This is a genomic window from Devosia epidermidihirudinis, from assembly GCF_000971295.1.
Lineage (GTDB): Bacteria > Pseudomonadota > Alphaproteobacteria > Rhizobiales > Devosiaceae > Devosia > Devosia epidermidihirudinis.
Genome location: NZ_LANJ01000011.1, coordinates 228,019 through 343,361 on the forward strand (window position 1 = coordinate 228,019; position 115,343 = coordinate 343,361).

Genomic DNA, 115,343 nt, shown 5'->3' on the forward strand with positions numbered 1-115,343 from the left:
TGCGCCACGTCAACGAGACGACGGGTCAGGTAACCGGAGTTCGCAGTCTTCAGCGCCGTATCCGCGAGACCCTTACGGGCACCGTGGGTGGAGTTGAAGTACTCGAGAACGTTCAGGCCTTCCTTGAAGTTAGCCGTGATCGGGGTCTCGATGATCGAACCGTCTGGACGGGCCATCAGGCCGCGCATACCGGCAAGCTGCTTCATCTGGGCTGGCGAACCACGGGCACCCGAGTGAGACATCATGTAGACCGAGTTGATCGGCTTTTGACGGCCGGTTTCCTCGTCGATCTGCACCTTGCGGATCGCGTCCATCATCTCTTCGGCAACCTTGTCACCGCACTTGGCCCAAGCGTCGACAACCTTGTTGTACTTCTCGCCCTGAGTGATCAGGCCGTCGTTGTACTGCTGTTCGAACTCTTCAACCTGCTTACGTGCAGCTTCCACGATCGTGTACTTGGACGCTGGGATAACCATGTCGTCCTTACCGAACGAGATGCCAGCATCACATGCATTCTTGAAACCAAGCTGCATGACGCGGTCGCAGAAAATGACCGTCTCCTTCTGGCCGCAACCGCGATATACGGTGTCGATCATCTTGGAGATCATCTTCTTGGTCATCAGCTGGTTTGCCGTGGAGTACGGCACAGCTGGATGCTTCGGCAGGATCTGACCGATGAGCATACGACCTGGCGTGGTTTCCACGATTTCCGTGGTTTCCTTGCCATCCGCGTCAAAGGACACAACGCGGCCTTTGATCTTGGTGTGGAGCGTGACGATCTTGTTGTCGAGCGCGTGCTCAAGCTCGGCGATCGAGCTGAACGCCATGCCTTCACCTGGCTCATTGTCGTTCATGAGCGACAGGTAATACAGGCCAAGCACGATATCCTGCGACGGCACAATGATCGGCTGACCGTTGGCTGGGTGCAGAATGTTGTTGGTCGACATCATCAGAACGCGGGCTTCCAGCTGCGCTTCGAGCGACAGTGGAACGTGCACGGCCATCTGGTCACCGTCGAAGTCGGCGTTGAAGGCCGAGCAGACGAGTGGGTGCAGACGGATTGCCTTGCCTTCGATCAGCATTGGCTCGAATGCCTGGATGCCAAGACGGTGAAGCGTTGGCGCGCGGTTCAGCAGAACCGGGTGCTCGCGGATCACTTCGTCAAGGATATCCCAAACCTCGGGCTTTTCCTTCTCAACCAGCTTCTTGGCCTGCTTGACGGTCGAAGAGAAACCCTTCGCTTCAAGACGGCTGTAGATGAATGGCTTGAACAGCTCGAGCGCCATCTTCTTGGGAAGACCGCACTGGTGCAGCTTGAGGTTCGGACCCACGGTGATAACCGAACGACCCGAATAGTCGACGCGCTTACCAAGCAGGTTCTGACGGAAGCGGCCCTGCTTGCCCTTGAGCATGTCGGACAGCGACTTCAGTGGACGCTTGTTGGCACCGGTGATGGTGCGGCCACGACGACCGTTGTCGAACAGCGCGTCCACAGCTTCCTGCAGCATGCGCTTTTCGTTGCGGATGATGATGTCCGGTGCACGGAGCTCGATCAGGCGCTTCAGACGGTTGTTGCGGTTGATCACGCGACGATAAAGGTCGTTCAGATCGGACGTAGCAAAGCGGCCACCATCCAGCGGCACCAGTGGGCGCAGCTCGGGTGGGATAACCGGAATGACGGTCATGATCATCCACTCAGGCTTGTTGCCCGAGACGATGAACTGCTCGACGATCTTCAGACGCTTGGCCAGCTTCTTTGGCTTCAGCTCGGTGGTCGACTCGGCGATTTCCACGCGCAGGTCAGCCGCGATCTTTTCGAGATCGAGCGCCAGCAGGATGTCGCGAATGGCTTCAGCGCCGATCTTGGCGGTGAAGGTGTCGGCACCGTATTCGTCCTGTGCATCCAGGAACTGCTCTTCCGTCAGCAGCTCGTGCTGGGTGAAAGGCGTCAGGCCTGGATCGAGAACGACGTAGTTTTCGAAGTACAGGATGCGCTCGATGTCCTTCAGCGTCATATCGAGCAGCAGCGCGATACGGGACGGCAGGGACTTCAGGAACCAGATGTGTGCAACTGGCGCTGCGAGTTCAATGTGGCCCATGCGCTCGCGACGAACGCGGCTCAGGGTGACTTCCACACCGCACTTTTCGCAGATGACGCCCTTGAACTTCATGCGCTTGTACTTGCCGCACAAGCACTCATAGTCCTTGGTTGGCCCAAAGATACGCGCGCAGAACAGACCATCACGCTCAGGCTTGAACGTACGATAGTTGATGGTTTCCGGCTTTTTGATCTCGCCGTACGACCAGGACAGGATCTTTTCCGGGCTCGCGATGGAGATCTTCATCTGGTCGAAGGTCTGCACCGGAACCGCCGGGTTGAACGGATCCATGACGTGGGAATGATGATTCATCAATTCTCTCCTCTTTCCGTCAGGTCCGGGCCGAAGCCCGAACCTTTCCGGAAGTGAATGGGGGTAGGAAGTGCCGGATTATTCCGCCGCTTCCTGAGGAGGTGCGAGCTCCGCTTCGGCCTGGGAGCCGTCCTCGAGGACCTCACGCATGTCGAGTTCGACATTGAGACCCAGCGAACGGATTTCCTTGACCAGAACGTTGAAGCTCTCGGGGATGCCCGCTTCGAACGTGTCGTCACCGCGAACGATGGCTTCGTAGACCTTGGTACGACCTGCAACGTCGTCCGACTTGATGGTGAGCATTTCCTGGAGCGTATACGCCGCGCCATAGGCTTCCAGAGCCCACACTTCCATCTCGCCGAAGCGCTGACCGCCGAACTGAGCCTTACCGCCCAGTGGCTGCTGGGTGACCAGCGAGTACGGGCCGATCGAACGGGCGTGGATCTTGTTGTCCACAAGGTGGTCGAGCTTGAGCATATAAATATACCCAACCGTCACCTGACGATCGAACTGCTCGCCGGAGCGGCCGTCGAACACGGTGGACTGACCGGAGCCCTTGAGCCCTGCCCGCTCCAGCATCACGACGATGTCGGCTTCCTTGGCGCCGTCGAACACTGGGGTCGCGATCGAAACACCCTTGGAAAGGTGTTCGCCGAGACGCACCAGGCCGTCGTCGTCGAGGTCGGTGATCGACTCGTCGCCAGCGAAGAGCTCGCCAACTTCAAGACGCAGTGGCTTCAGGTCGCCGCTACGCTGATACGCACGGACCATCGCGTCGATCTTCTTGCCCATGCCGGCGCAAGCCCAGCCCAGGTGAGTCTCGAGGATCTGGCCGACGTTCATGCGCGAAGGCACGCCCAGCGGGTTCAGCACGATGTCAACCGACGTGCCGTCTTCAAGGTAAGGCATGTCTTCCACGGGAACGATGCGGGAAACCACACCCTTGTTACCGTGACGACCGGCCATCTTGTCGCCTGGCTGGATCTTACGCTTGGTAGCGATAAAGACCTTGACCATCTTCATCACGCCAGGAGGCAGTTCGTCGCCGCGCTGCAGCTTGTCCACCTTGTCGATGAAGCGCTGCTCGAGCAGGCGGCGGCTCTCTTCATACTGCGCATGAAGGGCTTCCATCTCGGTCATGACCTTGTCGTCATCGACCGCGAACTGCCACCACTTGGAGCGTGGCTGAGCCTCGAACATCTGGTCGTTCAGCTTGGTGCCAACAACATAGCCCTTTGGACCAGCTGTTGCTGCCTTACCGAACAGCATCTCCTTGAGACGCGCATAGACGTTACGGTCGAGGATCGACTGTTCGTCGTCACGGTCCTTGGCGAGACGTTCGATTTCTTCGCGCTCGATAGCCATGGCGCGCTCGTCCTTGTCGATGCCGTGGCGATTGAACACGCGCACTTCAACAACAGTACCAGCATCGCCCGGTGGAACGCGGAGCGAAGTATCACGAACGTCAGAGGCCTTCTCGCCGAAGATGGCGCGGAGGAGCTTTTCTTCCGGAGTCATTGGCGATTCACCCTTCGGGGTGATCTTGCCGACGAGGATGTCGCCAGGAGCGACTTCAGCACCGATGTGGACGATACCGGCTTCGTCGAGGTTCTTCAGGGCTTCTTCCGAAACGTTCGGAATGTCGCGCGTGATTTCCTCAGGACCAAGCTTGGTGTCGCGGGCCATGACTTCGTATTCCTCGATGTGGATCGAGGTGAAGACGTCGTTCATTGCAATCTTTTCGGAGAGCAGGATCGAGTCTTCGAAGTTGTAGCCATTCCAGGGCATGAACGCGACGAGCACGTTACGGCCGAGAGCCAGATCGCCCAGCTCGGTCGATGGACCGTCTGCAATGATGTCGCCCTGGTTGACGTGATCGCCAACCACAACCAGCGGACGCTGATTGATGCAGGTCGACTGGTTCGACCTCTGGAACTTCATCAGATTGTAGATGTCGACGCCCGAACGCGACGCATCGGTTTCTTCGGTCGCGCGGATAACGATACGAGTCGCATCCACCTGATCGACGATACCCTTGCGCTTGGCAACGATAGCCGCACCCGAGTCACGGGCCACGACAGCTTCCATGCCGGTGCCCACGAATGGAGCTTCAGCACGCAGCAGTGGCACAGCCTGACGCTGCATGTTCGAGCCCATGAGAGCACGGTTAGCGTCGTCGTTCTCGAGGAACGGGATCAGCGAAGCCGCAACCGACACCATCTGCTTTGGCGAAACGTCCATAAGGTCGACGTTTTCGCGAGGCGTCAGGCCGTTGTCACCGGCGTGGCGGGCCACAACCAGTTCGTGCTCCAGCTCGCCCTTGTCGTTGAAGGTCACGTTGGCCTGAGCGACGTAGTGCTTAGCCTCTTCCATCGCGGAGAGGTACACGACGTCGTCGGTCAGCTTGCCATCGACGATCTTGCGATACGGGGTCTCGATGAAACCGTACTTATTGACGCGAGCAAAGGTGGACAGCGAGTTGATCAGACCGATGTTTGGACCTTCTGGGGTCTCAATCGGGCAGATACGGCCGTAGTGGGTTGGGTGAACGTCGCGGACTTCGAAGCCAGCACGCTCACGGGTGAGACCACCAGGCCCAAGCGCCGACAGACGACGCTTGTGGGTGATTTCGGAGAGCGGGTTGGTCTGATCCATGAACTGGGACAGCTGGCTCGAACCAAAGAACTCACGCACAGCGGCAGCAGCCGGCTTAGCGTTGATCAGGTCCTGCGGCATCACCGTGTCGATTTCGACCGATGACATGCGCTCCTTGATCGCGCGTTCCATGCGCAGCAGGCCGAGGCGATAGGAGTTCTCCATCAGCTCGCCCACCGAACGCACACGGCGGTTGCCGAGGTTGTCGATGTCGTCGATTTCGCCACGGCCGTCACGCAGGTCCACAAGGGTCCGCACGACTTCCACGATGTCTTCCTTGCGCAGGGTGCGCATGGTGTCTGGCGCGTCGAGTTCGAGACGCATGTTCATCTTGACGCGACCCACGGCGGACAGGTCATAGCGCTCGCTGTCAAAGAACAGCGACTGGAACATGGCTTCAGCGGTATCGACGGTTGGTGGCTCACCTGGGCGCATCACGCGGTAGATGTCGAACAGCGCGTCTTCGCGGGTCTCGTTCTTGTCTACGGCAAGCGTGTTGCGGATGTATGCGCCGATCGAGATGTGATCGATGTCCAGGACGGGCAGCTCGTCAAAACCCAGCTCAAGCAGCTTGGTCAGGTTCTTCTCGTCGAGCTCGTCGCCTGCTTCCATGTAGACTTCACCAGTCTTCATGTTGATCAGGTCTTCGGCGATGTACATGCCATAGAGGTCTTCGTCGACCGCCAGCAGGTGCGTCAGGCCGTTCTCGGCAAGCTTCTTGGCCTGGCGAGCAGACAGCTTCTTGCCAGCCTCATGAACCACGTCGCCAGTCTTGGCGTCGATCAGGTCATGCGAAGGCTTGGCATTCTTCATCTTCTCGGCGTCGTAAGGAACGCGCCAGCCGTTGTCGATCTTCTCGTACTGCAGGGTGTTGTAGTACGTGCTGAGGATCTCTTCGGTGTCCATACCGAGAGCCTTGAGCAGCGAGGTGACCGGAATCTTGCGGCGACGGTCGATACGAGCAAACACCACGTCCTTGGCGTCGAACTCGATATCGAGCCAGCTACCGCGGTACGGAATGATGCGGCCAGCAAACAGCAGCTTGCCGGACGAGTGGGTCTTGCCCTTGTCGTGGTCAAAGAACACGCCTGGCGAACGGTGCATCTGCGAGACGATAACGCGCTCGGTGCCGTTCACGATGAACGTGCCGTTAGACGTCATGAAGGGCATGTCGCCCATGTAGACGTCCTGCTCCTTGATGTCCTTGACGGACTTCGCGCCGGTTTCCTCGTCCACCTCGAACACGATCAGGCGAAGCGTCACCTTGAGCGGGGCAGCGAACGTGATGTCGCGCGCACGGCACTCATCGATGTCGTACTTTGGCTGCTCGAACTCGTACTTCACGAATTCGAGAGATGCAGTGTTGGAAAAGTCGGTGATCGGGAAGACCGAACGGAACACGGACTGAAGCCCTTCGTCGGGACGGCCACCTTTGGGCTCGTCCACGAGGAGGAACTGATCATAGGAAGCCTTTTGGACTTCGATCAGATTGGGCATCTCCGTGACTTCGCGAATGGACCCGAAGGACTTGCGTACCTTGCGGCGGCCGTTGAACGTGGTAGCCATGAAAGCTCCTGTTTCTTTAGCGATTGTCTCGGAGGCAGATAACCAAAGATCCGACTATCAGCCGTCGGGTCTCGGGTTATATGCCCTTAAATTACTCTGGCTCAGTGACGCCGTTGCGCCCTCCCCGAGCTAAAGGAAAGGCATCGACACGATAAAAACGTCAAAAGCCCCATGGCCAAAACCATGAGGTCTACGGGACGTTCATCGTGCCTCAGACATCAAAATCGTCATATGTTCCGCAAATTGGTGCCGGCGACCCATCCAATCGGCCACGGCGAATCATCTCGTCGAGATGAAGTAGCGAAGTGGCACATAGCGCGCCACCTCGCAAAGTTCAAGAGCAGAGACGAACTTACTTGAGTTCGACCTTTGCACCAGCTGCTTCGAGCTTGGTCTTGATGTCAGCGGCTTCGGCCTTCGAAGCGCCTTCCTTGATTGCCTTAGGAGCAGCTTCGACGAGTGCCTTAGCTTCGCCCAGGCCCAGACCGGTGATCGCGCGGACTTCCTTGATGACGTTGATCTTGTTGTCGCCGAAGGAGGCGAGGATCACGTCAAATTCGGTCTTTTCTTCAGCGGCAGCAGCTGGAGCACCAGCAGCGGCAGCAACAGCAACTGGAGCGGCGGCGGAAACGCCCCACTTTTCTTCCAGGAGCTTGCTCAGCTCGGAAGCTTCCAGAACGGTCAGGGCAGACAGGTCGTCTACGATCTTGGCGAGATCAGCCATTTGATAAATCTCTCTTTTTAAGTGTTCAGTTCAAACCAGCCCTCGAGAGGGCCATGGGGTTACGCTGCTTCGTTGCTCTTTTCCGCATGAGCGGCCAGCACGCGGGCGATGCCGCCGGCTGGTGCCACGATGACCGAAGCGATACGGGTTGCTGGCTGCAGAAGCATGCCGGCGAGCGTAGCGCGGAGTTCATCGAGCGAAGGCATGGTCGCCAGCGCCTTGACGTTATTCGCGTCAAGAGCGGTCTTGCCCATCGCGCCACCAAGAACGACGTACTTCGCGTTCTTTTCAGCAAACTTTGCCGCAATCTTCGGCGCAGTCATGGGGTCGGCCGCATAAGCGATGACGATCGGCCCTGTAAGCAGGGCCGACATGTCCGCATTGTCGGTTTCTTTAAGAGCAAGCTTGGCAAGACGGTTTTTAGCGATCTTGACCTGGCCGCCAGCTGCCTTGATATCGCGACGAAGCGTTTCAAGGTTGGCGACGGTCAGACCGGTATTCTGCGCAAGGACGATCGATCCAGCGCCCGAGAGGGCTGACTGAAGCGATGCGACAAGCTCACGCTTTTCCGCTCTTTCCACTGCTAGTCTCCACATTGAGCCCGGCATAGTCGCGCCGGGCCATTGCCAATTGCTGCCCTCTGGTCTCCACACGGGAGGAGAGGAGCAACGGTTACATGCCTGTCAACCGTGCTGCCCGAAAGGGCAACTGGCCTGGTTCGAACCGCAATCACCCTGCCCTTGCGGACAGAAAATTTCGGTCTTCACCCTATCTATGCTGGCGCCTTGCGACATTAAGCCAACCCAAATCGGTTGGCACCGGCAGTCTCGGACAGGACTTTAACGCCCCTTGCGGGTCGTTTATCCGGACGAGCGAACCCGTCCGGAATTCTTTTTAAGCCAGAGCATCGGACTTGCAGACCAGTGCTCTAGCCTCCCATCGTCACCACCCGACTTGTTCGGGTGGTCCATGCTGTGTTGCCACATCTTTGGATTGCCCTGACAAGCCGGGCAATGACGGTGGTTGGAAGGTCGCGTTACGCGACCTCCGAAATTAGAGAGCCGAAGCTGGCTCGACGTGGACGCCAGGGCCCATGGTCGAGGAAACAGCGACGCGCTTGACATAGGTGCCCTTGGCGCCAGCTGGCTTGGACTTCACAACGGCGTCGGTGAACGCCTTGATGTTCTGAAGCAGTGCTTCTTCCGAGAAAGAAACCTTGCCAACGCCAGCGTGCAGGATACCAGCCTTTTCGACGCGGTATTCAACAGCGCCGCCCTTGGCAGCCTTAACGGCACCAGCGACGTCTGGAGTAACCGTGCCAACCTTGGGGTTTGGCATCAGGTTGCGTGGGCCCAGGATCTTACCGAGACGACCAACCAGTGGCATCATGTCCGGAGTAGCAATGCAACGATCGAAATCGATCTTGCCGCCCAGGATCTGTTCCATCAGGTCTTCTGCGCCAACGATGTCAGCGCCAGCCTTACGGGCTTCGTCTGCCTTGGCATCCTTGGCGAACACTGCAACGCGCACGGTCTTGCCGGTGCCGTTTGGCAGGGTGACCACACCGCGGACCATCTGGTCAGCGTGGCGTGGGTCAACGCCGAGGTTGATCGCGATCTCGAGGGTCTCGTCGAACTTGGCCGAGGCGCGAGCCTTAACCATCTTCACGGCTTCATCGAGCTTGTAGAGCTTGTTACGGTCAATGCCTTCGCGGGCCTTGACGATCTTCTTACCGACGTGTGCCATTCAATCAGCCCTCGACCTGAATGCCCATGGAACGGGCAGAGCCAGCGATCATCGACACAGCAGCGTCGAGATTGTCGGCGTTGAGATCCTTCATCTTCTTCTGGGCGATGTCACGCAGCTGAGCCACGGTGATCGTACCAGCCGATTCCTTGCCTGGCAGCTTGCTGCCCGACTTCAGGTTCACGGCCTTCTTGATGAAGAAGGTGACTGGTGGCTGCTTCATCTCGAAAGTGAAGCTCTTGTCGGCGTAGGCGGTGATCACGACTGGAATGGGCGAACCCTTTTCCATTTCCTGCGTGGCAGCGTTGAACGCCTTGCAGAATTCCATGATGTTCAGACCGCGCTGACCGAGAGCCGGCCCGATTGGTGGGGATGGCGTTGCGGAGCCAGCGGGCACCTGCAGCTTTACGTAGCCAACGATTTTCTTTGCCATAATCGTCCTTACAGAGTTCGACCGGTGTCACCCGGCCAGTTGACGCTGTGGTCCAAGGTTTGATCGGAGGCTGGCAGCCACCGCCCTCTCCCACAGATTTCACGCAGCCAAACGGCTACGTGGATGGTCAGACCTTTTCGACCTGACCGTATTCGAGCTCCACCGGAGTGGGACGCCCGAAAATCGAAACTTCCACCTTGAGGCGGGCGCGTTCTTCGTCGACTTCTTCCACAACGCCATTGAAGCTGGCGAAAGGACCGTCGGAGACACGCACATTCTCGCCCACTTCGAACGAGACGGAAGGCTTTGGATGCTCCACGCCTTCCTGCACCTGCTGCAGAATGCCCATGGCTTCCTTTTCGGAAATCGGCATCGGCTTATTGTCCGAACCGAGGAAACCAGTGACCTTTGGGGTGTTCTTGATCAGATGGAATGCCTCGTCGGTCATATCCATCTTCACCAGGACATAACCCGGGAAAAACTTGCGTTCGGCGTCGACCTTGCGGCCGCGACGGATCTCAACGACCTTTTCGGTCGGCACGATCACGTCTTCAAACAGATGCTCGAGCTTCTTCTGCGCAACCTTCTGACGGATATCTTCCGCCACCTTGCGCTCGAAATTCGAGTAAGCCTGAACGATGTACCAGCGCTTCGCCATGCCGCGTCGCCGCTCCTAATTCTTTGTGTTCGTGATCCGACTAGCGGATCGACAGCATCAGACCAACCAGCCAAGAAATGATCTGGTCTGCGGCCAGGAAGAACAAGCTCGCAAAAATCACCAGAACAATCACCATGATTGTCGAGATGAGGACTTCGTTGCGGCCAGGCCAAGTGACCTTGGACACTTCCGTGCGGACCTGCTGCAGAAAGGTAATCGGGTTCGTACGGGCCATCAGCGACTCAACTCTTTGGTGTTTTTGGTGCAAAACCAAAGGCCGCGCAGGATTCCCGCACGGCTCGAATTTGGGTATCTATTGAAAACTTCCAGCAATTGCAACAGGCGCGCCCCAGATTCAGATTCCGGCTCGGTCAGTTGCGACCACGATCTCGTTAACGAGACGCATACCCCATCACCGAATTGCCCTTGCCTGATATGTGGTGATGGAATTTGATCAAATTGAGACAAATCCCGGCATCTGGAGGCCGAAAATGTCCCGTGAGGGCAATGCGTTTGACGTCAAAAGTTGCGTCATCAGCCACTTCGGCCCACACAGGTCCATGCCAGGACGCGTAACCGGAGTGGTACGCGTTGAGATCGAAGAACAGTTCATGGGAAACCTCACCCGCTATACCCTGGACCTCAAGGTGCGGACAGATATCGGCGAAGCTTCCGACGCCGAGATTCGCACCGCGCTGCTCAGCCATGCTGCGCATCAGTTGAACAAGCTGAAGTCGCGCCTTGTCGAACACATGCCGGTTGCCGCTGAATAGGCCTTAGTCTGAGGGCTGCTCTGGCTCGACAGGCGCAATGGTGATCCCCTCACCCTCCAGCGCATCCCGCACTTCCCGAGCCAGATCAACGGCGCCAGGCGTATCGCCGTGCAGACAGATCGAGCGGGACGCCGATTTCAGCACCGTCCCATCGATTGCGACGATCTCTCCCTGCTGTGCCAGTCGCATGCACCGCGCGATGACCTCATCCACATCGTGGATGACCGCGCCGTCCTGACCACGCGGCACGAGCAGCCCCTCCGCAGTATAGGCACGGTCGGCATAGGCCTCGCGGATCAGCGGCAGGCCAACGGCCTTTGCCGCGCGGACCTGCTGACTGTTATCCAGTGCCAAAATCGCCACCTTGGGGTCCATGGCCTGAATGGTCGCGAAAATACCCACGGCGAAAGCCAGCTCCTCCGCCGTCTGGTTCGCCAGCGCCCCATGCAGCTTTACATAGGCCAGCGGCACCCCCACCTCATCGGCGATATAGCGCACGAGGAAAAGCTGCTCGCGAATCTGACCCAGCAGCTCATCGAGCGGCATGACGATACGGAAACGGCCGAAGCGTTTGGGATCGGCATAGCCGGGGTGAGCCCCTGCCCGCACACCGCGTGCCTTGCAGACCTTGAGAATGTGCCGAATGGTCGCCGCATCGCCTGCATGGCCACCACAGGCAATCGAGGCGCTGGAAACAATCTGGAGCAGGTCCTCGTCGGTGCCCATGCCCTCACCCAGATCGGCGTTGAGGTCGATCGATGTCATGTGGTGCCCCGCAATAATCTATGGGCATGTTCAACGGTGACCGAGGCGAATGCAACAGGGCTGCCGGGTCGCATTTGAGCGAAACGATCGAGATCGGCGGAAATGACCGTGGCGATGCGTGGATATCCGCCTGTTGGCTGATGATCCCGCATCAAGACTGTTGGCGTACCGTCCCCCAAGATCTGGATATCACCCGGCACAATGGCGTCGGATACCAGCGACAGGCTTGTTGCATCAGCGAATACACCGTCCGGGTCATCAAGACGAACACCCATGCGATCGAGACGGTTCGAAATCCCGAAGCTGGAGGTGATCAGGCGCTCTCGCACAGATGGCGAGAACAGCTCCGCATGAAGGCCCCAGACAATGCGGATAGGACCATCGTTCGGCGGAACCGCATTGAGATTGGCGGGACCTGTCCCAAGTGAAGACGGCACCAGGCCAATCCGGTCACCGGCGCGCAGCGCCCGCCCTTCAAATCCACCCAATCGCACACGGCTGCTGGTGGAGCGGCTGCCCATCAGCACCGGCACGTCGATATCGCAGTCAAAGCGCAAATAGCCGTAATTGCCGTCGGGACCCGGCGTGATCGCAACAAGGTCGCCCGCAGCGAGATTTAGCGCACCGGGCCAGGCAACCAAGTTGCCGTTATGTCGGATCGTGAAAGCGCCACCGGCAAAGCCAAGGCGGCACGAGCCGCCCTCAACGCGGAAATCGAGCCCAGCCATGGTGATCTCCACCCCACCAGCCCCATTGCCCGCCAGCTTTCCCGCCAGGCGATACGCGCCGCGATCCATCGCGCCAGAGGCGCTGATGCCATGCGCCAGCATGCCGAGACGGCCTTCGTCCTGAATGGTGGCCAGTGGGCCAGCGCGGGTAATGACCAGCGTCGCGCTCATATCGCCTCAAAGATCACGGCATCGCCCGCGCGCAGACGCGTCGGCGGCTCTACTGTCGGATCAAAATTGTCAAACTCAGTGCGTCCGATGACATGCCAGCCAGTCGGCATCTCGGTGGCCGTGATCGCCGTCTGCCCAGCCGCGAACAGAATGCTCCCCTTGGGCACCAGCGGCCGCACAGTCTTGCGGCGCGGCAGGGTCAACATGTCGGCGTGCAGACCGCAATAGAGAAACCCCGGCGCGAACCCTGTCGAGAGCACGCGGAGCGGCGCGGCATTGTGGGCGGAGATAAACGCCTCAGGGCTCATCCCCACCAAAGCCGCGACCTCGGCCAGATCCGGCCCATCCGCCCCACCAAAGTGGACGCCAATGATTTGCGACGCTGGTGCCTGCCTTTCCGCTGCCGACACGCGATTAAGCCGCAGCCGCAACTCGCCGCCAATCGCGGCCGGCGAAGCCACCATCGGATCATAGCGCAGCAGCACAGAAACGAGGTTGGACACAACCTCGAGCACATCGGGAATGGGATCGTCCGCCAGGACCATCGCTAGCGCGATGGCTGCGCGATTGGCATCATCGGTCAGCCTGGTGCCAAAGCGCACCAGAATATGGGCGTCACCAAGAGGGATGATTGTTGGCGTGGGTAGGATTTCGTGGGCGGCCGGGCCGACCATGGCGCAGCCTCCTCGGCCGGATCATGCACGGCGACCAGTCCTGTCGGACGCGCCCGGATCAGTCAATCCGGTCCATGGGTGAAAGGGCTCTGCCTCACCCGGAAGACCGTTTGGTTCACGCCGGCACCCCACTGAGGGGCCCAGCCAGATTTGACCTGCCGGGAATGCGTTTTCCGGCCTTAGTTCGGGTCTTTGCCGTCCTGCTCGACCACGGCGTCGAAAAGCTCCCGCACCTGCTCTGCACCAATCGCCTCAATGGCGACTGCAGCAATGGCAGCGAAAAGCTCTGCGATTTCTTGAGGATCCGTGATTTCGGCGTCGTCGTCTTCGGCGTCGGCATTAATCAGAGTGAACACAATAAAGTACCTCCAAAGCTAGCCAATGAGGTCATTGTGCGATGATTCCTATTACGGAATAAATAATGCTTATCTGCGACCGGCCATCACGTGGGCGATTGCCAGGTGGGACAGCGCCGCTTACTCTTCGTCCGCCTCGAGCTTGTCGATATAAGCCTCGACATCCTCAAGCGTCGCCGTGAACGGCAGCGGGGTATGTCCATAGATAACCTTGAACGTAGCGTCCTCGCGGATCGCGTGGCCACCTTTACCCTGCTTGGCAGTCAGCTTCTCAGCCGTCAGAATCGTCAGACCATGGCGTCCGGCAATTCGTCTCATGCGGCGCATCCGCGATGCATCGAATTCCTTGCGGCTCACTGGTCGTCCTCTTTCGATATTGGCGGGAGGCAATGGCTCATACCACCAGCCCCAAAGCCCTAACTTAGCGACGCCTCCCATACCAGCTTACGGGAAGAAAACAACTCGTGGCGTTGTCGACCCGGCAATGCACCTGCTGATCCGGAAAAGCCTACGGCGTCGAAAAGCCCTCGCAATTTGCGCGGGCTTTCCAGCTTCGCTGCCGTTCAAAGGGGGACGCAACAGCCGAAGCTTCAAAACGTTAGAAGCGAGGTCTATCCCCGCTTCCATTTTTTGTTACCCCTACCCTTTGTCACCTAGAACTTGCTGACAAATCCCACAGTGCCCTTGGCCGCATAGCTGCCCTCGAAGCTTGTCGTGCCGAGTACTTCGCCGTGGAGAGCATGGGTCCCGTCGGCCAGATCAAGCGTGCCGCCAAACCCAAGCTCAGCGCCCAGTTTCTGGCTGGCGAAGGTCAGATCCGTGCCGGATACGGCTACGCTGGTGCCGTCGAGGAATTCATAGGTCAGGTTGGTGACGCCATAGAGCTTGGTGGCGGCCGCGCGGCCCTCTGCATCCTGCCAGTCGGTCCGATAGTCGACCGCGAAACCGAGGCGCCCTTTGAGGCTGGCACCATTGCGCAGGGATACATCGGCACCGAAGTGATCGGTGAATGCGTCAAAGCCGACCGAGGCGTAGTTTAGCTGAGCCTGTGGAGTCAGCGACCAGCTCTCATCCAAGGCAAATTCATGCCCAACTTCGATACCGGCCGCAAAGCCCGTGCCAGCGTTGCCCTGCACCAGCGCATAGCCAGCGGCATTGAGGTCTGTGCTGAAGCGCGCAATCTGCCCCTGCAAATCCACATAACTGCCTGCCTGGTCGCGCCAGGTGAGCGAGGCGCCGAGGCCAAATCCTTCTGTGCTGTTGCTGCCATCGCCAAACGCCGAGAATACGTTGGCAGACTGGCGGCTGTATTGGGCAGTCAGGCCAGCGCTCAAGCTACCATCCGCAGACTCCACCAGGCGCCCCGAAAGGCCGACCTGGGCCAGGAACATGCTGCTGTCAAAGGCGGCGCCTGCGGTCGACGTTGAGGCCTGATAGTGGCCGGCGGCGCCTTCAATGCGGGTAACGAAGCCCTGCTGGTTGGCGTCGCTCTGGCCTACGCGCTGCCGCAGAGTCGGCAGATCGATCATGCCGAGCAAGGCCACAGGGTAGTTTTCCAGGGTTGGGACCGTCGGCGAGAGTGCGCCGCTGTTGCGCAGGTACCAATTGCCGTCGCTGCCGGTGGCAATATCGTGCTGCTTCAGCTCATAGCGATAGGCACCGCCAATCGCGAGGCCATCCAGCACGAAGGCATTGGCATCCGAGAGTGCGCCCTGCACTTCCACGACCTTGATCCCATCCGTCGTTGCGGCACCAACGCCGCCGAGATTGACCACAGAAACCAGCGTGGGCGCGAGACCTAGCAATGAGTTCCCGGTGATCAGCAGCAGGTCCGCCGCTGAGCCATTGCCCCCAAGCACGGTCTCGATCTCAAGACGACCGCCACTGCTTGTATAGTCGCCCGCAACCGTCAGCACGCCAATCGAGTTACCGGGCGCGATCGTCCCGCCGGCAAAGTTTGTGGTTGAGCCAACCTGGCCCGTGCCCTGCAGGCGCCCGCCGCGGACTTCCAGTGTCCCACCGAGGACGTCTTTGACCGTCAGGATACCGTTGTAGATGCCAGACACGCCCGTCAGGCCCGAATTGTCGCCAGTGAGCGTGGTATGGCCGGCGCCAACCTGCTGAACACCGCCCGTGCCGGCTATGGTGCCGCCGAAGGTGACAAGGTCCGACCGGTTGAACGCCACAATGCCGCTATTGGCGACATTCCCACTTATACTGCCGCTCGTGCCACCATTGCCGAGCTGCAACGTGCCAGCGCTGATAGTGGTCCCGCCGCCATAGCTGTTGCTGCCGGTCAGAGTCAGCGTACCCAGCCCGTCTTTGGTCAGCCCGCCCGCGCCGGTAATTTCGGGGGCGATGTCAATGTTGAAGCCATTTGTATCGAAGATGCCGCCGGAGGTGCCCAGGGTGATTTTTTGAGCACCGTAGTTGCGGAAGAAATTCGCATTGTCGCCAGTGGCCCGAATGATGCCGCCATCGAGGGTCACGTTTGCCGTGCCCCGTCCACCAGCGAATCCACTGGTTTCAACGACCCCTCGCGAGCTCGATGTGCCCAGCACGTTCAGCGTGCCAACTGCGGACACGTCAGACGCACCCAGATAAACGCCGCCCTTCGCAAAAACCCGTCCGCCGTCGTCAACGCTCACAACACCGACGCCATGATTGCCCACGGTGAGACTGGAGCCAATCATCTCCCAGCTTGATCCTGTGCCTTTGACGACAACAGTGCCGTCGCCCGTTGGACCGGCACCTACATAGCCCTGGTGACTGGTTACACTCGCACCGTTCTCGACGTTCAGAACACCGCGGGCATAGGAACCAATCGTAAATTGATCGGTGACCGTCCAAGACCCGCCCGATGTCAGCAGTGCCTCGCCATATCCTTCCACGCCAAGGGTGGCGGAATAGCTCGACACAGTGCCGCCGTCCGAGATGACAATATCGCCATGTCCGAAGACGCCATCTCCATTGGGGGCAGCGCTACCAACGTCGATCCGTCCGCTGGTGACGACCTTGCCACCCTGGGTAACATTTAGTGTGCCGCGGCCTTCATCGCCAATGTGGAGGTCATACTCGTGCGTCCAGGTGGAGGCGTTGCCTTGCCCGTCAACGCCAGACACCGTTACAACACCAACACCGCCCGCACTGCCGCCTATATACCCGGTCTCGCTGCTCACCAGCCCGCCGGCAAGAATATTAAGGGTCCCGTCGCCGTACTGCCCCACGACAACGTCGCCGAAATTATTCCACGATGCTTCATGCCCAGAGACGGTAACCGTCCCCACACTGCCGGCATCGGCTCCAATATAGCCTCTCGTGCCCGTCACCACCCCGCCGTCGAGAATACTGAGCGTCCCCTCGCCCTCCTGGCCGACATAGAGAAAATACGCATTGTTCCAGGTGGAGGCATTGCCCAGGCCATCCTTGCCGGTGACAGTAACGGTGCCTAGGCCGCCAGCTTTGGTGCCGATCGATCCCTGGTAATTGTTGAGGACGCCGCCGTCCTTAATGTGCAACTCACCAGCGCCGATTATCCCGATATCCAGATCGGTGGAATCGGTGACGTCGGCTGCATTCGCCGGATTTGTATCGCCTGTGAGTTCAACATCCAGACCAGACGCCGTCGCACTGGCTAGCATCAGGGCCAAAGGAGCAACTGTCATCAGCAGGCCGCAGCGCGGCAGGAATGGCAACGGCGAACCGGGATTTGTCATGACGGGAAAAACTGTTCTGATTCATACACTAAGCAGATTTGATCCCGTTATGCTTAATGGGCCATTAAGAAGCCTTCTCAACGATCGGCACGACCCGACGCCACACCATACCTAGACAGGCTTGTCGGCAGGACAAGCTGAAGCGGCGCCGATCTTTTTGACGCACACAGAGACCCTGCCCCGCTAGACGCTTGACGGCACCAAAACCAGGCCGGATAGCTGTGCCGTTGAGTTTTGTGAGGGTTACATGCGTATCCAGTCGATCGTCGCCGCAAGCCTTTTGAGCATGATGGGATGCAGTCTATCACTGGCCGCAAGTGATTCCGTCGACGCCACCTTCGAACGTGACGATCCCTCGAACGCGACCATGACGCTGACAGCCGAAGGCGAGGCATGGCGCGTCGTCTTTCGCGCAGGCGGAATCCCGAACGGCGCGGCAACAGCGGCCGATTGCGAACTTGAGGCCGTGGGGCCCCAGGATTTGGACGGCGTCATTGCAGCCCAGTTGGTTCCGTTTGAGGGCGAGCTGTACACAATGACCGCCGCCGACATTGGCGCCGATGCACCTGTTATTCAGGTCGCGGTGGGACCGGAAGGTGTGTTTGTGACCGATGCCGGCGCAGCTGATCGCTTTTGCGGTTTAGGTTCGGATATCGAAGGCTTCTACCTCCGAACCGGCGCGATTGACTGAATACTCGCGCTAGAACCGATCACGTTTACTGAGCCGTCGGCGTTGTAGTGTCGGTCGGCGGGGCATTCTCCAGCCCCTCGGTCGCCGGCGTATTGTTGGATTCCCCGATTGAGGTCTGATTTGAAGCGGCACTTGCCGCACCCGCCTTGTGGCTGCCGAGATACGCGACCGTGCCAAAGATGAGCGCACCGCCGATCCAAAGTGCGCCGGCGAGCAGAGCAAAGCCTTCGATAAACTCGACACCGGTGCGGTTGGGGTTATTGCCATAGACGTTCATGCGTGCCTCCTGGGTTGCAAGATTAACCCCGAAGGCCCCGGAACGGTTGCTTGCCCGGAACCGCCGCAAATGCAAAAGCCCTACCGGCTAGGGCGGGGCTTAGACAGGTCGGGCCGCAACGGCAATGGATCAACTTCCCCTTTGCCCGCACAGCAAGAACCTAAAAACGGATATTGAACCCGCTGGCGATCTTGTGGAACGACACATGCTCGCTGACTTTCACAGGGCCGACCAAATAGATGTCGCAGGACCCCAGATCGGTGTATGCAGCCACTACGCCGTTGAAAAACATAACTAAATCAGGGAATGGCGGGTAGGGAGGGATTCGAACCCCCGGAACGCTTTCACGTTCGCCGGTTTTCAAGACCGGAGCAATCAACCGCTCTGCCACCTACCCGTTGGAGGAGCGTTTAGCTTCTCCTGCCCTGACTGTCCAGAGTGCTAAGGCACGAGGATAACCGAGCCTGTGGTCTCACGATTTTCCAGTGCCCGATGCGCGGCTTCAGCCTCGGCCAGCGGAAAGGTCTGGTTGATCTGCACCTTGATGGTGCCGTCGGCCACCGCTGCGAACAGCAGCCGCGCGCCTTCCAGCAGGTCCTCGCGCTTGGCGAAGTAATGCGTACCAGTCGGGCGCGTCACATACAGCGAGCCCTTGCGCGACAGCACGGTAATATCGGGAATGCTGACCACGCCCGAGGCATTGCCGAAGCTGACCATCAAGCCACGCGGCCGCAAGCAATCGAGCGATTTGTCGAAGGTGGACTTGCCCACGCCGTCGTAGACGACATCAACGCCCCTGCCCCCGGTGATTTCCCGCACGCGCTCGGCGAAATCCTCCGTCGTATAATTGATGACGTGATCGCAACCATGCGCGCGTGCAAGCTCAAGCTTTTCGGCGCTGCCGGCCGTGCCGATCACTGTCGCGCCAAGGGCTTTGGCCCATTGCGTGGCAATCAGCCCCGTACCGCCCGCTGCGGCGTGCCACAAGATGGTTTCGCCCGGCCTCACACGCCAGGTCTCGAACAGCAAGTAGTAGGCCGTCAGCCCCTTGAGCAGGATGGCCGCCGCCGTCTGGTCATCCACGCCATCGGGAATCGGGATCAATCGTTCGGCCTTGGCGACACGATCAGTGGCATAGGCGCCCAGTTGCCCCTGATAGGCCACCCGGTCACCCACCTTGAGGTGAGTGACGTCTGGGCCCAGCGCCGTGACGACACCGGCTGCTTCATTGCCGGCGACGAAGGGTGTCTGCACCGGGTACAAGCCCGAGCGCTGGTAGGTGTCGATAAAGTTCAGGCCAATGGCCGTTTGTCGCAATACGACCTCGCCCGGGCCGGGACTGGCGAGCTGCCAGTCCTCATAGCTCAACTGCTCGGGGCCACCGGCCTGATTGACGACAATAGCCTTACTCATGGCTTGGATACCTTTGGTTTGCGTGGCGCCGATTTGGGGCGCGATTGCGCCTTTGCGGTCGGCGTCGATTTTAGTTTTGGCTTGGAGACTGCAGCGACAGCCTCTGCGCCGGTAATCGAACCTGTCGCGCCGGTAAAGGGCGCGACGGCTAAAGCGGGCTTGCCGCGCAGTTTACGCTGCTTGGCGATGATGTTGATGGCTTCAACCAGCACCGAGAAGCCCATGGCTGCGTAGATGTAGCCCTTGGGGATGTGGAAGCCCAAGCCATCGGCTACCAGCGACACGCCAATCAGCAGCAGGAAGGCGAGCGCCAGCATCTTGGTGGTTGGGTGCTCCGAGACGAACTTGGCTACTGGCCCCGACGCCACGAACATCACGCCGACGGCGACGATCACGGCAGCAATCATCACCTCGACGTCGTCGGCCATGCCAACAGCGGTGACAATCGAGTCGATAGAGAACACCATGTCGATGATAATGATCTGGCCGATAATGGCCGCGAACACCGCACTGACCTTCTGGGAGACGCTTGCTTCATGCGGCTCCTCGATGGCGGCGTGCATTTCGTGGGTGGCCTTGTAGATCAGGAAGCCACCACCGGCGATCAGGATCAGATCCTTCCACGACAGGTCGAGGCCGAAGGCCGATATCGCGGGCTGGGTCAGGCTAATGATCCAGCTGATGACCAGCAGGAGCAGGATGCGGAAGATCAGGGCGAGCGCCAGACCGATCTTGCGCGCGCGGTCCGCCTGCTCTTTTGGCAGCCGCGACACGAGCACAGAAATGAAGACAATATTGTCGATGCCAAGCACGATCTCCATGACCGTGAGGGTACCAAAGGCAATCCATGCATTTGGATCAGCCAATAGCTCAAGCATTTCGGGCTCCGTTCCCAAAAGGAAAATGCAATGCGGCTATGTATGCATAGGTTCCTCACCCAGAAACAGAGGCTGGTAGAGTTTTCCTGCAACCTGCGGTTGGCGCAGCAAAAAGACGCTGCCGCGGCGCTGGTATGGCCATGCGCGGGGGTGATAGCCTTGCCGCGATATCGAACCACGCGTGAGACTCATGGAATCCTTTTCGCCTCTGTCAGCCGCCTTGGGCGGTTCACTGATCGGGCTGGCTGCTGCTGTGCTCTGGCTCGGCAATGGCCGCATCGCGGGCATCTCGGGCATTTTCGGCCATTTGCTGCCGCCTGTCCAAAGCGCCGTCTGGCGTCTGGTGTTTCTGGTGGCGCTGGTGCTGGCGGCGTTCGTCGCGGCAAAACTGTTCCCACAGCTTGGCGTCGGCGGCGTTGAACCTCCGCGCCTCGTCGAAGCGCCAGCCGCCTGGGGCATCCCAACGCCGATCTGGCTGGGCATAGCGGGCCTGCTGATCGGCGTCGGCACCCGCATTGGCAATGGCTGCACGTCAGGCCATGGCGTTTGCGGGTTGGCGCGGCTCTCCGTGCGCTCGCTGGTGGCTGTCGTGGTCTTCTTCGGTGTCGCGATCATCACCGTTACCGTGACAGGGGTCGTGTAATGGCTGCTTTCAAGCTTCCCTACCTCGCTACGGCGGCCCTCAGCGGCGCGCTGTTTGGCGCCGGCCTTTACGTTTCGCAGATGGTCGATCCGTTCAAGGTGCTGCGCTTCCTCGATTTCACCGCCATTCCAACTGGTGGCTGGGACCCGAGCCTGGCCTTTGTCATCGTGCCTGCCATCGTGGTGATGTTCATTGCCGTGCAGATCGGCAACCGCCGCACCGCGCCGCTGTTTGACAAAGCATTCAACACGCCGACCAACACCAAGATCGACGCCCCGCTGGTTGGCGGCGCGGCGCTGTTCGGTATCGGTTGGGGCATGTCGGGCATTTGCCCCGGCCCCGCGATCTCGCTGATTGCCTTCGTGCCGGACAATCTCTGGATTTTCCTCGCCACAATGGCCATTGGCTCGTTTATCGGCAGCCTCGTGATGTCAAACACCCGCACCCAGAAACTGGCGGACGCGTAATGAGTTTTGATGCAGATGCTATCGTTGTTGGCGGTGGACTGGCGGGCGTGGCCGCGGCGATTGCCGTGGCGCAGGCTGGCCTGACAACCATCCACCTCGCCCCAGCGGGCCCGCCGGACAGGCGCACCTCCGCGCTGATGATGCCGAGCGTCGATTATCTGCAAAGCGCAGGCCTGATCGATGACCCGGCCGATGTCGGTCATGCGCTGACCCAGATCCGCATCATCGACGCCACCAGGCGACTGATCCGCGCGCCTGAAACCTTGTTCGACTCCAGGGAAGCTGGCCTCGACGCCTTTGGCTGGAACTTCGCCAATATCCGCCTTCTGGAGCACTTCCATGCCGTTGCGGCAGGGCTCGACAACCTTGAAACCCGTAACGCCGGCGTTACCGAATTTCGCCGCGTCGAACAGGGCTCCGAGGTCACGCTGACGGATGGCACCACTTTACGTGCCCCGCTCGTCATCGGTGCTGATGGCAAGAAATCCCTCATTCGCGCTGCGGCCGGGTTCAAGGCTCGTGAGACCCAGTTCACGCAGGCCGCCTTGGTGTGCGATCTGGAACTGGGCCGCCCCATTGGTGGGGCTTCGATCGAGTTCCACTATCCCCAGGGGCCATTCACGCTCGTGCCAGCCGGCGGCAATCGTGCCAACCTGGTTTGGATCGACGACGCGGATCTGCTGCGCGACGCGCAAAGCCGCGGGGCGGACTATCTGCTCGAAACCTTCCTCGACAAGTCGCAGCGCCTGTTCGGCGCCATCACCATTGCTACCCCCACCTTCGTGTTCCCGCTCAGCACGCTCAGCGTCGATCGGGCCGGTGCGGACGGTGTCGTGCTCGTAGGAGAATCGGCGCATGCCTTCCCGCCCATTGGCGCGCAGGGCCTGAACCTCGGCCTGCGCGATGTCGCCGACCTTGCAGCCGCGCTGACGGGCGTCGACCGCTCCGAGGCCAATTGGGCGGCCACAGTCAGTCAGGACTACTCAGCGCGCCGCGCTGCCGATCTGGCGCGTACTGGCGGCATGGTGGACACGCTGTTCCGCTCGCTGCTGGCCGAAATGCTCCCAGCACAGGCCATGCGCGCTGGCGGGTTGTGGGCTCTCAAGCTGCTGCCCGGAATGCGCAAGCATGCGTTTTCACTTGGGATGGGTGGTCGGTAGAGTACCCCCACCTAGCCTCCCCCTGAACAGGGGGAGGAACAGCCCGGCGAGTGGCGCGAGATCCTGTCTAAGCACCGGCCAACCTCCTCCCCCTGTTCAGGCGGAGGCCGGGAGGGGGTGCTCTTCCAAAACCACCATAAAAAACAAAAGGGCGCGGTCACCCGCGCCCTTTGTCATTTCAATCTGTAACCAGGCTTACTGCGCAGCAGGTGCGGCGCCTTCAGCTGGTGCAGCGCCATCGGCTGGGGCCGCGGTGCCGTCGAGCTGCTTGCGCAGCGTTTCGGCGCGATCCTGCAGAACCTGCTCGAGAGCGTTGTCGCCCGAAGTTTCCTGGCGGAACTGGTCGAAGGTCAGGGCGGCATCGCCATCATAGGCAGCGGTAAAGCCAGCCAGCGTGATTTCGATGGTCAGGTCTTCGTTCTGGCGGTTCTTGGCGGTGAGCTTGAGCTTGCCGCCCTTCTTGAGCGAGTTGACATACTGCTCGTTGATCACGAGCTGGGTGGCGCACGAAGTTGGGTCGCACAGCATGTAGGGGACGCGCACTGGCTTGGCGCCGTCGATCTGCCAGGTCAGGCCGAAAGGCAGCAGCACGCCGAGTGGAACGGCAGCAACAGCCAGCAGGCGGCTTTCCTGGCCCGGATCGTCACGCAGCAGGAACGAGCCGAGGAACTGACCATTGGCCAGAACGACCTGACGCATAATGCAAGCCTTCTGCCCATCTGGCAGTGGATCGCAAACCTTCAACCAATTCTGTGGTGCAGCAGCGCCTGCAGCGGCAGGAGCAGCGGCGGCCTCAGCTGGCGCTTCTGCAGCAGGGGCGGCTGCTGGTGCAGCGTCCTGCGCGAATGCCGCGAGCGGGGACAGCATGAGCGCGGCCACCGCAAAACCGGCGACGAGGGGTTTCCTGAATATCATAGAACTTCCTTGGCTTCTTTGGCGGTCCCGGTGACCTTCTGCCACCTTGAGAATTGAACTGCCCTTCAAGTGCTGAATTCGGGCAATAACATGACCGACACACCTTGCCAAAGCATTATGGCGTAACGGCGATGCATGCCTTCTCCTAGAGGTTAACCTCGGCAAGCCGGGCCATGCGTGAAAGGATCGCTGCCGCGCCCTTGAGCCGGGCCTCTGGCGTCGGCCAGCTGCGGGCAAACACCAGCTTCTGATCGGGCTTGATACGGACCTGATTGGCCGGATCGCTGACCAGCTTGACCAGGCCTGCCGGGTTCGGAAACTCGTTATTACGCAAGGTGATAACCGCGCCCTTTGGACCGGCATCGACCTTTTCGACATTGGCCTGACGGCACAGCGCCTTAACGAGAATGACCTTGAGCAGCGCCTCGACTTCTTCCGGCAGCGGGCCGAAACGATCGATCAATTCCGCACCAGCGCCGTCGATATCGCGAATATCGGTCAAATCGCCGAGACGACGATAGAGCTGCATGCGCAACTGCAGGTCGGGCACATAATGCTCGGGAATCATGACCGGCATGCCGAGCGAAATCTGCGGGCTCCACTCGTTCTTGTCTTCGTAATCCTCGTCCCCGTTCTTGAGGTTTGCCACGGCTTCTTCCAGCATGGACTGGTAAAGCTCGTAGCCAACTTCGCGAATATGGCCGGACTGTTCGTCGCCAAGCAGGTTCCCTGCCCCGCGAATATCCAGATCGTGGCTGGCGAGCTGGAAGCCAGCGCCCAGACTTTCGAGCGATTGCAGCACGCCCAAACGACGCTCTGCCGTGTCGGTCAATTTTTTGTCAGCCGGCACGGTGAACAGCGCATAGGCACGCGCCTTGGCGCGACCGATACGGCCACGGATCTGATAAAGCTGGGCGAGACCGAAATGGTCGGCGCGATGCACGATCAGCGTATTGGCGTTCGGAATATCGAGTCCCGATTCCACGATGGTCGTCGCCACCAGCACGTCAAACTTGTTGTCGTAGAAGGCGTTCATCACGTCATCGAGTTCGCCCGGCGCCATCTGGCCATTGGCCACGACGAAGCTGACCTCGGGCACCTGCGCCTTGAGGAATTCGGCAATCTCGACCTGATCGGAAATGCGCGGCACCACATAGAACGCCTGCCCGCCACGATACTTCTCGCGCAGCAGCGCTTCGCGGATCGACAGCGCATCGAAGGGCGAAATGAAGGTTCGGATCGCCAGACGATCAACTGGAGGTGTCGCCAAGAGGCTCAGATCCCGCACACCGGTCAGCGCCAACTGCAGCGTGCGCGGAATTGGCGTCGCTGTCAGCGTCAGCACGTGAACGTTGGCCTTGAGTTCCTTGAGCCGCTCCTTGTGGCCTACGCCGAAATGCTGTTCTTCGTCGATGATCAGCAGGCCCAGGTCCTTGAACTTGATGGTCTTGCTGAGCAGCGCGTGCGTGCCCACCACGATATCGACCTGCCCATCGGCAAGGCCTTCCTTGGTCGCTTTGAGCTCGGCAGAACCCACCATGCGCGACGCCTGGCGCACGCGAACGGGGAGCCCGGCAAAGCGCTCGGCAAAGGTCTTGAAGTGTTGGCGCGACAGCAGCGTCGTTGGCACCACCACGGCAACCTGCTTGCCGCTGAGCGCCACGGCAAAGGCCGCGCGCAGCGCCACTTCGGTCTTGCCGAAGCCCACGTCGCCACACACCAGACGATCCATGACACGGCCCGAGGTCACGTCATCGAACACCGCCTCGATAGCGGCCATCTGGTCTTCGGTTTCCTCATAGGGGAAGCGCGCGGCAAATTCGTCATAGGCGCCGGGATTGATCTCGACCACGTCCGCCCGGGTGAGCAGGCGCGCCGCCGCGATTTTGATGAGCTGCTCCGCCATTTCGCGGATGCGCTTCTTGAGGCGGCCTTTCTTGGCCTGCCAGGCAACGCCGCCCAGCTTGTCCAGCGTCGCATTGGCGTCTTCCGCGCCATAGCGCGTTAGCAGCTCGATGTTTTCCACCGGGAGATAGAGCTTGGTGTCGCCCGCATATTGCAGCTCGACGCATTCATGCGGCGCGCCACCGGCCTCGATGACCTTGAGGCCGAGGAACCGGCCGATACCGTGATCGACGTGCACCACCAGATCGCCCGCGGCGAGGCTGGCGGCCTCGGTCAGCGCGTCGCTGGCCTTCTTCTTGCGCTGGGGCCGCAGGATGCGCTCGCCCAGAATGTCCTGTTCGGACAGAACCAGAAGGTCCTTGGTCTCGAAACCGCTTTCCAGTGGCAAGACGACCAGCGAGGTCGTGGCGGCGCTGGTGGTTTCGGCATCGCGCCAGTTTTCCGCCATGCGCGGATTGGTCAGGCCATGGTCCTTCAGCACCTGCGCCATGCGGTCGCGCGTGCCTGTGCTCCAGCACGCCACGATGGTCCGGCGACCATTGCGGCGCTCGGTCAGCAGGCGCTCAACCACAGACTGAAACAGGTTGACGTCCGTCGCCTGCCGCTCGGCGGCAAAGCTTGGGGCGATCTGCCCCCCGGCATCGTCCGACGCCTTGGTGCTGGGCGACATGAACGGCGACAGCTGAATGACCGAAGCCCCAGCCAGCGCATAGGGGTGGGTTTCGACAGCGTAGAGCAGCTCGGGCTTCACCGGCTTATACGGCGCCCCCGCCCCCGCCACTGTCGGCAGCAGGCGGGCGGCTTCACGCGCATCGTAATAGTCGCGGATCTGCGCGACGCGGTCGCTATAGGCCTCGGTCGCCTGATCATCGAACACGAACGGGGCGTCGCCGGTATAGTCGGCCAGCGTATCGAGATAATCGTAGAAGAAGGGCAGCCAATGCTCGGTGCCCGAATAACGCGAGCCGCCGCTGACCGACGCGTAAAGCGTGTCATCGACGGTGTTGCCGCCAAAGGTCGCCGTGTAGGTCTGGCGGAAGCGGCGAATGGTCTCGTCGGTCAGCACCACTTCACTCATTGGCGTCAAGTCGACGCGCTTCAGCGTACCGGTGGTGCGCTGGCTATCCGGATCAAAGGTGCGGATCGATTCCAGCTGGCTGCCGAAGAAGTCGAAGCGCAGCGGCGCTTCCGTGCTGGCTGGGAACAGATCAACCAGACCGCCGCGCACGGCATATTCGCCGCTTTCGCGCACGGTCGGCACACGCAGATAGCCATTGTTCGCCGCCCAGGCGATCAGCTTATTGCTGTCGACAATCCGGCCGGTCTGCGCTGAAAACGACATGGTCTCCACCACATCGCGCGGCGGCAGGCGCTGGATCAGCCCGTTGACGGCGGTGAGGATCACCGCGCCCTTGGTGCCCGATGTCAGCGCCGCCAGCGTGTTCATCCGCGCCGCGATGGTGATGTTGTTGGGCGAAACCCGGTCATATGGCAGACAGTCCCAGGCCGGCAACGTCAGCACCGGATGGCCGGGCAGCATGGCAGTCAGGATGTCGGCCATCCGCTGCAGGCGGCGACCGTCGCGCGCAACAAAGACAAGGCTGGCCGCATCATCGGGCGCAGCCGCAAGGCGCTGCTCGATCAGACGCACCAGCACCATGGGCTGCATGCCGTCAGGCACATGGGCGATGGTGCGGATGGCACTCGTGCTGGGCTGCTGTTCAATCATTTGGCGAGCCGGGCGTGATGGTCGGCGATGACCAGTTCCAGAAATGCAAGATCAACATTATCCGGCGGTGTCTCCTGCCCCATGACCCATTTGAGCAATGGCGGATCTTCCTCGCTCATCAGCGCTTCGAGCCGATCAAGCGCGGCGTGGTCATATGACTCGACATGCGCGTCCGCAAACGGGCCCAAAACAAGGTCCATCTCGCGGGTGCCACGATGCCAGGCACGGTAGCGCAGCTTCTTGCGGCGCACGGAAATATCTTCACCGGCAGTCATTTGACGCGCCATGATCCCGAATTTGTTCTCGATTTGGACACTCTCTTACGCGCAAAGGAAGGGCTTGTCAGCCCTTTGATACCAGAGCATGCGCAGCAATACGCCGGTCTCCCCGCCCCCACACATCGTCACCCTCGGGCTTGACCCGAGGGCTCTACACTTGCCCACAAAACCCTCGGGTCGAGCCCGAGGGTGACGACCGGTGGTTGTACCACGTACTCGGTGTCATCCCGGCGTTGACCCGGTGGATGGGAAGACATTGGACCCAACCCTGTGCCATTTTCACGCAAAGGAGAATCATCGCCGTGCCGCGTCCCGATAGCCTTTCGCCGCTCTTCCGCTCGCTGCACTCCATCAAGGGTGTCGGCGACAAGCTGGCTGCGCTGCTGACGCGGTTCTTCGGGGCACCCGATGGGCAGGGAGCGATTGCCCTCGATATCCTGATGCACATGCCCTCCGGCGTGGTGGATCGGCGGCGGCAAGTCGGCATTGCCGAGGCCTATCTCAATCAGATCGTGACGCTGAAACTGCATGTTGATCGGCATCAGCCGCCGCCACGCGGCAAGCTGCACATTCCCCATCGCGTCTTCGCGCATGATGACACTGGCGATGTGCAACTGGTGTTTTTCCGCGCCCAGGGCGGCTGGGTGGAAAAGGCACTACCGGTCGGCGAGGAGCGCTTCGTCTCCGGCAAGATAGACTTCTTCAATGGCGAGAAGCAGATCACCCATCCCGACTACATTGTCGAAGCCGACAAGTTCGCCACCCTGCCGCTTGTCGAGCCGGTTTACCCACTGACGTCCGGCCTCAGCTCCAAGGCGCTCACCAAGCTGGTGCGCCAGGTGGTCGATGGTCTGCCCGATATCCCCGAATGGATCGCACCCGCTACAATGGCCGAACGCCAGTGGCCCACATTCGCCGATGCCATGCGCAGCGTTCACCTGCCGGTTTCACCCGCCGAAGCCGAGCTCTGGGGCCCTGCTCGCATGCGCCTGGCGTATGACGAGTATTTCGCCGGCCAGCTCACCCTGCAACTCATTCGATCCACTATGGTTTCGTCGCGGGGAATCTCTCGCATTTTCACCGGTAAGGTGACAGATCGCGTTACCGCTTCGTTACCCTTTTCTCTCACAGAAGGTCAGCAAAAAGCCGTCGAGGAAATCCGCGCCGACCTCGCCTCCCCCGATCGTATGTCGCGCCTCTTGCAGGGTGATGTGGGCGCTGGAAAAACCGTTGTCGCCCTGATGGCAATGGCAGCCGTCGCCGAAAGCGGGGCACAATCCACCTTGATGGCGCCGACAGAACTCCTTGCCAGCCAGCACTTTAAGACCCTCAAGCCGCTCTGTGAGGCGGCAGGCCTCGGCTGCGAATTGCTCACCGGCAAAATGCCCGCCGCACAACGCCGCGCCATCCTCGCCGGCGTCGCGAGCGGCGCCACCGACATTCTTGTCGGCACCCACGCTGTGTTCCAGTCCGGCGTCGAGTTCCACAACCTCGGCCTTACCGTCGTCGACGAACAACACCGCTTCGGCGTGCATCAGCGTCTCGCCCTGTCCGAAAAGGGTCGCCACACCGACCTGCTGGTGATGACCGCGACGCCAATTCCCCGCACACTGGTGCTCACCCACTTTGGTGACATGGCCGTCAGCGTATTGCGCGAAAAGCCACGCGGTCGCCAACCGATCGATACGGCAGTCCTTTCCATCGGCGACTACGGTCGTGTCATTGCCCGACTTCAGGCCCGCCTTGGCGAAGGTGCGCAAGCGTTCTGGGTCTGCCCATTGGTCGAAGAGAGCGAGCATCTCGACGTCGTCTCCGCCGAAGACCGCTTTGCGGAGCTGCAAAAGGTCTTCGGCGACAAGGTCGCGCTGGTGCATGGCCGCATGAGTGCCGCGGCCAAGCAGGAGGTCATGCAGCGCTTTGCCGCCAATGAACTCAAACTGCTGGTGGCCACCACCGTCATCGAAGTGGGCGTCGACGTGCCCAATGCCTCTATCATGATCATCGAACACGCCGAGCGCTTTGGCCTCGCCCAGTTGCATCAGTTGCGTGGGCGCGTTGGTCGGGGGTCGCAGCGGTCGGCTTGTTTGCTGCTCTACAAGGACCCGCTGAGCGAAACCGCCCGGGCTCGCCTCGACACAATCAAATCCACCGAAGACGGCTTTGAAATCGCCGAACGCGATCTGGAGTTGCGTGGCCAGGGCGACGTGCTCGGCACCCGCCAATCCGGCATGCCCGGCTACCGCCTCGCGGTCCCCGACGTGCACCGCCATCTCATTGATTTCGCCCATGATGACGCCAAGGCGGCGCTGGCTGCAAACCCGGGCCTGAGCGGCCCCGACGGCGAGGCGCTGCAAACGCTGATGTATTTGTTCCGCAAGGACTTGGCGATCCCACTGATCCGCGCGGGGTAACCCGCCGCACGTCCCTCCCCCACCATCGTCATCACCCGGCTCGTCCGGGTGATCCACCTTCTCTCACAGCGCCTGAAGTGGATTGCCCGGACAAGCCGGGCAATGACGGAGGGATAGCTTTGTGGAAAACAGAAGTGGCCGAGCGTCACCACTACGTCACCGACTACACTCCGCGCCCCCAACCATCGTCATCACCCGGCTCGTCCAGGTGATCCACCTTCTCTCACAGCGCGTGGAATGGATTTCCCGGACAAGCCGGGCAATGACGATTGGGGATGGCTTGATGCGCTTCAAGGGGCACGGCGATCACACCACGCGGGTTAAACGCCCGGCGCCCGTCGTCCCACCACACATCCCACCATCGTCATCACCCGGCTCGTCCGGGTGATCCATCTCCTCTCACAGCGCGTGGAATGGATTGCCCGGACGAGCCGGGCAATGACGATTGGGGAGGGTTACGGGAGGCGCGTAAGACAGCCCTACTCCACCGTCACCGACTTCGCCAGATTGCGCGGCTGGTCAACGTCCGTGCCCATGAACACCGCCGTATGATAGGCCAGCAACTGCACGGGGATACACGCCAAGATTGGCGCCACGAAGCTGTCCACGCGCGGCACGATGATCACATCAGAAATGCCGTGACCGGCCGTTTCGGCGCCTTCGGCGTCGGTGATCAGAATGATCTTGCCGCCACGCGCGGCGACTTCCTGCATATTGCTCAAAGTCTTGTCGACCAGCTCGTCGGATGGCGCCACCACGATGACCGGCATGTCCTCGTCCACCAGCGCGATGGGGCCGTGCTTGAGTTCACCGGCGGCATAGCCTTCAGCGTGGATGTAGCTGATTTCCTTGAGCTTGAGCGCGCCTTCCATGGCGATTGGGAACATCGGACCACGGCCGAGATAGAGCACGTCCTTGGCCTTGGAGAGTCGCTTGGCGATGTCGATGATCTGGGACTCGGCAGCCAGCGCCTTGGCGACCGCTGCGGGCAAGGCCGTCAGCGCACGCACCAGCTCATTCTCACGCTCAGCACTCAGCACGCCACGGGCACGGCCAGCAGCAATTGATAGGCCAGCAAGTGCCGTCAACTGCGCGGTCAACGCCTTGGTCGAGGCCACGCCGATTTCAGGCCCGCACAGGATCGGGAACACCACGTCCGACTCGCGGGCAATGGTGGATTCCTGCGTGTTGACCAGCGAGGCCACATGCTGGCCCTGCCCAGCGCAATAGCGCAAAGCGGCTAGCGTGTCGGCGGTTTCGCCGGACTGGGAGATGAACAGCGACAGCCCGCCTTTCTCCAAGGGTGGCTCGCGGTAGCGGAACTCGGACGCTACATCGATATCGACAGGCAGTCGGGCATGGCGCTCGAACCAGTACTTGGCGACAGCACCAGCAAAATAGGCCGTGCCACAAGCGCTGATGGTCAGGCGCGTCAGGTCGGCAAAATCAAACGGCAAAGTTTCGCGCAGCGCCACCTTCTCTGCGCCCATATCCACATAGTGGCTGAGGGTATGCGAGATAGTTTCGGGTTGCTCGTAGATTTCCTTGGCCATGAAATGGCGGTGGTTGCCCTTGTCCACCAGCAGCGCCGAGGTCTGCGAAATCTGCTGCTCGCGCTGCACGATAGCATCCTTGCCATCGCGGATGGTGACGCCTGCGGGCGTGATCACCGCCCAGTCACCATCCTCCAGATAGGTCAGGCGTGAGGTGAATGGGGCGAGCGCCATGGCGTCGGAGCCCAGATACATTTCGGTATCGCCGTAGCCGATGGCCAGCGGCGCACCATGACGCGCGGCGATCAGCATCGCCTCTTGCCCTTTGAACAGGAAGGCCAAGGCAAAAGCGCCCTTAAGCTGCTTTAGCGTGCGGGCAACGGCCAATTCGGGATCGGCCCCATTGGCCAGTTCGCGGCTGACCCAGAGTGCGACGGACTCAGTGTCCGTCTGGGTCTTGGGCAGGTAGCCGTCCTTGGCAAGATCGGCCAGCAGATCGCGGAAGTTCTCGATAATGCCGTTGTGCACCACAGCAACGCGGTCAGTCGCGTGAGGGTGGGCGTTGGTTTCGGTCGGCGCGCCGTGGGTTGCCCAGCGGGTATGGCCAATGCCCACCTGCCCGCCAAGAGGCTCAAAAGCCAGCTTCTGCGCCAGATTACCCAGCTTGCCTTCAGCGCGGCGGCGGGAAATGTCGCCGCCTTCCAGCGTGGCGACACCAGCGCTGTCATAGCCGCGATATTCCAGGCGCTTAAGCGCATCTACAAGGCGCGAGGCGACGGGCGCATCGCCCACAATTCCGACAATGCCGCACATCTGCGCTTATCCCTTTTTGGCTTGCTTCTTGGCCGCCGCCTTGGCGAATATTTCCTTGGCGCGTCCGGGTTTGTTTGTCTGGCGGCTTCGTCCGAGCGCGAGCGCGTCGGCTTCGACGTCTTCAGTGATGACGCTGCCGCTCGCCACAAGAGCCCCCGCGCCAACATTGACCGGGGCAACCAGCGACGAATTGGAGCCAATGAAGGCATCGTCGCCGATAATGGTCTTGTGCTTGTTGTAGCCGTCATAGTTCACGGTGATGACACCGGCGCCGATATTGACGTTATCGCCAACGCTCGCGTCGCCGATATAGCTCAGATGGCTGACCTTGGCGCCCTTGCCGATATCGGCCTTTTTGATCTCGACAAAATTGCCCACCTTGGCGCCCTCGCCCAGATTGGCCTCCGGCCGCAGCCGCGCGAATGGGCCGACCGATGCATTGCGGCCGACATGAGCGCCTTCAAGGTGGCTGAAAGCATGGATCACCGCGCCCTCTTCGATCACCACACCGGGCCCGAAGACCACGTTGGGCTCGATCGTCACGTCGCGGGCAATTTCGGTGTCATATGAAAACCAGACGCTGCTCGGGTCCTTGAGCGTCACGCCAGCCTTCATGAAGTCGTCGCGGCGGACCTCCTGAAACAGGGCCTCGGCACGCGCCAGCTGGCTGCGATCATTGACGCCCATGACGTCATTTTCAGGCGCAATTCCGAAGCCGACCTTCTTCCCGGCAGCGTTGGCCAGCCCAACCAGATCCGTCAGGTAAAACTCGCCCTGGGAATTATTGGTCTCAACCTTGTCGATCAGGTCCCGGAACACTTCGGCGCGGAAGGCCAGAATGCAGGCATTGCAGAGGCCGATCAGGCGCTCTTCATCGGAGGCGTCCTTATGTTCGCGGATCGCCAGCAGAGTTTCGCCGTCGGTGATGAAACGGCCATATCCGGTCGGATCTTTGGGTTCAAAGCCCAGAATCGCGACGTCGAGGCCGTCTTCGAGGCGGTCCAGCACCACGCGGAAGTTGTCGCCGCGCAGCAAAGGGTGATCGCCGTAGACAACGGCGACATAGCCAGTCGCGTCCTCAAACAGGGCCCGCGCCATCGAAGCGGCATGAGCCGTGCCCTTGGCCACAGTCTGCTCGAAATGCACCACGTCAGGCTGCAAACTGCTGACAGTCTTGCGAATTTTGTCATGCGAAGGGCCGGTCACCAGGGCAATGCGGGTAGAGCCCGCATCGCGTGCGGCCTGGGCGACGTGACCAATAATCGGCAACCCACCGACCTGATGCAACACCTTGGGAGTTGCTGACTTCATCCGCGTACCTTCGCCCGCGGCAAGGATGATCGACAGCAGTTCAGTCATGGGTCACTCCAGGATGCAGTCTAATAGTGCGCTTTTTTGCAGAATTATGGCACGCAACAATTGGCGAACAGATAATGACGGCGACAATGTTAATGTCTGCGCAGGCCTTGATTCGTCTGCGCTTTGGGGATTTGCCTTGGCTAGAGCATCCGAACAGTTCCGGCAATCTGATGTCACCTTCTGGGGTATGGCCGCGCTCTGTGTTGGCGCCATCGCCGTGATGGGTGCAAATGTGTCCGCCATGATACCCCAAAGCATCCTTGCGGGGCTTCACAAAACGCGGCTCGACGGCGCCACACTTGACCAGTTGCGGGTGCAGGTTTCTGCCCTGCGCGAGGAGACTAGCCGCCTGCAGCGCGAGAACAGCATTTTGGCTACGCGCTTCGAGCTGGACGAGCAGAATGGCAATGCCGTGACCCAGCGCGTCGGCGCGCTAGAGGTCAGCATGCCGCGACTCATTGAGGCGCTCCCGTTCAATGCCGAGGTGGATCGCTCCGCGTTCACCTCTTCCATCGGCGAAGGCCAATCGCTCATTTATGACACCGAGGGCGGTTCGGTCCGGATTCGCCAACAGCCCTTGGCTGCAGCAAAGCCTGCGGTCAGTGGCGCGCAGCCCCTGCCCTCCGAAATCTCCCAGACGGCGGCAACACCAACCGCCGAGTCACCCAGCTTCGGCATCGCCGTGGGACCCAGTGTAACGCCCTCCCTGGCCGGAAAGGCGTGGGAAGACCTCTCGATAAAGCTCGGGCCACTGCTGTTCGGACTTTCTCCCCTGTTGTTTGATGAGACCGCCACCGGCAACAAACGCATCGTCGTCGGCCCGATAACCCGCCTGTCTGAGGCCACTTCGCTGTGCCAGCGGCTCGAGCACGTGTCGATTGCATGCCTGCCAATGCCATATACTGGTTCACCGCTGGCGAATTAAGGCGAAACCCGGTTGACAGCGAAGGCTGCGTGGCTATGTTCCGCCGCGACGCCAACAGCGTCCGCCTTGGTGCGTGCCGGTAGCTCAGTGGTAGAGCATTCGACTTTTAATCGAATGGTCGAGGGTTCGACCCCCTCCCGGCATACCATCCCCTTCTCCCACGATCATTGACTTGAATGACCAGGAAGAGCGCGCCCCGCGTGGCTGTGCCTCTGGTGTAATGCGAATCCGCTCTGGCAGCCTACAACGCTCTATGTTGTTGTCGCCGCTGGAGAAAATGCATGATTAGAGCGACTTTTGCAGCAGCGTTGCTCATCGCTGCCGCCTTGTTGCTGAGCTGTGCGGCCGCCCAAAAGAACGGGTGCAATATCAAAGGGAACATCAACACAAGGGGCGAACGAATCTACCACGTGCCGGGACAGCGGTATTACAACGACACCAAGATCAGCGCATCACATGGCGAACGCTGGTTCTGCACCGAAGCAGAAGCGCGGGCCGCAGGCTGGCGGCGGTCAAAGGTCTAGTCCCCGGGCGACCGCCCGCCAAGCTAGCCGCAGCTGGCCTACAGGGGAGTCGCGAAGGCGACGACCGAGTGGCTCTCACAGAGATCGCTGGTGAGGCTGTCGACAGCGTCCGCGAGATCGGCCTCTTCGGCCTGCCTGACGCCCGTGGCGAGCAGGAACAGGGCCGAAAGGCGGCTATAGAGGTTTAGGCTGGCAATCGCCTTGCGCGCGGCGCCATAGCTGAACTCCACGTGATCCTCCTGACCACCCTTGGTCGGGATTGAGTCGACGCTGGCCGGTTGGGCATTCTCGTGAATCTGCTGCGCAGTATCGAGCGCGGACAGATAGAGCGCCTCCTGCCCGGTGGCACGCCGGCGGATCATCTCCATCAAAAGGCTGCCTTGTCGGACAACAGGATTGCCAGCAGGTCGAGGTCATAGCCCACCTGCGTGTTACTGCAGTTGCAGCCCATGGCAACATCATAGGTATTGCCGTTGCTGAACAGCAGAGGATTGTCGCAGGTAATGTTGGTCTCGAACCCGATGGTCCGCTTGATCTTGGCGAAAACAGCAGCCACCGACCCGTTGAAGCGTAGCAGTTCCTCCGCGTCGGGAAATGCGGCCAGCTGTGCAGTTTCGATAGGCTCCAGATAGGACAGAAGATTTCCGGCGCCGTTGATGCAGAGCGCGGCGGCGGCCTGCGTCATGGTCGAGCCGTTCATGATGGCCAGCACTTCCTTGCACTCCAGCGTAAACCGGGGCTCCAGCCCAGCCAGCGTCAGCGCCTCCCGCGCAGCGATGAGCTTCCCCTGATAGAAGACGCGCGCGCCCTCCATGCCACTCGCCACCATGGCGCAATGTGCCATGGGCCCCAGATCGCTGAGCCCAGTGGAGCCGAGTTCCCGGATGGCGGGAGAAATGCCGGCATTGAAGATGTCGAGAAGCCGACGGACCAAGGCGGGTCGGACCCCGGAATACCCACGACTCAAGACGTTGGCTCGGATCAGCAGCGCCGTTCGGGTAATCACCGGATTGATGAAATGCCCCATACCAACCGCATGCGGATAGGGAATGGTGCTGTTCCAGGCGATATGTTCGCTGGGCGAGAGAACCGTGTCCTTGAGATTGCCCAGCGCGGTGTTGACGCCGTAGACGACCGGCGCCTCGTCGCCAAGCCAGGCCTCCACCTGTCGACGGCTGGCGTGGCAGGCGGCAGCAGCGGTCTCGTCGAGACCAACTTGCGCGCTGTTTGTCGCTATTGCGTCGGCGATCTGCTGCACGGTGAGATCATGACCGGTGATGGAAAAATCGTTGTGCATGTCTGATCCTCAATCCAGCCGACCAATGGCGTCTTCTACGGCGCGAACGATCGTGCCCTGAACGATAAGCCACTCGGCCACATTCATATCATCGGACGCAAAGCGATTTTGCAGCACCATCGGTAGATGCGTGCGTGTCGCGGCAAGGGCTGGCGCAGAACCTGCACCAAATGCTCTGTTGGGGAGCGTTCGGCGGGTCAAATCCATGGCCTGAGACGCCATGAAGAGCTCAATCGCCAGCACTTTGCCCAGCAGGTCCATCAACTCGACAAGGCGAATGCTGGAGCTGATCCCACGGGGCACGTAACGGCCCGTTAGTGCGCTGAAACTACCCTGCCCTCGGCCCTTGGGTGCCTTGAGCTTCATTTCCGCCACCACTGCGGCGGCTGCGGCCTGAATCACCGGAAAGCCATGATTAAAGCCGGGGTTCTCGGCCACAAGGTTCATTGGCAAACCATAGGACATTCGGCTGTCCAGCATACGGAAGCTGCGCCTCTCGCTGATGACCGCCAGGTCGATCAAGCCGATCGCCAGCAGATCCAGCGCATAGTCCAGCGTCATGTCTCGACTGGCGACGGATTGCTGGAGACTGCCCTCCAGAGTGGCAGCAAACCACGCCAGCGCGTCGCGTCCGCCGCCATGCGTTTGCGGCACGGCGCGAATGCTGATGGCGTCCTGGCACCTCGGCCCAGAGTCGCCGCCAAATTCCATCCGCGCGTCTTCGGTGGTGAATTCGCTGTCAGCCACGATGCGGCGGACATTGCGGGCGGCAGCGATCTGGCCGGGATAGGGCCGACCGAGTTCATGCAGGCGCGCATCGAATGCACCGGTCTCGCCGCGAATACCTTCTAGTGTCATAGCCGCACAGATATCGGCGCCTTTAAACAGATGATGGGCCGCATCGTAAACGTGGACGGCCAATGCGCCACTTATGTCCAGCTGCGCCTCGAGCGCGTCGAAATCGACATCGGCGCGTGCCGAGTCGGTGATGCTAGCAACTTCGAGCCCCTCAGAAGCCTCAAGCTGACGCCCTTCCCACAGCAACACGCCTCCCGCTGCACCTTCCAATGCGGAGCGTAGGCCGCGCCGGGCGGCGGCCTCACTCGCACCAGCGCGCCAAGTCGGCGACAGGCGCGCATCTAGAAGAGCCTGAAGGTAGCGCTGCGTAGGCTCGCTCGCAGTGCGCTGCAATCGCAGGAGCAACACCGTGCCAACAAAGGCGGGCATATAGCCGCCATCGCGCGCGCCGGGTGTCGCCGACAGGTCCGCTGGCAAAGACGCCGCGCCGCAGATCGACTTCGCCGTACCGATGAGACCCGATAGCGAAAATGCGGGGTTGGAAATTGTGTCCATCAGATCTTCTCACACATCGACCAAATTTGCGGCGCGCGCCCCGCAAGTATTTGAGTTTCAAGCTATTTAGAAACAGCCATCGGCGGTATATCCCAAAACCCGAACGAAGGATGCTCTGTCAGGCCGTGGCACATCGCAGCGCCCGTTAACCGGACGCTTTATCTCCCGGCATAGCATCATCGCTCAATCTTCGATTCGGGTGTGCCGGTGTCACGGGATATTGCTGATCTGCTCAAGGTGCTTGCAGTTACGCTGCTGCTGTTTGGCGTTGCCACGCTGGTGATGCTCTATGTCATCTACCTGCTGACGCAATATGGCGGGAACCTGCCGCTGATCAGCGCGCTGCCGGTGAAAACGCCCCCGGCGCTGGTGCCAATGCTGGCTGATAATCGCCTGTTCGCAACGCTGGCGGCGGCCCATGTCACAGCAACCGGCCTCGCGCTGCTGATCTCCAGTAACACCATCGACATGGCGCTGCTGATCACCTCCAAGGCGGTGACTGTCGTGCTCACCGCCCTGCTCGGCTTTGTCGGCGGGCATATGATCTACTTGCAGTTGACCGAGAAGATTGCCTTCAACATCGCGCCGCTGACGCCCGCCTTCATCACCTTCGTGGTGTTTCTGGTGCTGTCGTCGTTCCTCAGCGCCTACAATGTGCGCCAGTGGGGCAAGCTGCGGTTCGTCGCCGCCGTGGTCGGAATTCTGGCTGGACCACTTCTGCTGGTCTGGCTGTAAGCCGCCGCAGCCCAAATGCAAAAGCCCCCGGACATATCCGAGGGCTTGAGATGTTGAATCAAAAGCGGCGAATTTGAGAGTCAAATCAGCCGCTTACGGCTGATCGCTGATAAGTCGAGTCACGCGGCCAGCGTAACGACCACAGCGCCGCGCGGCGTGGTGACCACAGTGTGTTCATATTGAACGCAAGGCGCGGCGGGACGGCTGATCAGCGTCCATTCATCGTCGTCAGACTTCTGATCGGCCATCTTGCCGCCGAGCGACAGGAAGGGTTCGATGGTGAACACCAGCCCATCATTCATGCGACGACGCTCGGTCTTGTCCGGCCATGTAGCAATTTCGCCCGGCTCGTCATGCAGGCTATCGCCGACGCCGTGACTGGCGAGGTTGCGGATCAGCGTGTACCCGGCCTTGGTGGCGAACTTGCCAATGGCATTGCCCACGTCTGCCAGCGGCGCGCCGGATTTGACGGCGCGGATACCGGCCCACATGGCCTTCTTGCCGTCGCGGCACAGGGCATCGAGCCGCTTGTCGCCCACGCCCAGAACGAATGACGCGCCGGTGTCGGCGAACACGCCGTCCTTCACCGCAGACACGTCGATATTGACGAGATCGCCCTCACGCAGCACGCGGTCGCCCGGAATGCCGTGGGCGATCTCTTCATTCACCGAAATGCAGGTGTGGCCGGGGAAGTCGTAGGTGACCATGGGCGCCGAAAGCGCGCCATGCTCCGCCAGCAGCTTGGCCCCGATCTCATCCAGCTCGCGCGTGGTCATCCCAACGCGCATGGCACTGGCCATGGCGTCGCGGGTGATGGCGCAGATGCGCCCGATCGCCTTGAGGCGTTCGAGCTGTTCTTCGGTGGTGATCGTCAAGCGCTTAGCCTTTGTTGGCGAGATAGTAAGCCAGCAGACCCTGGGTAGAGCTGTCGTGCCCTTCCCCGCTCTGCTCGCCGGCAACCTTTGGCAGCAATGCCTTGGCAAGCTGCTTGCCGAGCTCAACGCCCCACTGGTCATAGGAGTTCACATTCCAGATCACGCCCTGGGTGAACACCTTGTGTTCATAAAGCGCCACGAGCGACCCCAGCGTTTCAGGCGTCAGCTGCTCATAGAACAGCGTGTTGGACGGACGATTGCCGGGGAACACCTTGTGGGGGGTGAGTTCCTTGATGCGCGCCTTGGAGAGGCCCTGAGCCTTGAGCTCCTCGACGACCTCTTCCTCGGTCTTGCCGAGCATGAGGGCTTCGGACTGCGCCAGCACGTTGGCGACCAGCTTGTCGTGGTGCGGCGGCAGGTGCTCATGTGGCTTGGCTGCAATGAGGAAATCGGCCGGGATCACATCGGTGCCCTGATGGATCAGCTGGTAGAAGGCATGCTGACCATTGGTGCCGGGCTCGCCCCAGACGATTGGGCCAGTCGACCAGCCAACGGGCTTACCCGCCAGCGTCACCGACTTGCCGTTCGATTCCATGTCCTGCTGCTGCAGATAGGCTGCAAAGCGGCTGAGACGCTGGTCATAGGGCAACACGGCGTGGGTCGAGAAACCCCAGACGTTGCGATACCAGACGCCCAGCACGGCCATGATGACCGGCAGGTTGTTTTCGAGTGGCGTGGACAGGAAGTGGCGGTCCATCGCATCGGCGCCTTTGAGGAAGGCAGCGAAATTGTCGTAGCCAACGGCCAGGGCGATTGGCAGGCCGATAGCCGACCACACCGAATAGCGGCCGCCAACCCAGTCCCAGAAGCCGAAAATGCGGTCTTCGCGGATGCCGAACTTGGCGCAGGCTGGAATGTTGGTCGAGACGGCGGCAAAGTGGTTTGGCACCGCTTCTTCGCCTAGCGCATCGGCGATCCACGCCCGCGCCGAATTGGCATTGGTCATGGTTTCGTCGGTGGTGAAGGTCTTGGACGCGACAATGAACAGCGTCTTCTTGGGGTCGAGCCCCTTCAGGGTGTCATGGATGTGAGCGCCATCGACGTTGGACACATAGTGCGCGCGCAGGTCCGGACGGGTGTATGGTGCAAGGGCCAGCGTGACCATGGATGGTCCGAGGTCCGAGCCGCCAATGCCGATATTGACCACATCGGTGATCTGCTCGCCGCCGTGGCCGCGGATTTCACCATTGCGGACAGCGTCTGTGTACGCCTTGATCGCGGCCAGAACGGCGCGGATCTCAGGCATCACATCCTGGCCATCAACCGGCACGGGGTGTTCGCCCTGATAGCGCAGCGCCATATGCATGACGGCGCGGTCTTCAGTGATGTTGATGTGCTCGCCTTCGCACATCTGGTCACGACGCTCTTCAACGCCAGCCGCGCGGGCCAGATCGAACAGCGACGCCATGACCTCTTCGTCGATGCGGTTCTTGGAATAGTCGAGCAGGATGCCGGCGCCAGTGGCCGAATAGCGCTTGAAGCGGTTAGGGTCGATGGCGAACTGAACGCGCATCGGCTGCTCTTCAAGCCGCTTCTTGTGCTTCCCGAGGGACGCGAAACTCGCCTTGCGACCGGACTTTGCCATCTTGCAGACCTTTCTTGACGCTAGAGCGTGGGCAGATCGCCAGCAGCCCATGCTGCCCGCGTTTCTGCCGCGAAATCGGTAAATCGGCTGCCTTCGATTGCGACGCGGCAGCCCTGAACCAGTTCTTGATAATAGGCCAGATTGATCTGGGAAAGGATCATCGCGCCCAAAATCTCTTCAGTCTTAACGAGATGGTGGAGATATGCGCGGCTCCACCGACGACAATTAGGGTTTGGTGAGGCCTCGTCCAGCGGACGATGGTCATCCTTATGCCGCGCGTTCTTCAGATTGATGACGCCAAAGCGGGTGTAGACATGGCCGTGGCGACCAGCCCGGGTTGGGTGCACGCAGTCGAACATATCGATGCCGCGCCCGATGGCGCCCAGAATGTCGTCGGGCTTGCCGACGCCCATCAGATAGTGCGGGCGATCTGCTGGCAGTTCCGGCACGATATCGTCGAGCACGCGGAACATGACTTCCTGCGGCTCGCCCACAGCCAGACCACCAACGGCATAGCCGTCAAAACCGATGGACTTGAGCCCCTGCGCCGAGCGCAGACGTAAATCGGCATTGTCCCCGCCCTGCACGATGCCGAACAGGGCGCGGTTGGCCTGGTTATTGAACGCGGTCTTGGAGCGATCGGCCCAACGGAGCGACAGCTCCATGGCGCGCTCGATTTCCTTGGTCTCGGCGGGCAGCTTCAGGCATTCGTCCAGCTGCATGATGATATCGCTATCGAGTAGCGTCTGGATTTCGATGGAGCGCTCAGGCGTCAGATCGTGGCTGGAGCCGTCGATATGCGACTTGAACGTTACGCCGCGCTCGGTCAGCTTGCGCAGCTGCGCCAGCGACATGACCTGGAAACCGCCGCTATCGGTGAGGATCGGGCGCTGCCAATCCATGAAATCGTGCAGACCACCCAGCGAGGCAACGCGCTCGGCGCCGGGACGCAGCATCAGGTGATAGGTATTGCCGAGCAGAATATCGGCGCCGGTTTCGCGCACCTGCTCGGGATACATCGCCTTGACGGTACCTGCAGTGCCCACGGGCATGAAGGCGGGCGTCTGGATATCGCCGCGAGGCGTATCGATGCGTCCACGCCTAGCGGCGCCATCGGTGGCAGAAATGGTGAAGGTGACTTGTTTGGTCGTTTGGCTCATGGCGGGGGTTCTAACCCGTTGCCAACGGCGGGACAATGCACCTCTATTGCGCTAATAAAGCAGAATCTTGCAGATTTTAGCCAAGGCGCCACAACGCTGAGGCGTCTAACGATAGTGTCCAATTCATTTTGTGGTGATCCCATGATCCGACTAGCCGCCATTGCTGCCCTTCTGTGTGTTTCCGCCGCTCCCGCCTTCGCGCAGGATTTCGATGTCCTTGAAGGGTTCTATTCGGGCACCAGCCAAGGCAGCGAGCTCACGGCGACGCTGACGCATGTGGAAAATGGCGTGTATTCGGCTGCCCTCAGTACGACGGTCCCCATGAAGAACGACGTTCCCGGTTGCGGTGGCAGCATCGAGGGCGAGGTCGTCATCCGGGACAACGTCGGCCTTCTGACGGCGCCCAACGAGCTTTACGACGCGACCAGCACCCTGCCCGCGTTCAAAGCGGAGCAATGCCAGATCAAGCTTGAGTTCGATGGCGAGTACGGCCTAGTCGTCACCGAAGAAGAAGGCTGCTCCTATTACCACGGCGCATCCTGCAGCTTCAGCGGCGAGCTCCTGCACGACGCTGCGGGCATCTAAGCCCCGTTATTTTTGCGATGTCTGCCCAAGGTCTGCTGGCGCAGTGGCGTCAAAGGATAGTGTCCAACTCGTTTTCTGGTGATCTCATGATCCGCATAGCCTTTCTCGCCGCCGCTCTTGCCTTGTCCGCGGGCCCCGTCTTGGCGCAGGACACCCCTGTCCGCGAGGGCAACTATTACGGCGGTGGTGAGGGCGGCAATCTGAGCGTCAATCTCAAACACATCGACGCGGATATCTACGCCATCAGCATCGGTACCGAAGTTCCAATGGAAAATGATATCCCGGGCTGCGGCGGCGGTATCACTGGCGAACTCATCATGGAGCCCAGCGGTGGCAATTTCTTCGTCGAAAACGAGGACTATGTCGCCGGCTCATCCAGCCCGCTGGAGAACGAGCGCTATTGCGAAATCACCCTGACCTTTGACGATGAGGGCTTCCTCAACGTCCAGGAACAAAACGGCTGCCTCGCCTACCACGGCGCCTCCTGCGAGTTCACCGGCCAACTCGTCCACGAAAGCGCAGCAGGGTGAATCTCGCTGCCTAGCTAAAAAGAGAAAACCCCCGGGCCTGCCCGAGGGTTTTTCGTTATTCCTCGCCCTGAGGATGCGCTGCCCGGAGCAGCAGGGACGAGTCCCCGTAGGAATAGAACCGGTACCCCTCGGCAATCGCGTGTTCATACGCCTTGCGCATCACCTCCATGCCGGCAAAGGCACTGACGAGCATGAACAGGGTCGACTTGGGCAGGTGGAAATTCGTCATCAGCGCGTCGACCGTGCGGAAGCGGAAGCCGGGAGTGATGAAGATGTCGGTGTCGCCAATGAAGGGCTGCAGCGTGCCTGTAGCTCGCGACGCGGTTTCGAGCAGGCGCAGACTGGTCGTGCCCACGGCAACCACACGCCCACCAGCGGCACGTTTTGCGTTGATACGCTCAACGGTCGCCTGATCGATCTCGCCCCATTCGGAATGCATGATGTGATCGTCGGTGTCGTCGACCTTCATGGGCAGGAAGGTCCCTGCTCCGACATGCAGCGTCACGCGCTCGATGGTCACGCCCTGATCGGACAGTTTTTGCAGCAGCGCTTCGGTGAAATGCAGACCAGCCGTCGGCGCGGCGACGGCGCCATCTTCGGCGGCATAGACCGTCTGGTAGTCCACCAGGTCACGCTCTTCGACGTCGCGCTTGGCGCCGATATAGGGCGGCAGCGGCATGGCGCCGTGGCTCTTGATGGCTTCGTCCAGCTCGGCGCCCCCGAGATCGAACTCAAGCGTGATCTCGCCCGTCTCGCCCTTGCCTGCCACACGAGCGGTCAGCGCGTCGGCCTGTCCATTTCCCAGTTCCAACCGATCCAGCAGCGCCAGGCGCTTGGCCGGACGGGCGAAGGCCCGCCAAGTGTGGGCGTCCACCCGCTTGTGCAGGTTGAACGACACGGTTGAGCGGTTCTCACCACGAATGCGGGTGCCGCGCAGCTCGGCGGGCAGCACGCGGGTGTCGTTGACCACCAGCACGTCGCCATCTCCAATCAGCGAGAGCAGGTCTGGAATGTGCTTGTCGGACAGCCCGTTCACCGGGTCCACCAGCAGCAGGCGTGCGCTGTCGCGTGGCTCCACGGGATGGAGCGCGATGAGCTTTTCGGGCAGGTCGAAATCGAAATCTGAAACTAGCATGGCCGCTCCCTAGCACGAGGCAATCTCAGCCGAAACTGGCTCCTGCGATTGCAGTTCCCCTGTTTGGGCAAAAGCCTTGGCGCGATGCGACGTTACAACAGCAAAAGAAAACGGCCAGTCCGAAGACTGGCCGTTTCCAAAGAGATCGTCCTGACGAAATCAGGCAGCGATATCGGCAGCAACCTTCACGGACAGCATCTTGTCCGGATTGATCACTGGCTCGCCGCGCTTGATCTGGTCGACGTTTTCCATGCCTTCGATAACCTGACCCCAAACAGTGTACTGCTTGTTGAGGAATGGCGTGTCGCCGAAGCAGATGAAGAACTGCGAGTTGGCGCTATCTGGGTTCTGGGCGCGAGCCATCGAAGCGGTGCCGCGAACGTGTGGCTCAGCGTTGAATTCCTGCTTCAGATCTGGGTACTTCGAACCGCCGGTGCCGCGGCCCTGTGGGCAGCCGGTCTGGGCCATGAAGCCGTCGATGACGCGGTGGAACACGATGCCATCGTAGAAGCCTTCACGAGCCAGCTTCTTGATGTGTGCGACGTGGTTTGGGGCCAGGTCTGGGCGCATGGCGATAACGACATTGCCCTTGGTGGTTTCGATGACGAGGGTGTTTTCGGGATCTGCGTAATCAGCCATTTTTTCGACTTTCAGTTTGGATTGTGGCCCGCATGTAAGGGCTATATGCGGCATGCGCAAGACACATGGCCACGCGCGCGGGGATAGCTCCCCTCCCAAGCGCCACTCAAAAGGGGCAAGTTGGGAGGGGGTATCGGCTTACTTGTATTCGATCTTGGCGGCGATGATCTTGTCAGGGTTGGCAACAGCACCGTTCTGCGACTGTGGGCCCTTTTCCAACTGATCAACCAGATCCATGCCGCTCACGACCTTACCGAAGACGGTGTACTGGCCGTCGAGGAAGCTGGCGTCAGCCGTGGTGATGAAAAACTGGCTGTTGAACGAATTGGGGTCCTGCGAACGGGCAGCGCCGACGGCACCGCGCTGGAAGCTCTCGGAATTGAACTCGGCCTGCACGTTTGGCAGCTTGGAGCCGCCCATGCCTGCGCGAGCGAGGTCATAGCCTGCGCCATCGCTCTTGCCGAATTCAACGTCGCCGGTCTGGGCCATGAAGCCATCGATGACGCGGTGGAACACGACGCCGGTATAGGCGCCTTCGTTGGTCAGCGTAACGATACGCTCAACGTGCTTTGGCGCAATCGCGGGCAGCAGTTCGATATCGACGTCACCGCCCTTGATGGTCAGGATCAGGTGCGGCGTGCCCGACTGGGCGAAAGCCGGAGCGGCGAAAGTGGCGACAGCTGCAACAGCGAGCGCACCGAAGAGACGGCGAGAAATGGCGATCATGAGCGTTTCAGGGCCTTGAGAACGATTTGTGGGACGAAGGCGGAAATGTCGCCGCCCATTTCGGCGATCTGACGCACCAATGTGGCCGAGATATGCCGAACAGGCGGGCTTGAGGGCAGAAACACAGTCTGCAGGTCGGGCGCCATCTGGGCGTTCATGCCAACCATCTGCATTTCGTAGTTGTAATCGGTGGTGTCGCGCAGGCCGCGAATGATCAGTTTGGCGCCATGTTCACGGGCGGCATTGACCATCAAACCGCTGAACTCAACGATTTTGAACTCGGTGTCTGTGCGTTTGCCGACGGGGGCCAGCACTTGCTCGAGGATGGTGATCCGGTCGGCATGTGCGAACAGCGGCGACTTCTTGCCGGAATTGACGCCGACCGCCACCACCAGCGTATCGACCAGCTTGCAGGCACGCTCGATGACATCGAGATGGCCGTTGGTCAGCGGATCGAACGACCCAGGATAAAAACCGACGAGCTTGCTCAAGCCGCCCTCCCCTTTGTTGTTGCTAGGGTTTTGTCACGGGCTCGGCATGGGCGCAAGACTGGCGGTGGTGCCCAGGTGGCGCACAAAGACATCTAGCCCATCGGTGCCGACGTCCTGCTCCTGCACTTGCCAACCACGGGTGGCGTAATACGCGCGCATCTTCGGCTTGGCGCAGAGATAGACCAAGTCGTAGCCAAGCTCGACCAAACGCTCCAGTGCCGCCGCTGCAAGCGCCTCGGCGATGCCCTGGCCCCGGCAATCCGGCTCCACCCAGAGCGCTGCGATCCATGGGCCGAGATCAGGGCGCGCATCGAGATCAGACGCGACGGCCGTGACGGTGCCGGAGAATACACCCTCAGTCACCGACACCAAAGTGAACGGAAACGCCTCGGCCGCAACAACATCGGCGAGGGCCGCATTCACATCTTCAAGCGCCGCGCCTGCAGGCCGCCACCACGCCTGCCAAATTCGGTCGGCGACGTCGGCTGTATGCTCGGGCGCGTCGCGCAGATTTCTGATGATCATCACCAGACCCGGGCGTTCTACGCGCGCTTCTGCAGCGCCAGCCACACGCCGCCGGCCATCAGCACGAAGCCGGAGACGCGGTTGACCATGCGGATGCGGGCCGTCGACAGCAGGTGGCGGATGCGGCCGATGCAAATGGCGTAGAGCCCGTCGGTGACGCAGGCCACGACCATGACGATCAGGCCCAGGATCAGGATCTGCGTGAACGTAGACTGGGCCGGATTGATGAACTGCGGCAGGAAGGCGCCGAGGAACAGCAGCGACTTGGGATTGCCCCAGCTAACCAGCGCGCCCTGCCAGATGTAGCGGCCAGGCGAAGTGCGGGTGCCATTGCTGATGTCGAGCTGGCCGCTAGAACGGATCATCTTGAAACCGATCCAGACGAGGTAGGCCGCGCCAATCAGCTTGATGATGTCGAAGGCCCCCGCGACAAGCCCCATCACGGCCTCAAGCCCGACGGCAACCACCACCACCATGGTCAGCATGCTCAGCTGTGCTCCGAGAATGGTCAGAAGCCCTGCCCGCGTGCCACCTGCCAGCGAATTGGCGATAACCACGGATACTGATGGTCCCGGCACAATGGTGAAAACCAGGCAGGCCAGCAGATAGGGCAGGATAACGGCAGTGTCGATCATGACGGGTCCTTTGGGGAGCCTGATGCAGACTCGTGTTGGCGACCAAGCCATCGTGCGGACGAAAGTGCAAGGGGGGGCTGGTGTAGCTCTGCGCCCCCGTACCGTGCCACGACCTCGTCCTTCGACAAGCTCAGGATGAGGCCTACTGAAACACACGCGGCCCGACCTTAGGTGAGCGCAAAGTAGACCTCATGGTGAGCCTGTCGAACCACGAGGTCGTGACGCCTATGCCATCCAGAAACGACAAGGGGCGCCGAAGCGCCCCTTTTGCTTATTCTGTAACCGGCGCCTCGGGCGCCTCTGGTGCGTCCGGAGCGTCTGGTGCTTCCGGCTCATCATCGGGCTCGCTGATATGCTCGACCGAGACGACCTTTTCGCCTTCGGCGGTATCGAACACGATCACACCCTGGCTGCCACGCGACACCATGCGGATCGGCTTGTCACCCCCGACCGGCAGACGAATGGTCTGGCCGCCGTCACTGATGAGCATGATCTGATCGTCATTTTCCACGGGGAAGCTGGCGACGAGATTGCCGTTACGCTTGTTGACCGCCATGGCGACGATGCCCTTACCGCCACGGCCGGTGATCCGGTATTCGTGGCTGGACGTGCGCTTGCCATAGCCGTTTTCAGAGATGGTCAGGATGAACTGCTCGATGGCACCCATCAGCGCATAGCGCTCTGGCGTCAGTTCGCCCTCAACCACTTCGCCTTCATCGGAACCGGACTCTTCGGCCTCGCCTTCGCCACGCACCGCACGGCTCATCTTGAGGTAGGTCGCGCGCTCTTCCGCCGTAGCATCGGAGTGATTGATGATGGCCATGGAAATGACCACGTCGCCTTCGGCCAGCGCGATACCGCGCACACCCATCGAGTCACGGCCCTTGAACACGCGCACATCATCCACCTGGAAGCGGATGGCCTGGCCAAGCGCCGTGGTGAGCAGCACGTCATTGTTCGAGGTCGCGGTCTCGACGCCGACGATGGCATCGCCCTCGTCCAGCTTCATGGCGATCTTGCCGTTCTGGCGGACTTCGACAAAGTCGGCCAGCGAGTTGCGGCGAACAGTGCCGCGCGTGGTGGCGAACATGATGTCGAGGTTGGCCCAGCTGCCCTCGTCCTCGGGCAGTGGCATGATGGAGGTGATGCGCTCGCCCTGCTCCAGCGGCAGAATGTTGATCAGCGCCTTGCCGCGTGCATTGGCGGCAGCCAGTGGCAGACGCCACACCTTGAGCTTGTAGACAATGCCACGCGTGGTGAAGAACAGGATCGGCGTGTGGGTGTTGGCCACGAACAGACGGCTGACGAAATCTTCGTCGCGCGTTGCCATGCCCGAACGGCCCTTACCGCCCCGGTTCTGCGAACGATAGGTCGAAAGCGGAACGCGCTTGATGTAACCGCCATGCGACACGGTCACGACCATGTCTTCGCGGGCGATGAGGTCTTCGTCGTCAAAGTCGCCCACAACGTCGGCGATCTCTGTGCGGCGCGGCGTGCCGAACTGCTCTTTAATCTCGGTCAGCTCATCACGAATGATGGTCTGCACGCGAGCACGGCTGCGCAGGATTTCGAGATAGTCTTCGATTTCAGCACCGAGGCCATTCAGTTCGTCGCCGATTTCGTCACGACCAAGAGCGGTCAAACGCGCCAGACGCAGTTCAAGGATGGCGCGGGCCTGTTCCTCGGACAGATTGAAGGTGCCGTCATCGTTGATGCGGTGGCGTGGATCGTCGATCAGCTTGATCAGCGGAGCCACGTCCTGGGCCGGCCAGCGGCGGGTCATCAACTGCTCACGCGCCGTCGCCGGATCGGGCGCGGTACGGATCAGAGCAATGACTTCGTCGATATTGGCAACAGCAACGGCCAGACCGACCAGGATATGGGCGCGATCGCGGGCCTTGTTCAGCAGGAACCGGGCGCGGCGCGTCACCACTTCCTCGCGGAAGGTCAGGAAGGCCTCAAGGATTTCCTTGAGGTTCATCAGCTGTGGTTTGCCGCCATTCAGCGCCACGAAGTTGCAACCAAAAGAGGATTGCAGCTGGGTGAAGCGATAGAGCTGGTTGAGCACGACGTCGGGCAGCGCATCGCGCTTGATCTCGACGACGACGCGCATGCCTTCACGCGAGGATTCATCGCGCATGTCGGAAATGCCTTCGATGCGCTTCTCGCGCACCAGCTCGGCAATCTTCTCCACCAGCGTGGCCTTGTTCACCTGATAGGGCAGCTCGGTGATGACAAGCGCTTCGCGTTCCTTGCGAATTTCTTCAACGGCGACGCGACCGCGCACCATGACCGAGCCACGGCCCGTCTCATAGGCAGAGCGGATGCCGTGACGGCCAAGGATGATGCCGCCAGTAGGGAAATCAGGGCCAGGGAGAACTTCGAGCAGTTCTTCGAGCAGAACGTCAGGCTTGTCGAGCATCAACAGAGCGGCGTCGATCGTCTCGCTCAGGTTGTGGGTCGGGATATTGGTGGCCATACCCACCGCGATACCGCCACCGCCATTGACCAGCATATTGGGGAAGCGCGCGGGCAACACGGTCGGCTCATGTTCGGAGCCGTCATAGTTGTCGCGGAAATCCACCGTATCCTTGTCGAGGTCATCGAGCATGGCATTGGTGATCTTCTGCATGCGCACTTCGGTGTAACGCATGGCAGCCGGCATATCGCCGTCGACCGAACCGAAGTTCCCCTGACCTTCGACGAGCAATTCGCCCATCGAGAAGTCCTGCGCCATACGCACCAAGGCCATATAGACCGCGCTGTCGCCATGGGGGTGGTACTTACCGATAACGTCACCGACCACACGGGCCGATTTACGGTAGGGCTTGTTGTATTCGTAGCCGTTCTCGCTCATCGAGAACAGAATGCGCCGATGCACTGGCTTGAGGCCGTCGCGCACGTCGGGCAGCGCTCGGCTCACGATCACGCTCATCGCATAGTCGAGATACGACTTGCGCATTTCGTCAGTGATGGAGATCGGGGCGATGTCGGACGGCGGCAATGCGCCAGCGGGCGTTTCGGTCACGGGGTGATTCTTATGTTGCCAAACTGGCCTTTTATGTAGGTGATTCCGGGCGAGAATGCCAATTTTAGCCGGGCGCCTGCTGTGGAGAGCGGGATGGTGGACCCAACGCGGCGGAAAACCGCTGATGGGCAGTCACCTCCGTCCGCATAGTTTGGATCGCTCGGCAATTTCAACCCGGTTGCGGGAGGTCATGCGCCACCAGCGGCCGGCGCCCCATCTGGCGGAAACTGCGCACGGTCAGCGGCGCCGAAATCACCAGCAAATACAGTGCAGCGGTTATGCCCATGGCAGTCAGAATGCCGAGATTGTCGACCAGCACCCCGGCATAGAGCCCACCAAAGGGGATCAGCGCCCAGCTTAACGCGCCCGTCAATGCCACGACACGTCCCACCATCGGCGTCGGCGTGCGCTCGAACAGGATGGCCGAGATGATGGGATTGATAAAACCTGCGGCAAAGCCGCCGAGCAGCAGCACCACGACGATAACGGGCAATGGCAGGTTGGCCGCGTAGATGCCCATGGCCAAGGGACCGGCGCAAATAAAGCCCAATGTGTAGAGCAGCAGTCGCGGCAGACGGGGGCCGTAGATGGCGGCAAGGGCCGCACCGACAATAGCGGCCCCCGAAAATGTCGCGAGCAGGATGCCGACCCAAGCCACGTCCAGCCCCGCCGTACGCACCCATACCGGCAAGAGGACGATGGAATACGCCTGATCGAACAAATTGGTGAAGGCGACCATGATCGTCAGGCCAATCAGCACAGGATCGCGCCGCAGGACCTGCCATCCGGCCGCCAGCTCGGCCGCATAGGTGCTGGGCGTGGCGGGCTCGGGCGTGCTCGTTTCTGCGCGTGCAGGAACGCCCGCCGCCAGCACAATTGCGGACAGCAGAAATGCCAGTGCATTAGCGAGCAGCGCCGGGCCGGAACCCAGGAGGCCGATCAGAATGCCCGCCCCCGCCGCACCAAGCGTTCCGGCGAGGCGGTCGCTTGCGCCCACAACGCCCGTCACGCGCTCCAGAGGCAGCTTGCCCATTGCGGCCACCGAGGGGACCAAAGCTTGTTTGGATGCATCGGAAGGCGCCCGAAGCACGCCGATCAGCGCGACCAGCGGCAGCAGGACCCAGATCGACAGCAAACCAGCCCAATAGAAGAGCGGCACCAGCGAGACCGCCAATGTCGACAGGCAATCGCACCAGACTGCCACACGCCGGGCACCGAGCCTGTCGATAAGCGGGCCGCCCAATGCCTTGGCGAGCACATAGGGCAGCATCTCTGCAAAACCGACGAGGCCCGTCAGCACAGGGCTGCCCGTGGTGGTCAAAACCAGCCACGGAATGGCGATGGCCGACAGGCGGGTACCGGATGTGGACAGCACGGTGGCGACGGATAGCGCCAGAAAGGAGCGGGGCATGGTCACGGCTGGTCTGGCTCCGTGCGCCCCTCCATCAGAGGCGCAGCATTGAGGATGATGGAAAACGGGCGATAACTCGGCGGCAAAGGTTGGCCCAGCGGCGGCGCCGCAGCCATGGCATCGGCCATCAAGGCGCCGATGCGCGCGATCAGGTCGGCGGCGCCCTCAGCTGTCATGGCAATGGTGTGGTCACTGACATTGCACGCCTTGCGCCAAGCTGGTGGCAGGTCACCATAACCATCATGTGCGGCCTGCATTTGCTGCATATGCGCGTTCAATGCAGCCTGCTGGAAAGCCAGCCCGGCATCGAGTGCGTCGCCCTCGGCGTGCTCGGTCAGAAAAGACGTCATGTCGTGTCGTGCCCGCCACCAGCGGTCGCGTCGGTTGCCCCGCCCCTCGTCTTCCTCGATGAAGCCATGCAGCGCCAGCTGTCGCAGATGGTAACTCGTCGCGCCTGAATTGAGGGCCAGCCGCGCCGCGAGGCTGGACGCCGTTGCGGCCCCCTCCACGCGCAGCAGCCCCAACATGCGCAACCGCACGGGATGCGCCAATGCTTTGAGTGCAGTGGGGTCGGGATTGATGCGGCTAACCGGACGGCTGGACATGAGCACCTCGTTTCACCGCAACCATGCCATCCCAAACAAACATTTGCAAAAATTCGTTTGCAAACATTCTGAGTGCATGGTGACACACTGGATTTCGCAGCTATAGTTCCCGCTCTTTCAAGGGGGATCAGGATCATGGCAGTTGCAGCGTTGCGCAAACCAGCCGCACTCAAGGCGGGCGACAAGATTGCTACGGTGTCCCCCTCCTGGGGCGGGCCGGGGTCCTATCCGCAGCGATACGCGGCGGGCAAGGCGCAGTTCGAGGGGGCCTTTGGGGTGCGTGTCATCGAAATGGACCACACCATGGCGTCGCCCGATTGGGTAGCAGCCAATCCAAAGGCGCGCGCCGAGGATTTGATGGCGGCATTTGCCGATCCGTCGATCGCGGGCATTGTCTGCACAATTGGCGGCGATGACTCGATCCGGCTACTGCCCTATCTCGATCTCGACGTAATTCGTAACAATCCCAAGGTGTTCCTCGGGTTCTCTGACACAACGAGTCTGCATCTGGCCTGCGCTACTGCGGGGCTGGCTTCGTTCTATGGTCCATCCGTCATGGCCGGGCTGGGGGAAAGTGGCGGGATGCACCAGTACACGGTTGATGCCTTGCGCCGCGCCCTGTTCGAACTGACGCCGCCAGGTCTGGTGCCTGTGAACACCGAGGGCTGGACAGCGGAGCGGACGGACTGGGGCGATGCCGCGTCCCAGGCGAAGCGCCGCGTATTGGCGCCAACCGATGCGCCGCGCATACTGCAAGGCACGGGAACCGCGCGGGGGCATCTGCTAGGCGGATGCGCCGAAGTGCTGGAGATGGCCAAGGGCACCGCGTGGTGGCCTGCGCTCGATATGTGGCGCGGCGCTATCCTGTTCCTCGAAACCTCGGAAGACGCCCCTTCCCCCAAATTTGTGCGCTACTGGCTACGCAATTATGCGGCGCAGGGCATTCTGGGCGTTGTGAACGGATTGCTCATCGCGCGGGCCGATACCGGCGGCGACCCCAACTATCAGGCCGATATCGAGGCGGCCATCGTCGATGTGCTCAGGGAAAGCGGGCTGAGCGATCTGCCGGTGCTGGCCGGGCTGGACTTTGGCCACACCCAGCCCATGCTGACACTGCCCATCGGCGCGCAAGCCGAGATCGACTGCGCCGCCGAAACACTGCGTATTCTGGAAGCAGGTGTTGTCTAGGCCATGAGCCTTGGCGACTAGATTTCCTGCGCTATTTCCCAGGCATGGCCAGCAGGATCGGCAAAAGTAGCAGTGCGGCGGCCCCACGAACGATCAATGGGGCCGTTGAGGAACGACACGCCGCGACCTTGCAGGTCAGCATAGGTGGCATTGACGTCTTCTACCCTGATGGTGAGCATCATGCGTGCCCCGGAGGTCGCCGTCCCAACGGGGGCCGGAGTGACCAATTCGGGGGCCTCGCTCGCTTTCAGCAGATTGATCATGACGCCGGCGAATTGGAAAACCGCCGACACGTCGTCCTCGAACAGCACTTCGGCGGCGAAGACCTTTTTATAGAAGGCCTTGGTCGCAACGATATCGTCTGCAAACAGCGTAATGACCTCGATAGCATTCATAGACATGGCTGATCCCTTCTGGAACCGAGGCAGGAAAATGCCCGGTTTGATGTCTCGACGAATGACGAAGATCAGGTTCGACAGGCCCGGGCCGTAAACTCAAGCCGCCTTGTCGAACTCTGTCCGTGCCTGATCAATCGTCGGCAGGTGCTCGTTGGCCCAGGCGATGAGGTGGCCGAATGGCAGGATGATGGACTCTCCCAGCGGGGTCAGTCGGTATTCCACCGATGGCGGCTTGGTGTCGAACACCTGACGCGAAACCATGCCATCGCGCTGCAGGTCGCGCAGCGTCTGGGTCAGCATCTTCTGGGAGATATCGGGCACATCGCGGCGGAGCTGGTTGAAACGCTTCGGGCCAGTAGCCAGCGTCATCACCAGCAACATGCTCCACTTGTCACTGATTTTGTCGAGCACGCCGCGCACCGGACACATGCCGACAGGCTGACCGACATTGGCGCTCCACAGCTTGATATAGTCGGCGGTGAGTTCGTTTTGCTCGGGCAAGGCGGTTACCTCCAGGTGACGTTCAGCGACAGGAGTGCCTCCTTTTCCACCATGCAGAAGGCGCATACATAACTCTCTATTCGATACCTACTCTCCATCCTGCAAGATCGCAAGGAGAGGCACAGATCAAGGAGCGTTCTTATGGCAAATTTCAAAGATCAGACATTGCTGGTGACCGGCGCGTCAGGCAATTTTGGCCGCATCGCGGTTGAGGAACTGCTGGCCAAGGGCGCGACGAAGGTGATCGCAGGCTCGCGGGATACCGCCAAGGTGGCTGATCTTGTCGCCAAAGGCGCAGAAGCCCGCAAAGTGGACTTCGATGACGCCGGCTCGCTTGCAACGGCCTTCACCGGCGTCGACCGCATCCTGATCGTCAGCACCGACGCTATCGGCAGTCGCGTTGCCCAGCACACTGCTGCCGTGAAAGCCGCCGCCGCTGCGGGCGTCAAGCATATCGTCTACACCTCTGCTCCAGCAGCACGCCCAGACGTCAATGCAGGCCTCGTCCCCGAACACTTCTGGACCGAAGTCGCCATCGCCAATAGCGGCCTCGATTTCACGGTCCTGCGCAATCACATGTATGCCGACAACAATCTGCAGGGCATCGCTGCCGCTCTGGCATCGGGCCAGCTGTTTGACGCCTCGGGCACGCGCAGCACCTCCTTCGTCACCCGCGCCGACACAGCCCGTACTGCTGCTGGCGCCTTACTGACTGCGGAAGGCAAGGAAATCCTCGACGTCACAGGCCCCGCACAGGTTTCGCCAGAAGAAGTCGCTGCTATCTTCAGCAAGCTTTCGGGCAAGACCATCGCCCGCGTTGGCCTCACCGCCCAGCAGCTGCGCGAAGGCATGGCTGCGGCCGGTCTGCCGGCCCCCGTCATCGACATTCTGGTCGGGTTCCAGGTCGACGCCTCGCTGGGTTACCACAGCATCGTCACCGACGTTGTCGAACGCTTCTCGGGCCGCAAGCCGCAGTCGCTCGAAGCTTTCCTCACCGAGAACCGCGCCGCTTTTGCTGGCTAGGCACCCCGGCCCCGCAGCGATGCGGGGCCAACCCACAGCTATCTGCTGACAACGCCTCCGCGCCCCATGGCTTTGCTAGACCGACTCGACGCCACCTCGTAGAAATCTGGCCACTTTGGCGCAGTTTTCGGCGGGTCGGATCATCGTGTCTCTGTTCAAGCGTCTCATCGCACGTGTGACTCACGACCGTTCCATCGGCTTTGGTCTCGAGCATATCGGGCTGACGACGCTGCGCTATCCTCGCGCAGTTGCGCTGGCCGTGCTGGCTTTCTCTATTCTCTGCTTCTCGCAGATCCCGCGCACCAATGTGGATGGCGACCTGCTTCGCCTCTATGCGGATTCCGGCCAGTATTACGATGCCTATGAGCATCTGGCTGACACCTTCGGAACCTTCGAAAACGACGTCTATGTGCTGATCAGCTCTCCGCGCCTCACCGAGCCGGAGACGCTGGAGCATATCCGCGAGCTGGCGTTCGATCTGGAACTCAACGAGTTCGCGGTGGGCACGATGTCGCCCTTCTCGCTGCGCAAGCCCGACAGTCGGGGCGGCTCTGTGCCCGCGGTGCCCGAGGGCATGGAGGATTTTTCCGAGGTCACGCGCGCTCTGCTCGATCTGCAACAGAACGATCCGATGATGCGCAACCTGATCACGCCCGATCTGGACGGTGTGGTGGTGATCCTGTTCCCCAATCAGGAAATGACCAAGGGCGACGGCACCAAGCAGATGATCGCGTCGATCCGCGAGACGATTGCTCCCTATCAGGATGAGAACATCAGCGTCGAGCTGACCGGCCCGCCGATCTGGACCACCGAGATGGTCAATTCCTCGATCCGCGATCAGCTCAAGTTCACCGGCTGGGGCTTTGGCCTTGGCGCGCTGATTGCCCTGATTGTGTTGCGGTCCCTGCCCGCAGCGCTGCTGGTCGCCGCGACACCGTTTGTCGCCGTGGCCTGGACCATGGGCATTGTGCTGCTGTTCTTCGGCTCGTTCTCGTTCCTCACCATTATCGTGACGACGCTGGTGCTGGTCATCTCGTTCGCCGAGTCGATGTTCTTCATCTTCAACTGGCTGGCCTATTGGCGCGATGGCATGGAGCCCAACAAGGCCGTCGACGCCACAGTGAAGCTGGTTGGACCGGCTGCCGCTCTGACCATGCTAACCACCCTGGTCAGCTTCGCCTCCCTCGCCCTCACACCCGGTCAGGGCATCCGCGAGTTTTCCATCGCTGGCGCCATCGGCACATTCCTGTTGTTCGTGTGCCTGATGACCTTCCTGCCGCTGATGCTCAAGGCCGCGATCCGGCTGGGGTTCAAGGCACCCAAGCGCAGCAGCGTCATCCTGACCGCGCCGCTGCCGCTCGCCTGGTTCATCGCCAGCCGCTTTGGCCGCCAGCTATCCATCCTCGCCATCGGGGTGACGCTGCTGCTGTTCATCCCCTATTTCCTGATCAAGCCTCACTTCTCGTTCGAGGACTTCATCGCACGGGATTCTTCGGCCCTGATGACGGCGGCAGATATTGACGACGGCGTCGGCGGCGTCGCCCCGCTCTATATTCGCGTGCCCCTGATCGACCCCGATCCCTCAGCGTCGGAGCGCGATTTCCAGACTATCAAGACCGTGCACGAAATCCTTGAGCGCCACCTCGGCAAGAACAAGGTGATCTCGATTGCCAGCATGTCGAACTATACCGAGTCAGGCTTTTCCCGCGACGAGGTGTTCGAGTCCGTCGGCCCCTTCCTCAAACGGCGCTTCATCACCGATGATGGCAGCCAGGCGCTGATCACCGGCTTCATGCCGACCATGATCGACAGCGACGACCTCAAGCAGATGGTCATCGAGGTGAACCAGGAACTGGAAGCGGCGGGCATCCAGGGCGCTGAGCTTGGCGGCTTCCGCATGCTCACCACCTATGCCACCGATGACATCGTTTCGGGCCTTCAGCTCGATCTCACCGTTTCGGTTCTGGTCAACCTGGCGCTGATCGGCTTTGCGTTCCAATCCTTCCGCGTGGCGCTGGCCTCGGCCATTCCCAACCTGTTCCCGGTACTGGGCACCGAAGCCTGGCTCTATCTCTCCGGGCAAGGCCTGCAACTGACCACCGTGATCGCGCTCACCATCGCCTTTGGCATCGCCGTGGACGACACGGTGCATTTCCTGTCGCATTACCTCCACGCGCGGCGCGAAGAAGGTCGCTCCCATCAGGAGGCGGTCAAGCACACGCTGGATCGCATCGGCGGCGCGATTATCGCCACGACGATCATTCTCTGCGCAGGCGTGATGATCGTGGTGTTTTCCGAGCTGCCTCAGGTCGCCCTGTTCGGCACGCTCTTCGTATCCACGCTGGCTTTCGCGGTGATTGGCGACCTTTTCATCTTGCCCGCCATGCTGTCGGCCGGAGGCAAATTCTTCCATCCGCTCGGCAAGATCCGCGTGCGCATGGCCGACCATGATGCAACGCCTGATGATCCAACGGGCGACACATTCACCGGCGAGGCGGGAGAGCATCCACCCAAGCCGGTGTGATCGCAGACGGTGTCAGCCGTCAAGATGGAGGGGATCAACAACATGCGTTGGGATTGTCGAAATGCACGCTTTGCAACCGGGTGGATTTGATATCTCTTTCGCCCGAAGACGACGCCGTGCGCATACGCTGTGGAGAGCCTGCCAATGACCTATTTCGGAACTCTGTGCCGCGCTGTGGCGTTTGCGGGCGTGCTTTTCTCCACCGGCGCAGCAACTGCCCCGGCGTTTGCCGCCCCTGCCGACGTAGCCCTGCTGCACTCCTATATCGGTGAGTGGCGCGGGCGCGGCGTGTTGATCGGCGCCAATCGCGAAACCGTCGTGTGCCGCCTGTCCCTTTCCAAGGGCAATGCAGACAAGGTCAATTATAGCGGCAAGTGCACCCTGGCCGGCACGCAGCTCTCGATCAACGGCACCATCGCCTATATTGAAGCCAGCAAGCGCTATGAAGCGGCCATGACCACCAATGCCACCTTCACCGGCACGGCTGTCGGCCAGAAGCGCGGCACCGGCCTCGTCTTCAACCTGCGTGAGCGCGAGGAAGACGAAGAGGGCAAGGACATCACCATCACCGCCCAGATCCATCTGTCGGTGAATGAGATCGACGTGAGCTTCTCGGCCGTCTACGTCGAAAACGGCGATAGCCTGCGCGCCGAAGTGCCGTTCACCCGGTAGACATCCGAGATTTGCGAACGAACAAGGCGACCATTCAGGTCGCCTTTTTTGTTGCTCTTTGCCCTGTTGCGCCAGCGCAACGGCTGGCCGCAACCTGGCGTGGCCCTATGGGCGGCGCCCCTCGGCGCTGCTAACCTCCCCTCATAACTACGAACGATTGAGGGCCACCATGAAAACGATCCTGACCAAGACCAAAGGCAAAATCACTCATCAGGATAAGCTGCTTCATGCAAACTCAGTCCATTCGCGCGAGGAAAAGCTCGCCGCGTCCTAACCAACTCTCCGACACCCTTTTTCAGTCTGTAGACCCTGACCTCAGACGGTCGCGGTGGCGCAAGTTCGCGTCCTATTACCGTCCCCATCTGCGTCTGCTGCTACTCGATGTGTTCTGCGCGGTGCTTGTCGCCGCCTCGGCCATCGCGCTACCGCTCTGCGCCAATCTCGTCACCAGCCGTGTGCTGGCCGTAACCGACATTGCCCAGGCACAAGCCGAAATCATGCAGGTGGGCGGCCTGATGCTCGCCATCCTCGGCGTCTATCTCGTGGCCAACTACATCGTCGATTATCGCGGCCACATGATGGGCGCGCGGATCGAAGCTGCCGTCCGTCAGGAGCTGTTCGAGCACTGCCAGAAGCTGTCGTTCAGCTTTTATGACCGGCAGCGCACCGGCCAGTTGATGAGCCGCATCACCAGCGACACGCTGTGGATCGGCGAGCTGTTTCACCATGGCCCCGAAGACATCAGCATCGCCGTGCTGAAATATTGCGGCGCCATGGCCGTGCTGTTCTTCATCGACCCCATGCTGGCCGGGTTGATCCTTCTGCTCACACCTTTCGCCGTAGGCTACGCGCTCTACTTCAACCGCCGCATGTATGTCGCCCTGGGCACCAGCAAGCGTGAAATCGCTGCCGTCAACGAACGGGCCGAAGACGCTCTGGCAGGCGTGCGCGTGGTCCAGTCCTTTGCCAATGAAGCGCTGGAGCGTGATCGCTTCGCGGAGCAAAACCAGCATTTCCTGTATAGTCGCGCCGAGGGTTATCGCAGCGAAGCGTGGTTCTCACTGGGCACCAGCGCCTTCGCCCAGCTGATCACCATCATCGTCATCGTCGCGGGCGGCCTGCGCATCCTCTCCGCCAATCTGACCCTGGCCGACATGCTGACCTTCCTGCTCTGCGTTGGCGTGCTGGTCGATCCGGTGCAACGGCTGGCCAATTTCGTGCGGCTTTGGCAGGAGGGCTATACCGGCTTTGTTCGCGCCATGGAGATCCTCGAGATCGCGCCGGATATCACCGACCGACCCGGCGCCCTGCCCTTGCCCACTCCAAAGGGCGAAATCGCCTTCGATGACGTCTCGTTCAGCTACGAGGAGAACGATCGTCACGTTCTCAAGAACCTGTCGCTGCGCGTAGCGCCCGGTGAGTTCGTGGCTCTGGTTGGGCCATCCGGCGTCGGCAAGAGCACGCTTTGCGCCCTGATCCCGCGTTTCTATGATGTGCAGGCAGGCGCAATCCGGATCGACGGCACCGACATTCGCGATGTGACGCTCGCCTCGTTGCGTCGTCATATCGGTGTGGTGCAGCAGGATGTCTATCTCTTCGCCGGCACCGTGGCCGAAAACCTTAGATATGGCCGCCCTGAGGCGAGCATGGCCGAAATTGAGGCCGCCAGCCGCGCCGCGCACGCGCATGATTTCATCATGGCGCTGCAGGACGGTTACGACACCAATATCGGCCAACGAGGCGTCACTCTGTCCGGCGGTCAGCGGCAACGCCTCACCATTGCTCGGGCATTCCTCAAGGACCCAGCCGTCCTGATCTTTGATGAAGCCACCAGTGCCCTGGACAATGAGAGCGAACGCGCCGTGCAGCAGGCGCTGCTCACTTTAGCGAAAGGACGCACCACGCTGGTGATCGCCCACCGTCTATCCACCGTCCGCAATGCCGATCGCATTGTGGTGTTGGGCAGCGACGGGGTTGTCGAGGAAGGCACTCACGATGCGCTGATTGCCCGCAATGGCGCCTATGCGAGCCTCTATCAGGTTCAGGCCAGCCTTTAGCGCAACGAAAAAGGGCTGGGCGGACACTCAAGTCCACCCAGCCCTTTGAATTCAAAACGCTGCCGTCGCTTAGAACGGGATATCGTCGTCCATGCCGCCTGGCTCGAAAGCCGGTGCCTGGGACGATGGGCGACGTGCGCCGCCACCCGAATCCTGGCGCGCGCCGCGGAAACCGCCGCCACCTTCGTTACCATAACCGCCGTCATTGCCGCCGCCGCGCTGGCCGGGTTCACCGTCGCCACGGCCGTCGAGCAGCGTCATGTTGGCATTGAAGCCCTGCAGCACGATCTCGGTGGAGTACTTGTCCTGACCGGACTGATCCTGCCACTTGCGGGTCTGCAACTGGCCTTCGATATAGACCTTGCTGCCCTTGCGCAGATAGCTCTCGGCGACGCGCGTCAGACCTTCCGAGAAGATCACCACACGGTGCCACTCGGTCTTTTCGCGGCGCTCGCCGGTGTTCTTGTCTTTCCAGTTTTCCGAGGTCGCGATGGAGAGGTTCACCACCTTGCCGCCGCTCGGAAGGTTGCGCACTTCAGGATCAGCCCCGAGATTGCCGACCAGGATGACCTTGTTCACACTGCCTGCCATCGCTCATTCCTTTTCAATTCAGTCCGATGCCGCTCCGGGCACCCGGACGCTCACTTACCAATGCCAGCCACGGCTATGCCGCCGTGCAACCGGTCCATTGGGGCGACAATACTCCGCTGACGGGGGAAACGGACTAGCAAAGTTGGGTTGTCACCAACTCTGATCAGTCACGTTCGCGCTATCAATGTTCTCTTTATGTTCCAAACATCAGAACACGTCAAGCCACTGCTGACACGCCTTGTCAGTAGCGCTGACCCATGCCACTTGCAGCGAAAACGGGGATAGGCACGCGTGGGCTATAGCGAAGCATTGTCGATTTATCTGGTGCTGCTGTTCGGCATCATCGTCGTGCCGGGTATGGACATGTTCTATGTCATCGCCAACGCCCTGACCGGTGGTCGCCGTGCCGGCCTGGCCGCCGTTGCTGGCATCATGCTGGGCGGTGCCGTCCACACCCTATTTGGCGCACTGGCGGTTGGCGTGCTGACGCAGCTGCCCGAAATGGCCTTCAAGGTGATGATCCTGATCGGCGCCGCCTATATGGCGTGGATCGGCTACACCCTGCTGCGCAGCGCCATCACCGTCGACAACATTGGCCAGAGCAAGACCCGATCCGATTGGGTTGCATTTCGCCAGGGCACCATCACCTGCCTCCTCAACCCAAAGGCCTATCTCTTTGTATTAGCAGTGTTTCCGCAGTTCATGCGACCCGAATACGGACCGATCTGGTCACAGGCCCTGGTGCTGGGCGGCATGACAGTGGTCATGCAGTTTGTCATCTATGGCGGGCTGGCGCTTGCAGCCGGGCGCGGCCGCGATGCGCTGGTGGGCCATCCCGAGGTGACGATCTGGATTGGGCGCGGCGCGGGCGCCCTGTTTGTCGCTGCCGCAATTTTCACCGCATGGCATGGGCTGACGCAGCATGTTGGCCCTTGACCGAATCCAGATTGTTCCACTTATGTTCTTATGCAAGAATGGTGCTTTGGCAATGAAACACGGACACGCTAAGGTGACCGCAGTGCCGGGTGGCCATGCTAATGGGCCGCTTGCGGCACGAGCTGCCCATCCCTATGTCTGCGGCGTTCCAGCCCCGATGCCTTCTGCAATTTCTGCCGCCGTGCCGCCGACAGGCGCACCGAGCCATGGACTGATATGATGACGACAAAGCCCAGCCAGAACCGTGAGTTGATTGTCCGTGGTGCCCGCGAGCACAATCTGAAGGGCATTGACGTTCGCCTGCCCCGCGACAGCCTCATCGTCATGACCGGCCTGTCCGGATCCGGCAAATCCTCGCTGGCGTTCGACACCATTTATGCCGAAGGCCAGCGCCGCTATGTGGAGTCGCTGTCGGCCTATGCCCGCCAGTTCCTCGAAATGATGCAGAAGCCCGATGTGGAGCATATCGAGGGCCTCAGCCCCGCCATCTCCATCGAGCAGAAGACCACCTCGCGCAATCCGCGCTCGACGGTGGGCACTGTCACCGAGATTTATGACTACCTCCGCCTGCTGTTTGCACGCGTCGGCATTCCCTATTCGCCGGCCACGGGCCTGCCCATCGAGAGCCAGACCGTCAGCCAGATGGTCGACAAGACCCTTGAGCTCCCCGAAGGCACCCGTCTGTTCCTGCTCGCGCCAATCGCGCGCGGCCGCAAGGGCGAGTACAAAAAGGAACTCGCCGATCTGCTGCGCAAGGGCTTCCAGCGCGTCAAGATCGACGGCGAATACTACGAGATCGAGGAAGCGCCCGCGCTCGACAAGAAGTTCAAGCACGACATCGAGGTCGTGGTGGACCGCGTCGTCGTCGGCTCCGACATTGCTGGCCGCCTAGCCGAAAGCTTTGAGACGGCACTGAAGCTGGCCGATGGCATTGCGCTGGTCGAGTTCGCCGACGAAAAGGCCGAAGACGGCACGCCCCGCCAGATCACCTTCTCGGAAAAGTTCGCCTGCCCGGTTTCTGGCTTCACCATTGCCGAAATCGAGCCGCGGCTGTTCTCGTTCAACAACCCCTTCGGCGCCTGCCCGGTCTGCGATGGCCTGGGCACAGAGCAAAAGATCGACCCCAATCAGGTTGTTCCCGACAGCTCGCTCTCCCTCAAGGATGGCGCCATCCTGCCCTGGGCCAAGACCTCCGCGCCCTATTACCTGCAGACCCTGTCTGCCGTGGTAAAGCACTATGGCGCATCGACCGGCACCGCCTGGAGCGATCTGCCATTCGAGGTTCAGCACGCCGTGCTCTATGGCACCGGCAAAGAGCAGATCACCTTCGTCTATGACGATGGCCTGCGTCAGTACAAGACAACCAAGCCCTTCGAGGGCGTCATCGGCAATCTCGACCGTCGCTATAAAGAGACGGAAAGCGCCGGCATGCGCGAAGAGATCGAGAAATACATGTCGCAGGCGCCCTGCGTTGCCTGTGGCGGCTATCGGCTCAAGCCCGAAACGCTGGCGGTGAAAATTGATGGCCTGCACATCGGCCAGGTCACCGAAAAGTCGATCCGCGCCAGCTCGGAGTGGTTCGAGCATCTCTCCGATCACCTCAACCCAACGCAGAAGCAGATCGGCGAGCGCATCCTCAAGGAAATCCGCGAGCGCCTTAAGTTCCTCAACGACGTTGGTCTGGATTACCTGACGCTTGCCCGCAATTCCGGCTCGCTGTCGGGTGGCGAAAGCCAGCGCATTCGTCTCGCCAGCCAAATCGGCTCGGGCCTGACCGGCGTGCTCTATGTGCTGGACGAGCCCTCCATTGGCCTGCACCAGCGCGACAATGCCCGCCTGCTGGAAACCCTTCGCCGCCTGCGCGACATCGGCAATACCGTGATCGTGGTCGAGCATGATGAGGACGCGATCCTCACGGCGGACTATGTGGTCGATATCGGCCCCGGCGCCGGTGTGCATGGCGGCCATATCGTGGCCGAGGGTACACCGCAGGACATTCTCAATCACCCTGACTCGCTGACCGGCAAGTACCTGTCCGGCCGCATGGGCATAGCCATGCCGACCGAGCGCCGCCAGCCCAAAACGGGCAAGGCGCTGAGCGTCAAGGGTGCGACCGGCAACAACCTCAAAAACGTCTCGGTGGATATTCCGCTCGGCATGTTCGTCGCCATCACCGGCGTGTCCGGTGGCGGCAAGTCGACCCTGATGATCGACACCATGTATCAGGCCATCGCCCGCCGCTTGAATGGCGCGCGCGTAGTCCCAGCCCCGCATGACAGCCTGACCGGCCTCGAATTCCTCGATAAGGTCATCGACATCGACCAGTCCCCGATTGGCCGCACGCCGCGCTCCAACCCCGCGACCTATACCGGCGCGTTCACTCCGCTGCGCGAGTGGTTTGCCGGGCTGCCGGAATCCAAGCAGCGCGGCTATGGGCCGGGCCGCTTCAGCTTCAACATCAAGGGCGGCCGCTGCGAAAAGTGCGAGGGCGACGGCGTTCTCAAGATCGAGATGCACTTCCTCCCCGACGTGTACGTCACCTGCGACGTCTGCAAGGGCAAGCGCTACAACCGCGAAACGCTCGACGTTCACTTCAAGGGCAAGTCGATCTCGGACGTGCTCGACATGACCATCGACGAGGCCGTGGACTTCTTCTCGGCTGTGCCGGTGATCCGCGACAAGTTCGCCACGCTGCAGCGCGTCGGCCTCGGCTATGTCAAAGTCGGCCAGCCGGCGACGACACTGTCAGGCGGCGAGGCGCAGCGCGTCAAACTCTCCAAGGAACTGTCCAAGCGCGCCACCGGCCGCACGCTCTATATGTTGGACGAGCCGACAACGGGCCTGCACTTCCACGACGTGGCGAAGCTCCTCGAGGTGCTGCATGAGCTGGTGGACGGCGGCAATACCGTGATCGTCATTGAGCATAATCTCGAAGTGATCAAAACCGCCGACTGGATCATCGACCTCGGCCCCGAAGGCGGCGACGGCGGCGGCGAGATCGTCGCCCAGGGCACGCCGGAAGACGTCGCGGCAAACCCGCGTTCCCACACCGGCACCTTCCTCAAGGAAGTCATGGACCGCCGCCCCATCTACGCGACCAAAGCCGCCGAGTAGTTGTGGCACCAATGAGCAATGTGATCCCCGCGAAAGCGGGGATTTCTTTTTGGGGGCACCCATCCCTCATTCGTCACCCTCGGGCTTGACCCGAGGGCTCTTCACTTACCGAGCGTCCTGCAAGAACCCTCGGGTCAAGCCCGAGGGTGACGATCAGTGGTTGCAGCCACACCTCACCAACCACAAATCCCCCAGTCGACCTCCCTCCCCCTTGTGGGGAGGGAAGCGAGATAGGACTTAGCCTAGGCTAAGTCCGTCCATCGAGCAGGGTGGGGGTATGCCTCCGCATACACGATGACGGAAAGATCCCCCCACCCTTGATCCCTCCCCACATGGGGGAGGGAGACGACTGAGAAGCCGTCAGCTTATCCAATACCCTCCCACACACCGCGCCGCCCTCGGACTTGATCCGAGGGCCACTCACACCACGGCACAAGAGAATAGAGGTCCTCGGATCAAGTCCGAGGACAGCACGGTGCGGTTGGGGACATAGTATCAAGCATCGCCCCTTATCCCCCTTATCCACCCCCACTCGCGCCACGCCTATACTCCCACCCATCCCCTCACCATACGCGGTCATGACGAGTGATGAGTTTGGGGAATGTCGGGGAGCACGGGGTCGCCCAGGCTCGCGTACGGCTGCTGACCACCGGTCCGGGACTTTCGCATTGCTGCCAAGGCAGTCAATGCAACGGCCCAGCCTGAAAGGGTGACCGCTCGATGCGGGTACGAAAAACCCCGTCACAATGGCGAGACCTGAGTTTCACCATTCCAACTACCCAATCGAGACCCAGGTCTCGCCATTGTCGCAAGTTGCGCGAAAACGCCTTCTAAACCCTGCTGCCATAGTGGCATGCGGGCGCTTCTGCACGCCCTCGCCGGCGATATGCGACAGGATTGTGAAAAATGCCATGCGCTTGGCGCATGATGCGATTGACGTTTGCGGCATGGCGCTACCCACCAAATCGCCCCATGTTCTGCTCGTCGTAAACCAGCCTTTGAGGAATCGACCTATGTTTGTTCGTGCCGTTTGGCGCAACAGGCGCCTGGTCGACATCAAACAGACGTTGCGGGAAATGGACGTTCCTTCGACGCGGGATGCCGACTTACTGGGGCTTACAGGTCCCGACTTCCACAAGATGATCCTCTCGTTGTTTGATCGCAGATCCTTGTGACGACTATGAGTTCACTTGGCCGCCGGTTTGCCACCCGGCGGCCATAGCTTTGCCCGAAGGCTTAACCGAACATGAATTGCTCTGGTTAAAGCCCCGCACAGATCGCATGGCTCGGTTGAGAAAACTCAGACTGCTCATCTTGCAATCACTGCCCTAAATATAAGCTCGTAAACGAAAAGGAGATTACCAAATGGACATCCGTAAGACTTTCAAGAAGTGGGCCGCTTACCAGCAGACCGTCCGTGAGCTTGCTGCTCTCGACAATCGTCAGCTCAACGACCTGGGCATTTCGCGCACCGACATCAATCGGATCGCTCGTGACCATGCTGCCGGCCTCTAAGATTTGCAAAACTGAACTTTCAGACTGCGCAAACCGAACACCCGCCTCTCTCTGAGATGCGGGTGTTTCTCTGTCTGCCTGCCAAATAGACAGGCCCTGGCCGCGCCGTTCTCTTCAGCAGAGCCATCGTGCCGATTGCACTTAGTGGTGGCGCTTGCTATCTGCCTGCCATGTCCACATCAGAACCAATTCACATCATCGGCGGCGGTCTCGCCGGGTCCGAAGCAGCATGGCAAGCCGCACAGACCGGCGCAAAGGTCGTGCTCCACGAAATGCGTCCCGTGCGCGCCACCGATGCGCACCAGACCGATAGCCTGGCCGAGCTTGTTTGCTCGAACAGCTTCCGCTCCGACGACCATGAGCACAATGCCGTCGGCCTGCTCCATGAAGAGATGCGCCGCTGCGGCTCGCTCATCATGCAGGCTGCCGACAAGCACAAGCTGCCCGCTGGCGGCGCATTGGCTGTCGATCGCCATGCGTTTTCGGCGGAAGTCACCCGTGCCATCGAAAACCACCCCAACATCACCATGTCCCGCGAGGAAGTTCCGGGCATGCCGCCGGCCGAGTGGGGCAATGTGATCATCGCCACCGGCCCGCTCACTTCGCCTGCCATGGCTGAGGCGATCCTGGCCAAGACCGGCGAGGATGCCCTGGCGTTCTTCGATGCCATCGCACCCATCGTGCACTATGACAGCATCAACATGGACATCGTTTGGGCCCAGTCGCGCTACGACAAGGCTGGCCCCGGCGGCACCGGCGCTGACTACCTCAACTGCCCGATGGACAAAGATCAATACTTTGCCTTCGTCGAGGCTCTGAAGGTCGCGCCCCTGCATGAGTTCAAGGACTGGGAAAAGGTCCCCTACTTTGACGGCTGCCTGCCGATCGAAGTTATGGCCGAGCGCGGCGTTGAAACCCTGCGCCACGGCCCGATGAAGCCGGTCGGCCTCACCAACCCACGCGACCCGCTGGTCAAGTCCTATGCCATCGTCCAGCTGCGGCAGGACAATGCGCTCGGCACGCTGTGGAACATGGTCGGCTTCCAGACCAAGATGCGCTACGGCATTCAGGCCGAGATCTTCCGTATGATCCCTGGGCTTGAGAACGCGCAGTTTGCCCGCCTCGGCGGCCTGCATCGCAACACGTTCCTCAACTCGCCAAAGGTTCTTGGGCCGGACCTCAAGCTCAAGGCCGATCCGCGCATTCGCTTCGCTGGTCAGGTGACAGGCGTTGAAGGCTACGTGGAAAGCGCCGCCGTCGGCCTCATCACCGGCCGCCTGGCTGCTGCTGAAGCACGCGGCGAGACCATGGCGACGCCACCGGTCACCACTGCACTGGGTGCACTCGTTGCGCATATCACCGGCGGGCACATCGAGTCGGAAAGCTATAGCGGCGCCCGCAGCTTCCAGCCGATGAATGTGAACTTCGGCCTGTTCCCCGAAGTCAGCATCACCAAGCCTGAAGGCGCAGCTCGCTGGCGCGGCAATGACAAGGTCATGGCCAAGCGCAAGGCAATCACCACGCGGGCACTGGAAGACCTCAAGTCCTGGGCTTAGATTAAGCGGATGACCCCATCCGATCTTGAACACTACCTGCACGACCACATTCCGCTCTCCCGAGCCATGGCCGTGCAGGTCATTTCCCTGAGTGATGACAAAGTTATCCTCGGCGCGCCCTTGGCGCCTAATATCAACCACCGTGATACCGTGTTTGGCGGCAGCGCCTCCTCCGTCGCCATTCTGGCGGCGTGGTCTCTGCTCCATATCAAGCTGGTCGCTGCGAGCTTTCCCAGCCGGGTGGTTATCCAGCGCAACAGCATGGACTACCTTTTGCCCATCGCCGGTGACTTCACCGCCGTCTCGGCGCTGGAGCCAACCGAGAATTGGGATCGCTTCGTGCGCATGCTCTCCCGCAAGGGCGTAGCGCGCATAGCGATCACCTCAGAGCTGATTTACGAGGACGCAGTTGCCGGTCGCCTCCACGGCGAGTTCGTCGCCTTCGCCAACGACAGGCTTTAGCGGTTGCGGAGCGCCCACCAGGCCAGACGGGCAATCTTGCGCCAGTCGGCCTCATCTGCCACGGGCCTGAACGGACCACCCGGATGCCGATTGATCGCGGCATGCTCGACACGCAGCACAGAGACCGGCGCGAAGGCAGGTTTGAGCGCTGATGGCAGCGCGGCAATCGCAGTCTCGGCCTTGGTCAGGTGTTCTGCCGCCAACTCGGAGATCTGGCCCAGTGCCTCGACCACGCCCTCACTGTCGCGACCAGAGAAGATATCACGCTCCACGACGCCATTGGCCGCAAAAATGGACCAGGGCAGCATGATACGGCCTTGAGCGGAGACATAGCCAAAGGCACGCAGGTGACCGATCATGGCATGCGCAACGCCAAGATGGCCGGCCGCATCGCCGGTCTCAACCGCCACGCCATTGTTCAGCACCATGGCAGCCAGCTGATACAGCGTCGATGCCGTCTCACCGGCATAGCCCTCGAAGGTTTCGAGGTCAGGCATCGGATCGTCGTAGAGATCGAAGCGCCGTGCCCCCAAAAGACGCTGCAGCGTGCCCTTGGGAATGTTGTAGCGCTCGATGGTTTCAAGCAGCGCGTCGGCCAGCGGGTTGAGGCGCACCGAGCCGTGGCCTTCTCCCTCAAGCGCATCATTCCACCACTGCAGGCGAATCTCACCCGGCGCAGGATCAGACACCCGTTCGCGGATCGAGGCGACGTCGGCATTGAAGGCATAGAGTGCCGTCACAGCATCGCGCTGCGGGCCGGTCAGCACCAACGTCGCCAGGTAGCGATCACGGTCTGAGGATCGCAGGGCATTGGCAGCGTGAACGAAACTCTCGGCAGCCATCAGCGCACCTTGTCGACGGCGATCAATGCAGCGGCGACTGCCCTCTCTTCGGCCAGCAACACGTTGTAGGTGCGCACCGCGCCACCCGTGGCGACAGCCTCGATGATCACGCCCTTGGCGCGGAATGCATCACGGATGGCAGGACTGATGAAGCTGATGTCGGCGCCCTGCCCGATCAGCAGCACGTCGATGTCGTCAGCGGCTTCAAGCACAGGCGCCAAAGTCTCGAGCGTGATCTCGGCAACGCTGGTCACACCCCAGGCAAACATGCCAGTGGGCAGGCACAGCAGCGAGCCGCGATGGGACATCTCGGCGAAACGGAAGCCCCCATTGCCATAAGCGTCAATGGGGGCCTGATACGGGTAATGCCCGGTGTCGTTGGTGGTCATGCCAGATCAGACAGATGCGCCACCAACTGACTTCGTCTTGCCGTCCTTGCCGTCGTCCGTTTCCGAGCGCGACTTCAGACCAAAGTTGATCAGGATCGGGCCGTTGACGATGATCGAGGAGTACATGCCGACAAGGCAACCGAAGGTCATCGCGATGGTGAAGCTGCGGATCACTTCGCCGCCGAAGATCACCAGCGGAATCAGCGCCAGGAACACGGTGAACTGCGTCAGCGAGGTCCGCACGATGGTCTGGTTGATCGACAGATCGATCAAGTCAGGCAACGGCATCTTGCGATGCTTGCGCAGATTTTCACGAACGCGGTCAGACACCACCACGGTTTCGTTGAGCGACAGACCCACCAATGTCAGCACCGCCGCGATGGAGGTCAAATTGAACTCCAATCCCGTCAATGAGAACAGACCGATGGTCATGATCACGTCGTGCGTTGTGGTCGTCACGGCCGCCATGGCGAATTGCCACTCGAAGCGGAACCAGATGTAGACCAGGATCGCGACCAGCGAAATGACGAGCGCAATAACGCCCTTCCACGCCAGTTCTCCAGACACGGTGCCACTCACGGCCTCTGTGCTGCGGATCGTATAGTTCTCGGTAGCCAGTGCTTCTCGGATCTTGGACACAGCAACCTGGTCGGCATCCTGCCCTCCCTCCTGCGCCTGAACACGAACCAGCACGTCTTCCGGTGTACCGAAGCCCTGCACCTGCACTTCGCCAAGGTTCAGGCCATCCAGGGCTTCGCGCACCTGGCCGACATCGGCTGGGCCGCCATCATGCTGGATGACGATCGCCGTACCGCCGACAAAGTCGATGCCGAGGTTGAAGCCCTTGAAGTAGGCCGAACCGAGCGAGACCAGGCTGGCGACAATCGAGAAGGCGATCACATACCGCGAGATCTTCATGAACGGGATCTTGGTGCCGTCCGGAATGAAGCGGAAATGCTGGATCTTAAGCGTCTTTGGACGACGAGCGCGATACCACATGCCCACGAAGTAGAGCGTGACGGTGTAGGAGGTGAACAGCGACGTCAGGATACCGAGCGCAAGCGTAACGGCGAAGCCCTGCACTGGGCCCGAGCCCAGGAAGTACAGCACGATAGCCGCGATAAGCTGCGTTAGGTGGGAGTCGATGATCGTGCCCCAGGCGCGTTCAAAGCCCGCATTGATCGCCTGAAGCGGCGACTTGCCGGCCTTCTGCTCCTCTCGCATGCGTTCGTAAATCAGCACGTTGGCGTCGACCGCCATACCGATGGTCAGAACGATACCAGCGATACCGGGCAGTGTCAGCGTCGCGCCAAGCATCGAAAGCGCGCCGAAGATCAGCACGATGTTCAGGATCAGCGAAATATTGGCGAAGATACCGAACAGGCCATAGGCGATGACCATGAAGGAGATCACCAGCACCGAGGCCACGATACCGGCGGTCAAACCATGCTGGATCGAGTCGGCACCCAGGCTGGCGTCAACTGTGCGTTCTTCCACCACGTCGAGCGACGCAGGCAGAGCACCGGCACGCAGCAGCACGGCAAGGTCGTTCGCCGAAGACGTCGTGAAGCTGCCGCTGATCTGGCCCGAGCCACCGGTGATGGCCTGCTGGATCACGGGAGCGGTGATGACGGTGTTGTCGAGAACGATAGCGAAGCGCTTGCCGACATTGGCCGAGGTGAGCTGGCCGAAGGTAATGGCGCCACGGGTGTCGAAGCGGAAGCTCACGACGGGCATGGCGCGCTGCTGGTCATAACTTGGCTGCGCGTCAACAAGGGATTCGCCGCCGAGTGCCACGTCATCATACAGCAGCTCTTCGCCGCCATCCTGGCTTGGCAGGATCATGGTGCCGGCTGGCAGGCCCTGGGCCTTCGCCTGAGTAGCGGTCATGCCGGGATAGACCAGATGGAAGGTCAGTCGAGCGGTACGCGAAATGATGTCCTTCAGGCGCTGGCTGTCGCCAAAGCCGGGAACCTGAACGAGCACGCGGTTAGTGCCCTGGCGCTGGATGGACGGCTCGGTGGTGCCAAGTTCGTCAACGCGCTTGCGGATAACTTCGATGGACTGGGCAACAAGAGCGGACATGCGCTCATTGATGCCTTCCTGCGTCAGCGTAATGGTCAGCTTGCCGTCTGGCGTTTCGCCAAAGGCCAGTTCCTGAACGCCACCAACGGAAAGGAGCGAATTGCTGACGGTGTTCTGCAGCGCCTCGATAGCGGCCTTCGCAGCGGGCTTCTGGGTCGGATCAGTCAGCTCGATGGTCAGGGCATGGCCCGTTGCATCGGTGGTGATCAGGTTGCCAATGCCGTTCTGGTTGGCCAGCGTGTTGCGCACGTCGCGGCGCAGGCTTTGCAGGCGCTCAGAGACGATGCCGTCCTGGTTGACCTGAAGCAGTAGGTGCGAACCGCCCTGCAAATCCAGACCCAGCACCACGGTTTGCTTCGGAAGAAAGCCGGGCCAGGAATCGCGCACATTTTCCGGAAGGAAGCTGGGGATAGCGAAGAGCACACCCAGAAGAGCGACGATGGCGATAATTGCGGTGCGGATCGGTGAGAACTGCATTGAGGTCGTCCTGAAAGGAAAAAACCGGAGCCCTTAGGCTCCGGTGGTATTCATGACTGCTTACGCAGGCTTGTTGTCGTTCACTGGCTCAGCCTTGGAGCGCACGTCGGCAACCATGCCGCGCACCAGCTTCACCTTTACGCCCTGTGCGATCTCGACTTCGAGGTCTTCGCCGTCAACGGCCTTGGTGACCTTGCCGATGATGCCACCGGTGGTGACGACGGTGTCGCCACGACGGATCGCGGACAGCATGGCCTGCTGGGCCTTCAGGCGCTTCTGCTGTGGGCGGAAGATCAGGAACCAGAAGATCACCACCAGGAGCAGGATTGGCATCAGCTGGATAAAAATGTCGGAAATACCACCACCTGGGGCGGCACCGGCTGCCTGCGCATAAGCGGGCGTTACAAACATGAAGCGTGCTCCTTATCGTATCTTCTTGGCTTGTGGAGGGTTGCGCCCATAACCAGCATCACTTGCGACGCTACTGGACGCATATGGGGCTAGCTGCACTTGCACCCCGATCAAAATCGGGCGGACTATACATTTGCACCCAATCGATTGCAAAGGCATTCCGGGGACCGCAAATTGCCGCGCCGACGACGAGGATGAGACGCTTGAATACCAAAGACCAGCTCGCAGAAATCTCTGCCGCACTCGCACAAATCGCCACCTCACTCAAGGCGATGGCCCCTGCCCCGGTTCAGGCCGGCAGCGGAATCGGTGAAGCAGATGCTTACCATTGGGATGCGGCCTCAAACACGCTGATGCCGGTGCCAAAAGTCTCGCGCGTTCCTTTGGCTATGCTCAAGGGAATCGATCAGGTTCAGGACATTCTCGTCCGCAACACCGAACAGTTCGCCCGTGGCCATGGCGCCAACAATGCCCTGCTCTGGGGCGCGCGAGGAATGGGCAAGAGCTCCCTCGTCAAAGCCATCCATGGCGACATCAACGCGCGCAAAGGCGACGGCTTCAAACGCCTGTTGCTGATCGAAATTGCGCGTGAAGACCTGGAATCACTTCCCGCCCTGATGCGCCTGATTGCCAATGAAGATGTGCGGATCATCGTCTTCTGCGACGACCTCAGCTTCGACAATGGCGAAACCAGCTACAAATCGCTCAAGACGATTCTCGACGGCGGCCTCGAAGGGCGTCCGGACAATGTGCTGTTCTACGCCACATCCAATCGCCGCCACCTGATGCCGCGCGACATGATCGACAATGAGCGCGCAACGGCGATCAATCCCGGCGAAGCCATTGAGGAAAAGGTCTCACTATCGGACCGCTTCGGCCTCTGGCTCGGCTTCCACAATTGCGATCAGCCGACCTATCTCGCCATGGTGGAAGGCTATGCCAACCACTACGAGCTCGGCCTCGATGCAGAAACGCTACGGGCTCGCGCTATCGAGTGGGCCGCAACGCGCGGCTCGCGTTCAGGCCGCGTGGCAATCCAGCTGGTTCGCACACTGGCTGGCGAAATGGGCAAGGCCGTTTAGGGGGGCCGCCTCTCTAGGGCATTCGCCACCCTCCCCCCTGATACAAACAAAAACCCCCGCTTTCGCGGGGGTTTCAACGAGTGGCCTTCGTTGTTTATTAGCTGGCGAGCAGCGGCATTGGATCGACTGGCGTCGCGCCCTTGCGCAGTTCGAAGTGCAGCTGCGGACGGGTCACCGAACCGGTCATGCCAGCGGCGCCGACAGTGTCACCGCGAGAGACATTCGCGCCCTTGGCGACGTTCATCGACTTGAGGTGAGCGTAGGCGGAGACGTAACCATTGGGGTGACGGATCAGGATCAGGTTGCCGTAGCCTTCAACACCCGAACCAACATAGATCACGGTGCCATTTTCGGCAGCCTTCACTGCGGTGCCTTCTGGCGCTTCAATGTTGATGCCGGTGCCCTTGGACGAGGCAAAATCGGTCAGCACGCGACCGCTGACGGGCCAGCGGAACTTGTCATTGCCGGAAGCGACTGGCTCGGCGGCCGGAACATTGGCAACCTGGGTTGGCGCGGCCTGAGCAGGCGCAGCGAGCGGCGCTGGCTGGGAGGCGAGCTGAGTTGGCGCAGCAGGCGCCTGCGGCGTGGCGAGCGGAGCGGCCATTGGCGCGGCGCTGGCGACCTGAGCGACCGGCGCAGGTGCCTTGGCGGCCAGCAGATCGGCGCGACCAGGAATGATGACGCGCTGGCCGACAACGATCTTGTCCGGCGAGGACAGACCGTTTGCCAGAACGATGGCCTGGGTCGTCACGTCATAGCGGCGGGCGATCGTATAGAGCGACTCGCCGCTTGCGATCTGATGGGTAAACGCATTGGCCGGAGCCGCATTTGCGACAGTCGGCACCGCGTTGTTGGTCGGCAGCGAGCCGAGGACGGCAGGCGATGGCATTGGAGCGGCAGATGCGAATGCGGTTTGTGCTTGCATGGCGGGCTGAGATCCCATTGGAGACGAGGAGCCCAGGACCGGCAGGTCCTGCGACTGAACTGATGGCATGGCATTGGCCGTAGCAACGGGTGCAAGCGGCTGCGTGAATCCCGACTGCGCAGGCTGGTTCCACGAGTTCTGCACCGGCTGCTGGTTCCAGTTGCCACCGCCGCCACCACCAACATTGGCAGGGGGCAGGAACTGGTTTTCAGCGACCATGGCCTGAGGCGCACCAAGGCTGGCGGGCATAGGCTGGTTAAAACTGGTGGGGGCAGACTGCGGGAGCGAGCCAGTCGTCACGGGGTCGCCAAAGGCGCGACTTCCCAGACTGGAACATCCAGACAGGGCAATGGCAGCGACCACAAGGCCAGCCATCGCAACGGCACCTTTGGGCGCCCGACGGGATACGCGGATACTCATCAGCTTACTCGTACGCAGGTACTCAACACGAGGATGAATCTAGGCCGGTAAGGTAAAGACGAGTTTAAAGCCGATGCGATTTGAGCAAAATCGTGACGCAGTGATTCCGAATTGGGTAAGGTTAAAAATAGCGACCGCCCTCCCCGGAAAAACAAAACCCGCCGGAAAATCCGGCGGGTTCCGAAAATGGAATGGTCGCGCGGCTTAGAGCAGTTCTGCCCGTAGCTCCGCCGCACTCTTTGGCGACAACAGCCCAGGGGCAACATCGAACACCGTCTTGGCGCCATATTGGCCCATCTGCTGCAGGCGATGGGTCGCCCTTGCATAGGCCACCAGCACACTGGAGGTGAATTCGGGGTTGCTATCGAGCTTGAGACTGTACTCGACCACCTGCGCGTTCGCTGCCGACGTATTGCCACTGCGAATGACGAAGCCACCATGCGGCATGGCCTGATGGTCACGACGCAGCTCATCGGCAGTGATGAAATTGACCGTGGTGTCATACTCATCGAAGTAATGCGGCATGGTGACGATCGCGGTTCTTACCGCCTCGGCATCTGCACCTTCCTGCAACACGATGAAGCATTCGCGCCGATGCTTTTCGCGCGTGGTCAGCACTGGTCGGGACGCACTGCGCACTTGTTCCACAGCCTGCTGCACTGGGCGGGTGTATTGCACCCCATCGGCCACGCCCGGAACGCGGCGCACGGCGTCCGAGTGCCCCTGGCTGAGCCCGTCGCCCCAGAAGGTATAGGTCGCACCATCGGGCAACAGCGCCTCACCCATTGCGCGATTGATCGAGAATAGGCCGGGATCCCAGCCCACCGAAATCAGGGCCGTCTTGCGATTGACCAGCGCCGGAGCATCAACCGCGGCAAAATACTCGGGGATGCGGGCATGGGTATCGAAGCTGTCGACCGTATTGAACAGCGCCGCAAGTTCTGGCCCCTGCTTGGGCAGGTCGTCCTTGGAGCCCCCACACAGGATCAGCACGTCGATCTGGTCGGTATGACCAGCAAGGTCGGCCATAGAGAACACAGGCGTGCCAGTTTGCAGCGGGCTGATCGTCTCGGGCGCTCGGCGCGTATAGATGCCTACCAGCTTCATGTCAGGGTTCTTGGATATGGCAGCTTCAACGCCGCGTCCAAGATTGCCGTGGCCGGCGATGCCGATCCGGATTTGGTCAGCCATGCGATACATGCTTTCTGGTCAATACGAAGGTGAGAGGTTGCGACCCTATAGCGACAGCTTGCCAGCCAGCCGCTCCACCACCCTCATATCGGTCTGCTGCAAGCGCATGGGCGTTACGGTGACAAAGCCATCGCGTCGCATGACTTCGAAGTCAGCCTCCGGATCGAGCGGCAATGGCGTTTCGGGAATGGCCACGAAAAACTTGCCGGCATTGTCGCTGGGGTAATAGCGGAAGGGTGAACGCGAAAAGCGCTGATGCGGCACCACAGCGATGCCCTTGGTCGTGGCCGGGTCGCAGAATGGGAAATTGATATTGTAGTAGTGATCACGGCCCTCAGCGGCCTCAATCACGGCGCGGGCGGCAGCGACGCCATGCTGACGCGCGTTGGACCAGTCGACGTTACGACCGTGCTCGTAGTTGATGCCCTGGCTCATGGCAATGCCGATTGCGCCCTGCATTGAGCCCTCGCGGGCACCAGCGGCAGTGCCCGAGCAGTTGATGATGTCCCCGAGGTTCTGGCCAGCATTGACGCCAGACAGCACGACATCGGCAGGACGATCACCCAGCAGGTGGGTCATACCAGCGACGACGCAGTCGGCGGGCGAACCGCCGACTACGGAAAAGGTACGCGCATCACGCTGATCGATGGTCAGTTCATGGCCGAGGGTAAAGCGGTGCCCTGCCCCCGACTGATTGCCATCCGGTGCCACAATCCACACATCGTCGGACAAAGCCCGCGCAATGTCGGCCATGATGGCAATGCCCGGCGCATCCACGCCATCGTCATTGGTGATGAGGATGCGCAGGCTCATTAGCGGCCGCCGATCGACGTGAGGCCGCCCATATAGGGCTGCAGCACTTCCGGCACGAGGACGGAGCCGTCTTCCTGCTGGTAGTTCTCAAGAACCGCGATGAGGCAACGACCGACAGCGGTGCCCGAGCCGTTAAGGGTGTGCACGAAGCGCGGGGCCTGCTTTTCGCCTGCAGGGCGATAGCGGGCTTCCATGCGACGAGCCTGGAAATCGCCACAGACCGACACAGACGAGATCTCACGGTAAGTGTCCTGCCCCGGCAGCCACACTTCCAGATCATAGGTCTTCTTGGCACCAAAGCCGATATCGCCAGTGCACAAGTTCATGACGCGGTAATGCAAACCAAGCTTTTGCAGCACGGCCTCGGCACAGGCCAGCATGCGCTCATGTTCCTCGACCGAGGTCTCTGGCGTCGTGATGGAGACCATCTCGACCTTGTTGAACTGGTGCTGGCGGAGCATGCCGCGCGTATCGCGACCAGCAGAACCGGCCTCGGAGCGGAAGCACGGTGTCAGTGCCGTCATGCGCAATGGCAGTTCTTCTTCCGACAGAATAGCTTCGCGAACCAGATTAGTCAGCGGCACCTCTGCGGTCGGGATCAGAGCGAGACGGCCGTCGCCATGCGGGGTGAAGAACAGGTCTTCCTCAAACTTCGGCAGCTGATTGGTTCCATAGAGCGCTTCATCACGAACCAGCAGCGGCGGCTGAACTTCGAGATAGCCATGCTCGGTCGTGTGCAGGTCCAGCATGAACTGACCGAGCGCACGCTCGAGCCGCGCCACCTGCCCCTTGAGCACGACAAAGCGGCTGCCGGACAGTTTGGCGGCAACTTCAAAGTCCATCTCGCGGGCGGCAACGCCGACGTCGAAATGCTCCTTGGGGGCAAAGCTGAAGCTTGGGCGTGGTGCGCGAGCCTTGGCGGCCGTCTCGGCCGTGCCGTTGCGGCCGAAATACTCGACATTGCCGCTCTCGTCGGTGCCATCGGGCACATCTTCGAAGACGAGGTTGGGAATGACCGACAGAGCATTGCGCAGTTCAAGCTCAATGGCGCGTTCGTCCGCTTCGCCCTGCGGAATGAATTCCTTGAGACGCGCAACTTCGGCCATCAGCTCATTGGCCTTGGCCTCGTCCTTCTGGGCCTTGGCTTGGCCGATCTGCTTGGACAGCGCGTTGCGCTTTTCCTGCGCGTCGTTCAGGCGAACAATGATGTCCCGACGACGATCGTCGATAGCCAGCAATTCAGAGGAGCGCACCGAAACACCCTTGCGCCGCGACAGGGCGGCATCGAAGGCTTCAGCATTGGCGCGGATCCACTTGATATCGAACATTGGCTGCTACGGGCACCGCCCGCCTCTCATTGGCACAGGCTTTGTGAGTAAAACCAAGCGGCAAGCCTGTCGAGCCGCGAGGGGTCCATGGACGCCCCCGCGGATGCGGCATGGCGTCTTATTCGGAGGTAGATGAACCTGAAAGCTCTGCTTCCTGCGCAGCCAGGGCGGCAGCGCGGCGCTTTTCAACCATCCGCACAGACAAGATGGAAAGCTCGTAGAGCAGGTACATTGGCACCGCAAGACCGATCTGGGAGATCGGATCGGGTGGCGTGATGAACGCAGCAAAGATCAGGATGCCGACAATAGCGTAGCGGCGGCCCTTCTTGAGCAGGTCCACATGGACCAGATCAATTTGTGCCAGCAGCGTCAACACGACCGGAAGCTGGAAACAGATGCCAAAGGCCAGGATCAGCAGCATCGCCAGCCCGAGATATTCCGACACGCTTGTCAGCATCTCGATATCAGCAGTCTGCATGCTGGCGAAGAAGTGCAGCGCCATGGGCAGAACGGCGAAATACACCAGCGCCGCACCAGCCACGAAGAAGATTGGCGTGGCAACCAGGTATGGAATGAACGCCCTGCGCTCGTGCTTATAGAGGCCGGGAGCCACGAACATGTAAATCTGCGCGGCGACCATGGGGAAGCCGAGGAAGATCGCGCCGAACAGGGCCACGTTCAGATAGGTGAAGAACAGTTCCTGCGGCGCTGTGAAGATCAGGCTCGCGCCGGGAACCGCCCGCTTATAGGGGATCAGCAGCCACTCGTAGATAGTACTGGCGAAGATGAAGCAGAATGCCATCAACGCGACGATGGTGATTGCCGAGTAGATCAGGCGCTTGCGCAGCTCGATCAGGTGTTCAAGCAACGGCGCTTCGCTACCGGCAAGCTCGTCAGCCGGTTGTTTGTTCTTGTCTTCGATCTGCTTTGCGTCGGCCATGGTCTATTCGTTTCCGGCTTTCGCAGGTGTCTTGGGAGCAGCACGCTTTTTCGGCGCTGCGGCAGGCTTTTCGGCAGCGCCATCAACCGAGGCAGCCGCTTTGGCCGCAGCAGGCCTTTTCGCAGCTGGTTTCTTGGCCGTGGCAGCCTTAGCCGGCGCAGCCTTTGCGGTTGCAGCCTTCTTGGGCGCGGCCGCTTTCACGACGGGTACGGTTTCGGCACCAAGCGGCGCAAGTTCAATGGTGGTCACGGGGCTGGTTGGTGCGGCCTTGGCGCGCGCCGGAGCCTTCCTGGCAGCGGGCTTGGGGGCCGCAGGCTTGTCCGGAGCTGGCGTCACATCCAGTACAGGCGCGTCGGCAACCTGGGTCACAGTCTTGGACGGTGCCATACCGGCTGCAGCGCGAATCTCATCCACAACGCTCTCGGCCTTGGGGTCGGCAGGCTTGATGATGCCGCTCGGCTTTGGGCCTGTCGGCGTCATTGTATTGAACTCGCGACGGATTTCTTCGCTGGTTTTCTTGAGCGGAGCGGTGATGGAATTGCGCAGATTGCGCACCTCATCAAGGCCGGTCGTCTTGTTGATCTCGCGCTGGAACTCATTACCCATGCGCCTGATCTGGCCAACGATCTTGCCAATGCGGTTCATCACGACTGGCAGGTCTTTTGGCCCGATGAAAATCAGTGCCGCAAGACCGATGACCAGCATCTCTGTCCAGCTCAAGCCGAGCATATCTTATTATCCCTCACGCAGATGACGCGACCAAGTGGCCGCGCCCATCGGCAACGCAATGGTTACCGCGCAGACTGTCCTGAAATCAGGCGTCCTTGCTGCGATCAACTTCGCTAGCATCGACTTTGGCGGTGGTGGTGGTCACTCGTTCAGTCGGCGTTGTCTCGTCGTCCTTCATGCCCTTCTGGAAGGCTTTGATACCGGACGCGACTTCACCCATCATGCCGGAGATCTTGCCACGACCGAACAGCAGGATGACGACGACGGCTACAACGAGAATGCCCCAAATTCCTGGCGCGTGCATTTTGGTCTCCTAGTAATTCAGTACGCGTTACACGCGAAAGATAGGTCAGAAATAGGTTCAATCGCGCGGGAACACAAGAACGTGTTCCCGGTTGAGGGTTACGAAGACATCTTGTCCCACGTTCAATTCAGCATTAGCGGGCTGACGCACCCCTAAAGGCGCGTTTAGACCATCGACACGGACTTCGCAGATATCGACACCGATGGCGTCACGTTTGCCCACGATACGCCCCATCACCCCTGCCCCGTCTGCCGCCAATGACGCCCCGCCTGCCGGGCGGATAGCGATAGTGACGCGCGTGCCGTCGGCGATATCAGGAGTTTCCAGCGGACCAAGGGGTGTCGATGCTGCGCCATTGCGAACGGTGGCGTCGATTTCGCTCAGCGGCGAGAAGAATCGCGCGGCGTTGAGATCGATGGGCTGGCGGTAAATTTCAGAGGCGGTACCGATCTGGGCAATTTTGCCGTGGCGTAGCAAGGCGACACGGTCGCCCAGCACCATGGCCTCTTCCGGATCATGCGTCACAATCAGGCTGGTGACGTGAGTCTCCCGCAAAACGGCGAGCGTTTCATCACGCACAGTTTCACGCAGCCGCGCGTCGAGGCTGGAGAATGGCTCGTCGAGCAGCAACACCCCGGGACGCGGCGCTACACTGCGAGCGAGCGCAAGACGCTGCTGCTGGCCGCCTGAGAGCATATGCGGGTAGTCGTTCTCACGGTCTGCCAATCCAACGCGCCGCAGCGCAGCGCGGGCCTGCACCAGGGCAGCGGAGCGGCCCAACTGGCGGAGGCCGAACAGGACGTTCCGCAACACGGTCAGGTGCGGAAACAGCGCGAAGTCCTGGAACATCAAGCCTATTCCGCGCCGATCGGGCGGCACGGTCTTGCCGGGCGCGGAGACGGTTTCGCCATTGATGCGGACAGCACCGGCATGAATCGGTTGGATGCCTGCAGCGACACGGAGCGCGGTGGATTTACCTGAGCCAGATTCGCCGAGCAGGCAGACGATTTCGCCGGGGCGCAGGGTCAGGGTGAATTGGTCGAGGACGACGCGGCCGCCGAGTTGCACGTCAACGGCGTCGAACTCGACATTGGCGGCGATGCTGACGCCAGCGGTGCCGCGGGCGCCCCACTCCTCGGAACCGAAGTCTTCTTCGACTGCACTCATTCGTGTTCTTCTTCCGGTTCGTCGGCGCCATCCAGATCATCGGGATCGAGAGGGTCTTCGTCATCGCGCAGGGCGCCCTCGAAAGGCAGCGGGATCTGCATGGATGGCGGCAGGCGGTTGGATAGCAGCCCCGAGCCCTTCAGCTCATCGAGACCCGGCAGATCGCCAAGGCTTTCGAGGCCAAAGTGATCGAGAAAACCATCGGTGGTGCCGTACGTTACCGGACGACCGGGCGTGCGGCGGCGCCCGCGCATGCGGACCCAGCCGGCTTCCATCAAAAGATCGATGGTGCCTTTGCCGGTGGCGACGCCGCGGACTTCTTCGATCTCGGCGCGGGTGGCCGGTTGGTGATAGGCGATGATCGAGAGGGTTTCGAGCGCTGCGCGGGAGAGAGGGCGGGTTTCCTGCTCTTCACGGCGGAGCAGGAAACCAAGGTCTTCTGCGGTTCTGAAGGCCCATTTATCCGCACGGCGCACAAGGTTCACGCCGCGCGGTGCATAGCGCTGCTGCAGGGTCATGAGGAGCGCAGTGACGTTAGCACCCTCCCCCAAATATGTTGCCATTTGGCTAGCACTTAACGGCTCAGATGACGCGAAAAGGAGAGCTTCCAGAACCCGCAGGTTCCGCTCGGCAATTTCGCTGCGTTCTGTCGGCATTTCGTCGGGGGCGATCACGGCTTGCGATCCGGATTGCGGCGCATTAGCAGCGGACCGAACGTCTCGGTCTGCTTGAGCTCGATGTGTCCAAGACGAACCAGTTCAAGACTGGAAGCGAAAGACGAGGCACGCACGGTTGCGCGCTCGGTCGGGCTGGCGAGGTACTCGGCGAGATAGGTATCCATTGGCACCCAGTCAAAGCTGTCACCAATCAAGCGCTGGAGAATGTCGCGCGCGTCTTGCAGCGACCATACGGTGCGCAGGTGTGGCGAATAGTCGGTGGCGACGCCGCGTTCGCGTTGGCTCGAATAGGCCTTGAGCAGACCGTAGAGCGAGGCTTCCCAGAGGCTCTTGCGGGCGATCTCGATCGGCTCGGGCATACCACGGGCATAAACCTGAAACCCCAGCCGGGGACGATTCATCAACTGGCTGGCGGACTGGCGCATGGCTTCCAGCCGCTTGAGACGGAATTGCAGCATGGCGGCAAGCATCTCGCCCGACGGTTCATCGTCGGACGGCGCCTGTGGCACCATGAGGCGGCTTTTAAGGTAAGCGAGCCAGGCAGCCATGACGAGATAGTCGGCGGCTACCTCGATGCGCTTCTCGCGAACGGTTTCGATGAAGGCCAGATATTGCTCGGCAAGAGCCAGCACCGAAATCGAGGCCAGATCGACCTTTTGGCGACGCGCCAGATCGAGCAGCAGATCGAGCGGGCCTTCGTAGCCATTGACGTCCACATACATGACGTCTTCGGCCACCGGAGGCACCGGGGTGTCAAACCAATCGGTCTGGGCAGTCGTCATGAGTTCGGTGCCGCATTGCTTGAACGTGCGGACATCCTTGGCGGCTCGGTCGGCAGGCGTCAAGCGCGGGATGGCTGAGTGAGGCAATGTGCACCGGTTCGTCGCCGCAGCGACAAACTACATGGTGAAGCAGTCGCCACCTGCGGCTTTCACATTGGTGCAGAGCGTGTTGGCGTCAGCGAGCGAGCTGGCTGGCACACGAACGCGAAAGAAGATGCCCTTTGCGCCAAGATCGACGCGCTGCACTTCAAGGCTTGCGCCATTGAAAACAGGGCCGAAGCGGCGGATCAACGATGCGACAGTCTGCTGCGCGTCCGCTTCCGTGCGCTGCGACGCAAGCTGAACGTAGGCCGGTGCATTGCTGACGGCGGACGTTGCCACGGGCTGGGGAGCAGGTGCGGCCGCCGCTGGAGCGGTGGACGCAGTGTTCACAATGGCGTTGACCGGCGTCGCTACGGGCGCGGCAGAAGCCTGTGGCGCAAACCGGGTTGGGCGCGTACGCGGAATGACAGTGGTCTTGCCGGCAACAGGATTGCCCGCCAGGTCAACCACTGGAACCGTCGAACCGGGGGTTACCGGCGTCACTGGAGCCGCGACAGGCGCCGTCACGTCTGGCGTTGCAGCTGGGGTTGGTGTCGGTGCGGGATTCGCACTGGCAGCAAGCAGTTCCGAGCTGGCCGCCTGAGCGCCTGGCACTTCGGGAACATTCGGACGATCTACCGGCAGGATGGAGCTACCAGCCACGCTGTCATCGCCACTGACGATCGTGCCGTCTGGACGCACTGTGAGGGTGCGGACCTTGCGGTTTGCCAGGCCCTCTTCGCTGACGGCCGGCGGCGGAACCTGGGTGACTTCGTTTACATCGGCCTGATCACGCGAGACGAGCTGCTCGTCAGCGCCGGGAACAACACCGTCGATCTCGTTGAAAACAACGGACTGCGATGTCGTGGCGTTGGGGTCAACTTCGGGAACTGACTTTACAGGCGCACCATCGGCAGTCAGCAGCGGCGCAGGACCGTCCTCACGCTGCATGCCCAAGACCCAATAGAGACCAAAGCCAGCAACCGCGAGCAAGCCCAGAGCCACAACAGGCCCAAGCACGGCGCGCGACATGCGGAAACCACGCTTCCTGCTTTCGCGAACCGGCTCATCGCCGAAATCAGCGTCGCCACGCGCTTCAGGCGCATCAACCCAACCAACCTTGGCCCCAGAGGCTTCGGCGGCGGCAAAAATGGCTTCATCGGCACCGGACATGCGGCGACGTGGCGGCGGCGCGGGCGGTTCTGCGGGTAGTGTTGGTGTTGCAAGGCTACGCAAAGCCGGACTTGTAACCGGACGCTCTACCGCCTCAGGCACGGGCTCTTCGGCTGGCGGGTCCAGCTCGACACGCACGGCGCGGCCAATCAGGCTTTCGATCTCGTCGATAGGATCCAGCCCAACATCGGCATCGGCACTCAACGAAGCCGGTACAGGCTCTCGCTCAGCCGAAACAGGCGAGGCTCCGGTAAAAATGGGATAAGTCTCAACGGGCGCAATATGGCGCGGCGCAGCAGGAACAGGCTGCGGCGTCGCCAGGGGGCGCGCAAACGTAGGCTCTACCGACGCACGGGGCGCTTCAGGGCTTGTGCCCAGGCCAAACACGGGCGGTACCTTGAAACGGTCCTGTTCGGGCGAGACCGAGAAGGTCGGCTCAACATGCGGCGGCTGGGCGTCGCGCATTTCGGTCAGCGCGGCGTTGAGCTCATGTTCCAGATTATCAGCAGGCGCATCGTCATCCCCACCACCGGCCAGTTCAGCGGCAATGAGGTCGGCAATCGTATCATGCTCATCCGCCGGTTCCGGCGGCAGCTCTGGCGCGACGGGGGCCGCCACCTGAACGGGCGCTGGCGTTGGCGTTGGGACGACCGGAGCGACAGGCTCGGCGCGCGCGGGCGCCACAGGCGTTGGTGCCACTGGCGAAGCCTGGACAGGACGCGAAACGGCTGCGGGAGCTGCCGGTGCCGCCACTGGCGGCGCCATAGTTGGCTCGGTGCGAACGGGCGCAGACTGTGCGGGCGTGGACGGCTGCGCAGCAGCAGGCTGAGCAATCGGTGACGACCGCGGCGGTTGCTGGCGACTATTGGCGTTCAGGTCGAAATCGAAATGGAAGGGCGCAGGATCTTCCTGCGCCGGAGCCAGCGTGGGCTCCTTAGGCGCGGCAGAAATCGGCGACGACGGCGCTGGATTCAGCGCCGAGGTGAAGTCCAAACGCGGTGGCTGAGGTGCAACCGGGGCATTTTCTGCCCCGGGAATGCGAATACTGAACGTTGGGGCGGCTGGCGCAGCAGCGCTATCGCCCTTGGCGCCCTGCGCCATCAGCTTTGCCAGTTCGGCGATCAGATCGTCGGGGGCGTCGGATTGTCCTGCCATCGGCTGCGGTTTCGCTGTCGTCAAGAAGCAGCGCCCTCTAGGTTCCTGCTACGGCGCCCTGGAGAGGGCATTTTGCCGCGAGTCATCATAGTATTGCGCCCGAATTATGAAAGTTCCTCGGGAGCGGAAACGCCCAAAATCGTGAGGCCATTTACGATGACCTGACGCACAGCATCGACCAGGGCGAGTCGAGCCAAAGTCAGCTTTGGGTCCTCAGAGTTAACAAACCGTAACGACACATCATCCTTACCCTTCGCCCAGAAGCTGTGGAAGGCCGCGGCAAGGTCATGAACGTAGAACGCAATACGGTGCGGTTCGTGGGCGACTGCGGCCGCCGCAACGGTGCGCGGCCATGCCGCCAGAACACGAACGAGATCGAGTTCTGCGGGGGTTACGATGCGTTCGATCTCTGCTGCAGCAAGGGCTGCGTGCGAAACATCGAGGGCCGGCAGATCGCGCTGGGCGGTCTTGAAGATCGAGTAAGCGCGGGCATGTGCGTACTGCACGTAGAACACCGGATTGTCCTTGGTCTGCTCTTTGACCAGGGCGAAATCGAAGTCCATCGACGCGTCGTTACGGCGATACATCAGCATGAAGCGGGTCGCGTCAGCGCCCACTTCTTCAACCACGTCGGCCAGCGTGACGAGGTCACCGGAGCGCTTGCTCATCTTGAACGGTTCGCCGTTCTTGAGCAGACGAACGAGCTGGCAAATCCGCACGTCCATATCGGCAGCATTGAGCGAGACAGCCTTGGTGGCCGCCTGCAGGCGCTTGACGTAACCCGAGTGATCGGCGCCCAGCACGTTGATCATGTGCTTGAAGCCGCGCAGGAATTTATTGCGGTGATAGGCGATATCAGCCGCGAAATAGGTGTAGGTGCCGTCAGACTTGACCAGCGGACGGTCGATGTCATCGCCGTAATCGGTGGCGCGGAACAATGTCTGCTCGCGGTCTTCCCACTCCTCGGGGGCCTTGCCCTTTGGTGGCTCCAGGCGCCCCTCATAGACCATGCCTTCTTCGCGCAGCCACTTGAGGGTTGCGTCGATAGCACCGCCCTCCCCGTGCAATGTGCGCTCGGAGAAGAACACGTCATGGTGGATGCCGAGCTGGGCCAGATCTTTCTTGATCAGATCGAGCATGGCGGCAAGGACACGCCCCTTGACGATCGCGGTGACCTCAGGCTCTGCCTTGGTCAGTAGGCTATCGCCGAATTCGTCCTTGAGCGCCTGCCCGACGGGCATCAAATATTCGCCGGGGTAGAAGCCGGATGGGATCTCGATGGCTTCGCCCAGCGCTTCCCGATAGCGCAGGAAGGTCGAGCGCGCGAGCGTATCGATCTGGCTGCCAGCGTCGTTGATGTAATATTCGCGGGTCACGTCATAGCCAGAGAACGCCATGAGCGAGGCCAGCGTGTCGCCGAAGACAGCGCCGCGCGTGTGGCCGACGTGCATAGGGCCGGTCGGGTTGGCCGAGACGAACTCGATGTTGACGGCTTCGCCCTTGCCCAGCGCTGAGCGGCCATATTCTGCGCCCTGCGTGGCGATGGAGCGCAGCACCTGATGCCAGATCGGCGTCGCCAGACGGAAATTTATGAAGCCGGGACCGGCCAGTTCAACTTCGGTGACGTCGGCGTCAGCCTTGAACTGCTCAACCAAAGCCGTCGCGACTTCGCGCGGGTTCTTGCCGAGCGGCTTGGCGACGATCATCGCCGCATTGGTGGACAGATCGCCATGGGCCGCATCGCGTGGGGGCTCGACCACGATTCGGGCCAGCAGGTCTGCCGGCAGATCGGGGTAGAGAGTCTGAAGCGCGTTAGATACCCGCGCAGCGAAAAGGGCGAAAACGTCCATGATAAACCTGAAAACTGAGGTAGGGCCGGGTTAAAGGAAATCCGGGCGAGCGTCAAACAGACGGGTATATTCGTCGAGAGCATAAGGATCGGTCATGCCTGCGACGAAGTCGGCAACGATGCGGGCGCGATGATCGGCGTCCGGCGCGGCCTTGGCGGAAATGCCCCAACGGCCGGGCATATCGCTGGTGGCCATATAGCGCTCAAACAGGTCGATGACCACCTTTTCGCTGGCGCGCACCGGCACCATCACGGCTTCGTGGCGATATACCCTTTCGAAGAGGAAGCTCTTGAGCCCGCGTTCGCCTTCGGCAGTGGCCGGGGAGAAGGTGACGAGGGTCTGCCCCGCATTGCGCACATCTTCGACGGTCTTGACGCCCGCGGCGGCAATATTGGCCGAGGTGGTGGCAATGACGTCCTCAATGGAACGCGTGATCAGGCGGCGCTGGACTTCATGGGCCTGCCGATTGGGCGCGACATCGGGGTAAAGCGAAAGGACTTCACGCACGATGGGGCCGGCCAGCGGCACGTCCACCAAGTCGGCCAGCGTGATCAGCCCTGCGCGCAAGGCGTCGTCGATGTCATGCGCATTATAGGCGATGTCGTCGGCGATAGCGGCGGTCTGAGCTTCCAGCGAAGCGTGGCTGGAGAGGCGCAGATCGGCGATGGCGGGAATGTCGTCGATACCGGCAGGCAGGCCTTCGAGTGCAAACTTGCCGTAGGGCGTGCCGTCGGCATTGGTCAGCGGGCCATTGTGCTTGAGGATGCCCTCAAGCGTTTCCCAAGTGAGATTGAGGCCATCGTGCTCGGCGTAGCGATTCTCGAGCCGGGTGACGACGCGCATGGCCTGGATGTTGTGATCAAAGCCCTTATAGGGCGCCATGGCGTGGTGCAGCGCCCGCTCGCCGGCATGCCCGAACGGGGTGTGACCCAGATCGTGGCTGAGCGCGACGGCTTCCGCCAGGTCTTCGTCGAGACGCAGCGCGCGCGCCATCGAGCGGGCCATCTGGCTGACCTCGAGCGTATGGGTCAGCCGATTACGAAAGTGATTGCCGTCATGCTGCAAAAACACCTGCGTTTTGTGCTGCAGGCGGCGGAAGGCCGTGGAGTGGATGATGCGGTCGCGATCGCGCTGATATTCAGAGCGCGTGGGGCTGGGCCCTGCCCCGTGCAGGCGACCAAGAGAGAGCTCGGATTTTGACGCGTAGGGAGCTGTTTCGCTCATCGGTGATCACAAGACCCTTTTCATTTCGGCCAAGAGTTACTATTTTAGCCCTACCGTTATGACATTACGAAACGGCACGGATACACCATGACCGACACCGCACTCGCCACCAACGACGTCGTCCTGACTGATCGCGCTGCAAAGCGCGTGTCGCGCATCCTGTCCAAGGAGCCCGATGGCACGGTGTTGCGCATCTCGGTTGCCGGTGGGGGCTGTTCCGGATTCCAGTATGAATACAACCTCGTACAGGAAAAACCTGCAGGCGACGACATCGTTCTGCAAAAGGGCGACGCGGTCGTCCTGATCGACTCGATGAGCCTGGAATTCCTTGGCGGCGCCGAGATCGACTTCGTCGACGATCTGATCGGCCAGTCGTTCCAGATCAAAAATCCGAATGCTGTCGCATCCTGCGGCTGCGGTACCAGCTTCGCCGTTTAAGTTGATCGGTTGCTGAATCTGGCGCGACTTTGCATAGTCGCGCCCGGAGTTCAGCCATGACCAATTCGATCGACCGCGTCATCGACGACGCAATATCCAACAAAACCATCGTGGGCACGGAAGTCCTGGTCGCCAAGGCCGGGCGCGTGATCTATCGCCGCGCCGCCGGGCATTTTGACCGGGAGGCGGGCGCGCCCATGCCCGAGAACGCCATTTATCGGCTGGCATCGGTGACCAAGCCGATCGTCGCGGCAACCGCTTTGGCGATGATGGACAGGGGCTTGCTGAGTCTCGATGACCGGGTGGATCAGCACCTGCCCTACTTTCAGCCAAAGCTGGACGACGGCGAGATCGCCCCAATCACCCTGCGGCATCTGCTCACGCATACCTCAGGGCTTGGCTATGAGTATCCGGGCGATCCCAAGATCACTACGGGCATGCAGGATACCGACCTCGACCACGAGGCGAATCTGACGCGCATTGCGCAGCAAAAGCTGATGTTTGCGCCGGGTACGGCATGGAATTACTCAGTGGCGACCGATGTTTTGGGCGCTGTTCTGGCCAAGGCACATGGCGGCATGCTGGGCGAAGCGGTGCTGGACTTTGTCACCGGACCGCTCGGCATGACAGAGACAGGATTCTTTGTTGCCTCACATTCGCGGCTCGCACCGCCTTATGCGGACAATCAGCCTGAGCCGGTGCCGATGGGCGATAACTATCAGGCTGAAGGCTCTGTGGGGAACAGCACCCTGTTTTCGCCGATCCGCATGTTCAACCCGAAGGCATTCCAGTCCGGCGGCGCAGGCATGGCCGGGACAGCGAGCGATATCCTGAAGCTGCTGGAGGCATTGCGACTGGGCGGCAAAGGAATCATCCAGCCACAGACGGTGGCCGAGGCGACTAGCAGCCAGATCGTCGAGCTTTCCACCGGCGATGCCGGGATGGGCTTTGGCTATCTGGGCGCGGTGGTGCTGGATCCGGCGGCGGCCGATACGCCTGAAGCTGTGGGTACCTTCACATGGGGCGGCATTTATGGCCATTCCTGGCTCGTGGACCCGGCCAATGAGATGGTATTGATCTCGATGAGCAACACAGCCGTGGAAGGCTGCAATGGCAAATTTCCACGTAATGTCCGCAATGCGGCCTATGCCGAGTTTGCGTGATAGATTGACGGCGCAGTGGAGATGGCAATGCGTATAGCGACCTGGAACATCAACGGTATCAAGGCGCGGCTTGAAATCCTGCTGACCTGGCTGGCGCAGGAAAAGCCGGACATTGTCTGCCTGCAGGAAATCAAAAGCGTCGACGAGGGCTTCCCGCGCGCCGAGATCGAAGCGCTCGGCTACAATGTGGAAACGCATGGACAGAAGAGCTGGAATGGCGTTGCCATCCTCTCATTGCTGCCGTTCGACGAGGTCACGCGCGGCCTGCCCGGCGATGACACTGACGAACAGTCGCGTCTGATCGAGGGCGTGTTCTCGGTCGAAAGCGGGGTCGTGCGCGTCTGCAATATCTACCTGCCGAACGGCAATCCGGTCGATACCGAGAAATTCCCCTATAAACTCCAGTGGATGGAGCGCCTGAACGCATTCACCGAACGGCGCCTGGCGCTGGAAGAGCCGTTTGTGCTGTTGGGCGACTTCAACCTGATCCCTGCCCCGATTGATGCGCATGATCCTGATGCGTGGTGGGGCGATGCTCTCTACCGCCCAGAAAGCCTTGAGCGCTTCCGCACTCTCACGAACCTCGGCCTCACTGACGCCCTGCGCGCGACGACCGCCGAAAAGGCCTACACGTTCTGGGATTTTCAGGCTGGCGCCTGGCGCCGTGACGCGGGCATCCGCATCGACCACCTGATGATTTCGCCGCAAGCAGCTGATCGACTTGAAGGTGTGACCATCCACAAGGATGTGCGCGGCTGGGACAAACCGAGCGATCACGTGCCCGTCGAGGGGCAGTTCAATCTCTGAGGCCTGACCTCAACGCCGAAAAGCAAAAGCCCTCGGACCATGTCCGAGGGCTAATTTGTATCCGCAGTGCCTGTCTGGCTTAAAAGCCGGCGAACTGAGGCGCGACGCTATCGGCAAGAGCGGTGGCTTCTTCGCTGATTTCGGGGGAGACATGCGACAGCGCCTGATTGCGCATATCGACGATCCAGGCTGCGTCTGCCGTGCCGGCGCAACGGAGAGCCGCCACGTTCAGCCACATCAAGCCTTCAATGGGCTGCGCCTCGATGCCGGGCACGCCATTAAACAGCAGACCACCAAGGCGCGCCTGCGCCGGGCAATGGCCCTTGCGAGCGGCCAGCGAAAACCAGCGCGCGCTCTGCAGCGGGTTCACGCCCAGTTCCTTTTCCTGCATGTACAGCAGGCCCACGCGATACTGCGCATCAGCGTCGCCGAAATAGGTTGCGGCATGGAGCAGCAGCGCATGCGAGCGCTCGGCATCCACCGGAATACCGGCGTCAGGCAGACCCTGCTTGTAGTAATCCCCGACCTTTACGAAGGACTGGGCCACGATATCGGCCTCAACACCCTTGGGTGCAGCGTCGGCATGTTCATTGGCGATCTGGGCGAAGTAGCCAAACGCGCGCGCGGGGTCTTTGGCGACGCCTTCACCGTTTTCGTACATGGTGCCCAACTGCCACATGGCCATGGGCTGACCGGCTTCGGCAGCGTTTTCGAGGGCAGACAAAAGGTCATCGCCCGATACACCGCCGCCTGCCCCGTCGAGCATATTGGCCATGCCGAGTGCGGCATCTGCTGCTGTCTGCGCGTGCGCCGGCATGATCGTCGCCGTGAAGGCGAGTGATGCTGCCATTGCCACGGAAATCAGGGAATGGTCCCTAATGGTCCGCATGATACTCCTTTTGCCCACACTGCTATGGGCGCACAATCGACCGTCGGCGCCGGATATACGGACGCCGAAATGGGCAGCCACTGGCGATGCCCTGAAATTTGAAGCCAACATGTCCCAAGCGCGAGCTCGAGGAAAGCGGCCGTTAACAATTCGGTAAACTCTGTTTGTGACCGGATTTAAGCCAAGGCCATCACAAAGACGAGGTGCGGCGTTTTTGGTTACCTGCATCTCAACTTCTGGTCGCAAACTGTTCCCCGATTCCGTCAACACAATTGGCCAAAGCCGCATTATTGCTGCCTATTCGGCACGCAACAGCCACTCTCGCCACTGAGCATGGCACCGGTAGAGGAAAACTCGTGGACGCACGGTTAATACCGCGCGGGCCACAGGCTATCCGCCCCCAGATGCCTACGCCAATTCGTTTAAGGGGAGATTGTGGCGACAAATATCGCCAAATGATTGCCAAGCCTCGGTTTGAAATCGATTCAACGGCCTTGTTGCTGAATCGTCACATCTCACGATGCGCTAGAGCCAGCGACGGCCCCGCATCCACCAGACAATGCCCAGAGAAAGGGCGAAAAGGCCAACACAGACGATCCAGAAAGCATGCGGATTGTCGTCGAAGGGGATCCCCGCGACGTTCATGCCTAAAGCGCCGGTGATCAGCGTCAGCGGCATGAACACCACGGTGACTGCAGCAAGGATCAGCATGGTGCGGTTCATCTGCTCGGCACGGCTATCGATGATCTGTTCGTGGACCAGAACCGCGCGTTCCGAAAGCGCCTGCAGTTCATCGCCAATCCGGGCGGAACGAGCCGACGCCTCGCGCAGACGCAAACGGTCCCGGGCAGAAAAGAACGACAGGTCTTCAATTTCGAGCGTATTGAGCACATCGCGCTGCGGCCAGACGATGCGGCGGAAGCCAATCAAGTTGCGGCGTAGCTCGGCCAGGCGGCTCGTCAGCTTGGCGCTATCCTGAACAATCAGCGCTTCCTCGATGCTGTCGAGGCGATCGCCCAACACTTCCACCAAAGGCTCCAGCCGGTCGGCTGCGCGAAGACCCAGCCGCGCGACAAGATCGGCGGGGCTGACTGGCGCATGATGGGAAGTCTCCCATTTGGTGATGCCAAGGAAATCGAGAATGTTGAGCTCGGACGCAATGATGACGCGGCCCCGCTCGATCCACAGCGTCAGCAGTTGCCTGCCGATATCGTCCGGCGCCGCACCGGGGCGCGCCACGCGCATGACGACCATGGCACGATCTTCAATCACCGTGCAGCGCGAACGGGCACTGGGCACGGTCAGCAGCTCGGCGTTGAAAGGCCCCAGCTCTTCCTTAAGCCACACCTTGAACTCGGGTGAACGGGAATTGCCACAGACGAGCTTGAAGCCGCGCAGGGGAACGTGGGGCGTGTTGCCATCGGGCTCGTGGCGCGTAACTCCGCCCCTGCCGTCGAACACAAGCAAGGCGCCGACACCGACCATGCCATTCTGTACGGCTCTGGTCGGCGGCTCGCGCGGCGTATCTTCCATGATGGTTCTCGCGGTCCGGGGGGCAGCCTAGCCCACCGCGTCATTCCCGCGAAAGCAGGAATGACGCGGTGGGTGAGTGGCTAGCTCAAGCGCGTGAGCGCTTCGGCGATACGCTGACGGCGGTCGATGGCAGCTTCACGACGGGCCTTCTGCTCGTCGATCACTTCCTCGGGGGCCTTGGCGACGAACTGCTCGTTGCCGAGCTTCTTGTCGATCTGACTGACTTCCGCGTCGAGCTTGCCGATTTCCTTTTCGAGACGAAGTTTCTCGGTCGGGATGTCGATGAACTCGGCCAGTGGCAGGGCAAAGGTCGACTCGCCAACCACGAACTGCGCGGACTCGCCGGGGATGGTCGCCTGTGGCGAGATCGAGTCGAGGCGAGCAAGGCGCGTGATCAGCGAGGTGCCGGCGACGAGGCGACGCAGGGTCTCCTCCCCTGCCCCGATGACGACCAGCGGCAGCTTGGCAGACGCGGGCACGTTCATTTCGCTGCGGACCGAACGCACATTGGTGATCACTTCGATCAGCCAGTTGAGCTCGGCGTCGGCTGCTGGATCTTCAAGGCCCGACAGGTCTGGCCATTCGGTGAGGATCAGCATGTTGGTGCGCGCGGGCCCGAACTTGCCGGTCTCTGCCCACAGCTCTTCGGTGACGAAGGGCATGAAGGGGTGGAGAATGGTCAGAATCTGGTCGAGCGCCCAAGCGGCAGTCGCGCGGGTTTCGGCCTTGGCCTCTTCGTCTTCGCCCATGAAGACGGGCTTGGCGAATTCCACATACCAGTCGCAGAAGGTGCCCCAGACGAAGTCATAGGCGCTGTTGGCAGCTTCGTTGAACTTGTAGTCGACAATGCCCTGCGTGACGGCGGCAGCGCCGCGCGCAGTGGCGCCGACGATCCAGCGGTTGAGCGGAAGCTTGTTAGCCTTGGGATCATAGCCCTCGACGCGACGGCACTCGTTCATCTCGAGGAAGCGCGAGGCGTTCCAGATCTTGGTGACGAAGTTGCGATAGCCCTCGACGCGCTGCAGCGACAGCTTGAGATCGCGGCCCTGCGCGGCCATTGCGGCCAACGTGAAGCGGGTCGCGTCGGCGCCGTACTGGTCGATCAGCTCGAGCGGGTCGATGACGTTGCCCTTGGTCTTGCTCATCTTCTGGCCCTTTTCGTCGCGGACCAGGGCGTGCATGTAGACCGTGTGGAAGGGCTCTTCCTCGAGGAATTCGAGACCCATCATCATCATGCGGGCGACCCAGAAGAAGATGATGTCAAAGCCGGTGACCAGAACGCTGGTCGGATAATAGCGTGCCAGCTCGGGCGTCTGATCGGGCCAGCCCAGGGTCGAGAACGGCCAAAGGGCGGACGAGAACCAGGTGTCGAGCACGTCTTCGTCGCGCTTGAGCTGGGTCGGCTGCATATAGTGAGCGTCGGCCTGACGCTGCGCCTCGGCTTCGTTGTAGGCGACAAAAGCGTGATTATCCGGGCCATACCATGCCGGAATCTGGTGACCCCACCACAGCTGGCGCGAAATGCACCATGGCTTGATGTTTTCGAGCCAGGCGAAATAGGTGTTTTCGTACTGCTGGGGCACGAACTTGGTGCGGCCTTCGCGCACCGAAGCCATGGCCGGCTGGGCCATCACGTCGGCCTTGACCCACCACTGGTCGGTCAGGAATGGCTCGATGACCACCAGCTTGGACTTTTCATCATGGGGGACCATGATTTTCTTGTCTTCGATGTGATCGAGACCACGGGTCGGGTTCTCTTCGGCCAGCGCACTCATGTCCGCGACGATGGCCTTGCGGGCAGCGAAGCGATCGAGGCCACGATAGGCAGCGGGCACAAAGTCATCGGAGATGATTTCGCCGCGGGTCGTAAAGACGTTGATCTGGTCGAGATTGTTGCGCACGCCGACTTCAAAGTCGTTGAAATCGTGCGCAGGGGTGATCTTGACCGCGCCGGTGCCGAGAGCGGGATCGGCATATTCGTCGGCAACGATCGGAATGCGACGGCCAACCAGCGGCAGGTCGATGAACTTGCCAACCAGCGATGCGTAGCGCGGATCTTCCGGGTGCACTGCAATGCCGCTATCGCCCAGCATGGTTTCAGGGCGCGTGGTGGCCACGATGATGTAATCGCGGGTTTCCCACTCGGTGGGCTTACCCTCTTCATCATGCGCAATCGGGAACTGATAGGTCACACCATCGGCCAGCGGATAGCGCAGGTGCCACATGTGGCCCTTGACCTCGATATTCTCGACTTCGAGATCGGAGATCGCGGTTTCCAGGCCTGGGTGCCAATTGACGAGGCGCTTGGCGCGATAGATCAGGCCGCGCTTGTGCAGCTCCACGAACACCTTGGTGACGGCGCGGACCATCTGGTCGTCGGCAACGCCGTTTTCGCCCATGGTGAAACGTTCACGCGAAAAGTCAGCAGAAGCGCCGAGGCGCTTGAGCTGGTTCATGATGTTACCGCCGCTCTCGCCCTTCCATTCCCAGACGCGTTCCAGGAACTTCTCGCGCCCCATCTCGCGGCGGCCCGGCTGCTGGCGTTCGGCCAGCTGGCGCTCGACGATCATCTGGGTGGCGATACCGGCATGGTCCATGCCGGGCTGCCAAAGCACGTCCTTCTTCAACATGCGGTTGAAGCGGATCAGGATGTCCTGGATCGTGTTGTTCAGCGCGTGGCCGATGTGCAGTGAGCCGGTAACGTTTGGCGGCGGGATGACGATGGTGAAGGTTTCAGCGCCGGGCGCGGCCCCTGCTCCAGCCGCAAAGGCATTCTCCTTGAGCCAGTCGGCGTAAATCCGGCCTTCGACAGCGCCGGGCTCATAGGTCTTTTCAAGCATTGGTCACTCGCAACAGAAGCGACCCGCCAAGTTTGACATGGCGGGTCGAAAAGAAAGATTGGCAGACTTCAAGCAAATGCAAGGCGCAGGGTCAACTGCGCGACGCGTGGTTCGATCAATCGCCGCGCGAAATGCGGGCGATTTCCTTCTCAACCATCCGCTCAACGACGGATGGCAGATTTTCATCGAGCCATTCCTTGAGCATCGGACGAAGCATGTCGCGCATCAGGGACTCGATGGTCGCGCCGGTGTTGCCCAGGCCCATGCCGTTCAGCTTGGTCATGGAGCTGCGGACGGCAGCCTGGGTTGCAGGCTCAAGAAGTTGTTCGGCCATATGGGTGCTAAGCGTTGGGTCCGGCATGGGCGCCACTTGCGCAAAGCTGGGCTGTGGGCGAGCGGGAGCCTCTTGGACTGGTTCTGGAATATGTATCTGGGCCGCTGCGGGCGCCGGGGCCGGCGCAGGGTCGAAGGCTGGAAGCTCTTCTTCCTCTGGCTCGTCGATGTCAAAGCCAATATCGGCAGGATCGACCAGCTGGGCAACTGGGGCCGGAGCCTCATTGGCCGCTTCGGTATCCGCAAGAATTGACTCAAAGCTGAAGGCCGCAGGCGCAGGTTTGGCGGGCTCGACGATCTGCTCGGACGAAAGCGCCAGTGGCTCAATGTCGTCCAGCATGTCACTGAGATCGCGATCCAGTGCGTCGTTCGTGGTGCGCACAGGGGAAGCCTGCATCGGTGGGGGTGCAGCCTGAATCGATGGGCGACGCGGCACACCTGCGGCGTCGTCGTCAGCGATGATCTGCCGGATCGATGACAGGATTTCGTCCATCGAAGGTTCTTTTGGTGCCGGCTTATTCATCAGTGCCTCTTACTCGTGCGCGCAAGAACCAAGCGGCTTCCGCCTATGGACCAACCTGATTCGTTACCAATACCTTATCGCGCGCCATTCTTATTAGGAATCACTGACAGCACCGTACAGACAGTCTTCCACTAAAAGTTGTGGCCGGGGATAACCCGGCCACAAAACATAGTGATTAATTTTCGGACAGTTTACTCAGCGACGGTGCGCAATTCCTGCCAGACGTCCTGCACGGCCTGGGTGTAGCCCACTGCCGATTTGACCTGCACAGGCAGACCAAGATCGCTTGCGGTAAGACGCCCGAGAGCGGAGAGCAGCGAGAACGTGGCCACAACCTTGTTGGTCGAAGCGTTGATCAGGCCGATGCTGGCCGTGGTCAGGTCAGCCTGCGAGTTCAGCACGTCGAGCGTCGTGCGGGTGCCGAGGTCGCGCTCCTGAATAACGCCAGCGAGAACTTCACGGCTGGCAGACACAGCCGACTGCGCTGCCGAGATCTGTGCATCGGCGCTCTGGATACCGGCCCATGAGGCGATAACTGCTGCGCGGATCTGGTCGTAGGCGGACATTGCGTCCACTTCAGACTTGATCTGCTCGATATTGGCCTTGCGCACGCTCGCGCCAATCGCGCCACCGGCATAGATCGGAACGCTGATCTGGAAGCCTAGGCGACCGCTGACACCCTGCGAACCGCCCTGGCTCGCAAGACCGGTGCCGATCGAGCCGTTGATGGACGCAGTCGGGCCGAATGCGGCAGATGCTGCATCGCTACCGGCCTGAGCGGCACGGATAGCCGCCTTTGAGAGCAGAATGGCCGGATGACCGATTTCTGCTTCAGCGATTGCTGCCTGCAGGGAATTTGGAATCAACCGCGAGAAATTGTGCGTTGCACTGAGATTGCTTGGAGCGACACCAACATAGCGCTGGAACGTCGCCTTGCTGATTTCGAGACCGCTGAGCGAGGCCTGATAGCTGGCCTGTCCCTGCGCAAGACGCGCTTCCGCCTGCGCAACGTCAATGCGCGTGCCTTCACCAACATCCAGGCGGTCACGCGAGGACTGGAGTTGGGCGGTGTAGAAATTGATATTTTCCTGGCTAAGGGCCACCAACTGGCGGTTGCTCAGCACATCCATATAGGCCTGCACCACCGCGAGCAGAATGTTCTGCTCCGTGTTGCGGATCTGGTATTCGGCAGCTTCAGCACCGGCGCGGGCAGCTTCGATCTGCGCTTCGGTCTTGAAGTTGTCGAAGATGGTTTGGTTGTAGCTCAGGCCAGCCGTTACCGACGTGGTGCCATTGAAGTCACCCGAAGGATTCGCCAGAGACGCCCGTCCGACTGTCCAATCGTAATTGCCGCTGATGGCGCCCGCGATGGTTGGCAACTTGGCCGATTTCGCCAATGCGATGTTTTCAGCCGAGGCCCTGGCGCTCAGCAAAGCGCTCTGCAGGTCAGGCGCATGCTCGTATGCAGCCGTAAGAGCTTGTGTAATCGACTGGGCTTGCGCGCCGCCGATAGTCGTAGCAGCTACGAGAAGCGTCAATACGCTCCCGGCCATCTTCGAACGAAAATTCATTCCGCGCCTCCAGTCACACAAACTCTATAGCCGGGCATATGGTGGATACAACATGCCACAGCATCACTTACCAAATTTTAACGAACGATTGGCCCGATTCCGTGCCCGAGCGGCAACACAGGACCGGCGTCGCCGTTTCAGAACACAAATTCGTCAACCCGCGTAGCCGAGAAGAATGACGGCAACATTGCGTTGAACTCGGCGCGAGCAGAAATCCCCTCCCCGCTCTTCACATAGACATTGGCCACCGCCACGACGCCCGTGCGGATGAGCGCCACAAGACGCCCGCCTTCGCTGAGACGAGCAAAAAACTCTGCTGGAACCTGATCCAGAGCGCCTTCAACGATAATGACGTCGAAGGTCGATTTAGCGACCAGTCCGATATCACCAGCGACGACCTTCGCATTGGTGATGCCCAGATTGGCGAGATTGGCGTTTGCCACGGCGGCAAGCTGCGCATCGGGCTCGATGCCGGTCACGGTGGCGGCAAGGCCAGCGAGGACCGCGGCCGAATACCCTGTGCCAGCGCCAATATCGAGAACGCTATCGGTTTCAAGCACTTCGGCCAGCTGCACCAGCTTGGCAAAGGTGGCAGGCGCAGGCATGAAGCGCTTTGAATCTGGTTCACCGAGCCACTGCACGTCATCTATATAGGCAACGGGGCGGCGCGCATCGTTGACAAAAGCCTCGCGTGGCACAGCGGCCATCCGCGTAAGAATGCGCCAGTCTGTAACTGCACTGGTCCGCAGCTGGTTATCGACCATCGACTGCCGCGCGCGTTCAAAATCCGACATTGGAGACACCCTGACACTCTGCCCTATGTCGGCCGTGAATATGCCACAGGCGCTAACGTGACAAGCAGAGTCCCGAGGATGGGTAAAAAGATCGGTTGAATGTGAGGCGGGCCCGCTCCTCGGAGAAACCGGGATCGCGCCGCACAAGTGATCAAGCCCTCAGAGGCGACGGTCCACAACCTGCGCTCTCGTGGTTTTTGCACATCCTGTGGTTGCACTACAAACACCGCCTTGACTTGGATCGTGAAACGCCAGAAAAGGCGGACGTGAGGCCACGTGGCGGAGTGGTGACGCAGCGGATTGCAAATCCGAATGGCCCATTGATTTTGCTAGGCCTTCCTGCACACACGCCTTTAGTTTTCAGATCAAATACGCACCGATACGGGCCAATTTGCACACACAAATTGTGAACCATAGCGTGCCGAATCGTACCCCCAAGGCGGAGAGCTGTGGCGCCGAGCATGGGGAGAGCCTCGGGAACTCGAGGCGTTTGACTGTCCCATTCTAGGCCTGATCGTTGTAGCTATCCTTGGTCTGGCCCACCAGCTTCGCGAGTTCCGAGAACGTTTGAACTTCACCGGGCGAGCCACCATTGTTCGCAAGCTTAAGCAGCCTGATCGGGAATGCGATCACGTCTCGCTGAGCCGGGTCCATTTCCTCGACCCGGTAATCCCCCAGCACAGTCTGCTCAGATCGATCCAGCGACCCGGCAATTTCCTCAGTGCTCACCAGTCCTTTTGCCACCAGCAGGTTGGTCATTGACGCCATTGCGATTAGCAGGCCCTCGAGCTGCAGGTTTGCGGTGTTCATCGTTTTCCTCCATGGTTCCACGATCAACGCTTGGCTGCAGGATTTGATGCATGTGCGGACGTTTCACCAATGAGATGACTTGGTCGGAGATCCATGCGCTCTACAAGCTGAGCGACAACATGTACCCCACTGCCCCATCGAACATGCAGCCGCGCTTCAATATCGCGCCGACGCAGACGGTGGATTTCGTGCACCTCGACAAGGCCGGGAACATGGAGCTCAACCGGGGCCGCTGGTGGCTGGTGCCGTTCTTCGCCAAGGAGATGCCCAAGGCGGCCATGTTCAATGCCCGCATTGAGACGGTGGACACATCAGGCGCATTCCGCGAGGGCTTCAAATCCCGGCGCTGCCTTATCCCTGCCGATGGCTATTTCGAGTGGACCAAGAACGCGGACGACGATGGCAAAGACCCGTGGCTGCTGCAGATGCCAGGCGGTGCGGGTTTCAGCTTCGCTGGCATCTGGGCGCACAACGACAATCTTGGCGTCACAAGCTGCACCATCATCACCGCGCCGGCCGCACCCGAGCTCGAGCACATCCATACTCGTATGCCGGTAATCTTGAGCCCCGAGGCCTATGGCCGCTGGCTCTCTGGCGAAGATCAGGGATCGGACGCCAAAGCGCTATTGCTCGGAAGCCAGATCGATAGCCTGCTCCAATTCCATCGCGTCGGTCGCGAGGTCAACTCATCGCGCTACGAGGGCACCGACACGAAGAAACCTCTAATCAACTCGCTGTAGGCCGCTACTCCCACGGTGCGCCAGGCGCCGCTTTGATCGCTTGCCCCTCGCGCTTGCCTTTGCCAACGCACCCCGGCTCGTTATTCACCCAGCCGCAATAGCTGAGTTGTCCGTCCGCGCGCCCGACGTTGAACGCAGCGCCTTTAAAGCCGCAAATCTCACAGAAATAGATCGGGAACATAGGCTCCGCACCACTCTGCGTATCTGAGAGTGTTCCGTTACTGGTGGAGTATCTGGTGGGCATGCGTGCTCTGGAAGGATTCGCCAACTAGCAGTACGATGTAGCTATGAGGGTTCCATCCGTCGATCCCGAGAAAGACAAGCTCCTGGCTCATTTCCAGAAGAGGCTGTCCTATTTCCAACGTATCCCAGAACATCGGAGACAAGCCGAATGCGCTGACGAGGGCGAAGCGACTTGTCGCGCCCGTCTGGCTGAGCTCAGATCACCAACTGGTCGTCGGACAAACTCATCGATGGAGGCAATCGTCCATACCACCAAATAAAAACCGGCCGCCCTTTGGCGACCGGCTAGCGTGACCTGATGCTGGCGGACCATCAGAATACGTAAACGACAAGCGTGGCTCCCTGCTTTTGGACACCGACGACGTGACCAGGCTGATACTTTGTCCGGCTCAACGCAGCCTGAATCAAAGCATCTGTCTGAATGGCGCCGACCATTTGGTGGTACTTTCGTTCATTGGCGAGATAGTTCGCCACCTGCTTGCGAAGCTCGGGGCATACGCGGATCGGAACAAGCTGAATGTTATTAGCCGTGTTCCACCCAGACACCTTTGTTCCCTGAAAAAGAGCGAGCAACTGGTTTGCGTTGCCGCCAATGCACCCCGCTGGATCGGAGAACGTGCTGCCACCGCCATTGACTGCAGCAAAGCCGCCGTTGCCGCCATTGCCGCCACCGCCATTGCCGCCGCCATTGCCGCCGCCATTGCCGCCGCCGCCGTTGCCACCACCGCCGTTGCCACCACCGCCGTTGCCACCACCACCATTGCCGCCACCACCATTGCCGCCACCGCCGATGCCGACACCAACATTTACAAGGCCACCCGAGCCACCAACGTTGGCTTTCACGTTAACGTTGTTGTTGAGCGCGCCCACATTGGCATCAACCAGGCCATTGGAGCCGCCCACAGAAACGTTGGCATTTACAAGGCCACTTGATCCGCCGACTGATGCGTTTGCGTTAACAAGCCCACCCGAGCCGCCAACTGACGCGTTTGCTTTGACCGCGCCGCCGCCGACGTTCGCGTCGACCACATTGCCTCCACCCCCGCCAAGGCCCAGGTTGACTAATCCAGACGATCCTGCAGACCCCTTATCAACGGTAATAAGCGCGCCGCTATCCTTGCCCCCAATAATACCGAGCAACGATTGGGCCGACACAGACGCCGAAGAAAACACAATCAAGCTAGAAGCCAAAACAGATAAAGCAAGAACACTGCGGTTCATTGCGACCTCCTAAAATACTAACTACACAATATGAACAACGATCTCCGGATTATCCGTTTACTGAGTAGAATCACTTGATTCTTATTTTTATCATTCACCTCGCCACTGGCGAGTTTTTCTTATAAAACGGCGCCAACAGCAGCTCGACGCTCCCTCAGTATTGGGAAAAACTCTGGCCAGTAGGCATCATCGTCAAGCACGACAAGAATACGTTCTTTACTCGCCCCGGCCTTCATCAGGGCATCGAGAGATTCGATAACGGAAGTCCTGGTGGTGTATCGCTGCTCGACATAGCGGCCATCCGGCCTTTTGAGCAGAACCGCCCCAAATAGATCGTCATGCTCCATGTAGAGCATCCACGCGGCCTCGCCGGGCTGCAGACTGTTTCGATCAATTCGTTCGTAACGCATCCCTACCTCCCTTCATCCAACCAAGACGGGTGTCGAACAATCGACCCCGATGACTTTGACATCCATTTCCCCGACGGACAGACCGAGCGTGTCCAGCAACTGATTCAGCACCGCATCAACAACTGGCGCTACGGGCGTCAAAAGGCCCGCAACGACTTTGAGGACAACATCGATCGACAACAGCGGGATGGTCAGCAGATCGACCGACAGTGATGTCTGCCGCAGCAATGATGTCGTGAGAGACCCCACCACTGTCCGCGTGCTCGCAGTTTGGATGTTGCCCTGCGCGATATCTCGAGAGCTGAAGTTGAGTGTCACCGGCCGCTGCTGTGAGACCTGCAGGTCGGCGGACGCTGTCACGCGAACAACCAGCAAATCGAGCAATTTTGCGGGGCCCGAGATTGGCGACCGGCTAAAATCGCGAAATGAACTCATATTGACGTTGCCTATTCTCAGGCGCGCCACACCGGGCGTAGCGCGAATGACGGCGGAGCCCTGGGGCGAAGAGCTAGTTGGGCAGCTTATGCTTGTCACCACAGCCTCAGACTGAGCGACCTCAAGATAAACTGGCAGCAGCACTCGGATTGGCAAGATGCCAAGCACTCCCGGGATCTCAACCCGTACGAGCAACCGAACCTGAGCAGTCTCTAGCTTTGCGCCCACCGCACCAACGGCTATCCAGCCGGAGGATTGCATCGGCTCCCCGATTGCGAGCGTCGCATCCAATGCAGCAATCCCCGGGATTTGCACGCCAAGATCCAACTGAGCTTGCTTTGTGCCGTTTGCTAGGCCGGCGGCGGCGCGCAACACATCCAGCGCCGTAACCGTGGCGCCAATGGACTTGCCAAGGGAGCCAATTCCCCGCTCCCCATAGCCACCAAGGCTGATCAGATTACCGACCTTGACTGGCTTATTGCCCAGCACCTTAGTAACCACCTGGACGGCCAGACGATCGGACAACTTCACCGTATCTGCTAAGGCCCGGCCAATTTGAGAATGGGTCGCCTGGGCGCTGAGCAGGCTTTCATAAGTTCCGGCTGTCAGCCCAAGTTCAATCCCCAAGGCATCCAGGAACTCCAGCGCATTCAACTTGACGTTGGCCAACGCATTGTAATCCACCAACCTTAAGGCGACGGAGGTGCCAAGCAGCGAGTTGAGCAACTTGTTGACATCACCCCCTGACAGCGCGGCCAGCCTTGAGCCGATGCTAAAGGAGATACGCGCCTCAGTGGCGGCAAGGGCCTCTGCGCCGATCTCGGGTATGGGGCTCCAGGCATTTGCGAAGAACAATCGCCCCGGAGCAGAATAGCGAACCAAGACCGCGTTAACCGCTGCCCCGCCGCCCACGAAGCGATCTTCGGCCTCGACGTTAGGATTCGGCGTGTATACCCCTGCGGTCGAGGCTAAGCGGTACGGGCTATCTGGCTTCTTGAGCTCTTCGACCTTCAGGTCGCCCGGCACCAATCCAAAGTCGGATATTACCTGACGGGCAAGCTCGAACCCGCGACTAGGATCCCGCGCTGCGGCAATCGCCGCCATATCCACAGCCGACTGAACCCTGCGCTTTTCGAGATATAGCATGCCCGCATCTACCGCAAAGGCTCCCGCCACAGTCATCAGCCCGAAAAGGAGGGCGAATAGCACAGCCATGTTCCCTTCCTGACACCGCCAAAATCTAGTCAGCATCAGCTACCTCCCGCCCTTCCTTATGGTTGAAGCAAAGCTGATCGTCGGCGAAGGCAGGGGGATCGGGGGGTAGAGGCTCCAAATCGGAAGCAGCGAAGCGTCGTACGACACCTCCACCACATACTGGTCAGGGTCAGTGCGACTATCCTTAGCGGTATGAGTGAGGCGGCGTTTGTCGATCAGGATATAGGCAGAAGCATTCCGCTCAATGAAATCGTCAACTATCCTGGACCGTTCCGGGGCCGACAGCCCCGAGATAGTAGCGCGCGCCGCGTCTGCCGCTAGCTGCTGCACTGTGTGCGCGGCGCCAAAATATATCCCATACGCGAGCATGCCAATGACAAGCATGAGGAATACTGGGGCCAATATCGCAAATTCAACCGCAGAAGATGCGGACTCGTTTTTAGCAAACACAATCGCAAATCCAATAAAATGCGATAACCGTCGATGGCATTAACCATTCATTAAACATTGCGGCCATCATGCCACTCGGAAATCAGGTTCCTTCTTCCGAAATTCCAGTAACGCAATGCTCTCACAGACGCTGAGACTGCGATATCGTCATAAATCGGGACTGTGAAATTCACCGACGCAAATAAAACCTTGCGATATATTTACCAATGCATCCGGAAATGAGGCCGCCGGCATTGATTGGCGGCATTAGTGAGATCTTATATCAGCAAGCATAACGCTGAATTATTCAGAACAAAACAGCCACCACATTTGGAATTCCGCCAATAAAGACATCCAAAATACCAGAGAAACTACTGCAATAGGAGCTATTGGGAGTTGCACAACTTCACGCAAAACCTGCAAAATCATCTGATTTACGAGGTGGAGGTGACCCACGAGCTGGCGACTTATACTGCCTCGTTTTACATTGAGGACAGCACGGTTCGGGCCCAGGTTCTGGGCTTGATAGAGAAATTCTCGGTAAATGAGGAGGACACGACCGAGCGAGTCCGAGCGCTACTTCTAACCCGCCTAAACGAACGATCGGCGCGTCAGTCGGCACTTAAGATGGGCGATACTATATATCTAGACCCGTAGTCCGGGCCGCTCCTGCGGACGGCGTGACCCAGTTGCTTCGCGCGGCGACGCGAACGCACGGGCTGGATGCTTTGGCAGCACCCAGCCCACCTCTCATTGCTTCAGCTTTCCTCAGCGGCTTCTGCCAGCTTGGGCGGAGTGCGCCCCATGTTCATTTCGGTCACATGCACCGTCCCGATGAGGCTAACGTGAGGCCTTGTAGAGCTTTGATGCGATCTCGTAGAATTCCTCTGGCGCGTAGTCAGGAGTGAAGGCGGCGGGCACACCCTGCAGTTGCTGCATTTTGCCACCGTCAGGAATGCCCTCGATGACTTCCAGCGGTCCCGGAGGATCACCTGGCAGCGCGACTTCGTCATTGGACCAGATGCCCGAAATCTCTTTGTAGTCGTCCTGGCTCCAAGTGTAGAGGCGACGATGCGAGCCCTCATCCAGATACCTCTGGCTTTCGGGGATCTTTGACAGATCAATGTTTGGCGTCGGCAGCATTTTCTTGATGTCGACGCCGGTCAGTTTTTCCAAGGCCAGGGCATATGAATGGGCGTGTACCGAGCCGCGCACCAGTAGGTAGCCGCACACCTCCCTACCGGTCGCGTTGTCCGCAGCCAGCGTCTCGTAAACCCGAAGTTTATGCAAACGCGCGCCGCACTCGAGATGGAAGTTATGTAGCAAGTCAAAAATCACGTTGCCTGTAGTTGTGATGAAGTCGTTATTCCACGATGCCCCGTTGGCGTTGACAGGAGTTGCGCCGCCGCCGTTGGCGAAAAAAGCGGACGCCAACCGAATGTCTTCCATGGCCTCAAAGGGCGATTTTGAGATATCGCCACCGTCGCCCATGTCACCATTGGGCTTCTCAGGACCATTGTTGAGCATGGCAACACCGTTGCTGACGAGCTCGACGTGTGCCAGCTCCTCTGCAGTGATCGACGCAACAAGTGAGTAAAACGGGCGCAGCTTGTCCTTCGAGCGGAAATTGAAGCTCTGAAACATGTAGTTTCCGAGGGTGGACATCTCGCCATATTTTCCGCCCAGCAATTCTTGCAGTGCAGCCGCAGCATTGGGGTCCTGCTTCTTGGCAGGCGGGAGCTCGGTGATCAGTCTGTCGACTCTCATGAACATCGCTTGGCACTCCTTGTGTTGGCCAAGTGAGTCCAACGGCCCGTCATAGGGATCGTTCCGGTAATTCGGATGCGCCCTCTGGCGACCCAGATGCAAACTACGGCAGCACGCCACTCCACCCGCTCTAACGCTTAGGGCGAAACTGACCACGCGAGGGCGGCTTGCCGTCCTGCCAATAGATTTCGTCTGTCCAGCGCCAAATCTGCTTTGGCCTCCGGATCGTCAACGCGCCATCATCATCCAGGTCGGGGAGACGGTGGGTGACTTTCATGTACTCGCGCTTGCCACACTGCGAGCATCGATTGAACAGGGTGTTGATCAGGGTTTGCGGGCCGTAATACGTCGCAAGGTCAGAGGCGAGGAAATAGGTGGTGCGACGACAATGGTTGCACCGAACCACAAAGAGACGCCCGTCTATGGCTATGTCAGCAATCGTAAGGCTGTCGACCAAGCGCCGACTGGGCGTCATGCTCATTTTTTGAGGGGACGCTTGACCGCCAAAGCGGCCTTGACCTTACCCGCTGGCCAGCCTGTCAGCTGAGCAATGTCCGCGGCGTCCAGCCCTGTATCCCGCAACCGGCGGATCTGTGCCGATGGTGACACCTGAATTGCAATGCCCATGACTCGCTCTCCAAAATGAGAACGAAGTAAGAACATGCATGGACGAGAGTCAATTCACGAGCTGGGACTCCATCCGCGAATGATGTTCATAATTCGGCCCGCGGCATATTCGGCTGAGCAAAACTTTGGGGAGCTTTTGTCGGAACCGAAGCACGAGAGTGGCGTTTCACCGAACGGTGACGATCGTCACCAACAGGAGGTCTGCCTGATGTTCCGCAGACTTGTTGTGGCCCTTAACTGCCCCGCCTCGGCGGGGCCTTCTTTTCTGCTACCAGCGCAGTTCCACCATCCGATTGCCATCTTCACGACAGGCCGGCATGGTCACTATCTTTCCCAACTTTCCGCCGTATAGTCGCCGATGGAGCCTGGGGGGGCGGCTCCGGGCAAGGACCCTATTCGGGGTCCTTGCCACCATGTCCGACTTACGTCCAAGTCATTCCGCACGAAAACCGTGATAAACTCTCCCTTGTTTCGCGCGGCGACGCGAAGCAAGGGGCGAGATGCCGCGACCGCGCTCGCCCCACGTGGCCTACTAGAGAATTCCCGGCTTTCCCCATGGAACGATTGCCCGAACTTGGTCGTTCAGACGCCGCAATCATCCACCTTAGGGAAACAAAATGGCTGAGAAGACACTCGACGACCTGTTCCTCGACACGCTCAAAGACATTTACTTTGCTGAGAAGCAAATCCTGAAGGCCCTGCCGAAGATGGCAAAGGCGGCTGTAGCTCCAGAACTCAAAGCTGGATTTGAAAAGCACAGAGACGAAACCGAGGGCCACGTCGACCGCCTTGAGCAAATCTTTGACTATCTGGGAAAGGCGGCACGCGGCAAAACCTGTGAGGCAATCCTTGGCATTATCGATGAAGGCAAGGAGATCATCGAAGATTACAAGGGCACAAAGGCGCTAGATGCTGGCCTCGTCGCCGCTGCGCAAGCAGTTGAGCATTATGAAATAGCTCGCTACGGTACCCTAAAGACCTGGGCAGCTCAGCTTGGTCACAAAGATGCCGTCGCCCTTCTGGACGCCACGCTCAAGGAAGAAACCGCCACAGATCAAACGTTGTCGGCACTCGGCGCGCAGGTGGCAAATCCCGAAGCGCAATCGGCCTGATTAGCGGCCCTCTTATACACCCCTTCCGACTCGATCAAACCACGAGCACTCCGGTCGAGGTGACCGGAGTGCGCAAATGGAGCAAATATGACTGGGGATCCTTGGGTCGACCCGGAATTCGATCGCAAAGTCCGGGAGACCGCATTTTTCCTGTGGGAGGCGGCAGGAAAGCCGTTTGGTCAGGAACAGGAGTTCTGGTTTATCGCGCTGGAGCGCACCTTACGGGAACGCGATGCTGACATAAGGCTCAAGGACAAGCCTCCGCCACGGCCAAGTGATTGACCCTCAAAAGCCACCTCCCGCACCGCTGCCCAAGCCTACATACACCGACCATTCAGGCTGAAACGAACGCCCGAGGCTTGGTAGTCCACCTTTCCCTCGCCGTTGAAATAGGCAGGAACAATTCTGCCGGTGAGGCGCGAGCCAAATCCCAAACGTTTCGGAGGCGAAACCTCTGGCCCTCCTCGTTCAACCCACTCGAAAGAAAAGCCCCCGTTCTGACTGGCAGACCAGCTCAGGCCGACGGTGCCCTTCTCACTCGAAAGTGCGCCGTACTTGAGCGCGTTTGTGCCCAGCTCATAAAGCGCCAGCGACAGGGCCATGTTCTGTTGTGGCGCCAATACCAGGTCGGGTCCGGTCAGGGAAATTCGCGACCAATCTTCCGCTATAGGCGTCAGTGTATCGCGGATAACCCCCGTGACGGTGATGCCATTAAGTCCACCCTCCATTAGCCCCTGGGCGCGTCCCAAAGCCTCGATACGCCTCGACACAGACGAGCGAGCGTCTTCCAGTGATAGAGACGTACGCAGCGTCGAGTTCACCACGGCGGAAGTCACCGCGATGATGTTTTTGACCCTGTGGGCGAGCTCTCGTTTGAGAACGGCATCGTTCTTTTTGGCGAGCACGGTGCGGGTGGTTTCCACTACCGTGTCCATGATCCCAACGACTGCACCAGAATAGTCCCGAACCGGGCTATAGCAGAAAGTAAAGTAGGCCTCCTCCGGCACACCAGAGCGATTAATCTGGAGAGGAAAATCCTCGATGTAGGTGGCTTCCCCTTCGAAAGCTCGAACGGCTATGGGCCCAATGCTATCCCACGCCTCCGACCAAACCTCCGAGAACGGGCGCCCAAGAGCCCCAGGCTTTTCACCTAGAATCTTGAGAAACGCGTCATTGTGGAATGTGATGAGGTCCGCTCCCCACATCAGGGCCTTGGGAAACTCAGACTCGACTAGCAATCCCACCAATGTACGAAGGCTCTCCGGCCAATGGTTGGGACTTCCTAAATTGGTTTGGCTCCAGTCGAAGTCTCGTATGGCTTGTGCCATGACGGAGTTGCCGAAAGGGAATTGCGTCATGAACCGACTCGTACTCAGACACAGGTCTGCAATGAGAACAGCTACCATGATGGCATCGCAACAGGGCACGGTTATTTTTGCCGTTACAGGCGTCGGTCAATCTAAGTAGCGCGGAAGCGGTCTCAGCTTTGTTGCTCTGATGCGACCCAACCCAGGTGGATACGTGCGGGATTTTACTGGAACCAATACCATCCCTCACCGTTTTGCGGTTCTGTTGCTGCTCGCGCAGGACAGCCCACTCACTCCAGAGTCTCCTACTGCCTCGCTTCGGCGGGGCTTTTCTTTAAGCAACCTGACTTGACGGGCTGGAGGGCGCTTCCCATCTCCCCGAAGCGGAAATCCGCATCGCTTGTTCAGACCATCGGAGGAAGTGATGGGACATAGACCCTTCAAGAACCCATTTTTTTTGACGCTCAATGCCACCGGCAACTTTCAGGCAAGAAGTGCCTGGGAGGCGTTAGAGTACCTGGATGTGCATTGGCCCGCTGAGCGCACGGCGCACTACCGCAGGGCGCGGTTCCTTTGCCAGGAAGCCATTGATGGAGGGATTGGGGCTGAGATTGCCCGCGGTGCAGTTGAAGACGCTGCCCGACGTGCTAATATCTTGGAACAAGGCTGGAGGCCCAATTCAGACGGCAGCCGGAGCGTTTTTCGGACCATCCGACAGGATCAGCCCCAATACGCCCTGTAGCGGAATGAAATAGGCTCAAAAAAGAAGGCCGGATCTCTTAAACACCCGTGCATGACCTGCCCCGCTATTGCGGGGCTTTTGTTTGGATTTCTACTCTCAGATCCAGCAGGCGTTGCAGAGCTTGAAACTCGCATTGGCTGTGCCTAGTCCTATTTACGAGGGAGCTTCTGACATGACACGCAGTCAGCTGGTGCAAGAGGTCGAAATCACAGATCAAGGCAGAACCTTCAAGTCCGCGTTTTATGTCGAACACGGCATGATTCATGCGAACCTTGCTGGCAAGATGGTGACTCTTCCCTGCCCCAATGATGACGCGGCGGGCGTAGTCCGGGCTTTGCTGACGGAACAGGTCTTAAGTCAGTCCATCAGTCGGAAGGACGATGCCTTTTAGACACCTGAGATTCCGTCCCGACTTGAACTAGTGTTCACGATCAAATTCGCGAAGTCGACGGCTGGCTATTTGGCTCTCAAGCCACATCTTGCGCACGGTGAGGCCGAGCACGACCAGGCCAAGTACCCCAACCATCAATTGATTTGCTCCAGTGGCAGCATCCACCACCGTTGACCACCATGGGAACGTTGCGCCCGCGGTGCCTGTGACGGTTCCAAATGCATTTTCTTTGTTCATGTGTGCCCCTGCACGTTGGAGAAAGACGAGCGGCCTTCGCCGCCCGGTGTTACTTGCCGGTCAGGCGTTCCCAGAGCGTGCGCGGCGGGCGGAGCTTGGCAATCGCCTCGGCTTCTGCGGCGCCCGTGCGTGAGAGAGCGATGCGCTTACCATCACTGGTCACAACCTGCGGCTTGAACGTGCTGAGCGCGGACCAGACGTAGCCCCAGAGCATTGCACCCAACGGCACCAGCGCGCCGAGCGTGATCTGTTCCCAGTTATTCCCCAGGATCGACAGAACCGCCTCCTGGGTGGCGGGTGGCAGGTTATTCCATGCCGTGAGCCCTGCCCCGATGAGGCCGCCGATTTCGAGGATGCGGCGGGCCAGCCAGCCGATGATGACGTTTTGGAACATAGTACGGCGCCTCCTTAGCGCGCATGGAAAAGGCCACCGCATGGATGGCCTTGTCGGTCGAAAGCTCGTGAGTAATAATTCCCGTCACACCACATTCGATTGGCGTTGCTCGGGGGGGCATCGTGTTCGAAGAGACCATTGCGACCGCGATCCGCACACGGAAGATAGTCAAGTTCACCTATGAGGGGGTGCCGTGCACGGCCCACCCGTACATCTTGGGCAAGGCCGAGGATGGCGGCTTGGCGCTAATCGCTTGGGAAGCCTCAGCTGGCCCTTTGAACCAAGCACCTGGCTGGCGACAATACCGGCTTGAAGGGATGAGAAACCTTTTGATCGGACCGCACAATTTCATGGTCGCCCAAGCGGATCTTTCAGCAAGCCAGGAAGATATCGTCGAGGTCATCGCCTTGGTCTGAATTTGACGTCAGAACCGCACTCGAGTGGACAAGAAAAAGGCCGCTGCGAGAGCGGCCAGGATGATGATGGTGATGAAGATGGCTCGACATGGTGGCGCGGGCCGTGCTGCCGCCGTTGTACCGCTCTGGTCCGGGGCCACATGACCGGCCTTGACCTCAGTCAGCATTGCCTCGACGGCGTCGGGTTTCACCAGCGCCTTGTTGAGCTTGTCGCCGGCATAGTAGGTTTCGCCGCGCGCCACCTGACGATGTGCGCCTTTGACATCAGCCAGCACCGGAAACGAGGCCCATTCACGGGCGAGGCCCAGACCGAAGGCATTGCGACCGATCGTGCCAGCCATGAACCCCTCAAAGCCCCTGCGCTTGAGCAGCGCGAGCCCGAGGCGGTCTTGCAGCGCCGGGGTGAACACCTCCCCGCCCGTCAGGCCCAGAGACAGCTTGAGGTCTTTCAGCGTGGCGTTCATGAACTGGTAGGCGCCAGCCGCAGACGACTTGAAGGCCCTGGTCCAGCCCGGCCCCGCCGCAATGATCTGATCAACGGTCATGGACGTGATGGGCCTGGGCAGCCTGCCTTCGTTGTGACCGTAGATCGTTGTGTAGGCGGAAGTATCATTGCGGCCGGTCTCCGTCACGCGGATGAAGGCGAGCAAAATCGCCGCGCCGTTGGGCACGTTGTCAGCCATGTTGGCCTCCTGTGGTTGATAAGAATTCGCGTAAATTTGAAACGTTGCGCCGCACGCAGCATCAATAATAATGGCGCACACCAGTGCGGGGCTCGCGGAGGACGAAATGGAAGCAAATTACCGTCCCAATCCGCTCTATCAGCGGGTGTGTGACCAACTTGAACAGGCCCTCGCAATTCTCGCGAATGACCCCGCCGCCGATCCCCTAAGGCAATTGGTCAGCGACGCGATCGATGAGGCGACGTGGCTCACTTATCTAAAACCAAGTCGCCCCCGAGCGCTGCGATTGGTGCTTCTTGGGAATAAGAATTGTGAGCGGCATGCCCGGTAACTGAGACCTTGCGAGGGTGACACCTCGTGCGTGATCGGCTAGCCTCCTTTTGCAGCCCGGTGTCGGACGAAGATCTTGTTCGAAGCTGGGGGGCCGTCGGGCTGCAGCCGCCACAGACGCTACAGGCAGTGGGCCCATCCCCCCTCGTGCTAAGGCACCTCACCCAGAGGTTGGGCAAAGTTGGTCTCGGCCATGATGGCCTCCTCATCTGTAGTTAACGTTGTCGATTTGATGTGCTGGACGATCCAGCCTGACCGTCCGACATTTGGGCATGGACAACAACGTACATCGTGAAGCCCAGAGCCAAAGGTCAAACCTGTTCGCGTTTAGACGCTTGAAGTGGGCGGGGCCGCCGCGTCGCTTTAGTCTAGAACAAGCGCTTAAGGTCCAGCGCGCCCGGGCATCACGTCGGATTGCGGACGCGCAAGCGCAACCACCAGTTCATGACCTTAGCCGGCGGCGGCGCCAAGAAGCATGGCTGAACCTGTTGGCCTGGTCGGCTGCTGCGTTCGCGATTGGCGCGCTGGTGGTTGCTATCGCGGCCTAGTTGTTGTCGTCTGTCAGGGACTCGGCGTAGGGCTGGCGAATGACCACCACGCCCCTATCTCCCGAAGCCGTCGCCATCCTCAGATCGCTGATCAATAATCCGCATCACGTCGAGGACAGCTCCGCGTTGCGCGAGCTGCTGGATCGGAGATATGCGATGGGCGTGGCGAAGGTGCATGCCACCACGTCTGGCGACATCTATCTGGCAAAGCTTGCCGCGCAGACTACGCCTGAGCCGTTGGCGGCACCGGCCAAACCGGATTTGACGGGTCAGCCGTGGTGACTGGGAGATCGCGTAGCGCTTGGCGGTAGGCGAGCACTGCTAGGTAATCGGTGGCGCTCAACGTGGTTGTCAGTTCAAGCGCCAACTCCTCCGCATGCCGCTCAACTAGCGGACGAGTAACTTGGAACAGCCGGTCACGCTCAGCACGAAGTGCAGCCCATGCGGCCTCAAGGACCTGTTCTTCGCTCAACCCCGGATGAGATACGTCTGGTAACCCATCCTTTATTGGCACAGTTTTCATTGGCGGCTTTAGCCCAAGCGCCTGATAGTGGCGGGGAAAACCCCGGCGCCCGATGCGGCTTTGGTCAATCACTTCTTCTGTGGCGGCCATCCTCAATCCTCTTTGTCGCGCTCGGGCACGAAGCGGCCGTCGCTATCTGTGTTTGTGTCCAAGTCGCTTTTTGCGAAGGCGTCGTTGCGCTCCGCGATAACCACCCATGAGATGAGATCGCTGCAATCGGCGTCCTCACAGATTATCTCGAATGACCCACCGGCAATCGGGCCGGGGCGCGTGCGCGCAAAGCCATCCTGATTTTGCAGGCTGGTGACCACGGCGTTGGTGGTCAGAGCCTCAAACGTGCCGTCTGTCATGTTGCTGTCGGCGTCGATATTGACGACGGCGCGGCCCGCCACCAGCCTCGCAACGCCGCGATAGATGAGATCGTAGCGCGGCGCTTCCACGAAACCGTGGGCAAGGTCTTTGTTGAAAGGGTCAAGCGGATGATCGATGAGGAAGGTGCCGGAGCCCTTGGACAGAGTGCCTGGGACGCGTAGCGCGCCAGTGTTCGTAAATTCAAAATAGGTCTGACCCGCAGCAGCTCTAACATTAAAAGAGGCAATAACTTCTGTGCCCGTTCGAGCTACAGGGAAGATCGAAAAACCGGTTTGAAGGTTGCCAA

109 protein-coding genes and 3 tRNA genes (2 of these 112 only partly in view) are annotated in these 115,343 nt (G+C 60.5%); 34 read left to right on the plus strand and 78 right to left on the minus strand.

The window, feature by feature from the left end:
- The 8 genes from rpoC to secE all read right to left on the minus strand — a co-directional run.
- Positions 1-2,411: the 5' portion of a DNA-directed RNA polymerase subunit beta' gene (gene rpoC, locus WH87_RS04120; protein WP_046138366.1), read on the minus strand. Its footprint begins 1,777 nt before the window's first position; only the first 2,411 of its 4,188 coding nucleotides appear in the window; it begins with the start codon at positions 2,409-2,411; its stop codon lies off the left edge, out of view.
- A 78-nt stretch (positions 2,412-2,489) separates the two neighbouring features.
- A complete protein-coding gene (gene rpoB, locus WH87_RS04125) occupies positions 2,490-6,632 on the minus strand; it encodes a DNA-directed RNA polymerase subunit beta (RefSeq protein WP_046138365.1) in 4,143 nt (1,380 codons plus the stop codon).
- Positions 6,633-6,984: 352 nt separating this feature from the next.
- Positions 6,985-7,356, minus strand: a complete 372-nt coding sequence (rplL, locus tag WH87_RS04130; protein WP_046138364.1) for a 50S ribosomal protein L7/L12 — start codon at positions 7,354-7,356, stop codon at positions 6,985-6,987.
- 59 nt (positions 7,357-7,415) lie between these two features.
- Positions 7,416-7,937 (minus strand): 50S ribosomal protein L10, encoded by a 522-nt coding sequence (gene rplJ / locus WH87_RS04135; RefSeq protein ID WP_046138363.1) that lies wholly within the window; start codon positions 7,935-7,937, stop codon positions 7,416-7,418.
- A 472-nt stretch (positions 7,938-8,409) separates the two neighbouring features.
- Positions 8,410-9,102 carry a 50S ribosomal protein L1 gene (gene rplA / locus WH87_RS04140; RefSeq protein WP_046138362.1) on the minus strand — a complete coding sequence of 231 codons (693 nt, stop codon included), beginning with the start codon at positions 9,100-9,102 and terminating at the stop codon, positions 8,410-8,412.
- A 4-nt stretch (positions 9,103-9,106) separates the two neighbouring features.
- Positions 9,107-9,535 (minus strand): 50S ribosomal protein L11, encoded by a 429-nt coding sequence (rplK, locus tag WH87_RS04145; protein WP_046138361.1) that lies wholly within the window; start codon positions 9,533-9,535, stop codon positions 9,107-9,109.
- 127 nt (positions 9,536-9,662) lie between these two features.
- Positions 9,663-10,193, minus strand: coding sequence for a transcription termination/antitermination protein NusG (nusG, locus tag WH87_RS04150; protein WP_046138360.1), 531 nt, complete (start codon positions 10,191-10,193; stop codon positions 9,663-9,665).
- Between the two features lie 40 nt (positions 10,194-10,233).
- Positions 10,234-10,431: a preprotein translocase subunit SecE gene (gene secE, locus WH87_RS04155; protein WP_046138660.1), complete on the minus strand. Its 198-nt coding sequence runs from the start codon at positions 10,429-10,431 to the stop codon at positions 10,234-10,236.
- 253 nt (positions 10,432-10,684) lie between these two features.
- On the opposite strand from secE, the gene WH87_RS04160 reads away from it, so the two are divergent.
- The gene (locus tag WH87_RS04160) at positions 10,685-10,966 is read left to right on the plus strand and encodes a hypothetical protein (protein WP_156458052.1); all 282 of its coding nucleotides are present in this window, start codon (positions 10,685-10,687) and stop codon (positions 10,964-10,966) included.
- Between the two features lie 3 nt (positions 10,967-10,969).
- On the opposite strand, the gene WH87_RS04165 is transcribed toward WH87_RS04160, so the two are convergent.
- The 6 genes from WH87_RS04165 to WH87_RS04185 form a co-directional block, all read right to left on the minus strand.
- Positions 10,970-11,731, minus strand: a complete 762-nt coding sequence (locus tag WH87_RS04165) for a 5-oxoprolinase subunit PxpA (RefSeq protein ID WP_046138358.1) — start codon at positions 11,729-11,731, stop codon at positions 10,970-10,972.
- Positions 11,728-12,630 carry a 5-oxoprolinase subunit C family protein gene (locus tag WH87_RS04170; protein WP_046138357.1) on the minus strand — a complete coding sequence of 301 codons (903 nt, stop codon included), beginning with the start codon at positions 12,628-12,630 and terminating at the stop codon, positions 11,728-11,730. Before WH87_RS04170 ends, WH87_RS04165 begins: the two co-directional genes overlap by 4 nt.
- Positions 12,627-13,304: a 5-oxoprolinase subunit B family protein gene (locus tag WH87_RS04175; protein ID WP_046138356.1), complete on the minus strand. Its 678-nt coding sequence runs from the start codon at positions 13,302-13,304 to the stop codon at positions 12,627-12,629. Before WH87_RS04175 ends, WH87_RS04170 begins: the two co-directional genes overlap by 4 nt.
- Before the next feature lie 179 nt (positions 13,305-13,483).
- The gene (locus tag WH87_RS19510) at positions 13,484-13,660 is read right to left on the minus strand and encodes a hypothetical protein (RefSeq protein ID WP_156458053.1); all 177 of its coding nucleotides are present in this window, start codon (positions 13,658-13,660) and stop codon (positions 13,484-13,486) included.
- 120 nt (positions 13,661-13,780) lie between these two features.
- A complete protein-coding gene (locus WH87_RS04180; protein WP_046138355.1) occupies positions 13,781-14,017 on the minus strand; it encodes a hypothetical protein in 237 nt (78 codons plus the stop codon).
- A 296-nt stretch (positions 14,018-14,313) separates the two neighbouring features.
- Positions 14,314-17,376: an autotransporter outer membrane beta-barrel domain-containing protein gene (locus tag WH87_RS04185; protein WP_052726328.1), complete on the minus strand. Its 3,063-nt coding sequence runs from the start codon at positions 17,374-17,376 to the stop codon at positions 14,314-14,316.
- Positions 17,377-17,623: 247 nt separating this feature from the next.
- Between WH87_RS04185 and WH87_RS04190 the strand changes: the two genes are divergently transcribed.
- Positions 17,624-18,067, plus strand: coding sequence for a hypothetical protein (locus WH87_RS04190; protein ID WP_046138354.1), 444 nt, complete (start codon positions 17,624-17,626; stop codon positions 18,065-18,067).
- A gap of 25 nt (positions 18,068-18,092) precedes the next feature.
- Here the strand turns inward: WH87_RS04190 and WH87_RS04195 are convergent, their stop codons facing one another.
- The 4 genes from WH87_RS04195 to WH87_RS04210 all read right to left on the minus strand — a co-directional run bounded on the left by WH87_RS04195 (position 18,093) and on the right by WH87_RS04210 (position 20,635).
- Complete coding sequence (locus WH87_RS04195) at positions 18,093-18,344, minus strand: hypothetical protein (protein ID WP_046138353.1); 252 nt, start codon at positions 18,342-18,344, stop codon at positions 18,093-18,095.
- A 307-nt stretch (positions 18,345-18,651) separates the two neighbouring features.
- Positions 18,652-18,741: transfer RNA gene (locus WH87_RS04200), tRNA-Ser, on the minus strand.
- A 44-nt stretch (positions 18,742-18,785) separates the two neighbouring features.
- The gene (locus WH87_RS04205; RefSeq protein WP_046138352.1) at positions 18,786-19,757 is read right to left on the minus strand and encodes a quinone oxidoreductase family protein; all 972 of its coding nucleotides are present in this window, start codon (positions 19,755-19,757) and stop codon (positions 18,786-18,788) included.
- Positions 19,754-20,635, minus strand: a complete 882-nt coding sequence (locus tag WH87_RS04210; protein WP_082092488.1) for a TerC family protein — start codon at positions 20,633-20,635, stop codon at positions 19,754-19,756. The genes WH87_RS04205 and WH87_RS04210 overlap by 4 nt, the downstream gene beginning before the upstream one ends.
- Positions 20,636-20,825: 190 nt before the next feature.
- On the opposite strand from WH87_RS04210, the gene WH87_RS04215 reads away from it, so the two are divergent.
- From WH87_RS04215 to WH87_RS04225, 3 genes are read left to right on the plus strand one after another with little or no spacing between them, the layout of a single operon-like run.
- Positions 20,826-21,278, plus strand: a complete 453-nt coding sequence (locus tag WH87_RS04215; protein WP_046138351.1) for a YeeE/YedE family protein — start codon at positions 20,826-20,828, stop codon at positions 21,276-21,278.
- Complete coding sequence (locus WH87_RS04220; RefSeq protein ID WP_046138350.1) at positions 21,278-21,745, plus strand: DUF6691 family protein; 468 nt, start codon at positions 21,278-21,280, stop codon at positions 21,743-21,745. Before WH87_RS04215 ends, WH87_RS04220 begins: the two co-directional genes overlap by 1 nt.
- Entirely contained in the window at positions 21,745-22,905 is a 1,161-nt protein-coding gene (locus tag WH87_RS04225) for an FAD-dependent monooxygenase (protein WP_046138349.1), read from the plus strand. Before WH87_RS04220 ends, WH87_RS04225 begins: the two co-directional genes overlap by 1 nt.
- 195 nt (positions 22,906-23,100) lie before the next feature.
- Here the strand turns inward: WH87_RS04225 and WH87_RS04230 are convergent, their stop codons facing one another.
- The 3 genes from WH87_RS04230 to WH87_RS04240 all read right to left on the minus strand — a co-directional run bounded on the left by WH87_RS04230 (position 23,101) and on the right by WH87_RS04240 (position 27,729).
- Positions 23,101-23,820: an invasion associated locus B family protein gene (locus WH87_RS04230; RefSeq protein WP_082092489.1), complete on the minus strand. Its 720-nt coding sequence runs from the start codon at positions 23,818-23,820 to the stop codon at positions 23,101-23,103.
- A gap of 145 nt (positions 23,821-23,965) precedes the next feature.
- On the minus strand, positions 23,966-27,454 hold the full coding sequence (gene mfd / locus WH87_RS04235; RefSeq protein ID WP_046138348.1) for a transcription-repair coupling factor: 3,489 nt from the start codon (positions 27,452-27,454) through the stop codon (positions 23,966-23,968).
- Positions 27,451-27,729, minus strand: a complete 279-nt coding sequence (locus WH87_RS04240; RefSeq protein WP_046138347.1) for an FAD assembly factor SdhE — start codon at positions 27,727-27,729, stop codon at positions 27,451-27,453. Before WH87_RS04240 ends, mfd begins: the two co-directional genes overlap by 4 nt.
- Before the next feature lie 305 nt (positions 27,730-28,034).
- On the opposite strand from WH87_RS04240, the gene recG reads away from it, so the two are divergent.
- A complete protein-coding gene (recG, locus tag WH87_RS04245; protein ID WP_046138346.1) occupies positions 28,035-30,143 on the plus strand; it encodes an ATP-dependent DNA helicase RecG in 2,109 nt (702 codons plus the stop codon).
- Positions 30,144-30,622: 479 nt separating this feature from the next.
- On the opposite strand, the gene glmS is transcribed toward recG, so the two are convergent.
- Both glmS and glmU read right to left on the minus strand, forming a co-directional pair.
- Positions 30,623-32,449: a glutamine--fructose-6-phosphate transaminase (isomerizing) gene (glmS, locus tag WH87_RS04250; RefSeq protein ID WP_046138345.1), complete on the minus strand. Its 1,827-nt coding sequence runs from the start codon at positions 32,447-32,449 to the stop codon at positions 30,623-30,625.
- Positions 32,450-32,455: 6 nt separating this feature from the next.
- Positions 32,456-33,808 carry a bifunctional UDP-N-acetylglucosamine diphosphorylase/glucosamine-1-phosphate N-acetyltransferase GlmU gene (gene glmU / locus WH87_RS04255; RefSeq protein WP_046138344.1) on the minus strand — a complete coding sequence of 451 codons (1,353 nt, stop codon included), beginning with the start codon at positions 33,806-33,808 and terminating at the stop codon, positions 32,456-32,458.
- Positions 33,809-33,854: 46 nt separating this feature from the next.
- Here glmU and WH87_RS04260 point away from each other — a divergent pair, with 46 nt between their 5' ends.
- The 3 genes from WH87_RS04260 to WH87_RS04270 all read left to right on the plus strand — a co-directional run bounded on the left by WH87_RS04260 (position 33,855) and on the right by WH87_RS04270 (position 35,257).
- Complete coding sequence (locus WH87_RS04260) at positions 33,855-34,733, plus strand: hypothetical protein (RefSeq protein ID WP_210165688.1); 879 nt, start codon at positions 33,855-33,857, stop codon at positions 34,731-34,733.
- A gap of 73 nt (positions 34,734-34,806) precedes the next feature.
- Positions 34,807-34,881 (plus strand) — tRNA-Lys (locus WH87_RS04265).
- Positions 34,882-35,014: 133 nt separating this feature from the next.
- Positions 35,015-35,257 (plus strand): sunset domain-containing protein, encoded by a 243-nt coding sequence (locus WH87_RS04270; protein ID WP_046138342.1) that lies wholly within the window; start codon positions 35,015-35,017, stop codon positions 35,255-35,257.
- Positions 35,258-35,295: 38 nt separating this feature from the next.
- Here the strand turns inward: WH87_RS04270 and WH87_RS04275 are convergent, their stop codons facing one another.
- Genes WH87_RS04275 through WH87_RS04285 form a run of 3 tightly spaced genes read right to left on the minus strand, consistent with a single transcriptional unit; the run spans position 35,296 to position 37,907 of the window.
- Positions 35,296-35,625 (minus strand): aromatic amino acid lyase, encoded by a 330-nt coding sequence (locus WH87_RS04275; RefSeq protein WP_046138341.1) that lies wholly within the window; start codon positions 35,623-35,625, stop codon positions 35,296-35,298.
- The gene (locus WH87_RS18780) at positions 35,625-36,554 is read right to left on the minus strand and encodes an aromatic amino acid lyase (protein ID WP_052726325.1); all 930 of its coding nucleotides are present in this window, start codon (positions 36,552-36,554) and stop codon (positions 35,625-35,627) included. Before WH87_RS18780 ends, WH87_RS04275 begins: the two co-directional genes overlap by 1 nt.
- A gap of 9 nt (positions 36,555-36,563) precedes the next feature.
- Positions 36,564-37,907: an aromatic amino acid lyase gene (locus tag WH87_RS04285; protein ID WP_046138340.1), complete on the minus strand. Its 1,344-nt coding sequence runs from the start codon at positions 37,905-37,907 to the stop codon at positions 36,564-36,566.
- A gap of 207 nt (positions 37,908-38,114) precedes the next feature.
- On the opposite strand from WH87_RS04285, the gene WH87_RS04290 reads away from it, so the two are divergent.
- Positions 38,115-38,642 (plus strand): hypothetical protein, encoded by a 528-nt coding sequence (locus tag WH87_RS04290; RefSeq protein ID WP_156458057.1) that lies wholly within the window; start codon positions 38,115-38,117, stop codon positions 38,640-38,642.
- Between the two features lie 119 nt (positions 38,643-38,761).
- On the opposite strand, the gene map is transcribed toward WH87_RS04290, so the two are convergent.
- From map to tgt, 3 genes are read right to left on the minus strand one after another with little or no spacing between them, the layout of a single operon-like run.
- Positions 38,762-39,517 (minus strand): type I methionyl aminopeptidase, encoded by a 756-nt coding sequence (gene map / locus WH87_RS04295; protein ID WP_046138338.1) that lies wholly within the window; start codon positions 39,515-39,517, stop codon positions 38,762-38,764.
- A gap of 4 nt (positions 39,518-39,521) precedes the next feature.
- The gene (pgi, locus tag WH87_RS04300; protein ID WP_046138337.1) at positions 39,522-41,162 is read right to left on the minus strand and encodes a glucose-6-phosphate isomerase; all 1,641 of its coding nucleotides are present in this window, start codon (positions 41,160-41,162) and stop codon (positions 39,522-39,524) included.
- A gap of 20 nt (positions 41,163-41,182) precedes the next feature.
- Positions 41,183-42,322, minus strand: a complete 1,140-nt coding sequence (tgt, locus tag WH87_RS04305) for a tRNA guanosine(34) transglycosylase Tgt (RefSeq protein WP_046138336.1) — start codon at positions 42,320-42,322, stop codon at positions 41,183-41,185.
- Between the two features lie 141 nt (positions 42,323-42,463).
- Between tgt and WH87_RS04310 the strand changes: the two genes are divergently transcribed.
- Together WH87_RS04310 and WH87_RS04315 are read left to right on the plus strand one after the other, a co-directional pair.
- Entirely contained in the window at positions 42,464-42,907 is a 444-nt protein-coding gene (locus WH87_RS04310) for a hypothetical protein (protein WP_046138335.1), read from the plus strand.
- 86 nt (positions 42,908-42,993) lie between these two features.
- Entirely contained in the window at positions 42,994-43,437 is a 444-nt protein-coding gene (locus WH87_RS04315) for a hypothetical protein (protein ID WP_052726324.1), read from the plus strand.
- 55 nt (positions 43,438-43,492) lie between these two features.
- On the opposite strand, the gene queA is transcribed toward WH87_RS04315, so the two are convergent.
- From queA to WH87_RS04360, 9 genes are all read right to left on the minus strand, one after another.
- Entirely contained in the window at positions 43,493-44,572 is a 1,080-nt protein-coding gene (gene queA / locus WH87_RS04320) for a tRNA preQ1(34) S-adenosylmethionine ribosyltransferase-isomerase QueA (protein ID WP_046138334.1), read from the minus strand.
- A 159-nt stretch (positions 44,573-44,731) separates the two neighbouring features.
- Complete coding sequence (locus tag WH87_RS04325; RefSeq protein ID WP_046138333.1) at positions 44,732-45,211, minus strand: peptidylprolyl isomerase; 480 nt, start codon at positions 45,209-45,211, stop codon at positions 44,732-44,734.
- A gap of 138 nt (positions 45,212-45,349) precedes the next feature.
- Positions 45,350-45,937: a peptidylprolyl isomerase gene (locus WH87_RS04330; protein WP_046138332.1), complete on the minus strand. Its 588-nt coding sequence runs from the start codon at positions 45,935-45,937 to the stop codon at positions 45,350-45,352.
- Positions 45,934-46,428: a pantetheine-phosphate adenylyltransferase gene (coaD, locus tag WH87_RS04335; protein WP_046138331.1), complete on the minus strand. Its 495-nt coding sequence runs from the start codon at positions 46,426-46,428 to the stop codon at positions 45,934-45,936. Before coaD ends, WH87_RS04330 begins: the two co-directional genes overlap by 4 nt.
- A 33-nt stretch (positions 46,429-46,461) precedes the next feature.
- Entirely contained in the window at positions 46,462-46,953 is a 492-nt protein-coding gene (locus tag WH87_RS04340) for a GNAT family N-acetyltransferase (protein WP_046138654.1), read from the minus strand.
- A gap of 17 nt (positions 46,954-46,970) precedes the next feature.
- Positions 46,971-47,588, minus strand: coding sequence for a LysE family translocator (locus tag WH87_RS04345; protein ID WP_046138330.1), 618 nt, complete (start codon positions 47,586-47,588; stop codon positions 46,971-46,973).
- A 271-nt stretch (positions 47,589-47,859) separates the two neighbouring features.
- Entirely contained in the window at positions 47,860-50,616 is a 2,757-nt protein-coding gene (gene gyrA / locus WH87_RS04350) for a DNA gyrase subunit A (RefSeq protein ID WP_046138329.1), read from the minus strand.
- Positions 50,617-50,785: 169 nt separating this feature from the next.
- Complete coding sequence (locus WH87_RS04355) at positions 50,786-52,027, minus strand: MFS transporter (RefSeq protein WP_046138328.1); 1,242 nt, start codon at positions 52,025-52,027, stop codon at positions 50,786-50,788.
- A 2-nt stretch (positions 52,028-52,029) separates the two neighbouring features.
- On the minus strand, positions 52,030-52,632 hold the full coding sequence (locus tag WH87_RS04360) for an ArsR/SmtB family transcription factor (protein ID WP_046138327.1): 603 nt from the start codon (positions 52,630-52,632) through the stop codon (positions 52,030-52,032).
- 135 nt (positions 52,633-52,767) lie between these two features.
- Here WH87_RS04360 and WH87_RS04365 point away from each other — a divergent pair, with 135 nt between their 5' ends.
- Positions 52,768-53,820 (plus strand): S66 family peptidase, encoded by a 1,053-nt coding sequence (locus tag WH87_RS04365; RefSeq protein WP_046138326.1) that lies wholly within the window; start codon positions 52,768-52,770, stop codon positions 53,818-53,820.
- Between the two features lie 17 nt (positions 53,821-53,837).
- Here WH87_RS04365 and WH87_RS04370 read toward each other — a convergent pair whose 3' ends face one another.
- Positions 53,838-54,221, minus strand: coding sequence for a VOC family protein (locus WH87_RS04370; protein WP_046138325.1), 384 nt, complete (start codon positions 54,219-54,221; stop codon positions 53,838-53,840).
- A gap of 93 nt (positions 54,222-54,314) precedes the next feature.
- Positions 54,315-54,719, minus strand: coding sequence for a winged helix-turn-helix transcriptional regulator (locus tag WH87_RS04375; protein ID WP_407060023.1), 405 nt, complete (start codon positions 54,717-54,719; stop codon positions 54,315-54,317).
- Positions 54,720-54,860: 141 nt separating this feature from the next.
- Here WH87_RS04375 and WH87_RS04380 point away from each other — a divergent pair, with 141 nt between their 5' ends.
- The 4 genes from WH87_RS04380 to WH87_RS04395 all read left to right on the plus strand — a co-directional run bounded on the left by WH87_RS04380 (position 54,861) and on the right by WH87_RS04395 (position 60,995).
- On the plus strand, positions 54,861-55,742 hold the full coding sequence (locus tag WH87_RS04380) for an NmrA family NAD(P)-binding protein (protein WP_046138324.1): 882 nt from the start codon (positions 54,861-54,863) through the stop codon (positions 55,740-55,742).
- A 115-nt stretch (positions 55,743-55,857) separates the two neighbouring features.
- On the plus strand, positions 55,858-58,266 hold the full coding sequence (locus tag WH87_RS04385) for an efflux RND transporter permease subunit (protein ID WP_046138323.1): 2,409 nt from the start codon (positions 55,858-55,860) through the stop codon (positions 58,264-58,266).
- A 144-nt stretch (positions 58,267-58,410) separates the two neighbouring features.
- Positions 58,411-58,938 (plus strand): hypothetical protein, encoded by a 528-nt coding sequence (locus tag WH87_RS04390; protein ID WP_156458061.1) that lies wholly within the window; start codon positions 58,411-58,413, stop codon positions 58,936-58,938.
- Positions 58,939-59,165: 227 nt separating this feature from the next.
- Entirely contained in the window at positions 59,166-60,995 is a 1,830-nt protein-coding gene (locus tag WH87_RS04395) for an ABC transporter ATP-binding protein (RefSeq protein ID WP_046138321.1), read from the plus strand.
- A gap of 69 nt (positions 60,996-61,064) precedes the next feature.
- Here WH87_RS04395 and ssb read toward each other — a convergent pair whose 3' ends face one another.
- Positions 61,065-61,586, minus strand: a complete 522-nt coding sequence (gene ssb, locus WH87_RS04400) for a single-stranded DNA-binding protein (protein ID WP_046138320.1) — start codon at positions 61,584-61,586, stop codon at positions 61,065-61,067.
- A gap of 291 nt (positions 61,587-61,877) precedes the next feature.
- On the opposite strand from ssb, the gene WH87_RS04405 reads away from it, so the two are divergent.
- The 5 genes from WH87_RS04405 to WH87_RS04425 all read left to right on the plus strand — a co-directional run bounded on the left by WH87_RS04405 (position 61,878) and on the right by WH87_RS04425 (position 69,169).
- A complete protein-coding gene (locus WH87_RS04405) occupies positions 61,878-62,522 on the plus strand; it encodes a LysE family translocator (protein ID WP_046138319.1) in 645 nt (214 codons plus the stop codon).
- A 216-nt stretch (positions 62,523-62,738) separates the two neighbouring features.
- The gene (gene uvrA / locus WH87_RS04410) at positions 62,739-65,636 is read left to right on the plus strand and encodes an excinuclease ABC subunit UvrA (RefSeq protein ID WP_156458063.1); all 2,898 of its coding nucleotides are present in this window, start codon (positions 62,739-62,741) and stop codon (positions 65,634-65,636) included.
- Between the two features lie 1,365 nt (positions 65,637-67,001).
- Entirely contained in the window at positions 67,002-67,151 is a 150-nt protein-coding gene (locus WH87_RS19270; RefSeq protein WP_074797262.1) for a DUF1127 domain-containing protein, read from the plus strand.
- Between the two features lie 170 nt (positions 67,152-67,321).
- Positions 67,322-68,707 (plus strand): methylenetetrahydrofolate--tRNA-(uracil(54)-C(5))-methyltransferase (FADH(2)-oxidizing) TrmFO, encoded by a 1,386-nt coding sequence (trmFO, locus tag WH87_RS04420; RefSeq protein WP_046138317.1) that lies wholly within the window; start codon positions 67,322-67,324, stop codon positions 68,705-68,707.
- Positions 68,708-68,716: 9 nt separating this feature from the next.
- Positions 68,717-69,169, plus strand: coding sequence for a YiiD C-terminal domain-containing protein (locus WH87_RS04425; protein ID WP_046138316.1), 453 nt, complete (start codon positions 68,717-68,719; stop codon positions 69,167-69,169).
- Here WH87_RS04425 and WH87_RS04430 read toward each other — a convergent pair.
- Genes WH87_RS04430 through yajC form a run of 4 tightly spaced genes read right to left on the minus strand, consistent with a single transcriptional unit; the run spans position 69,166 to position 73,373 of the window.
- On the minus strand, positions 69,166-70,011 hold the full coding sequence (locus WH87_RS04430) for a phytoene/squalene synthase family protein (protein ID WP_046138315.1): 846 nt from the start codon (positions 70,009-70,011) through the stop codon (positions 69,166-69,168). The genes WH87_RS04425 and WH87_RS04430 overlap by 4 nt on opposite strands.
- On the minus strand, positions 70,011-70,400 hold the full coding sequence (locus tag WH87_RS04435; RefSeq protein ID WP_046138314.1) for an Mth938-like domain-containing protein: 390 nt from the start codon (positions 70,398-70,400) through the stop codon (positions 70,011-70,013). Before WH87_RS04435 ends, WH87_RS04430 begins: the two co-directional genes overlap by 1 nt.
- Before the next feature lie 6 nt (positions 70,401-70,406).
- Complete coding sequence (gene secD / locus WH87_RS04440; RefSeq protein WP_046138313.1) at positions 70,407-72,962, minus strand: protein translocase subunit SecD; 2,556 nt, start codon at positions 72,960-72,962, stop codon at positions 70,407-70,409.
- A 60-nt stretch (positions 72,963-73,022) separates the two neighbouring features.
- Complete coding sequence (yajC, locus tag WH87_RS04445; RefSeq protein ID WP_046138312.1) at positions 73,023-73,373, minus strand: preprotein translocase subunit YajC; 351 nt, start codon at positions 73,371-73,373, stop codon at positions 73,023-73,025.
- Positions 73,374-73,567: 194 nt separating this feature from the next.
- On the opposite strand from yajC, the gene WH87_RS04450 reads away from it, so the two are divergent.
- The gene (locus WH87_RS04450) at positions 73,568-74,455 is read left to right on the plus strand and encodes an ATP-binding protein (RefSeq protein ID WP_046138311.1); all 888 of its coding nucleotides are present in this window, start codon (positions 73,568-73,570) and stop codon (positions 74,453-74,455) included.
- Positions 74,456-74,552: 97 nt separating this feature from the next.
- Here WH87_RS04450 and WH87_RS04455 read toward each other — a convergent pair whose 3' ends face one another.
- From WH87_RS04455 to WH87_RS04515, 13 genes are all read right to left on the minus strand, one after another.
- On the minus strand, positions 74,553-75,800 hold the full coding sequence (locus WH87_RS04455; RefSeq protein WP_082092491.1) for a peptidoglycan DD-metalloendopeptidase family protein: 1,248 nt from the start codon (positions 75,798-75,800) through the stop codon (positions 74,553-74,555).
- A 204-nt stretch (positions 75,801-76,004) separates the two neighbouring features.
- A complete protein-coding gene (locus WH87_RS04460) occupies positions 76,005-76,991 on the minus strand; it encodes a diaminopimelate dehydrogenase (protein ID WP_046138650.1) in 987 nt (328 codons plus the stop codon).
- A gap of 45 nt (positions 76,992-77,036) precedes the next feature.
- On the minus strand, positions 77,037-77,804 hold the full coding sequence (surE, locus tag WH87_RS04465; protein WP_052726319.1) for a 5'/3'-nucleotidase SurE: 768 nt from the start codon (positions 77,802-77,804) through the stop codon (positions 77,037-77,039).
- Complete coding sequence (gene serS / locus WH87_RS04470; RefSeq protein WP_046138310.1) at positions 77,804-79,132, minus strand: serine--tRNA ligase; 1,329 nt, start codon at positions 79,130-79,132, stop codon at positions 77,804-77,806. Before serS ends, surE begins: the two co-directional genes overlap by 1 nt.
- A 118-nt stretch (positions 79,133-79,250) precedes the next feature.
- Positions 79,251-80,072, minus strand: a complete 822-nt coding sequence (gene tatC, locus WH87_RS04475; RefSeq protein WP_046138309.1) for a twin-arginine translocase subunit TatC — start codon at positions 80,070-80,072, stop codon at positions 79,251-79,253.
- Positions 80,073-80,075: 3 nt separating this feature from the next.
- Positions 80,076-80,792, minus strand: coding sequence for a Sec-independent protein translocase subunit TatA/TatB (locus WH87_RS18785; protein WP_156458065.1), 717 nt, complete (start codon positions 80,790-80,792; stop codon positions 80,076-80,078).
- 94 nt (positions 80,793-80,886) lie between these two features.
- Positions 80,887-81,105 (minus strand): twin-arginine translocase TatA/TatE family subunit, encoded by a 219-nt coding sequence (gene tatA / locus WH87_RS04485; RefSeq protein WP_046138308.1) that lies wholly within the window; start codon positions 81,103-81,105, stop codon positions 80,887-80,889.
- Positions 81,106-81,162: 57 nt separating this feature from the next.
- A complete protein-coding gene (locus tag WH87_RS04490) occupies positions 81,163-82,272 on the minus strand; it encodes an ABC transporter ATP-binding protein (protein ID WP_046138307.1) in 1,110 nt (369 codons plus the stop codon).
- On the minus strand, positions 82,269-82,928 hold the full coding sequence (gene scpB, locus WH87_RS04495; protein WP_046138647.1) for an SMC-Scp complex subunit ScpB: 660 nt from the start codon (positions 82,926-82,928) through the stop codon (positions 82,269-82,271). The genes WH87_RS04490 and scpB overlap by 4 nt, the downstream gene beginning before the upstream one ends.
- Positions 82,929-82,942: 14 nt before the next feature.
- Positions 82,943-83,731, minus strand: coding sequence for a segregation and condensation protein A (locus WH87_RS04500; RefSeq protein ID WP_046138646.1), 789 nt, complete (start codon positions 83,729-83,731; stop codon positions 82,943-82,945).
- Between the two features lie 117 nt (positions 83,732-83,848).
- Positions 83,849-86,140 (minus strand): SPOR domain-containing protein, encoded by a 2,292-nt coding sequence (locus tag WH87_RS04505; RefSeq protein ID WP_046138306.1) that lies wholly within the window; start codon positions 86,138-86,140, stop codon positions 83,849-83,851.
- A 104-nt stretch (positions 86,141-86,244) separates the two neighbouring features.
- Positions 86,245-87,990 (minus strand): arginine--tRNA ligase, encoded by a 1,746-nt coding sequence (argS, locus tag WH87_RS04510; RefSeq protein WP_046138305.1) that lies wholly within the window; start codon positions 87,988-87,990, stop codon positions 86,245-86,247.
- Positions 87,991-88,020: 30 nt separating this feature from the next.
- Positions 88,021-89,214: a deoxyguanosinetriphosphate triphosphohydrolase gene (locus WH87_RS04515; protein ID WP_046138304.1), complete on the minus strand. Its 1,194-nt coding sequence runs from the start codon at positions 89,212-89,214 to the stop codon at positions 88,021-88,023.
- Between the two features lie 87 nt (positions 89,215-89,301).
- On the opposite strand from WH87_RS04515, the gene WH87_RS04520 reads away from it, so the two are divergent.
- Genes WH87_RS04520 through xth form a run of 3 tightly spaced genes read left to right on the plus strand, consistent with a single transcriptional unit; the run spans position 89,302 to position 91,622 of the window.
- Positions 89,302-89,652, plus strand: coding sequence for a HesB/IscA family protein (locus tag WH87_RS04520; RefSeq protein ID WP_046138303.1), 351 nt, complete (start codon positions 89,302-89,304; stop codon positions 89,650-89,652).
- Positions 89,653-89,708: 56 nt separating this feature from the next.
- The gene (locus tag WH87_RS04525; RefSeq protein ID WP_046138302.1) at positions 89,709-90,815 is read left to right on the plus strand and encodes a serine hydrolase domain-containing protein; all 1,107 of its coding nucleotides are present in this window, start codon (positions 89,709-89,711) and stop codon (positions 90,813-90,815) included.
- A 27-nt stretch (positions 90,816-90,842) separates the two neighbouring features.
- On the plus strand, positions 90,843-91,622 hold the full coding sequence (xth, locus tag WH87_RS04530) for an exodeoxyribonuclease III (protein ID WP_046138645.1): 780 nt from the start codon (positions 90,843-90,845) through the stop codon (positions 91,620-91,622).
- Between the two features lie 79 nt (positions 91,623-91,701).
- Here xth and WH87_RS04535 read toward each other — a convergent pair whose 3' ends face one another.
- From WH87_RS04535 to WH87_RS04560, 6 genes are all read right to left on the minus strand, one after another.
- Positions 91,702-92,511: a tetratricopeptide repeat protein gene (locus WH87_RS04535; protein ID WP_046138301.1), complete on the minus strand. Its 810-nt coding sequence runs from the start codon at positions 92,509-92,511 to the stop codon at positions 91,702-91,704.
- Between the two features lie 525 nt (positions 92,512-93,036).
- Positions 93,037-94,044, minus strand: a complete 1,008-nt coding sequence (locus tag WH87_RS04540) for a CorA family divalent cation transporter (protein WP_052952304.1) — start codon at positions 94,042-94,044, stop codon at positions 93,037-93,039.
- 80 nt (positions 94,045-94,124) lie between these two features.
- A complete protein-coding gene (locus WH87_RS04545) occupies positions 94,125-96,884 on the minus strand; it encodes a valine--tRNA ligase (protein WP_046138300.1) in 2,760 nt (919 codons plus the stop codon).
- Between the two features lie 115 nt (positions 96,885-96,999).
- On the minus strand, positions 97,000-97,740 hold the full coding sequence (locus WH87_RS20160; RefSeq protein ID WP_082092493.1) for a PopZ family protein: 741 nt from the start codon (positions 97,738-97,740) through the stop codon (positions 97,000-97,002).
- Between the two features lie 191 nt (positions 97,741-97,931).
- Positions 97,932-99,311, minus strand: a complete 1,380-nt coding sequence (locus WH87_RS04555) for a TolC family outer membrane protein (protein WP_052726315.1) — start codon at positions 99,309-99,311, stop codon at positions 97,932-97,934.
- 137 nt (positions 99,312-99,448) lie between these two features.
- On the minus strand, positions 99,449-100,105 hold the full coding sequence (locus WH87_RS04560) for a protein-L-isoaspartate O-methyltransferase family protein (RefSeq protein ID WP_046138298.1): 657 nt from the start codon (positions 100,103-100,105) through the stop codon (positions 99,449-99,451).
- A gap of 270 nt (positions 100,106-100,375) precedes the next feature.
- Here WH87_RS04560 and WH87_RS19515 point away from each other — a divergent pair.
- A tRNA-Cys gene (locus WH87_RS19515) sits at positions 100,376-100,529 on the plus strand.
- An 80-nt stretch (positions 100,530-100,609) separates the two neighbouring features.
- Here WH87_RS19515 and WH87_RS04565 read toward each other — a convergent pair.
- Entirely contained in the window at positions 100,610-100,915 is a 306-nt protein-coding gene (locus tag WH87_RS04565; protein ID WP_046138297.1) for a hypothetical protein, read from the minus strand.
- A gap of 50 nt (positions 100,916-100,965) precedes the next feature.
- On the opposite strand from WH87_RS04565, the gene WH87_RS04570 reads away from it, so the two are divergent.
- Entirely contained in the window at positions 100,966-101,655 is a 690-nt protein-coding gene (locus WH87_RS04570; RefSeq protein ID WP_046138296.1) for an SOS response-associated peptidase, read from the plus strand.
- 555 nt (positions 101,656-102,210) lie between these two features.
- Here the strand turns inward: WH87_RS04570 and WH87_RS19745 are convergent.
- From WH87_RS19745 to WH87_RS19520, 7 genes are all read right to left on the minus strand, one after another.
- Positions 102,211-103,119 carry a hypothetical protein gene (locus WH87_RS19745; protein WP_197410722.1) on the minus strand — a complete coding sequence of 303 codons (909 nt, stop codon included), beginning with the start codon at positions 103,117-103,119 and terminating at the stop codon, positions 102,211-102,213.
- A gap of 119 nt (positions 103,120-103,238) precedes the next feature.
- A complete protein-coding gene (locus WH87_RS04580) occupies positions 103,239-103,529 on the minus strand; it encodes a hypothetical protein (RefSeq protein WP_046138294.1) in 291 nt (96 codons plus the stop codon).
- 12 nt (positions 103,530-103,541) lie between these two features.
- Complete coding sequence (locus WH87_RS04585) at positions 103,542-105,179, minus strand: pilus assembly protein TadG-related protein (RefSeq protein ID WP_046173220.1); 1,638 nt, start codon at positions 105,177-105,179, stop codon at positions 103,542-103,544.
- Positions 105,180-105,218: 39 nt separating this feature from the next.
- Positions 105,219-105,629 carry a TadE family protein gene (locus tag WH87_RS04590; protein ID WP_281175164.1) on the minus strand — a complete coding sequence of 137 codons (411 nt, stop codon included), beginning with the start codon at positions 105,627-105,629 and terminating at the stop codon, positions 105,219-105,221.
- Between the two features lie 819 nt (positions 105,630-106,448).
- Positions 106,449-107,381, minus strand: a complete 933-nt coding sequence (locus WH87_RS04600) for a manganese catalase family protein (protein ID WP_046138291.1) — start codon at positions 107,379-107,381, stop codon at positions 106,449-106,451.
- 124 nt (positions 107,382-107,505) lie between these two features.
- Positions 107,506-107,856, minus strand: coding sequence for a hypothetical protein (locus WH87_RS04605; RefSeq protein WP_046138290.1), 351 nt, complete (start codon positions 107,854-107,856; stop codon positions 107,506-107,508).
- Positions 107,853-108,002 carry a hypothetical protein gene (locus WH87_RS19520; protein WP_156458067.1) on the minus strand — a complete coding sequence of 50 codons (150 nt, stop codon included), beginning with the start codon at positions 108,000-108,002 and terminating at the stop codon, positions 107,853-107,855. Before WH87_RS19520 ends, WH87_RS04605 begins: the two co-directional genes overlap by 4 nt.
- A 617-nt stretch (positions 108,003-108,619) precedes the next feature.
- Between WH87_RS19520 and WH87_RS04615 the strand changes: the two genes are divergently transcribed.
- The gene (locus WH87_RS04615; protein WP_046138288.1) at positions 108,620-109,114 is read left to right on the plus strand and encodes a YciE/YciF ferroxidase family protein; all 495 of its coding nucleotides are present in this window, start codon (positions 108,620-108,622) and stop codon (positions 109,112-109,114) included.
- An 87-nt stretch (positions 109,115-109,201) separates the two neighbouring features.
- Positions 109,202-109,396, plus strand: coding sequence for a DUF2934 domain-containing protein (locus WH87_RS04620; RefSeq protein ID WP_046138287.1), 195 nt, complete (start codon positions 109,202-109,204; stop codon positions 109,394-109,396).
- Positions 109,397-109,431: 35 nt separating this feature from the next.
- Here the strand turns inward: WH87_RS04620 and WH87_RS04625 are convergent, their stop codons facing one another.
- Complete coding sequence (locus tag WH87_RS04625) at positions 109,432-110,472, minus strand: sensor histidine kinase (protein ID WP_046138286.1); 1,041 nt, start codon at positions 110,470-110,472, stop codon at positions 109,432-109,434.
- Positions 110,473-110,845: 373 nt separating this feature from the next.
- Here WH87_RS04625 and WH87_RS20370 point away from each other — a divergent pair, with 373 nt between their 5' ends.
- Positions 110,846-111,163, plus strand: coding sequence for a DUF982 domain-containing protein (locus WH87_RS20370; protein ID WP_046138285.1), 318 nt, complete (start codon positions 110,846-110,848; stop codon positions 111,161-111,163).
- A gap of 172 nt (positions 111,164-111,335) precedes the next feature.
- On the plus strand, positions 111,336-111,554 hold the full coding sequence (locus WH87_RS04635) for a hypothetical protein (protein WP_156458070.1): 219 nt from the start codon (positions 111,336-111,338) through the stop codon (positions 111,552-111,554).
- Positions 111,555-111,581: 27 nt separating this feature from the next.
- Here the strand turns inward: WH87_RS04635 and WH87_RS04640 are convergent, their stop codons facing one another.
- Both WH87_RS04640 and WH87_RS04645 read right to left on the minus strand, forming a co-directional pair.
- Entirely contained in the window at positions 111,582-111,791 is a 210-nt protein-coding gene (locus tag WH87_RS04640) for a hypothetical protein (RefSeq protein ID WP_046138283.1), read from the minus strand.
- Positions 111,792-111,840: 49 nt separating this feature from the next.
- On the minus strand, positions 111,841-112,185 hold the full coding sequence (locus tag WH87_RS04645; RefSeq protein ID WP_046138282.1) for a hypothetical protein: 345 nt from the start codon (positions 112,183-112,185) through the stop codon (positions 111,841-111,843).
- A 122-nt stretch (positions 112,186-112,307) separates the two neighbouring features.
- Here WH87_RS04645 and WH87_RS04650 point away from each other — a divergent pair, with 122 nt between their 5' ends.
- A complete protein-coding gene (locus WH87_RS04650; protein WP_046138281.1) occupies positions 112,308-112,601 on the plus strand; it encodes a WYL domain-containing protein in 294 nt (97 codons plus the stop codon).
- Positions 112,602-112,609: 8 nt separating this feature from the next.
- Here the strand turns inward: WH87_RS04650 and WH87_RS04655 are convergent, their stop codons facing one another.
- Entirely contained in the window at positions 112,610-113,284 is a 675-nt protein-coding gene (locus WH87_RS04655; RefSeq protein WP_052726313.1) for a lysozyme family protein, read from the minus strand.
- Positions 113,285-114,201: 917 nt separating this feature from the next.
- On the opposite strand from WH87_RS04655, the gene WH87_RS19525 reads away from it, so the two are divergent.
- Positions 114,202-114,444, plus strand: coding sequence for a hypothetical protein (locus tag WH87_RS19525; protein ID WP_052726312.1), 243 nt, complete (start codon positions 114,202-114,204; stop codon positions 114,442-114,444).
- Here the strand turns inward: WH87_RS19525 and WH87_RS20375 are convergent.
- Positions 114,386-114,775, minus strand: coding sequence for a phage tail assembly chaperone (locus tag WH87_RS20375; protein ID WP_046138278.1), 390 nt, complete (start codon positions 114,773-114,775; stop codon positions 114,386-114,388). The two genes, WH87_RS19525 and WH87_RS20375, sit on opposite strands and share 59 nt — an antisense overlap.
- A 2-nt stretch (positions 114,776-114,777) precedes the next feature.
- On the minus strand, positions 114,778-115,343 hold the 3' end of the coding sequence (locus tag WH87_RS18800) for an autotransporter outer membrane beta-barrel domain-containing protein (protein ID WP_052726311.1). Its footprint extends 844 nt past the window's final position; 566 of the gene's 1,410 nt are visible here — the last part of the coding sequence; its start codon lies beyond the right edge, outside the window — the gene reads right to left on this strand; its stop codon occupies positions 114,778-114,780.

Coding starts and splice junctions, on each gene's coding strand:
- mfd (WP_046138348.1), bottom strand. CDS start 27,454: ATGATTGAACAGCAGCCCAGCACGAGTGCCATCCGCACCATCGCCCAT.
- WH87_RS19520 (WP_156458067.1), bottom strand. CDS start 108,002: ATGGGCATTGCAATTCAGGTGTCACCATCGGCACAGATCCGCCGGTTG.
- ssb (WP_046138320.1), bottom strand. CDS start 61,586: ATGGCAGGCAGTGTGAACAAGGTCATCCTGGTCGGCAATCTCGGGGCT.
- glmS (WP_046138345.1), bottom strand. CDS start 32,449: ATGTGCGGCATTGTCGGAATTGTGGGCGATGCGCCCGTCGCCTCGCGC.
- yajC (WP_046138312.1), bottom strand. CDS start 73,373: ATGTTTGTAACGCCCGCTTATGCGCAGGCAGCCGGTGCCGCCCCAGGT.
- secD (WP_046138313.1), bottom strand. CDS start 72,962: ATGCAGTTCTCACCGATCCGCACCGCAATTATCGCCATCGTCGCTCTT.
- WH87_RS04640 (WP_046138283.1), bottom strand. CDS start 111,791: ATGAACAAAGAAAATGCATTTGGAACCGTCACAGGCACCGCGGGCGCA.
- pgi (WP_046138337.1), bottom strand. CDS start 41,162: ATGGCAAAGTCCGGTCGCAAGGCGAGTTTCGCGTCCCTCGGGAAGCAC.
- WH87_RS04330 (WP_046138332.1), bottom strand. CDS start 45,937: ATGATCGCCATTTCTCGCCGTCTCTTCGGTGCGCTCGCTGTTGCAGCT.
- WH87_RS04615 (WP_046138288.1), top strand. CDS start 108,620: ATGGCTGAGAAGACACTCGACGACCTGTTCCTCGACACGCTCAAAGAC.
- xth (WP_046138645.1), top strand. CDS start 90,843: ATGCGTATAGCGACCTGGAACATCAACGGTATCAAGGCGCGGCTTGAA.
- WH87_RS04635 (WP_156458070.1), top strand. CDS start 111,336: ATGACACGCAGTCAGCTGGTGCAAGAGGTCGAAATCACAGATCAAGGC.
- WH87_RS04360 (WP_046138327.1), bottom strand. CDS start 52,632: ATGTCCAGCCGTCCGGTTAGCCGCATCAATCCCGACCCCACTGCACTC.
- nusG (WP_046138360.1), bottom strand. CDS start 10,193: ATGGCGAAGCGCTGGTACATCGTTCAGGCTTACTCGAATTTCGAGCGC.
- WH87_RS04390 (WP_156458061.1), top strand. CDS start 58,411: ATGACCTATTTCGGAACTCTGTGCCGCGCTGTGGCGTTTGCGGGCGTG.
- WH87_RS04540 (WP_052952304.1), bottom strand. CDS start 94,044: ATGGAAGATACGCCGCGCGAGCCGCCGACCAGAGCCGTACAGAATGGC.
- WH87_RS04205 (WP_046138352.1), bottom strand. CDS start 19,757: ATGAGTAAGGCTATTGTCGTCAATCAGGCCGGTGGCCCCGAGCAGTTG.
- WH87_RS04620 (WP_046138287.1), top strand. CDS start 109,202: ATGACTGGGGATCCTTGGGTCGACCCGGAATTCGATCGCAAAGTCCGG.
- WH87_RS04395 (WP_046138321.1), top strand. CDS start 59,166: ATGCAAACTCAGTCCATTCGCGCGAGGAAAAGCTCGCCGCGTCCTAAC.
- WH87_RS04555 (WP_052726315.1), bottom strand. CDS start 99,311: ATGAATTTTCGTTCGAAGATGGCCGGGAGCGTATTGACGCTTCTCGTA.
- WH87_RS20375 (WP_046138278.1), bottom strand. CDS start 114,775: ATGGCCGCCACAGAAGAAGTGATTGACCAAAGCCGCATCGGGCGCCGG.
- WH87_RS04215 (WP_046138351.1), top strand. CDS start 20,826: ATGGAATCCTTTTCGCCTCTGTCAGCCGCCTTGGGCGGTTCACTGATC.
- tatC (WP_046138309.1), bottom strand. CDS start 80,072: ATGGCCGACGCAAAGCAGATCGAAGACAAGAACAAACAACCGGCTGAC.
- tatA (WP_046138308.1), bottom strand. CDS start 81,105: ATGCACGCGCCAGGAATTTGGGGCATTCTCGTTGTAGCCGTCGTCGTC.
- WH87_RS04160 (WP_156458052.1), top strand. CDS start 10,685: ATGTCCCGTGAGGGCAATGCGTTTGACGTCAAAAGTTGCGTCATCAGC.
- WH87_RS04565 (WP_046138297.1), bottom strand. CDS start 100,915: ATGAACACCGCAAACCTGCAGCTCGAGGGCCTGCTAATCGCAATGGCG.
- WH87_RS04370 (WP_046138325.1), bottom strand. CDS start 54,221: ATGTCTATGAATGCTATCGAGGTCATTACGCTGTTTGCAGACGATATC.
- WH87_RS04285 (WP_046138340.1), bottom strand. CDS start 37,907: ATGGACACAATTTCCAACCCCGCATTTTCGCTATCGGGTCTCATCGGT.
- WH87_RS04625 (WP_046138286.1), bottom strand. CDS start 110,472: ATGACGCAATTCCCTTTCGGCAACTCCGTCATGGCACAAGCCATACGA.
- scpB (WP_046138647.1), bottom strand. CDS start 82,928: ATGCCGACAGAACGCAGCGAAATTGCCGAGCGGAACCTGCGGGTTCTG.
- WH87_RS04600 (WP_046138291.1), bottom strand. CDS start 107,381: ATGTTCATGAGAGTCGACAGACTGATCACCGAGCTCCCGCCTGCCAAG.
- WH87_RS04520 (WP_046138303.1), top strand. CDS start 89,302: ATGACCGACACCGCACTCGCCACCAACGACGTCGTCCTGACTGATCGC.
- tgt (WP_046138336.1), bottom strand. CDS start 42,322: ATGAGCCAAACGACCAAACAAGTCACCTTCACCATTTCTGCCACCGAT.
- WH87_RS04500 (WP_046138646.1), bottom strand. CDS start 83,731: ATGACGACTGCCCAGACCGATTGGTTTGACACCCCGGTGCCTCCGGTG.
- WH87_RS04190 (WP_046138354.1), top strand. CDS start 17,624: ATGCGTATCCAGTCGATCGTCGCCGCAAGCCTTTTGAGCATGATGGGA.
- surE (WP_052726319.1), bottom strand. CDS start 77,804: ATGAGCCTGCGCATCCTCATCACCAATGACGATGGCGTGGATGCGCCG.
- trmFO (WP_046138317.1), top strand. CDS start 67,322: ATGTCCACATCAGAACCAATTCACATCATCGGCGGCGGTCTCGCCGGG.
- WH87_RS18780 (WP_052726325.1), bottom strand. CDS start 36,554: ATGCACAACGATTTTTCCATCACCGGTCATGATCTCACCGTGCAGCAG.
- WH87_RS04340 (WP_046138654.1), bottom strand. CDS start 46,953: ATGATCATCAGAAATCTGCGCGACGCGCCCGAGCATACAGCCGACGTC.
- WH87_RS04355 (WP_046138328.1), bottom strand. CDS start 52,027: ATGCCCCGCTCCTTTCTGGCGCTATCCGTCGCCACCGTGCTGTCCACA.
- WH87_RS04195 (WP_046138353.1), bottom strand. CDS start 18,344: ATGAACGTCTATGGCAATAACCCCAACCGCACCGGTGTCGAGTTTATC.
- WH87_RS04515 (WP_046138304.1), bottom strand. CDS start 89,214: ATGAGCGAAACAGCTCCCTACGCGTCAAAATCCGAGCTCTCTCTTGGT.
- WH87_RS04560 (WP_046138298.1), bottom strand. CDS start 100,105: ATGTCGGATTTTGAACGCGCGCGGCAGTCGATGGTCGATAACCAGCTG.
- rplK (WP_046138361.1), bottom strand. CDS start 9,535: ATGGCAAAGAAAATCGTTGGCTACGTAAAGCTGCAGGTGCCCGCTGGC.
- rpoB (WP_046138365.1), bottom strand. CDS start 6,632: ATGGCTACCACGTTCAACGGCCGCCGCAAGGTACGCAAGTCCTTCGGG.
- WH87_RS04175 (WP_046138356.1), bottom strand. CDS start 13,304: ATGGTCGGCCCGGCCGCCCACGAAATCCTACCCACGCCAACAATCATC.
- WH87_RS04325 (WP_046138333.1), bottom strand. CDS start 45,211: ATGGCTGATTACGCAGATCCCGAAAACACCCTCGTCATCGAAACCACC.
- WH87_RS04345 (WP_046138330.1), bottom strand. CDS start 47,588: ATGATCGACACTGCCGTTATCCTGCCCTATCTGCTGGCCTGCCTGGTT.
- argS (WP_046138305.1), bottom strand. CDS start 87,990: ATGGACGTTTTCGCCCTTTTCGCTGCGCGGGTATCTAACGCGCTTCAG.
- WH87_RS04535 (WP_046138301.1), bottom strand. CDS start 92,511: ATGCGGACCATTAGGGACCATTCCCTGATTTCCGTGGCAATGGCAGCA.
- WH87_RS04605 (WP_046138290.1), bottom strand. CDS start 107,856: ATGAGCATGACGCCCAGTCGGCGCTTGGTCGACAGCCTTACGATTGCT.
- WH87_RS04185 (WP_052726328.1), bottom strand. CDS start 17,376: ATGACAAATCCCGGTTCGCCGTTGCCATTCCTGCCGCGCTGCGGCCTG.
- WH87_RS04270 (WP_046138342.1), top strand. CDS start 35,015: ATGATTAGAGCGACTTTTGCAGCAGCGTTGCTCATCGCTGCCGCCTTG.
- WH87_RS19745 (WP_197410722.1), bottom strand. CDS start 103,119: ATGAACCGCAGTGTTCTTGCTTTATCTGTTTTGGCTTCTAGCTTGATT.
- WH87_RS04460 (WP_046138650.1), bottom strand. CDS start 76,991: ATGGCTGACCAAATCCGGATCGGCATCGCCGGCCACGGCAATCTTGGA.
- WH87_RS04580 (WP_046138294.1), bottom strand. CDS start 103,529: ATGCGTTACGAACGAATTGATCGAAACAGTCTGCAGCCCGGCGAGGCC.
- uvrA (WP_156458063.1), top strand. CDS start 62,739: ATGATGACGACAAAGCCCAGCCAGAACCGTGAGTTGATTGTCCGTGGT.
- WH87_RS19525 (WP_052726312.1), top strand. CDS start 114,202: ATGACCACCACGCCCCTATCTCCCGAAGCCGTCGCCATCCTCAGATCG.
- WH87_RS04655 (WP_052726313.1), bottom strand. CDS start 113,284: ATGGCTGACAACGTGCCCAACGGCGCGGCGATTTTGCTCGCCTTCATC.
- WH87_RS19270 (WP_074797262.1), top strand. CDS start 67,002: ATGGACATCCGTAAGACTTTCAAGAAGTGGGCCGCTTACCAGCAGACC.
- WH87_RS04505 (WP_046138306.1), bottom strand. CDS start 86,140: ATGGCAGGACAATCCGACGCCCCCGACGATCTGATCGCCGAACTGGCA.
- WH87_RS04450 (WP_046138311.1), top strand. CDS start 73,568: ATGAGACGCTTGAATACCAAAGACCAGCTCGCAGAAATCTCTGCCGCA.
- WH87_RS04210 (WP_082092488.1), bottom strand. CDS start 20,635: ATGCTTGAGCTATTGGCTGATCCAAATGCATGGATTGCCTTTGGTACC.
- WH87_RS04365 (WP_046138326.1), top strand. CDS start 52,768: ATGGCAGTTGCAGCGTTGCGCAAACCAGCCGCACTCAAGGCGGGCGAC.
- serS (WP_046138310.1), bottom strand. CDS start 79,132: ATGTTCGATATCAAGTGGATCCGCGCCAATGCTGAAGCCTTCGATGCC.
- WH87_RS04430 (WP_046138315.1), bottom strand. CDS start 70,011: ATGGCTGCCGAGAGTTTCGTTCACGCTGCCAATGCCCTGCGATCCTCA.
- WH87_RS04570 (WP_046138296.1), top strand. CDS start 100,966: ATGTGCGGACGTTTCACCAATGAGATGACTTGGTCGGAGATCCATGCG.
- WH87_RS04170 (WP_046138357.1), bottom strand. CDS start 12,630: ATGAGCGCGACGCTGGTCATTACCCGCGCTGGCCCACTGGCCACCATT.
- WH87_RS04310 (WP_046138335.1), top strand. CDS start 42,464: ATGATCCGACTAGCCGCCATTGCTGCCCTTCTGTGTGTTTCCGCCGCT.
- WH87_RS04645 (WP_046138282.1), bottom strand. CDS start 112,185: ATGTTCCAAAACGTCATCATCGGCTGGCTGGCCCGCCGCATCCTCGAA.
- WH87_RS04545 (WP_046138300.1), bottom strand. CDS start 96,884: ATGCTTGAAAAGACCTATGAGCCCGGCGCTGTCGAAGGCCGGATTTAC.
- WH87_RS04585 (WP_046173220.1), bottom strand. CDS start 105,179: ATGGCTGTGCTATTCGCCCTCCTTTTCGGGCTGATGACTGTGGCGGGA.
- WH87_RS04225 (WP_046138349.1), top strand. CDS start 21,745: ATGAGTTTTGATGCAGATGCTATCGTTGTTGGCGGTGGACTGGCGGGC.
- WH87_RS04490 (WP_046138307.1), bottom strand. CDS start 82,272: ATGAGTGCAGTCGAAGAAGACTTCGGTTCCGAGGAGTGGGGCGCCCGC.
- rplL (WP_046138364.1), bottom strand. CDS start 7,356: ATGGCTGATCTCGCCAAGATCGTAGACGACCTGTCTGCCCTGACCGTT.
- rplA (WP_046138362.1), bottom strand. CDS start 9,102: ATGGCACACGTCGGTAAGAAGATCGTCAAGGCCCGCGAAGGCATTGAC.
- WH87_RS04240 (WP_046138347.1), bottom strand. CDS start 27,729: ATGACTGCCGGTGAAGATATTTCCGTGCGCCGCAAGAAGCTGCGCTAC.
- WH87_RS04425 (WP_046138316.1), top strand. CDS start 68,717: ATGACCCCATCCGATCTTGAACACTACCTGCACGACCACATTCCGCTC.
- WH87_RS04455 (WP_082092491.1), bottom strand. CDS start 75,800: ATGAGTATCCGCGTATCCCGTCGGGCGCCCAAAGGTGCCGTTGCGATG.
- glmU (WP_046138344.1), bottom strand. CDS start 33,808: ATGACTGAACTGCTGTCGATCATCCTTGCCGCGGGCGAAGGTACGCGG.
- WH87_RS04165 (WP_046138358.1), bottom strand. CDS start 11,731: ATGACATCGATCGACCTCAACGCCGATCTGGGTGAGGGCATGGGCACC.
- WH87_RS04260 (WP_210165688.1), top strand. CDS start 33,855: ATGGCACGCAACAATTGGCGAACAGATAATGACGGCGACAATGTTAAT.
- WH87_RS04315 (WP_052726324.1), top strand. CDS start 42,994: ATGATCCGCATAGCCTTTCTCGCCGCCGCTCTTGCCTTGTCCGCGGGC.
- WH87_RS04435 (WP_046138314.1), bottom strand. CDS start 70,400: ATGACCACCAACGACACCGGGCATTACCCGTATCAGGCCCCCATTGAC.
- WH87_RS20160 (WP_082092493.1), bottom strand. CDS start 97,740: ATGAATAAGCCGGCACCAAAAGAACCTTCGATGGACGAAATCCTGTCA.
- WH87_RS20370 (WP_046138285.1), top strand. CDS start 110,846: ATGGGACATAGACCCTTCAAGAACCCATTTTTTTTGACGCTCAATGCC.
- queA (WP_046138334.1), bottom strand. CDS start 44,572: ATGCTAGTTTCAGATTTCGATTTCGACCTGCCCGAAAAGCTCATCGCG.
- WH87_RS04525 (WP_046138302.1), top strand. CDS start 89,709: ATGACCAATTCGATCGACCGCGTCATCGACGACGCAATATCCAACAAA.
- WH87_RS04275 (WP_046138341.1), bottom strand. CDS start 35,625: ATGGAGATGATCCGCCGGCGTGCCACCGGGCAGGAGGCGCTCTATCTG.
- WH87_RS04380 (WP_046138324.1), top strand. CDS start 54,861: ATGGCAAATTTCAAAGATCAGACATTGCTGGTGACCGGCGCGTCAGGC.
- WH87_RS04220 (WP_046138350.1), top strand. CDS start 21,278: ATGGCTGCTTTCAAGCTTCCCTACCTCGCTACGGCGGCCCTCAGCGGC.
- WH87_RS04230 (WP_082092489.1), bottom strand. CDS start 23,820: ATGATATTCAGGAAACCCCTCGTCGCCGGTTTTGCGGTGGCCGCGCTC.